The sequence below is a fragment of the Variovorax trehalosi genome (genome assembly GCF_051216415.1).
Classification (GTDB): Bacteria; Pseudomonadota; Gammaproteobacteria; order Burkholderiales; family Burkholderiaceae_C; genus Variovorax.
Map to the genome: position 1 here is coordinate 55,755 of NZ_JBPJZG010000002.1, position 113,358 is coordinate 169,112.

The window sequence follows — 113,358 nt, forward strand, 5'->3', positions numbered from 1 at the left end:
GCGGTCCTGGAAGGTGCTGGGCGCGCCGAGCGTGAGTTCGTTCACCACGGAGCGCACGTTGACCACGCGGCCCACTTCGTCCTCGACGCGGCGGCGGTCCGCCTCGTTGCCCACCGCGCCGGTCAGCAGCACCTGGCGGTTGTAGCTGGTGACGCTCACATACATCTGGTCGTTGGCGATGTCGCGCACGCGGGCGGAGGCGCGCAGCTCGATGCCCTGGTCGTCGAGCTGGGCGCCCGAGCTGCGGCGATCGGTGGCCACCATGCCCACGCCCACCACCGCGGCACCACCCACCACGAGGGGCACGCAGGCGGAAAGGCCTGCGACCAGGGCGGCACCCAGGGTGAGTGCGAGGGCGAAACGCTGGGTCGACGTGGCCGTCATGGTCTTCATGGTCATGAGGAAGCTTCCTGTTCTCCGAGTAACTGGGCATCCACACCGTCGCACAGGCAATGCAGCGCGAGCAGGTGGACTTCATGGATGCGCGCCGCACGCTCGTGCGGCACGCTGATCTGGACATCGGTTTCGCGCAGCGCGCGACCGATGACGCCGCCGGTGCCGCTGCTGCCCGCACCGGGCGCCGCGGGCGGACCCGAGACGGCATTGCCGAGCAAGGCGACCACGGTCATGTCACGCTCATGCGCCGCCAGCACGGCGGCGAGCACCGCAGCCGACTGGCCGCTGGCGCTCAACGCAAGCAGCACGTCACCGGCCTGGCCCAACGCGCGCACCTGGCGGGCGAAGCGGTCGGCATCCATGGCGCTGGCGCTGTCGGCGTAGGGGTCGGTGGTGTCGCCGGGCAGTGCGATGGCGCCCAGCTCGGGCCGTTCACGTTCGAAGCGGCCGACAAACTGCGCGGCGAACTGCGCAGCCAGCAGACCTGACACGCCGGCGCCGCAGGCCAGCACCTTGCCGCCGCTGGTCACACAGGCCAGGATGGCCTGCATCGCTTGAGAGATGGGTTTGCTGAGGACCGGTCCGGTCTGGTATTTGAGGTCGGCACTGTCGATGAAGTGCTGCTGAATCCGTTGCTCGAGCATGGGGCGGGATGATAACTGGGGGCTGTGAAACAAGACGTGTGAGTTGTGGAGCCTTCATGAGGGCTTCAGTTCCCTCGCAAGGCGCATCAGGCCGCGTCGAACGCCGCCTGGAGCCAGGTGATTTTCTCCTCCACCAACACCACGTCGAAACGGCACGGCGGCACCGAACGCAGCCGGCTCAGGTAGTGCTGCGCAGCGAACACGATGCGCCGCTGCTTGAGGCCCGTGATGCTGCCGCCCGCGCCGCCGTGCGTGCCGGCACTGCGCTGGCGGACCTCGACGAACACCAGCGTGCCGTCGCCAGGACCACGCGGATCGCGCATGATCAGGTCGATCTCTCCGCCGCCGCGGCCGGGCGTTCGATAATTGCGCGCGATCAGCACGAGGCCGGCGTCCTGCAGATGCGCGAGCGCGGCGTCTTCCGCCGCATCTCCGCGATGCTTCGTCGTTCTGGTCTTCATGGCTCCCTGCCGTCTTCTCTTTTTTGTCGTCCGCTCTCACGGAGAAACCTCTTGGCTTCACTCGCCCCTGCTTCTTTCGGCGCCGCCCTTGCGGCCGCGCACGACGCCGCGGGTGCGCAGCATTATCCGCAGGCCACGCTCTACGTTGTCGCCACGCCGATCGGCAACCTGGCCGACATCACGCTGCGCGCGCTCCATGTGCTGCAGCTGGTCGACGTGATCGCCTGCGAGGACACGCGCCACACCCAGAGCCTGCTGCGCGCCTACGGCATCGACCGTCCGGGCGCCCGGCTGCTGGCGGTGCACCAGCACAACGAGGCCGAGGCCGCGCAGGCCGTGGTCGCACGGCTCGCGCAGGGCGAGCGCATCGCCTATGTCAGCGACGCCGGCACGCCCGGCGTAAGCGACCCCGGCGCGCGGCTCGTCGCGGCGGTGCGCGCGGCGGGTCAGCGCGTGCTGCCACTGCCGGGCGCGAGCAGCGTCACCACGCTGATCGGCGCCGCCGGACTGGTGGCGGACGGCGCGGACGGCAACGCGAGCAGTGCCTTCGTCTTCGCGGGCTTCCTGCCGAGCAAGGCCGGCGAGCGCGACACCGCCGTGCAGGCGCTCTCGCAGGAGCCGCGCGCCGTGGTGCTGCTGGAAGCGCCGCACCGCATCGAGAGCCTCGCGCGCGCGCTGGCGGTGCTGGGCGAGCGCCGCATCACCGTGGGCCGCGAGCTCACCAAGCAGTTCGAGGAGATCGCGACGGTGGCGGCGAGCGCCCTGCCCGACTGGTTCGGCGCCGACCGCGACCGCGTACGCGGCGAATTCGCGCTGGTGCTGCACCCGGTCGCGGTGAGCGGTGACGGCGGCGCGGAAGGCGAGCGCGTGCTGCGCCTGCTGCTGGCCGAACTGCCGGTGAAGACCGCGGTGCGGCTGGCCGCGGAGATCAGCGGCGCGCCGCGCAATGCGCTGTATGAGACGGCGCTGCGCATTCGCAACGACGAGCCGGGCGACTAACCGTCCAGCTCCGCATAGCGCCTGAAGATCCCGTCCTCATTGAACGCGATGCGGCGCGGGCTCTGCAGGTAGTCGTGCACGCGCTGGCGGCGCTTGACGTTGCCATGCAGTTTCTCGACGGCCGGGGTGTGGGCCAGTGCGCGTGCGGTGGCTTTCGGGAATGCGTAATGCAGGCCGTCGACCAGCTGGAACAGCGAGAGATCGGCATAGGTCAGCATGTCGCCGACCAGGTGCAGGTCGCCCGCGGGATTGCGCTGGAGCACCTGCTCGAACCAGTTCAGGAACTTCGGAATGCGTTCTTCGCGGAAGGACCGCGCGCGCTGCATGGCGGCATCGCGCTGGTCTTCGTAATAGGCGCCGGTCGAAATCGGATGGTGCGTGTCGTGTGCCTCGGCCACCGCGTCGGCGATGGTGAGCTGCAGTTGGTGGGTCCAAAGCCCGTCGGACTCGCCGACGCCCGAGAGCCCCAGCCGCGGCCCGAGGTACAACAGGATCGCGGCGGTCTGGCCGACCACGATGTCGCCGTCGACCAGGAAGGGCGGCGCAAAGGCGGCGCGGGCGTTGTTGGGGTCGCCGAGCCGCTCGCCCAGTGCGGACTCGCCGCCGCCTTTCGATTCGGGAAGCCGCGCCACGTCGACGTAGTCGGCACCCGCTGCCTCGAGCGCGAGCCGCACGAATTCACCGCGGCCCTGGATCGTGGGCCAGTAATGGAGTTGGTAAGGCATGCGGCCATGGTGTCAGGGTCTGCACAGCCCCGCAACCGGCCCGGCGCTTCACACGTCGCGTTGCCGAAGGAGGTTCACCAGAATTTCCACCAGGGCCGCGGCGCCAGCCGCAACGCCTGCGGGCGGGTGTCCAGGTCGATACCCTGCGTCACCGTGTCGCCAGAGCGGCGGCGCATCTCGGTTTCGAGGGCATGCGCGATGCCGCGCGCCTGCTTCTCGCCGCGCAGTGCGCGCCGGCGCCACTCTGCGGCATGTTCTGCCAGGCTGGCCTCGTCCAGATCAGTCAACTCCGTCATCGGTGGAAATCTTGCATGTGCGCGGTGGCGAGGAGACGCCAGCGCGTGGTGAATGGTCGCGGGGAGAACGTCGGGGGAAAACCCAAGAAAAAAACCGGAAGCCCTTGGGAGGCTTCCGGTCTTGTATTTGGTCCCGCCGCCAGGAATCGAACCTGGATCTCAGCCTTCGGAGGGCCGAATTCTATCCGTTGAAATACAGCGAGAGATAGGCTCCGGAAAATGCCCGGAGCCAGAGATTATCGCCTATCAGGCAATCGCAGTTTCAGCCTCGTGCGCAGCCACCGTGCCGATCGCCGGTCGATCGAATCCGAGCCCCGCCAGATAGGCGCGGAAGGTGCGCCGCCCGGTCAGCACCAGGTCGAAGGCGGTCGGGTCGAGCAGCCAGTTCTGGATGAGGCCACTGATCAGGGCATGCATGCCCTGCGCCGCCACGTGGCCAGGCATCGGCAGCTTGATGCCCGCGCGGCGTGCCCCCAGGCGCAGGGCTTTTTCGAAATCGACCACGCAGGCATTGCGCGCATCGAGGTGGCGCTGCTGCACCGATGCCATGTCGTGCGTGTATTCGACCTTGTGGGTGGCCACGTCGAACACGCGGCGCACTTGCGGGTCGGTGGTCATGAGGGTGAGCGCGTGGACCATGCCCTCCTCGATCTCGACCAGGGGATTGTCGCTGGCAGCGGCAGCCTGGCAGTTGGGCCCGGCCTCCAGCGGCAGGATGACGCGCTCCATCATCGCGTTGAAGAGGTCGGCCTTGTCCTTGAAGTGCCAGTAGATCGCGCCACGCGTCGCGCCGGCCTGCTGCGCGATCTGCTGCAGCGAGGTCTGCGAGACGCCTTGCGCCTGAAACAGCAGCTCCGCGGCATCGAGCAACCGATTCCGCGTGGCCAATGCCTCTTCCTTCGTACGACGTGCCACCAAGTCTCCTGATTTGTAAAGCGAACGCCCCTTGTGCATCGTGGGGCCATTGATTGCGGTCACTATACATCCATGAATGTATGTAAACTACCGGGCTTCCCCGATGGCCCGACTGTTTATGCTGTCTTCCTGTTCGCCCTGCGAACACGCCATCTCCCGTCTTCGCTTCAAAGGAATCGCATGCCTCTCCTGCATGTCTCGCGCTCATCGTCCTTTTCGCCACGTCTCGCGACCGTGGCCGCCGTTGTTCTGTTGGTCCTCGCGGGCTGCGGCAAGGGCGATGCGCCCGCCGGTCCGGGCGGCGCCGGCGGTGGCGGTGGCGGCCATCCGCCAGCCCCCGAAGTGGGCGTGGTCGTTGCCGCACCGACCGATGTCGGCCTCGTGACCGAACTGCCGGGCCGTCTCGAAGCCTCGCGCATCGCCCAGGTCCGCGCCCGGGCCTCGGGCATCCTGCTCAAGCGCGAATTCCGCGAAGGCAGCGACGTGAAGGCCGGCCAGCTCCTGTTCCGCATCGACCCGGCACCGCTGGTGGCCGCTTCGCAGAACGCCCAGGCCACGCTGGCTCGCGCCGAAGCCAACGCCGTGCAGGCCAAGGCCCTGGCCGACCGCTACAAGCCGCTGGTCGAAGCCAATGCGGTGAGCAAGCAGGAATACGCCACCGCCGTCGCCTCGCAAAAGACCGCCGAAGCCGACGTGGCCTCGGGCCGCGCCGCAGTGACGACCGCCAAGATCAACCTCGGCTATGCCGACGTGACCTCGCCCATCGCAGGCCGCATCGGCCGCGCCCTCGTGACCGAAGGCGCGCTGGTGGGCCAGGGTGACGCCACCGAGCTGGCCGTGGTGCAGCAGATCAACCCGGTGTACGTGAACTTCACGCAGTCGGCCTCCGACGTGCTGAAGCTGCGCCGCGCGCTGGCCGCCGGCCAGTACAAGCGCGCCGGCGGCGAGGAAGCCGCCAGCGTGAGCGTCGTGCTGGAAGACGGCAGCGACTACCCGCTACCCGGCAAGCTGCTGTTCTCCGACCTCACGGTGGATTCGACCACCGGCCAGGTCACGCTGCGCGCCGAAGTGCCCAACCCCAAGGGCGAGCTGCTTCCAGGTCTCTATGTGCGCGTGAAGCTCGAGCAGGCCCAGGCCACCAACGCGATCACGCTGCCGCAACAGGCCGTCACCCGCACCCAGCAGGGCGACACCGTCTCGGTGGTCGACAAGGACGGCAAGATCAGCAAGCGCACCGTGAAGATCAGCGCCGCCAAGGACAACCAATGGGTGGTGCTCGACGGCCTGAAGGCCGGCGAACAGGTGATGGTCGACGGATTCCAGAAGCTGCAGATGATGCCGCCCGGAACGCCCGTGAAGGCCGTGCCCTGGAAGAAGCCTGACCCGAACGCGGCCCCCGCCCCCGCAGCAGCCGCGCCTGGCGCAGCCCCCGCAGCCGCACCGGCTGCTGCCGCATCGGCCGCAGCACCCGCGGCAGCCCCCGCCGCGAACGGCCAGGCTTCCGCCCCGGCCGAGAAGAAGTAATTAGGAGCGCGCCCGCATGGCCAAATTCTTTATCGACCGCCCGATCTTCGCCTGGGTGATCGCGCTGTTCATCCTGGTGATGGGCGGCGTGGCAATCACCCAGCTGCCGATCTCGCAATACCCGCCGGTGGCGCCTCCGGCCATCGTGATCAACGTCGCCTACCCCGGCGCCTCGGCCCAGACGCTCGAGGACAGCGTGCTGTCCGTCATCGAGCGCGAAATGAACGGCTCGCCGGGCCTGATCTACATGGAATCGGTGGCCCAGGCCGACGGCACCGGCACCATCACGATCAGCTTCGAGGCCGGCACCAACGACGATCTTGCGCAAGTGGACGTGCAGAACCGGCTGTCGCGCGCGACGCCGCGTCTGCCGGCCGCCGTGACACAGCAGGGCGTGCGGGTGGACAAGTCGCGCAACAACTTCCTGATGTTCGTGATGCTGTCGTCGGACAACCCGGACTTCGACCCGGTGGCGCTCGGCGACTACGCGGCACGCAACGTCGTGCCCGAGTTGCAGCGCGTCGTCGGCGTGGGCCAGGCCCAACTGTTCGGCTCCGAGAACGCGATGCGCATCTGGATCGACCCGGCCAAGCTGCAGGGCTTCAACCTGTCGGCCACCGACGTGAACAACGCGATCCGCGCACAGAACGCCCAGGTGTCCTCCGGCACCATTGGCGACCTGCCCAACATTCCCGGCCAAGCCATCGCGGCCACCGTGGTGGTGAACGGCCAGCTCGCCAACGTCGAGCAGTTCAAGAACATCGTGCTGCGCGCCAACACCGACGGCTCGACCGTGCGGCTGAAGGACGTGGCGCGCGTCGAACTCGGCGGCCAGTCGTACGCAACCTCGGCGCGCCTGAACGGCGTGCCGGCGGTCGGTATCGGCGTCCAGCCGACCCCGAACGGCAACGCGCTGCAGTCGGCCAAGGCGATCCGCGCCAAGATGACCGAGCTCGCGCGCTTCTTCCCGCAGGGTGTGAAGTGGGACATTCCGTACGACAGCTCGCGCTTCGTGCAGATATCGATCACCGAAGTGGTCAAGACGCTGCTGGAAGCCGTGGCGCTGGTGTTCGTGGTGATGTTCCTGTTCCTGCAGAACTGGCGCTACACGATCATCCCGACCATCGTGGTGCCGATCGCGTTGCTGGGCACGTTCGCGTCGCTGCTTGCGCTGGGCTTCTCGATCAACGTGCTGACCATGTTCGGCATGGTGCTGGTGATCGGCATCGTGGTGGACGATGCCATCGTGGTGGTGGAGAACGTCGAGCGCATCATGAGCGAAGAGGGGCTGTCGCCGCTCGAAGCCACGCGCAAGGCGATGAAGCAGATCTCCGGCGCCATCATCGGCGTGACGGTGGTGCTGATCTCGGTGTTCGTGCCGCTCGCGTTCTTCGCGGGCTCGACCGGCAACATCTACCGCCAGTTCTCGGCGGTGATGGTGACTTCGATCGCCTTCTCGGCCTTCATGGCGCTGTCGCTCACGCCGGCCCTGTGCGCCACGCTGCTCAAGCCCGTGGAAGCCGGCCACCATGCCGACAAGCGCGGCTTCTTCGGCTGGTTCAACCGCGGCTTCTCGCGCACGGCCAAGGGCTATGAAAGCCTGGTCGCACGCATCCTGCGACGCGCCGCGCGCTACCTGATCATTTACGTGGCGATCATCGGCGCGGTGGCGTACACCTACACGCACCTGCCGAGCTCGTTCCTGCCGCAGGAAGACCAGGGCAACATCATCGTCAACGTGCAACTGCCGCCCGGCGCCACGCAGGAGCGTGCGCTGTCGGTCATGCAACAGGTCGAGGGCTTCATCCTCAAGCAACCTGAAGTGCAGAGCATGGTCGGCGTGATGGGCTTCAGCTTCTCGGGCCAGGGCCAGAACGCGGGCCTCGCCTTCGTGACGTTGAAGGACTGGGACGAACGCAAGGACCCGGCCCACTCGGCCAGTGCGCTGGCCGGCCGTGCCTTCGGTGCGCTCTCGGGCATCCGCGACGCCTTCATCTACCCGTTGAGCCCGCCGCCCATTCCCGAACTGGGCAACGCCAGCGGCTTCAGCTTCCGGCTGCAAGACCGTTCCGGCGCAGGCCACGAGGCGCTGATCAATGCGCGCAACCAGCTCCTTGGCATGGCCGGGCAGAGCAAGATCCTGTCGCAGGTTCGCCCCGACGGCCTGGAAGACGCGCCGCAGTTGCAGATCGACATCGACCGCGACAAGGCCAGCGCCCTGGGCGTGAGCTTCGACGCGATCAATGCAACGCTCTCGACGGGCCTGGGTTCGAGCTACATCAACGACTTCCCGAACCGTGGCCGCCTGCAGCGTGTGGTGGTGCAGGCCGATGCGCCCGCCCGCATGCAGCCGGACGACCTGCTCAAGCTGAACGCCAGCAACACGCAGGGCCAGCCGGTGCCGCTGTCGGCCTTCGCGACCACCAAGTGGGTCACGGGTGCCACGCAGACGGTGCGCTACAACGGCTACCCCGCGATCCGCATCAGCGGCGATGCCGCCGCCGGCTTCAGCACGGGTGCCGCCATGGCCGAGATGGAAAAGCTCGCCAGCCAGCTGCCGCAAGGCTTCGGCTTCGAATGGACCGGCCAGTCGCGTGAAGAAAAGCTCGCGGGTTCGCAGGCCATCATCCTGTACGGCTTCGCGATCCTGGCGGTGTTCCTGTGCCTGGCCGCGCTGTACGAGAGCTGGTCGATCCCGCTGTCGGTGATTTTGGTGGTGCCGCTGGGCGTGCTGGGCGTGCTGCTGGCAACGATGCTGCGCGCCTATTCGAACGACGTGTACTTCCAGGTGGGGCTGATCACGATCATCGGCCTCTCGGCGAAAAACGCGATTCTGATCATCGAGTTCGCCAAGGACCTGCAGGCGCAGGGCAAGGGCATCGTCGAATCGGCGCTGGCCGCGGCCCACCTGCGGTTCCGGCCGATCGTGATGACCTCGCTGGCCTTCGGCCTCGGCGTGGTGCCGCTGGTGATCGCCTCGGGCGCCGGTTCGGCCAGCCAGCGCGCCATCGGCACCGGCGTGCTCGGCGGCATGGTGACCGGTACCGCCCTCGCAGTGATTTTCGTGCCGGTGTTCTTCGTGGTCGTGCGCACCCTGTTCAAGGGCAGCGCGCGTCAGCATGAGGCCGACAAGCGGCATGCAGAAGCCGCCGGCATCGTGGAGGAACCCAAGCATGACTAAGAAACTGATTCCCACAGCCCTGGCCGCGGCAATGCTGCTGGCCGGCTGCTCGCTGATCCCGACCTACGAGCGCCCCGCCGCGCCGGTGCCGACCACCTTCCCGGGTGACCCGTCGCAACCGGCAGGCGCCGCGGCAGCGGCCCTGCCGTGGCAGGACTTCTTCACCGACCCGCGCTTGGCGGGCCTGATCCAGACGGCGATCGCCAACAACCGCGACCTGCGGGTGTCGGTGCTCAACATCGAGCAGGCGCGCGCGCAGTTCCAGATCGAGCGCTCGGCGCTGTTCCCGGCGCTGGGCCTCACGGGCAGCGGCTCGCGCTCGAGCCCCAACGCCTACCAGGCATTCGACAGCAGCGTGGGCAGCGTGTCGTCGCAGTACAGCGTGAATTTCGGCTTCACCGCCTGGGAGCTGGACTTCTTCGGCCGCATCCGCGCATTGAAGGACCAGGCACTGGCGCAATACCTCGCCACCGAGGAAACGCGCAAGGCCGCCCAGATCAGCCTGATCGCATCGGTCGCCACCGGCTGGATCACGCTGATGGCCGACGACGAACTGCTCGAGATCACGCGCCAGACGATGGTCACGCGCGAGGAATCGGTGCGCCTCGCAAAGCTGCGCTTCGACAACGGCGTGTCGTCCGAAATCGACTTCCAGGCCGCGAACACGGCCGCGGAAAGCGCCCGCGCCACCTACGCGCAGCAGCAGCGCGCGCGCATGCAGGACGAGAACGCGCTCGCCCTGCTGCTGGGCGCGCCGGTGCCGGCGAGTGCGCTCTCGGGCGGCACCAAGGGGCTGGACGGCATCCAGCCGATGCCCGACGTGCCCGCGGGCCTGCCCTCGGACATGCTGATCGAGCGGCCCGACATCCGTGCGGCCGAGCAGCAGCTGATCGCCGCCAACGCCAACATCGGCGCGGCGCGCGCGAACTTCTTCCCGCGCGTGTCGCTCACCAGCTCGATCGGCACCGCGAGCAGCGAGTTCTCGGGCCTGTTCGACCGCGGCTCCAAGGCCTGGTCGTTCGCGCCCACGGTCACGCTGCCGATCTTCGATGCGGGCCGCAACTGGGCCACGCTGCAATCGTCGAAGGCCGGGCGCGAGATCGCGGTGGCGCAGTACGAGAAGTCGATCCAGACCGCATTCCGCGAAGTGGCCGACGCGCTGGCCGGCCGCGCCACGCTGGGCGAAGAGGTGCGTGCGCAGCGCGCGCAGGCCACTGCGGAAGCGGTGCGCTTCAAGCTCTCCGATCTGCGCTATCGCAATGGCATCGCCAGCGCGCTCGACCTGCTCGATGCGCAGCGCTCGCTGTTCACGGCGCAGCAACTGGCGGTCAATGCGCGGCTCCTGCAACTGCAGAACCAGGTCACGCTGTACAAGACGCTGGGTGGCGGCTGGGCAACGCGAGACAAGGGTTGAGGCGCCTGGGCGCCCGATATCGGGAGGCCAATCGCCCGCTGGGGCGAGGGGCCTCTCTATAATCGTCGGTTGATCTAGAAAAAGCCCCCCGACGAGCCCCCGTTATTGAGGACGCCATGAGCGCAGACCCGCACTACCAGGCCACAGAAGAAGCCCATACCGGCCCCATCAAGAACCCGAAGCAACTGCTGCTCGCGGTATTTTTCTCCTTCATTGCACCGATCCTGATCATCGTGGGTCTCGTGGCCTACGTGGTCTCGGGCACCAAGCCCGCCGGTACTGCGGAGGGCGACAGCATGTCGCTTTACGGCGTGTCGAAGGAGTCGCGCGACAAGGAAGTGGCCGACCGCCTCAAGAAGGTCGGGGCCATCGAGATCCGCGACGCCAACCGCCCCCTCACGGCCGGCGATGCGGTGTTCAAGGCCCAGTGCGTGGCCTGCCACGGCGCACCGGGCATCCCCGGCGCCCCTCACCTGAACGACGCCGCAGCCTGGGGCCCCCGTATCGGCCAGGGCTACGCCACGCTGCTGGAACATGCGCTCAAGGGCAAGGGCGCCATGCCTCCCCAGGGCGGCGGCGACTTCGAAGACCTCGAAATCGGCCGCGCGGTGGTCTACATGGCCAACGCCGGCGGCGCCAAGTTCCCTGTGCCCGAGCGTCCAGCCGCCGCAGCGCCCGCAGAAGGCGCTTCGGGTGCGGCGCCCGCCGCATCGACGCCTGCAGCCGCAGCTTCGACGGCTGCCACCCCTGCCAAGTAATCTCTACTTCGCTCAAAAGAAAAAGCCGGCTCGATGCCGGCTTTTTTGTGCGCGATCGGTGCCCTGAACTATTGTTTTGATAGCGCCACAGCGGCGCCCGCATGGCGCTCCGCCGGGCTCATGACGTGGCCGAAGCGTTGCGGCAGCTCGCCGGCCTGCACCGTCTCGGGCGTCCACAGCCCCTGCTCGATGGCTTCGGCCGCGATGCCCACGTCCTGCGTGTGTACCAGCCCGAGCCCGACCGGCGCGACCAGATAAAGCCGCCCGGCCTCGTCGAGCAGGCAGGCCGAGACGTCGACCGCCTGACCGGTATGGGCGGCGACTGTGAATCTGCCAGCGCCTTCGTCGGCCACGCGCCAGACCAACGGCGCAGCCTCCAGTTCGACATACACGCGCTGCGGCCCGTTCTGGAAGAACCACTGCCCCTCGTCGTCGTGCTCGTAGTTGCGATGGATGAAGTCGATCAGCTTGTCGTGCCGCAGCATCGAGCCCTTGGCCTGCAGGAACGGGCCTTCGGCCTGGGTGCGGTCGTCGCGCATGTACCAGTTGCCGCGCGCGTCGAGCCCCAGCCAGCCGTAGCAGTGCGGCACGTTGGGCCATTTGGCGAGCGCTTGTCTGACGATGTCGTCCATGAGTTCATTCTCCTGCTGGTTGCACCATGGAGGCGTCAGCCAAAACGCCGCCATGCACCTGCAGCCAGTTGCCGACGCGCTCCGGCATCCCGCGCACATGCCCCGGCGGCAGTCCCAGCGGAAAGCCGACATGCCCGCCGTGCGCCGGCTGCCACAGCGTGACATGCCGCCCGACCTCGTCCGGCCCCGGAAGACTGCGGGCCGGAATGAACGGATCGTTGAGCGCGTTCACCACCAGCGTCGGCACGCGGATCTGGCTCAGGTGCGGCTTGGACGAGCCCCGCGCCCAGTAGTCGTCGGCGTTGCGAAAGCCGTGCAGCGGCGCGGTGAACACGTCGTCGAAGGTGTAGAGGTCGCGCGCGGCCAGCAGCCGCTCGCGGTCGAACAGGCCCGGGAATTGCGCCAGCTTGGCCATCGCCTTGGGCTTCATGGTCGCGAGGAACATGCGCGTGTAGACCAGCCTGTTGAAGCCCCGGCCGATCGCCTCGCCGCCCGCGGCGAGGTCGAGCGGCGCGCAGACCGAGGCCACAGCGCTGACCGATTCGCGCGCCGTGTCGCCCGCCTCGCAAGCCCAGCGCAGCAATGCGTTGCCGCCGAGGGAGACGCCCGCGGCGAGCACCGGGCCGCCGCCACGCAGCGTGTGCTGCTCGTGCATGCGCCGCAGGATCCAGCCGATCTCTTCGTAGTCGCCCGAGTGGTAGGCCCGCGGCGCGAGATTCAGCTCACCACTGCAGCCGCGGAAATGCGGCACGGCAAAGGCCATCCCCTGCTCGGCCGCGAAAGCGGCAAAGGCCTCCGCATAGTGGCTGCGCGACGAGCCTTCGAGCCCATGGAACAACACCAGCAGCGGCCGCGGTCCCGGCAGTGGCGCATCGATGAAATCGACATCGATGAAGTCCCCGTCGGGCGCGCTCCAGCGCTCGCGACGGTACGCGGGCGCGGTGCCGTCGAAGCGGCGCGCATAGAGCGCGGCCCAGATGGTCTGCAGGTTGCCGCCGGGCAGCCAGCGCGGCGCCACGTAGTCCATCGACGATCGAAGAGGGGAAGAAGAAGAATCGGCGGAAGACATCAATGCAGGGTCTGGGGCGGATCGTTCGCGTCGTCCGGCTCGCGCGCGCTGCCCGGGCTCGCATGGTGCGCCACCATGCGCCAGCCCTGCGCGGTCTTGTGATAAACGTTGGTGGCCAGCACGAAGGCATGGCGCGGGCCTTCGGCGGTGAGCACCTCGATGCGCTCCAGCACGTTGTGCACCGCGCTCGCGAGCGACTCGATCTTGCGCACCCGCGCCGGCATGGCGTGGATCGCGCCGTTGCCGAACATCTGCTCGAAAGCCGCGCGGATCGCGATGCTGCCCACCAGCCGCGGACCGCCGGGATGGACGCAGAACACCTCGTCCTCGTCGGCCCAGCAGGCCATCAGCGCGTCGATGTCGCCGCGCTGCAGCGCTTCGTAGAAAGCCGCCTCGACATCGTCGGCGGTGCCGCCGATGGCCGCGGCGGCACGGTGTGGGGTCTTGGGCATGGCGTGATTTTGCCGTGCCGTTCATGACGCCGACGCTGCACCGCTTTGGTCCGGTCTGCACCGCGTCGCCGCAATTTTTCCGGTTCGCCTGCTCCACTTTGGACCATATGGTCAAAACCCAAGCGTAGAAAAACCGTAACCTGTTGATTTGAAACGACTTATCTGACTGGCACGCGCCATGCATAGGGCTCTTCAACCTTGCAACAGGAGCCTTTCATGAACGTCGGCATCTTCATTCCCATCGGCAACAACGGCTGGCTGCTTTCCGAAAACGCGCCGCAGTACAAGCCCAGTTTCGCGCTCAACAAGGAGATCACGCTGAAGGCCGAGCACTACGGTGTCGACTTCGCGCTGTCGATGATCAAGCTGCGCGGTTTCGGCGGCAAGACCGAGTTCTGGAACCACAACCTCGAGTCCTTCACGCTCATGGCGGGGCTCGCGGCGGTCACGACGAAGATCAAGCTCTTCGCCACAGCCGCCTCGCTGGTGATGCCGCCGGCCATCGTCGCGCGCATGGCCTCGACCATCGACTCCATCTCCGGCGGCCGCTTCGGCCTGAACCTCGTCACCGGCTGGCAGCGGCCCGAGTATTCGCAGATGGGCATGTGGCCCGGCGACCAGTTCTTCGGCACGCGCTACCAGTACCTCTCCGAATACATCCAGGTGCTGCGTGACCTCTGGGGCACCGGCAAGTCCGACTTCAAGGGCGAGCACTTCCAAATGGACGACTGCCGCCTGAGCCCGCAACCGCAGGCCGACATGAAGGTGATCTGCGCGGGCCAGAGCGATGCGGGCATGGAGTTCTCGGCGAAGTACGCCGACTACAACTTCTGCTTCGGCAAGGGCGTGAACACGCCCAAGGCCTTCGCGCCCGCCGCCGAAAAACTCATCGAGGCCGCGCGCAAGACCGGCCGCCACGTCACCACCTACGTGCTGATGATGGTGATTGCCGACGAAACCGACGAGGCCGCACGCGCCAAGTGGGAGCACTACAAGGCCGGCGCCGACCACGAGGCCATCGCTTGGCTGGGCCAGCAGGGCGCGGCCGACACCAAGTCGGGCGCGGACACCAACGTGCGCCAGATGGCCGACCCGACTTCGGCCGTGAACATCAACATGGGCACGCTGGTCGGCTCCTACGAAACCGTCGCGCGCCTGCTCGACGAAGTGGCCGAAGTGCCCGGCACCGAAGGCGTGCTGCTGACCTTCGACGACTTCGTGCAAGGTGTCGAGGCCTTCGGCGAGCGCATCCAGCCGCTGATGAAGAGCCGCGCGCATGTGCAGAGCCCCGTGCCTTCGCAGGTCGAGCCCGAGCGCCTTGCGGCCTGAAGAGGAGATGCGCATGACCACGCCGAAGAACACCACGCTTACATCGACCACGCCCGTCGGCGCGCCGCGCCTGCCCGGAGCACCTGCGCCGCGGGTGCTCCCTGCCAGGCCCGAGCCGCTCGCACTGCACGCCACCGACTCCGCACTCATCGTCGTCGACATGCAGAACGCCTATGCATCCATCGGCGGCTACGTCGACTCGGCCGGTTTCGACATCTCGGGCGCACAGGGCACCATCGCCAACATCGCGCGCACCATCGCGGCCGCACGCGCGGCCGGCATGCTGGTCGTGTTCCTACAGAACGGCTGGGACGCCGCCTATGTGGAAGCTGGCGGCCCCGGCTCGCCCAACTGGCACAAGTCGAACGCGCTCAAGACCATGCGCGCGAGGCCCGAACTGCAGGGCAAGTTCCTCGCCAAGGGCGGCTGGGACTACGAACTCATCGACCAAATGAAGCCGCAGGCCGGCGACATCGTGGTGCCCAAGACGCGCTACAGCGGCTTCTTCAACAGCACGCTCGACAGCACCCTGCGCGCACGCGGCATTCGCCACCTGGTGTTCACCGGCATCGCCACCAACGTGTGCGTCGAATCGACGCTGCGCGATGCCTTTCACCTCGAATATTTCGCCGTGATGCTCGAAGACGCGACGCACGAACTGGGCGGCGCGGCCATCCAGAAGGCCTCGGTCTACAACGTCGAGACCTTCTTCGGATGGGTCTCCACGGTCGATCAGTTCTGCAGCACCTTCGCGCCGCTTACCGCCCTTCAACCCGCAACGGCCGAAGCGGCCATCGCCTGATTCATTTTTCAAGGAGTCCCCGAATGCCCAAGCAAGCCATCATCCCGCCCGGCACCGGCGTGCCGCTCGCCCCCTACGTCCCGGGCACGCTCGCCGACGGCGTTCTCTATGTGTCGGGCACGCTGCCCTTCGACAAGGACAACAACGTGGTCCACGTTGGCGATGCGAGCGCGCAGGCGCGCCACGTGCTCACCACCATCCAGGGCGTGGTCGAGGCCGCGGGCGGCACCATGGACGACGTGACCTTCAACCAGATCATGCTCAAGGACTGGGCCGACTACGTAAAGATCAACGCGGTGTATGCCGAGTTCTTTCCCGGCACCAAGCCCGCGCGCTATTGCATCCAGTGCGGCCTGGTGAAGCCCGATGCATTGATCGAAATTGCATCGATCGCGCACGTCGGCAAGAAGGCCTGAATCGCATGACCTCGCTGCACCACGAAGTGCACGGACCGTCGGACGCGGCCGCCACCGTGCTGCTGTCGTCGGGTCTCGGCGGTTCCGCCGGCTTCTGGCAGCCGCAGCTCGGTGCGCTAGTCGAGGCCGGCCATCGCGTCATCGTCTACGACCAGCGCGGCACGGGACGGAGCCCCGACACCTTGCCGGGCGACCACGCCATCGCCGACATGGCGCTCGACGTGAGCGAGATCCTCGATGCCACCGACACCGCAAGGTGCCATTTCGTGGGCCATGCGCTCGGTGGGCTGATCGGCCTGCAGCTCGCGCTCGATGCGCCCGACTGCGTGGCGAGCCTGGTGCTCGTCAACGCATGGTCGAAGCCGAACCCGCATTCGGCGCGCTGCTTCGATGCGCGGCTCTCGCTGCTCGGCGCGCTCGGTCCGCGTGCGTATGTGGAAGCGCAGCCGATCTTCCTGTATCCCGCCGCCTGGTGCGCCGAGCATGCGCAGCGCGTGGCCGACGAAGTCGATCACGCCTTCGCGCATTTCCCCGGCGAAGCCAACATGCGCGCGCGCATCGCCGCGCTGCGCGCCTTCGACATCGATGCGCGCCTCGCCGACATCACCGTGCCCACGCTCATTGCAGCCGCCAAGGACGACGTGCTCGTCCCCTGGACCTGCTCGCAGCGGTTGGCCGATGGCCTGCACGATGTGACGCTCGACTTCGTATCGCACGGCGGCCACGCGCACAGCGTGACCGAAGCGCCCGCCTTCAACCGCCGCCTGCTCGACTTTCTTGCGCGGGTCAGCACACCCGCCGTTCCCGCATGACCTCCACACAGATCCTCGAAGACGCCGCATTGGCGCTTCTCTTCACCAGCGCGCGCAGCCACAATGGCTGGACCGGCGAGCCTGTGCCCGATGCCCAGCTGCAGCGCATCTACACGCTCGCCAGCCTGGGGCCGACCTCGGCCAACTGCTCGCCCGCGCGCTTCGTTTTCGTGCGAACGCCCGAAGGCAAGCAGCGCCTGGCGCCCGCGCTTTCCAAAGGCAACCTCGACAAGACCATGAGCGCGCCGGTCACGGTCATCGCCGCATGGGACCGCAAGTTCTACGACAAGCTGCCCACGCTGTTCCCGCATGCCGATGCGCGCAGCTGGTTCACCGGCAGCCCCGAGGCCGCGCACGAAACCGCCTTCCGCAATGCCAGCCTGCAGGCGGGCTACCTGCTGCTCGCCGCGCGCGCCGTGGGGCTGGACGCCGGCCCGATGTCGGGCTTCGACAAGCCGAAGGTCGATGCCGCGTTCTTCGAAGGCACCGACTGGACCACCAACTTCCTCATCAATCTGGGCCACGGCGACGCGTCGAAGGTGTTCGGCCGCCTGCCGCGCCTGCCTTTCGACGAAGCCTGCACGCTGGCCTGAATCTTCAGGAGCCTTCCATGCTGAACGCCATTGCATCCCCCGTCCCGCCGAGCGGCCTGCTGCCGGCGCTGCCCAAGGCCGACTACCGCAACGCGATGGCGCGCCTGGGCGCTGCGGTGAACATCATCACGACCGACGGTCCTGCAGGCCGCGCCGGCTTCACCGCTTCGGCCGTGTGCAGCGTGACCGACGAGCCGCCGATGCTGCTCGTGTGCCTGAACCGCTCGGCCTCGGTGTACCCTGCGTTCACCGCCAATGGCGTGCTGTGCGTGAACGTGCTGGCCGCGGGCCACCAGACGCTGTCGGGCCTGTTCGGCGGCAAGACGCCGATGGACGAACGCTTCGCCGCCGGCCGCTGGAGCCGCAAGGCCACCGGCTCGCCGGTGCTCGACGATGCGGCAGCGTCGTTCGACTGTCGCGTGGTGAGCGCCACCAGCGCGGGCACGCACGATGTGCTGTTCTGCGAAGCGGTGGCCATTGCGATTGGCGGTGCGGCGCAGAGCCTCATCTACTTCGACCGGCGCTATCACGAGATCGCCGCGCCGCCGCACTGAATCAACGCACGGTGATGCCCTGGAGAACGATGCGCTGCACGTTCTCCACCGTCTGCTCGAAGAACGCCGCATCGTCCAGCGTGCGCCCCGACAGCGCATGCACCTGCACACCGAAATCGGCGTAGTGCTGCGTGATCGCCCACAGCGCGAAGATCAGGTGATGCGGATCGACCGGCGCAAGCTTGCCGGCCTCCACCCAGGCGCGAATCACCTCCGACTTGCGCTCCACCAGCGTGCGCAGTTCGCGGTCGAGTTCATCGCGCAGCAGCGGCGCGCCCTGGATCATTTCAAGACAGAACAGGCGCGACGCATCAGGCCGGTCGCGCGAGATCACGAGCTTGCGGCGGATGTAGTCGCCAATGGCTTCGCTGGGGTCCTGCTCGGCACTGAAGCCGCGCAGCGGTTCGAGCCACAGCGCGAGCAGGTCGCGCAGCACGTTGACGTACAGCTCTTCCTTGTTCGCGAAGTAATAGAGCAGGTTGCTCTTGGACACATCGGCGCGCGCCGCCACCTGGTCGATCGACGTGCCATGCAACCCGAAACGCGAGAACAGCCCCAGCGCGGCACCGAGGATCGCGCTGCGCTTGTCCTCGATCTGGCGCAGGCGCCGGCTCACGGCGGAGGCGCTGCGCACCGCGGGTTTCGCGCGCTTGCGCGCCGGGCTCTTGTCGGTGCTGCTGGCTGCTGCCAGCGCCTTGGTCTTCGGCATCTTCCCTCGCTCTTCATGTACGGATTGCAGGTTCTCTGAACGGCGCACCACTGTAAGGCCGCGGTGCATCGCGTTGCGCCACGGCGGCCCTCAGGCCCTCGCGGCGCGCACCATGCTGACGCGACAAATGCGATTTGTCCATTTGGTCCAACTGGCACAGACGTTGCATGGCGAAAGGCATGCCAAGCATGAGGACCCGCCCATGACCCTGCTGTCCGTACCCATCATCGATCTCGCGCCCTACTTCGCCGGCACCGCCGAGGGCAAGGCAGATGTCGCCAGGAAAGTCGACGAGGCCTGCCGCAGCATCGGCTTCCTGGTCATCACCAACCACGGCATACCGGCCGAGCTGGTGTCGCGCGTCTCGTCGCTCTCGCGCGAATTCTTCAACATGCCGCTGGCGGAAAAACGCAAGGTCGACCGTCCGCGCGAGGACGCGGTGCGCGGCTACAGCGCGGTCGGCGAAGAGGGCCTCTCGTACAGCCTCGAAGAAGCGGCGCCCGGCGACCTGAAGGAGTCGTTCTCCATCGGCCCGTCGAACGTGCCCGACGACGACTACCACCACGGCCCCGCCGCTGGCCCGCATTTCGAGCCCAACAGCTGGCCGCCCATCGAAGGCTTCCGCGATGCGTACGAAGGCTACTTCGAGGCCATGAGCGATCTCTCGCGTTCGCTGATGCGCATCTTTGCGCTCGGCCTCGAACTGCCCGAGACATTCTTCGACGACAAGATCGACAAGCACATCAGCATGTTCCGCGTGCTCAGCTATCCGCCGCAGCGCGAAGCGCCGCTGCCGGGCCAGCTGCGCGCGGGCGCACACAGCGACTACGGCAGCCTCACGATCGTGCTGCCCGACGACAAGGGCCTGCAGGTGTTCAACAAGGCCGGCCAGTGGGTCGACGTGCCGCAGGTCGAGGGCGGCATGGTCGTCAACATCGCCGATCTCATGATGCAGTGGACCAACGACCAGTGGGTGTCCACGCTGCACCGGGTGGTCAATCCGCCCTTCGAGGTGGCGAGCACCAACCGTCGCCAGTCGCTGGTGTTCTTTCACCAGCCCAACTACGACGCGATGGTCGAGTGCCTGCCCAGTTGCCTCGCGCCGGGCGAGGCGCCGAAGTACGCGCCCATTTCATCGGGCGACCACCTCACCTCGAAGTTCGTGAAGCAGACGACCTTCGGAGGCACCAAGGCGACGGCCTGAACTGGAACACGGCATGGCCCATCTCTCCTACGTCAACGTGTTCGCCAGGGACGTGGTCGCGCTCAGCGGCTTCTACCAGCGCGTGTTCGGCTTCCCCGAGATCGAGGCGATCCGCTCGCCGATCTTTCGCGGCCTGGACACCGGCAAGTCGAGCCTGGGCTTCAACGCGCTCGATGCCTACGAGCTGCTGCACCTGTCCGAGTTCTCCGACACGCGCGGCGTGAAGTTCCTGCTGAACATCGACGTCGACAGCCAGGCCGACGTCGACCGCATGGTGCCCGTCGCGCTCGAGGCCGGCGCCACGCTGGTGAAGCCACCCTACGTCACCTACTACAACTGGTACCAGTCCGTGCTGCTGGACCCCGAGGGCAACGTGTTCCGCATCAACTTCATGATGTGACGCGCGCGACCTCTCTCCCTTTTCTTCCGTCCCACTTCCTGCTTCCCATGAAAGGTTGCTCCATGCTGCGCACACCCACCACCGGCTTTCTCGGCCTTGCATTGACGCTCGCAGCCGGCGGCGCGTTGTTCACGCTGCCCGCGGTGGCGGCCGACGGCTTCACGCTCAAGGACAAGCCGAAGATCGCGATGCTCTACTTCGGCCCGAAGAACGACGGCGGCTGGACGCAGGCCTTCGACGAAGCCCGCGTGAAGATCGAGAAGGAGATCGGCCAGAAGATCCAGTTCGTCGAGAACGTGCCCGAGGACGCCTCGGCCATCAAGCCCGCGGCCGAGAAGTTCATCCAGCGCGGTGCCAACATCGTGATCGGCACGGCCTTCGGCTACTCCGACAGCTTCAAGGACCTGGCCGCCAAATACCCCGACGTGGCCTTCCTCAACGGCTCGGGCACCACCAACGGCACCAACCTCGAATCGTTCTACGGCCGCACCTACGAGAGCCAGTACCTGTGCGGCATGGCCGCCGGCGCGGCGTCGAAGACCGGCAAGCTCGGCTTCGTCGCGGCCAACCCCTTCGGCGTGGTGAACTGGACCATCAACGCCTTCGCGCTCGGCGCGCAGAAGATGAACCCCAACGCCACCGTCAACGTGATCTACACCGGCGCGTGGAACGACCCCATCAAGGAACGCGCCGCCGCCGCCGCGCTGATCGACCAGGGCGCCGACGTGATCGGCCAGCACGTCGACAGCCCCACGCCGCAGATCGTGGCGCAGGAGCGTGGCGTGTACGGCACCGGCCACCACCGCGACCTGCGCCAGTTCGCGCCCAAGGCCACGCTGTGTTCGTCGGTGTGGGTGTGGGACCGCTTCCTCGTGCCTGAGCTCAAGAAGGTGATGGCGGGCGGCTGGAAGCCCGCGCCCTACGGCGCCTTCATCGAGATGAAGGACGGCGGCACCGACATCGCGGGCTTCGGCCCCGCGGTGCCCAAGGAGAAGGCCGCGGCGATCACCGCGGAACGCGAAGCCATCATGAAGGGCAAGCAGATCTACGCCGGCCCGCTCGCCGACCGCGACGGCAAGGAGCGTGTGGCCAAGGGCGCGGTGCTGTCCGATGCCGACCTCTGGAAGATGGACTGGTTCGTCAAGGGCGTGGTGACGCAGAAGTAAACGAGAAAGACCGGCATGCCCAACGCGCTGGAACTCACCGGCATCCGCAAGACCTTCGACGGCTTCGCGGCCCTCACCGACGCGCACTTCGCCGCCCGCTGGGGCGAGGTGCATGCGCTGCTCGGCGAGAACGGCGCGGGCAAGTCTTCGCTGATGAACATCGCGGCCGGGCTCTATGCGCCCGAAGCCGGGCAACTGCTGGTCGACGACAACGTGGTGCGCCTTGCCGGTCCGCGCGATGCGGCGAAGCACCGCATCGGCATGGTCCACCAGCATTTCAAGCTGGTGCGGCCGTTCACAGTGGCGCAGAACATCCTGCTCACCGCGCCGCCGCCGGCCGAGTTCCAGAGCCATGGGGAACGGCTGCGCGAGATCTCGCGCGACATCCGCAACAAGGCATCGGAGCTGGGCTTCGACATCGATCCTTCGAAACGCATCGACGCGCTTTCGATTGCGGAGCAGCAGCGCGTCGAAATTCTCAAGGTGCTGCTCGCGGGGGCCCGCATCCTGATCCTCGATGAACCGACTGCGGTGCTGACCGACCAGGAAGCCGCACGCCTGCTGCAGACAGTACAAGGGCTTGCGCGGAGCGGTTCTGCCGTGGTGCTGGTCACGCACAAGATGGCGGACGTGAAAACCTACGCCGACCGCGTGACGGTGATGCGCGGCGGTCGCACGGTGGCGACGCTGGAGCCCAGTGCAACATCAGTGAGTGAACTCGTGAAGCTCACGGTGGGTGAATCCATTGCCGCGCCTTCGTCACAACCGGCCAAGGCGCCGCGCGGTGCAGTGCGGCTGTCGGTGCGCGGGCTGCGCTCGTCGGCATCGCCGCAGGGCCTGCGCGTGCTCGACGGCGTGGACCTCGAACTGCACGCCGGCGAAATCTATGGCCTTGCCGGGGTAGGCGGCAACGGTCAGAGCGAACTGGCCGGCGCCATCATGGGCCTGCCCGACGTCAGCGGCGGCCTCGAAGGCGAGATGCATCTCGACGGCCATGGCGATCTGAAGACCATGTCCGCGCCCGCACGCCGCAACGTCGGCATCGCCGCAATTCCGGCCGATCGCTACGGGCTCGCACTCGCGGGCAGCCTTTCGGTCGCCGAGAACTACGCCATCGGCCGCGTGCACAGCGGGCGCTACGGGCCCATCTGGCACCTGCGCCGCAACCGCATCCAGAGCGACACGCAGGAAGCAGTACGCGCCTTCGACGTGCAGGGCGTGCGCTCGGTCGCGCAGAAGGCCGCGCTGCTCTCCGGCGGCAACGCACAGAAGCTCGTGCTGGCGCGCGAATTCGGCAAGTCGCCCACGCTGGTGCTCGCCCACAGCCCGAGCCGCGGGCTCGACGTGCGCGCCAGCGCCGAGGTGCATGCGCGCCTGCGCGCCGCGCGAGACGGCGGCGCCGCGGTGCTGCTGATCAGCGAAGACCTCGACGAGGTGCTGCAACTGGCCGACCGCGTGGGCGTGATGACGCGTGGACGCATTGCCGGCGAGTTCGCGCAACCGGCCGACCGGCAGGCCATCGGACAGGCGATGGTGGACCATGGCTGACGCATCGCTCGCCGCCATGGCGCATCCCGCTCTCACCGACATGAAAACGCCCGAACCCGTGCGCACGCACCAGCCCCTCGCCAGTCGCCGTTACACGCTCGAGATCCGCCAGCACATGGCCTGGCGCTGGCAGGCGCTGATCCTCGGGATCGCGCTGCTGGTCGGCCTTGCGATCTCGGCCGCCATCCTCGTGGCCGCGGGCGTGCCCGCCGACGAACTCGCCAACGAGTTCGTGATGCAGACCTTCTTCGACGGACAGAATTTCCGCGCCGTGCTGTTCCAGGCCGCGCCGATGATCCTGGTCGGACTCGCGGGCTCCATGGCTTTCCGAGCGCGCTTCTGGAACCTCGGACTCGAGGGCCAGATGATCTGGGGCGCCATCGGCGCGACCGTCATCTCGATGTGGCAGATCGGCCCCGACAACCTGCGCCTGCCGCTGATGTTCGTCGCGGCCATCGGCTGCGGGCTGCTGTGGGTGCTCGGCCCCGCATGGCTCAAGCTGAAGCTGGGCGTGAACGAGATCATCTCGACGCTGATGCTCAACTACATGGCGGCCAACTTCCTGCTGCACCTGGTGTACGGCAGCTGGAAGGACCCGAAGGACAACTTCCCCTACTCGCCGCAGTTCCGCGCCTTCGAGCGGCTGCCCGAGCTGGGCGCGGGCGTAGGCAGCGCGATCCTGCTCGCGGGCATCGTCGCGCTGCTGGCGTGGTGGCTGGTGGGGGTGAGCCGCGCCGGGCTCTATCTGCGTTTTGTCGATGCGAACCCGCGCGTGGCGCATGCGGCTGGCGTGCCGGTGCGCCGCACCATCTATGGCGCCGTGCTGCTGTCCGGCGCGATGGCGGGGCTCGCCGGTTTTGCGGTGGTCGCGGGGCAGGAGGGGCGGCTCACGCAGGCCTTCTACCAGGGCTATGGCTTCTCGGGCATCCTCATCGCGTTCCTCGCACGCAACAACCCGCTGGCCGCCACCGTGGTGGCCCTGCTGGTGGCGGCGCTGTTCGTCACCGGCCGCAGCCTGCAGGTGTTCTACCAGGTGCCGTTCTCGATGGTGCAGCTGATCCAGGCGGTGATCGTGGTCTGCGTGGCATCGAGCGATTTCTTCATCCGCCACCGGCTGCGCCGCGTGGGCGGGGAGGCGGTGGCATGAGTGGCGGCGTGGTTCTCAACTGGCTTGCCAGCACCCCCGACTTCGCGGTGCCCTATGCCCTCGCGGCACTCGGGCTCATCATCTGTGAGCGGGCGGGCGTGCTCTCGCTCGGCGCCGAAGGGCTGATGCTGGTCGGCGCGCTGGCCGGCATCGGCGCGCAACTGGCGCTTGGCCAGCCAGCGGTGTCGCTGGTGCTGGCGATGCTCGCGGCCAGCCTCGTCTCGGTGTTGTTCGCCGTGATGGTGATCTGGCTGCGCGTGAACCAGGTGATCGCCGGGCTGGCGCTGGTGTTCTTCTGCCAGGGACTCACCGCGCTGGTCGGCTCGATGGCCGACTGGACCAACCACGCCACCGAAGGCATCGGCACCATGGCGCTGTGGCCGCTGTCGCTGCTGCCGGGTGTGGGCAGGCTGTTCGAGCAGAACGCGATGGTGTGGCTCACGCTGCCGATCTTCGGTGCCGTCGCCTGGTTCTTCGCGCGCACCTCCACCGGCCTGCGCCTGCGCGCGGTGGGCGAGAACCCGCAGGCGGCCGACGCCGCCGGCATCCGCGTCACGGCGTGGCGTTTCGCCGCCGTGCTCGCGGGCTCCGCGCTGGTGGGTCTGGCGGGCGCCTACATCTCGGTGGTCAGCACCAAGCTGTGGATCGCGGGCATGACCGGCGGGCGTGGCTGGATCGCAGTGGGCCTGGTGATCTTCGCGCGCTGGTCGCCGTGGAAAGCACTGGTGGGCGCGCTGCTGTTCGGCTGCATCGAGGCGCTGATTCCGCAGCTGGCGGCAGCCGGCGTGCAACTGCCGCAGTACTTCGTGATGATGACGCCGTATGCCGTCACGCTCGGCGTGATGATCTGGGTCGCGCTCGGCAAGAAGCGCAGCGGCGACGACGAGCCGGGTGCGCTGGGGCAGCCCTATGTGAGAGAGGAACGGCGATGAAGGCCTGGGTCTACAACGAGGAGCGCGAGCTCGACGCGGCGCAGTTCGCCGACTACCTCGATCCGGCCACCACCGCGGTGCTCTCGATCGACATGCACCGTGGCCACCTGGACGACAGCACCGACTGCCCCTGCCCCGCGCCGCGTGCGCGGGACGTGGTGGCGCCGATCGACGGCTTCCATGACGAGGCACGCGCGCTGGGCGTGCGCATCGTGCACATCAAGTCGGTGCTGCGGCCCGATGGCGTGGACGACATCCACGGCATCCCGGCCGCCTGGCGCCGCACCTTTCCGCTGCATGTGGGCGCGATTCCCAACGCCGACGCGCATGCCCTCGAAGGCTCGCGCTGGACCGAGTGGGTCACGCGCGTCGAGCCCGGCGACATGCGCGTGGAAAACAAGCGCCGGCTGTCGGCCTTCTACCCGACCGACCTCGACTTCCTGCTGCGCAACCAGCGCATCCAGACGGTGGTGCTCGACGGCGGCTTCACCGATTGCTGCGTGCTCAACACCGCGTTCGATGCCAACAACCACAACTACCGCGTGATCGTGCTGCGCGACCTGGTGCGCGGCACCGACCCGCACCTGGAAAGTGCCGCGCTCGCCATGGTGTCGCTGCACCTGGGGCTGGTGGTCGATTCGGCGGAGATGCTGCGCCAGTGGCGCGGGTGATGCGTCAGCCCAGCCAGCGCTGCGCCACCGCCTGCATCTGCTGACCCTGCGAGGCCTCCCACACCATCTCCGGCGCGGCCACGTGCACGCCCGACGGTGCGATGCGCAATGCGACATCGACCAGCTCGGCCACCTTGGAAGCGCGCACCGGCTGTTCGCTGCTGGGCACCATGAAGCGCACGACCGACAGCATCCAGGCGGCGAGCCGCTCGGCGGGGTTGGCGAACTTGGCATACAGCGGCTTGCGCGCCGAGCGCACGAGGATCACCCGGTCGAAGCCGTTGGCGACCACCGCCTGCTCGTCCAGGCTCGCGAGGCCGCGCTTGAGCGCCTCGGGCAACTTGCCCTGGTCGTGCGGCTGCACGATGGCCAGTGTCTGCACGCCGCAGGCGCGCAGCCATTTCGCCAGCTCGGGCAGGTCGGAAGGCTGTGGCACCCACAGCGCACGCTCGCGGTCGTGGTAAAGCCGGGGCGGATCGAAAGCAATGACCGCGGTGTCGGCAGACGTCAGCGGCCATTGCGCGATCGGCAGGTCCGGGCTCAGGTACGTCTCGACGCCACGAAGTCCGTCGCGGATCGGCTCGCGCGACAGCACGCGGGCATGGGCAAAACGATGGCGGCCGGCCAGCTTTCGCAACAGCTCCTGCCCCAGGGCGCCTGTCGCACCCGCGATCAGCAAAGTGCCGGCGTTCGCCGCAGCAAGGGGCGATACCGCGCGGTTCGCGGCCTGCAGTGCCTGTAGGGGATCGAGGGACATGGAGCCACCTATGCTACCTTCCGCTTCTTCTGCGGAGGTAATGCAAATGATGATGAAGCGCTGGCTCTTGATTCTCGCGGCGGTCGTTTCCCTGAGCGGATGCGGCTACAACCAGTTCCAGTCCCTCGACGAGGCCAGCAAATCGGCCTGGAGCGAGGTGCTCAACCAGTACCAGCGGCGCGCCGACCTCGTGCCCAACATCGTGGCCACCGTCAAGGGCGAGGCCAGCTTCGAGCAGGACACGCTCACCAAGGTGATCGAGGCGCGCGCCAAGGCCACCTCGATCCAGGTGACGCCCGAGACGCTCAACAACCCCGAGGCCTTCAACAAGTTCCAGCAGGCGCAGGGCGAGCTCTCCTCGGCGCTCTCGCGGCTGATGGTGGTGTCGGAGCGCTATCCCGAGCTCAAGGCCAACCAGGCCTTCCGCGACCTGCGCGTGACGCTCGAAGGCACCGAGAACCGCATCACCGTGGCGCGCAACCGCTACATCGAGAGCGTGCAGGAGTACAACGTGCTCGCGCGCAGCTTCCCCACCAACATCACGGCCAAGATCTTCAGCTACGCGCCGAAGCCCAACTTCTCGGTGCAGAACGAAGCGCAGATCTCGACACCGCCCACGGTCGATTTCAGCGCACCGAAGAAGTAAGCCGCGCCGATGGTTGCAGCCCTGATCCGCCGCGCGCTGGCTGCAGTCTTCGTCGCAGCGCTGGCATGGATCGCCTTGCCCGCGCTCGCGCAAGGCCTGCTGCCGGTGCCCGCGCTCACCGCGCGCGTCATCGACCAGACCGGCACGCTCGACGCCGCGCAGCGCTCGGGACTCGAAACCAAGCTCGCGGCCTTCGAGCAGCGCAAGGGCTCGCAGATCGTGGTGCTGATGGTACCGACCACCCAGCCCGAAGACATCGCCAGCTACGCGCAGCGCGTGGGCGATGCCTGGAAGATCGGCCGCAAGGACGTGGGCGACGGCCTCCTCGTGATCGTCGCCAAGGACGATCGCAAGATGCGCATCGCCACCGCCAAGGCGCTCGAAGGCGCGGTGCCCGACCTCGCGGCCGTGCGCATCATCGACGAGGAGATGAAGCCGCGCTTTCGCAACAACGACTTCGCGGGCGGCCTGAATGCGGCGGTGGACCGGCTCATCGGCCTGGTCGACGGCGAGCCGCTGCCCGAGCCTTCGCGCAACAGCGGCGGCGGTAGTTCGGGCGGCGACTTCGACTGGGAGAACCTCGCGATCTTCCTGTTCGTCGGCGTCTTCGTCGGCGCGCCGATCGTGCGCGCCATCCTGGGCAAGACGCTGGGCTCGGTCGTCATGGGCGGGGGCATCGGCGCGGTCGCGTTCTTTCTCACGACCAGCACGGTCATCGCGGTGATTGCCGGGCTGATCGCGCTCATGGTCTCGCTGTTCTCGGGCCTCGCCGGGTTTGGCGGCGGTCGCGGCGGCGGAGGCGGTGGTGGTTGGAGCAGCGGCGGAGGCGGCGGATGGAGCGGTGGCGGCGGTGGTGGAGGCGGCGGCTTCAGCTCCGGCGGCGGTGGCAATTTCGGTGGCGGCGGCGCCTCGGGAGACTGGTGAACATGGCAACTGCAGAACCCACGTTCTTCTCGAAGCTCGGCCGCATCTGGCGCCATCGGTGGACCGACGAAGCCGCGGTGCGCCGCGTGCTGCCCAACGACGCGATGGAACGGCTCGCCAGCCGCGTGGCCGCGAGCGAGCGGCGCCACAGCGGCGAGGTGCGCATCTGCGTCGAAGCGGGCCTTCCGATGTCGTACCTGTGGCGCCATGCGCCGCCGAGGGAGCGCGCCGTCACGCTGTTCGGCAAGCTGCGCGTGTGGGACACCGAGCACAACAACGGCGTGCTGATCTACCTGCTGCTGGCCGAGCATGCGATCGAGATCGTGGCCGACCGCGGCATCGACTCGCGCGTGGACGATGCCGAATGGGCCGCGATGACGCAGCGCATGGGAACGGCGTTTCGCGAAGGCCGCTTCGAGGACGGGCTCACGCAGGCGCTGGAAGAAATGTCGGCCCTGCTGGTCGCGCACTTTCCGTTGGCCGAGGACGAGGCCGACACGAACGAGTTGCCGGACGAGCCGGTCGTGCTCTGACTTTCTCCCTCCCCTTCCGGGGGAGGGCCGGGGTGGGGCAAGCGGCGTAGCCATCGGGCGCTCTGCCTGCCCCCATCCCGACCTTCCCCCAGAGGGGGAAGGAGCCAAATCCTTCAGTCCGATGCCGGCAGCGCCCACACGGTCTCGCCGCCCACCGCGTAGAAGCGCCGCTCCGGCGCCCGGTCCACCAACCACCCGCCTGTGAACTCGCCGAAGGCCGGCAGCACGGCCTGCCCCGCATCGCTCACGAAACAGGGCAGCCGCACGCTGTCGCGCCCCGGTCCGTAGAGCCGGCACACCGGATGCAGATGCCCCGCGAGCACGAAGTGCGTGGCGTGCGATTGCGGATGGTGGCAGCAGGCGAACGGGCCGAGCAGGAAGGGCTCGTCGACCACTTCGATGCCCAGCGCTGCCGGCGGGTCGCCCGCGCGGCTGTCGTGGTTGCCGCGCACCAGCGTCATCGCGATGTCCCCGTGCCTGGCGCGCCAGGCTTCGAGCGCGGCCAGCACCTGCGGCGTGCGGGCCTGCGCAGCGTGCAGGAAGTCGCCTAGGAAGACGATGTGCCGGGGCGCGTGCGTGGCGATCAACGCATCGAGTCGCACCAGGTTCTCCTGCGTGGTGCCGCCCGGCACCGGCTGGCCCAGCGCGCGGTAGGTCGCGGCCTTGCCGATGTGAAGGTCGGCGATGAACAGCACACGAGCGCCAGGCCACCAGAGCGCGCGCTCGGGCAGCAGGTGCAGCAGCTCGCCCACCCATTGGACAGCGAGCGCAGACGCGGTAAGGTGCCGGGAAGTCACAGCCGGGGAGTGTCGCAAATGACGCGCAGGCCCGCGACCATCTTGCAATTCAACCGCGCGAGCCCCAGTTCTTCCCTATGACCGAATCGCCCCCGAAGCTCATCGTCTGCCCGCACTGCCACACGACCAACCGCGTGCGCGCAGAGCAACTGGGCAGCGCGCCCGACTGCGGCAGCTGCCACAAGGCACTGTTCGTCGGCCATTCGACCGCGCTGCCCGACGAAAAGACCTTCGACCGCCACATCGCGCGCAACGAGATCCCGGTGCTGGTCGACTTCTGGGCGCCGTGGTGCGGCCCCTGCCGCCAGATGGCGCCGGGCTACGAGCAGGCCGCGGCCCAGCTCGAACCGCAGGTGCGCCTGGCCAAGGTCGACACCGAGGCCGTGCCCGCGCTCGGCGCACGCTTCAACATCCGCAGCATCCCGACGCTGGCGTTGTTTCGCAATGGCCGCGAAGTGGCACGGCAGGCCGGCGCGATGGGCGCGGCGGACATCGTGCGGTGGGTGAAGGCGCACGGCGGCTGATCGGCTCACAGTGGCGGTAGCGGTCGCGAAGGCCGCCTGCGTTCGCGCCGTGGTTTGGGTGGTTTGCCCGGCCCCTCCTGCCCGAACGCCAGCGTGCTCTTCACGCGCTCCACACCGCCGGCCGTAACCACGCCGCCCGCGGCTTTCTCCAGTTGCTCGACCATCCGCGCGATACGGTCTGCCACGTTCTCGTTCGACAGCTTCTCGCGGAACAGCTCGACCATGAGCGGAAACGAAAACGGCGTCGGCCGCTCCAGCGGTTTCAGCACGAGCTCCTGCGTGGCCATGCGCTCCAGGCTCGCGCGAAGGCGACCAATCTCCAGCTCCTGCGAGAGCAACTCTTGCTCGGCCTGCTGCAGCAGCTTGTTCGACGGGTCGTACTTGCGGAACACCTCCCAGAACAGCGACGACGACGCCTGCAGCTGCCGGCTGCTGCGCTTCTCGCCCGGATAGCCCTGAAAGATCAGCCCCGACACGCGTGCGATCTCGCGAAAACGCCGCTGCGCCAATTCGCCCGCATTGAGCGAGGCCAACACCTCGTGCAGCAGCACGGTGCGCGCATCCTTATCACCCTCGCCTTTGCCCTCGCCTTCCGGCAGGCGAAGCACCTGCGGCAGCAGCGCGGGCCAATCGACCTCGGTCGCGCTCAGCAACTCGAAGCCATAGTCGTTGACCGCGATGGAGAAGGTGCGCGCCTCGTGTTGCGCCACGCGCCAAGCCAGCAGGCTCGCAAGCCCTAGGTGCACATGCCGGCCGGCGAACGGATAGAGAAAGAGATGCGAGCCCTCGCGCGTCTTGAGCGTCTCGGCCAGCAGCGTCTGCGGGGTGGGGAGCGCGGACCATTGCTGCTGGATCTCCAGCAGCGGTCGCACGCACTGCAGCTCGGGCGATTTGTAGTGCCCCTCGCCCGCCAGCGCGAGCTGCTGCACCACCGCATCGGCCAGCGTGTTCGACAGCGGCATGCGTCCGCCATTCCAGCGCGGCACCGCGGCGCGCTTGCCGGTGGCGCGGCGCACCCAGGCGGTCATGTCGTGGATGCGCACAAGTTCAAGCAGGCGGCCGCCGAACAGGAAGCAGTCGCCCGGCTTCATGCGCGCGACGAAACCCTCTTCGACATTGCCGATCTTCGAGCCGCCCAGGTACTGCACCGCCATGCTCGCATCGCTCACGATGGTGCCGATGTTCATGCGGTGGCGCCGCGCGAGCCGCGCGTCGGGCACGCGCCACACGCCTTCAGCATCGGGCACGGCGCGCTTGTAGTCGGGGTAGACCGCGAGCGACGGGCCGCCCTGCGAGACGAAGTCGAGGCACCACTGCCAGCTCTCGCGCGAGAGCGATCCATACGCCGCGGTGCCGCGCACCTCGTCGTAGAGATCGTCGGGCACGAAGCCGCCGCCGAGTGCCACTGTCACCAGGTGCTGCACCAGCACGTCGAGCGGCTGGTCGGGCGAATGGCGCGCCTCGATGTGCCCTTCCGCAATCGCCGTGCGCGCGGCCGCGCCCTCCACCATCTCGATGCTGTGCGTGGGCACGAGCGTGATGCGCGACGGCCGCCCCGGCGCATGGCCCGAGCGGCCCGCGCGCTGCAGCAGCCGCGCCACGCCCTTGGGCGAGCCGATCTGCAGCACGCGCTCGACCGGCAGGAAGTCCACGCCCAGGTCCAGGCTCGAGGTGCAGACCACCGCCTTGAGCTCGCCGCTCTTCAACCCCAGTTCCACCCATTCGCGCACCGCGCGGTCGAGCGAACCGTGATGCAGCGCGATGGTGCCCGCCCATTCGGGCTTGGCTTCGAGCATCGCCTGGTACCAGATCTCGGCCTGCGAGCGTGTGTTGGTGAAGACCAGCGTGGTGCTGCTCGCGGCGATCTCCTCGATCACCTGCGGCAGCATCGTGAGGCCGAGGTGCCCGCCCCACGGAAAGCGTTCGGCGCGGCCGGGCAGCAGCGAATCGATGACGAGCTTCTTCGGCACCTGGCCCTGCACGAGCACGCCCTCGTCATGGCCCAGCAATGAATGCATCGCCTCCTGCAGATTGCCGAGCGTGGCGGACATGCCCCAGATCGCGAGGCCCGGGTTCCATCGCTTGAGCCGCGCGAGCGCGAGCTGCACCTGCACGCCCCGCTTGTTGCCGAGCAGCTCGTGCCACTCGTCGACAACCACCATCTTCACGCGGCCCAGCACGTCACTGGCGTCGGCGCGTGCGAGCAGCAGCGAGAGGCTTTCGGGCGTGGTGACGAGCACGGTCGGCAGCCGTTCGTTCTGCGCGCTGCGCTCGGCCGACGTGGTATCGCCGCTGCGCGCACCCGCGCTCCACGGATGCACCTCGGCGCCGAGCGCTTCGAGCGGCTGCTTCAGCGCGCGCAGCGTGTCGGCCGCGAGCGCGCGCATGGGCGTGAGCCACAGCACGGTGAGCGGCGGTGCGGCGGGTCGTGCGGTTTCCTTGCGCGCCTGCGAGAAGACCTGCAGCGCGCCGAGCCACACCGCATAGGTCTTGCCCGCACCGGTGGTTGCATGCAGCATGCCGGACTTGCCAGCCGCGATGGCCTTCCACACATCGCGTTGAAACTTGAACGGCTTCCACCCGCGCGCGGCGAACCACGCATCGAGCGCCGCCTTGACCGCCTTGTTCATGTCGGCAGCAGCGCAGCCAGCGTCTGCAGCGTGTCGGCTTCCGCCACCGGCTTGTCTTCGCGCCAGCGCAGCATGCGCGGAAAGCGCACCGCGATGCCGCTCTTGTGCCGCGTGCTGCGCGCGATGCCTTCGAAGCCCAGTTCGAACACCAGCGTCGGCTTGACGCTCTTGACCGGACCGAAGCTCTCGATGGTGGTCTTGCGGATGATCGCGTCCACGCGCCCCATCTCCGCATCGGTGAGCCCCGAGTAGGCCTTGGCGAACGGCACGAGCTTGCGGTCTTCCTGCTCGGGCGGTCCATCCCACACCGCGAAGGTGTAGTCGCTGAAGAGGCTCGCGCGGCGGCCGTGGCCGCGCTGCGCGTAGATGAGCACGGCGTCGATGCTGAGTGGCTCGATCTTCCACTTCCACCACACGCCCACATCCTTCGTGCGGCCCACGCCGTACTGCGCGTCGCGGCGCTTGAGCATCATTCCTTCCACGCCCATGGTGCGCGCGGCTTCGCGCTGGCGTGCAAGGTCGGGCCAGTCGAGGCCGGTGAGCATAGGGCTCGGCAGCAGCGAGGGGTGCTGCATGCGGGTGACGAGTTCGTCGAGCAGCACGCGGCGCGCCGACTGCGGCTCTGCGCGCAGGTCGCGCCCTTCCCATTCGAGGAGGTCGTAGGCCAGCAACACCACGGGAATGTCGCGCAGCAGCTTGGCGCCCAGCGTCTTGCGGCCTATGCGTTTCTGCAACTCCGCAAAGGGTTGCACCTTGTCTTCACGCCACACGGCGATCTCGCCGTCGAGCACCGTGCCGTCGGGCAGCGCCTCGCCCAGCACGGCGAGTTCGGGGAAGCGATCGGTCACCAGCTCTTCGCCGCGCGACCACAGCCACACGACGCCCGCGCGCTTGACGAGTTGTGCGCGTATGCCGTCCCACTTCCACTCGACGATCCAGTCGGCCGGCGGACCCAGCACCGCATCGAAATGCGCGAGCGGAATGTTGAACGGGTGCGCGAGGAAGAACGGGTACGGCTGCCCGCTGGTCTTCTGAACCTGTTCGGCATCGGACTCCGGCGCGATCAGCGTGGCGTAGTCGCCGGCCCGTGGCCGCGCGCCGATGTGCGTGTAGCCCATGAGCCGCTGCGCGACGCGCTTGGCATCGATGCCGCCCACGGCCGCGAGCGCCTGCGTGACCTGCAGCTTCGACACGCCGACGCGGAACGCGCCCGTGATGAGCTTGAAATACACCAGCCGCTCTTCGGCCGCGAGTTGCCGCCACTGGGCGCGCAGCCGGTCCGCCAGTTCCTCGGGCGCGGTCTTAGCGGCTTCGCGCAGCGGCAGCAGGTGCTGCTCCACCCAGGCTGCGAGTCCGAGGTCGTGCACCTCGGTCGGCGGCGGCAACAGCAGTGCGATGGTCTCGGCGAGATCGCCGACGGCGTCGTAGCTCTCGTCGAACAGCCACTCGGGCAAGCCCGCGGCTTCCTGCGCGAGCAGCCGCAGCAGCTTGGTGGGCACGAGTTGACGCGGCTTGCCGCCAGCGAGGAAGTAGACGGCCCATGCGGCATCGGCCGCGTCGGCATCGCGCAGGTAGCGCTGCAACGCGGCCTGCTTGGCAAGGCTCGACGTGCTCGCGTCGAGTTCGCGGTAGAGCGCGGCGAAGGCTCTCACTTCGCCTCCTCTTCGGCGGCGGCGGGCGCTGCGGCCGGCGTTTCCTGGTCGTCTTCATCGCCGTACTCGGTCTTGAAGCCCTGCGCATCGAGCCCGTTCTCCGTCAGCCACCGCACCATCACCTGCACGCTGCCGTGCGTGACGAACACGCGCTCGGCGCCTGTGCCCGCAATGGCTTGCTGCAGGCCGGGCCAGTCGGCATGGTCGGACATGACGAAGCCGCGGTCCACACCGCGCCGGCGACGCGTGCCGCGCAGTTGCATCCAGCCGCTCGCGAAGGCATCGGCGTAGTTGCCGAAGCGCTTCATCCATGGCGTGCCCTGCGCCGAGGGCGGCGCCAGCACAAGAGATCGCTTCAGCAGCGCCGCATCGACGCCCGGATCGGTGACACGCACCGTCTCCGGCAGCGCCACGCCGGCCGCGCGGTACACCGCATTGAGCGGCTCGACCGCGCCGTGCACGACGATGGGTCCGATCGACGCATCGACCCCGTGCAGGATGCGCTGCGCCTTGCCGAAGGCATAGCAGAACAGCACCGACGCGCGGCCGGCTTCCGCATTCGCGCGCCACCAGGCATCGATCTCCGCGAACAGCACGGCCTGCGTGGGCCAGCGGTAGATCGGCAGGCCGAAGGTCGATTCGGTGATGAAGGTGTCGCAAGGCACCGGCTCGAAGGGCGTGCAGGTGCCGTCGGGCTCGGTCTTGTAGTCGCCCGAGGCGACCCACACACGGCCGCCGTGTTCGAGCCGCACCTGCGCCGATCCCAGCACATGGCCGGCCGGGTGAAGGGAGAGGCGCACGCCGTGGTGCTCGATGGCTTCGCCGTATGCGAGGGTCTGCAGGTTGATGTCGGCGCCGAGCCGCGTGCGCAAGGTGCCCGCGCTGTCGGTGTGCGCCAGGTAGTGCGCGTGACCGACGCGAGCATGGTCCGAATGCGCATGCGTGATGACCGCGCGCGCCACCGGCCGCCACGGGTCGATGTAGAAATCGCCGGGCGGGCAGTACAGGCCCTCGGGCCGGGCGACGACGAGATCCAGCTTGTCGGGCATGGCCGCCATCGTAGGCCCGACCGGCCGCCAGCGCCGCCGAATGGCCGCCCCGAAGCGATGTGGGCCGGCGCCTACTTCTTGCCGCGTCCGCCCATCATGTCGAGCACGTTCATCGTCATGCCGTTGGACATCACCATGTCGCCCGGCTTCTGGCCCGGCTTGCAGGGGCCGACCCATTTGGCGTCCATGACGCTGGTGCCTTCGGTGCGCCCCATCAGCGGCGGGCTGTAGGTCGACTTGCTCTCCATGCGGTAGCTCGAGCTGAAATCGCCCGTCATCACGGCGCGCGAGGTGGCGGTGGTGGTGCCGATCTTGCAGACCGAGTCCATGACCAGCTTGCCGCTCTCGATGCGCAGGTCCTGCTTGGCGCACATGTCCTTGCCCATGCCCTGCCCCATGTCGCGCAGCGCCTTGTCGCTGGCCGCGTCGATGCATTGCTGGATGGTCTGGTCGGCCGCCTTGCCGGTGGTGCCGTCGCCGGTCTTGATTTCCCAGAGACCGGGCTTGCGCGCCGGGTAGTCGATGGCAAAGGCGGAACCGGCAGCGATGGTGCCGGCGACCATGCAGGCCACGGCAACGGAGGAACGGATCTTCATGACGGGCTCCGCATTCGGTAGACGACGATCCCGCTTTGTACCGTCCGCACCGCCACGGCGGAATACCGCAATCGGCCTACGCCGTGCGGGCTTGCGGCGGTGGCGCCACGGCGCCGCGCTCGCGAGAGGCGAAGCCGAGCGCGAGGCCCAGCGCCAGCCCGCCGAGCACGTCGATCAGCACATGCTGGCGCACCGCCATCGTCGAATACACGATGGCCACGGCCCATGCCACGTTGAAGAGGCGCAGCCATGCCGGCGCTGCAGCGTCGCGCAACTGGCGCGCGAGCACGATGCAGGCGAACACCGAGAACGACACGTGCAGCGACGGGAAGGCATTGCCGGCGGAGTCGACGGTCTTCAGGAAATGCAGCGAGGTGCCCGGCGTGGCATCGATGGTGAAGTTCGGAATCGCCGTGGGCATGAACCAGAAGACGGCCAGCGCGAAGGCCGTCATCGCCGCGCAGCCGAAGGAGAAGCTCCAGAGCTCGCGCCTGTCCTTCGCCAGCAACACGGGCAATGCGATGTAGCCCCAGAGCGAAAGATAAATGGGAAGGACCGCCGGCCAGAACGCGATCAGCCGGTCGAACGCGGTGAGCGGCAGCACCCAGGCCTGGCCCGCGTTCTTCATGATCCAGAAGTACAGCGGAAAGAAACCGATGGTGGCGACGGTGTTGCCCACCAGCTTGAGCGGCCACAGCGTCTTGCAGCGCAGCCACAGGGCGCGCAGCCATCGCGTTGAAGAAGAATCGTCGGAAGAGGGATGCGTCATGGATGCCGATGGCAACGCGGCATGGCCTCGCGGGTGCGAGGCCGGCGCGTCACCAGGGCGTCCACTTTAATTGGCTTTGGGCCGAAGCCACCGTGCGTTCGATGAAGCGCACGCCGCGCGCGCCGTCTTCCACGCGCGGATAGTCCGCCGCGATCGGATCGGCCGCCTGGCCCGCGAGCCGCGCGCGGATGTCCGCCGCCACGCCCGCGTAGATATTGGCGAAGGCCTCGATGAAGCCTTCGGGGTGCCCCGTCGGCAGCCGGCTTGCACGCCGCGCCGCTTCGCACAGCCAAGGCCCGCCGCGCGTGAAGATGCGCTTGGGACCGTCGTGCGGCAAGTGCACGAGCTGGCTCGGCTGTTCCTGGTGCCATTCGAGCGTGCCCAGCGCGCCGGAGATGCGCAGGCGCAGGTCGTTCTCGAGACCCGTGCTGATCTGCGAAGCGATCAGCACGCCGCGCGCGCCGCCCTTGAAGCGCAGCAGCAGGCTGCCGTCGTCGTCGAGCATGCGGCCCGGCACATGCGCGGTGAGGTCGGCGCAGAGGCTTTCGATTTCGAGGCCCGTGATGCTTGCGACAAGGTTCTCGGCATGCGAGCCGATGTCGCCGATGGCGCCGGCCGCGCCGCTGCGCGCGGGGTCGGTGCGCCAGTCGGCCTGCTTGTTGCTGCCGCTGCCCTCGACGTGGCTCGCGAGCCAGCCCTGGTTGTATTCGACGACGATCTTGCGGATGTCGCCGAGTTGGCCCGAGCGCACCATCTCGCGCGCCTGCCGCACCATCGGGTAACCGGTGTAGTTGTAGGTGACGCCGAACACCGTGCCCTGCTTCGCGACGGTGGCGACCAGCGCATCGGCCTGGTCACGCGTGTGCACCAGTGGCTTGTCGCACACGACGTGGAAGCCCGCGTCGGCGAAGGCCTGCGCGACCGGAAAGTGCACATGGTTAGGCGTGACGATCGAGACGAAATCGATGCGTTGGTCCGCCGGGCGCTGGAGCTCGTCGGCCAGGAGCGTCTGCCAGTTGCCGTGGTTGCGGTCGTCGGCCAGGCCCAGGTCGCGGCCCGAGGCGCGCGCCTTATCGGGGCTGGACGAAAGCGCACCCGCGACGAATTCGATCTGGCCGTCCAGCGCCATGGCCTTGCGGTGCACGGCGCCAATGAAGGCGTCGCGGCCGCCGCCGACCATGGCGTAGCGGAGCTTGCGAAGAGGTGTGTCGGTCATGTCGAAGCGTTCCTGGAAGCTGTCCCTCTCCCCTAGGGGAGAGGGAGCGAGACGCCTTTAGAACGGCGAGTTCGGGTGGTAGAAATCTTTTGCGTTTTCCTTGGTGATCAACACCGAAGGAATGATCGTCGTCGCCGGCAGCTTCTCGCCCTTCAGGCGCGCTTCAGCGGTGAGCTTGATCGCGTCGTAGATGAACTTGGGCGAGTAGCTCACGTCGGCGCCGATGCGCTTGTCCTTGCCGTCCATGATGGTCTTGACCATGTCCTTGGCGCCCGCGCCGCCGAACACGATCTTGATGTCGTCGCGCTTGGCCTGCGAAATCGCCTTGAGTACGCCCACGGCCATGTCGTCATCGGCGGCCCAGATGGCGTCGATCTGCTTGAAGCGCGTGAGGTAGTCCTGCGTGACCTTGAAGGCGTCGTCGCGGTTCCAGTTGGCGTACTTGGCATCGAGCAGCTTGATGTCGGGGCTGCCCTTGAGCACCGCATTGAAGGCGTCCATGCGTTCGTTGTCCAGCGTGGTGGCAATGCCGCGCAGCGCGACCACGTTGCCCTTGCCGCCGAGTTGCTTGACGATGTATTCGGCGGGGATCTTGCCGAAGGCGGTGTTGTCGCCGGCCACGTACGCGTCCTGCGCGCTGGTGTCGGTGAGGCCGCGGTCGACCACGGTGACGTACGCGCCCTTGGCCTTGACCTGCGCGACCGGCTTGGTCAGCGCGGCCGATTCGAACGGGAACACGACCAGTGCGTTGATCTTGGTGACCGTCGACAGATCCTGCAGCTGGTTGGCCTGCTCGGGCGCGTTGGCCGCGGTCTTGATCGTGATCTTCAGGTCCTTGTGTTCCTTCTCCAGGTCTTTCTTCGCCTGGTTGGCCCAGTAGTTGATGCCGCCCATGAAGCTGTGCGTGGCCGCAGGAATCGAAACGCCGAGGTTGACCTTTTCGGCGGCGAGCGCGGGCAGGCTGGCGAACGCCGCGGCAGCGACGGCCGTGAGTGCGATGCGACGGGTGAAAGTTGTCATGCTGGATGTCTCCTCTTGGTGGGTGGAATGAAACGGGAAGGAACTAGCGACGTCCGCGCTGCAGGAACGCGACGATGATGATCACGAAGCCCTGGACAGCCGCGTTCAGGTACACGCTGATGATGCTGGTGAGGTTCAGGATGTTGCTGATGACCGAGAGCAGGATCGCGCCCACCACCGTGCCGGTGATGCTGCCCGCGCCGCCCTTCAACGCCGTGCCGCCGACGATCACCGCGGCGATCGCCTCGAGCTCCCACAGGAGGCCCGTGGTCGGCGAGGCCGAGCCGAGGCGCGGCACGTACAGCAGCGTCGCGATGCCCACGCAGACGCCGAGCAGCACGTAGGTCATGATCTTCACGCGGTCCACATCGACCGCCGCGTAGCGCGCCACCTGCTCGTTCGATCCGATGGCCTGCACGTAGCGACCGTAGGCCGTGCGGTTCAAGATGACGCCGCCGATGATCGCGACGATCACGAACACCCACACCGGCACCGGAATGCCCGCGAGGCTCGCGTAGTACACGGGCGCGTAGAGGTCCGACAGGTCGTTGTCGAGCGTGAGCGCGCCGCCATCGGCAAAGTACGTGAGGTACGCGCGAAAGATGCCCAGCGTGCCCAGCGTCACGATGAAGGGCTCGATGCGCCCCTTGGTGATCAGCAGGCCGTGTGCGAGGCCGAACACCGCGCCCAGCACCACCGCGAGCACCGCGCCCATCACCACCGCCAGCATCGGCGAGCCCGAGGCGGGGCCGGCCCAGTTGATGAACATGATCACGCTGCCCGCGATGAGCGCGGCCATCGAGCCCACCGACAAATCGATGCCGCCAGAGATGATCACGAAGCACATGCCCACCGCGATGATGCCGATGAAGGCCGTGCGCGTGAGCACGTTCATCGCGTTGTCGACGGTGGCGAAGTCGCCGTTGAGCAGCGTGCCTGCGATGCACAGCAGCACGAGGCCGATGACCGGGCCGAGGCCGTGCAGACGTTCGGTCCAGCGCGGCTTGGCCTCGCTGCGGTGCGCAGCGGCTGCCGCGCCTTCAGGCTGCGACGGGGGAGTTTGCTGTTCCGGTGGCATGAGCGATGAGCTCCTCTTCAGTCAAATGGTCCGCGTCCAGCGTGGCGACGAGCTTGCCTGCGCGCATCACCGCGACGCGATGGCACAGGCCGATCAGTTCCATCAGCTCCGACGAGACGACGATCACCGCGAGCCCTTCGCGGGCGAGTCGCTGGATCAGGAAATAGATATCGCGCTTGGCGCCCACGTCGACACCGCGCGTGGGCTCGTCGAGCACCACCACCTTGGGCTGCGGCTGCAGCACCTTGGCGAGCGCGAGCTTCTGCTGGTTGCCGCCCGAAAGCGACGAGGCCTTGACGTCGAGCGAGCCGGTGCGGATGCCGTAGTCCTTCACCGCCTCGGCCAGCGCGCCGCGCTCGCCCTCGGGCTGCAGCCACGGCTTGGCATAGCGCTCCAGTGCCATCAGCGTGAGGTTCTGGCGGAGGCCGAAGTTGACGTGCAGGCCCTTGCCCTTGCGGTCTTCGCTGAGGTACGTGAGGCCGTTCTTGGCGGCATCGCGCGGATTGCGCCAGCCCTTGTTGTGGGGCACGGGCTCGCCGAGCATCTCGATGCTGCCGCTCGCGGGGCGCAGGCCGAGGAGGCCTTCGAACAGTTCGGTGCGGCCGGCGCCAACGAGGCCTGCGAAGCCGAGGATCTCGCCGGGGCGCACCTCGAAGCTCGCGTCCTGCGCCCAGCCGGGCACGGTGAAGTTGCGCACGCGCATGGCGGGTGTATCGGCGGCCACGACGAGGTCGCGCGGCGGGTAGAGGTCGGCGAGTTCTCGGCCCACCATCAAGTTGGCCATCTGGTGGCGTGTGACATCGGGCGTGAGCGCACGGGCAACGAAGCGGCCGTCGCGCATCACGATCACCTCGTCGGTCACCTGCTCCACTTCGTCGAGCTTGTGCGAGATGTAGACGATGGTCACGCCATCGGCACGCAACTGCGCGATGAGCTTGAACAGGCGCTCGGTCTCGCCGGGCGTGAGCGTGGCGGTGGGCTCGTCCATGATCAACAGGCGCGCGCGGCGGGCGATGGCCTTGGCGATCTCGACGAGCTGCTTCTCGGCGACGATGAGCTTGCGCACCTTGGTGCGCGGATCGACCTGCAGGCCGACGGCGGTGAGCGCTGCTGCGGCGTCGCGCTCCATCGAGGTGTCGTCGAGCAGCCAGCCTTTTTTCTTTTCGTGGCCGAGGAAGATGTTCTGCGCGACGCTCAGGTCTTCGGCGAGGTTGAACTCCTGGTGGATCAGCACGATGCCCAGCGCCTCGGCATCGCGCGAACTCGCGAACTGCTGCGGCTGTCCGTTGATGCGCAACGTGCCGCCGGTGAGCTGTTCGTAGCCCGCGAGGATCTTCATCAGCGTGGACTTGCCCGCGCCGTTCTCGCCGAGGAGGCCGTACACGTGGCCGGGCGCGAGCGCGAAGCTCACGCCGTGCAGCACCTGCACGGGGCCGAAGGCCTTCACCACGCCGTCGAACTCGACGGCGACGCTGCCCTTGACGTTTTCCGCTGCACTCATGGCGCCACTCCGCGAACTTTCAGGGTCTCGTGCATCGCGAGAACACCGGCACCGATCAAGCCGCCCTGCGTGCCGAGCGGCGTGTACTGGATCTCCAGGTGCCGCGTGGAGAGCGCGAGCGAGCGCTGGTACACGCTCTGCCGCACGGCCGCGAGGAACAGCGGCCCGATGCGCGTGATGCCGCCGCCGATGAACACGTGCGACGGATTGAAGAAATTGACCACCGACGCGAGCATCTGCCCGATCAGGCTCCCCGCGCGCTGGATGATGCCGTTGGCCGCGGTGTCGCCGCCGCGGCTGGCCTGGCCCACGTCGATCGCGTCGATGCGGCCGTGCACGCGCAGGCATTCGGCCAGCACCTCGCTCTCGCCCGCCTCGGCCGCCTGCATCGCCATGCGCGTGATCGCGGGGCCTGCGGCCATGGCCTCGACGCAGCCGAGGTTGCCGCAATGGCAGCGCGGGCCTTCCTGGTCGACGCAGATGTGGCCCACGTCGCCGGCCGAGCCCGCGGCGCCGCGGTACACCTCGCCATGGCAGACGATGCCGCAGCCGATGCCGGTGCCGATCTTGATGACGAGAAAGTTGGTGAGCGAGCGCTTGAGGCGCCACAACTCGCCGAGCGCCATGAGGTTCACGTCGTTGTCGACGAAAACCGGCGCGGCGTAGTCTTCGCGCAGGTAATCGCGGATCGAGAAGCTGTCCCACGCCGGCATGAGCGGCGGGTTCACGAGCTGGCCGATCTCGAAGTTGACGGGACCGGGTACGCCGATGCCGATGCCCAGCACGTTCTTGGCGCTGTGGCCGCAACGGGCGAGCAGTTCGCGCATCAGCGTGCGGACGCGGGCGAGGACGACCGCAGGGCCGTCGCGCACGTCGGCAGGTTCGTCATGCTGTGCGAGCACGGTGAGGTCGGGGCGCAGCACCGCCACGTCGAGGCTGGTGGCGCCGATGTCGATGCCGATGAGCACGCCGAGGCCGGCATGCAGCTGGAGGTTTTCGGCGCGACGGCCGCCGGAGGAACGTTGCAGGCCGGCTTCGGCCAGCAGGCCCTGGTCGACGAGCCCGGCGATCAGCGCGTTGGCCTTGCTCTTGGAAAAGCCCAGCTGTTCGGCCATGGCGTGGCGCGAGCCGCCGGCCGACCAGAAGGTCGTTTCCAGCAACCGCATTTCATCCGCAGTGATGCCACTCCAGGGTGCCACGCGCTTGTCTCCGTGTTCTTTTGTCTTGCCGCCCCGAAAGCCTTCGGCCGCCGGGCGAACGCGAATACTAGGGGTGGAGCTTCAGCCGGACAAGGTCGAACTTCGACCAAGTTCAGATCGAAGATGACTTGAGGCACACGTCCAGACGCAAAAAAGCCGCCCGAAGGCGGCTTTTCGTGGGAAGAAGCGCAGTGTGGCGCTTACTTCTTCTGGCGGTACTTGCGCAGCGCAGCGATCTGCGCGGCCATCACGGCCAATTCGGATTGCGCCATCGCAATGTCGATGTCGCTCTTCGCGTTCTTGAGCGCTTCCTCGGCCGCGGCCTTGGCCACGTTGGCCTTCTCGTCGTCGAGGTCCTTGCCGCGGATCGCGGTGTCGGACAGCACGGTGACGGCGTTCGGCTGCACTTCGAGAATGCCGCCGGCCACGAAGACGAACTCTTCGCCGCCGTCGGCCGTTTCGATGCGCACGGCACCGGGGCGGATGCGCGTGATCAGCGGGGTGTGGCGCGGATAGATGCCGAGCTCACCGGCTTCACCGGGCAGCGCGACGAACTTGGCTTCGCCCGAGAAGATCGACTCTTCCGCGCTGACCACGTCGACGTGAATGGTGTTTGCCATCTGAGTTCCTATCTATGCCGCCTCAAGCGACCTTCTTGGCTTTTTCGAACGCTTCGTCGATCGTGCCCACCATGTAGAACGCTTGTTCCGGCAGGTGGTCGGCTTCGCCGTTCACGATCATCTTGAAACCACGGATGGTTTCGGCCAGCGGCACGTACTTGCCGGGCGAGCCGGTGAACACTTCGGCCACGTGGAACGGCTGCGACAGGAAACGCTGGATCTTGCGGGCGCGGGCCACGGCGAGCTTGTCGTCGGGAGCCAGTTCGTCCATGCCCAGAATCGCGATGATGTCGCGCAGCTCCTTGTAGCGCTGCAGCGTGCCTTGCACGGCGCGGGCCACGTTGTAGTGCTCTTCGCCGACCACGTTCGGGTCGAGCTGGCGCGAGGTCGAGTCCAGCGGGTCCACGGCGGGGTAGATACCGAGCGAGGCGATGTCACGCGACAACACCACGGTCGAGTCCAAGTGGGCGAAGGTGGTAGCGGGCGACGGGTCGGTCAAGTCGTCGGCTGGCACGTACACGGCCTGGATCGAGGTGATCGAGCCGACCTTGGTCGAGGTGATCCGCTCTTGCAGGCGGCCCATTTCCTCGGCCAGCGTGGGCTGGTAGCCCACGGCGGAAGGCATACGGCCCAGCAGCGCCGACACTTCGGTACCGGCCAGCGTGTAGCGGTAGATGTTGTCCACGAAGAACAGCACGTCACGGCCTTCGTCGCGGAACGACTCGGCGATGGTCAGGCCGGTCAGCGCCACGCGCAGACGGTTGCCCGGGGGTTCGTTCATCTGGCCGTAGACCATGGCCACCTTCGACTCGGGGAGGTTGTCCAGGTTCACCACGCCGGAGTCGGCCATCTCGTGATAGAAGTCGTTGCCTTCGCGGGTACGTTCACCCACACCGGCGAACACCGACAGGCCCGAGTGAGCCTTGGCGATGTTGTTGATAAGTTCCATCATGTTCACGGTCTTGCCCACGCCGGCGCCGCCGAACAGGCCCACCTTGCCGCCCTTGGCGAACGGGCACACCAGGTCGATCACCTTGATGCCGGTTTCCAGCAGGTCTTGCGACGGCGACAGTTCGTCGTACGCGGGAGCCTTGCGGTGGATGGAGGCGGTGAGGTCCTGGCTCACTTCGCCGCGCTCGTCGATCGGACGGCCAAGCACGTCCATGATGCGGCCGAGCGTGGCCTTGCCGACGGGCACCGTGATGGGTGCACCGGTGTTGGTGACGATCAGGCCGCGGCGCAGGCCGTCGGACGAGCCCAGTGCGATGGTGCGCACCACGCCGTCGCCCAGCTGCTGCTGAACTTCGAGGGTCAGTCCGCCGCCTTCGAATTTCAAGGCGTCATACACCTTGGGCATCTGGTCACGCGGGAACTCCACGTCGACCACGGCGCCGATACATTGGACAATTTTTCCTTCAGCCATGGCGTTTCCTTCTGGATGGATCTCAATAAATTTGCGACAGGTTCTTGCAGAAGCGTCCTGGTGCCAAAACGGGCCGCTTTTGCAAGAATGCCGGACGGGCCGGCACCCTTGAACTACTTCTTCAGATCAGCACTTCATGGCCGTCGCTTGTGCAGCGAAAGCGTCCGAAGCGGCCTTGCAGGCCTGGCCCAGGGCAGCCTTGTCGGCGCCCATCGAAGCCCAGGTGGCCTTGGTCTGGTCGAGGCTGGCCTTCATCGCATCGGCGGCAGCACCGCTTTGTGCGCCCACGCAGGTCTGGACCTTCGTCAGGTAGTCGTTGCACTCTTGCGGCAGGTCCGCGGCCGATGCCGTCGGGGCTGCGGCAGCAGGTGCTGCTGCGGCCGGTGCCGATGCCGGAGCGGCAGGAGCGGGCGCAGGTGCGGCGGCAGGAGCCGGAGCAGCAGCGGGCGCTTCTTCCTTCTTGGAGCAAGCAGTCAGAGCGGCAGCAACAGCCACCAGAACGAGAAGTTTCTTCATGTGCGCAAAGTCCCCTAAAAAGTAGGCCTGTGTTGTCGGACGCGCAGAGCGCGCCCGTTCGGCAATGTGGCCCGTTGCACTGCCTCTATCAAACGCCGGCGGCTGCAGCCGCGCCCGACACGATTTCCGACAGCTCTTTCGTGATGCCGGCTTGGCGGGTCTTGTTGTAGACCAGTTTCAGCTCGCTGATCACGTTGCCTGCGTTGTCGGTGGCAGCCTTCATGGCCACCATCCGCGCCGAATGCTCGGACGCCATGTTCTCGGCCACGGCCTGGTAGACCAGCGACTCCACATAGCGAACCAGCAACTCGTCGATCACGCTTTGCGCATCGGGCTCGTAGATGTAGTCCCACGAATGCTGGCCTTCCTCGACTTTCAGCGAGTCTGCGGCCAGCGGCAGCAGCTGCTCGACGAGCGGCTCCTGCTTGATCGTGTTGATGAACTTCGTGTAGCACAGGTACACGGCCGAGAGCTTGCCTTCCGCGTAAGCGTCGAGCAGGGTCTTGACCGGGCCGATGAGCTTGTCCAGGTGCGGCGTGTCGCCCAGGTGGGTGACATGCGCGACCACGCGGGCGCCGATGCGGTTCAGGAAGCCCAGGCCCTTGCTGCCGATGGCGACCGACTCGATGGCCACGCCAGCGGACTGCGCTTCGCGCAGCTTGGTCGTCACGGCGCGCAGCAGGTTGGTGTTCAAGCCACCGCACAGCCCCTTGTCGCTCGTCACGATGATGAAGCCGATCGCCTTGGCGTCGCTCTTCTTCATGAATGCGTGCGTGTACTCGGGGTTCGCCTTGCCGAGGTTGGCCGCGATGTTGCGGATCTTCTCGCTGTAGGGGCGGGCGGCACGCATGCGCTCTTGCGCCTTGCGCATCTTGGAAACCGAGACCATTTCCATGGCCTTGGTGATCTTCTTGGTGTTTTCCACCGATTTGATCTTGCCGCGGATTTCCTTACCAGCTGCCATATGAACTCCTTCTTGCGTCGGTCAAGGGGTCGATCAGGCGAACGACTTCTTGAACGAGGTGGCGGCTGCCAGCAGTTCGGCTTCGGCGTCCTGGCAAACCTTCTTGAAGGCTTGCTTTTCAGCGCTGTCGTCCGGCTTGGCGGGCTTCACGTCCCACTTGGCGCCATTCTTTTCCATGGTCTCGAGCAGGGCAGCGTGGCTCGTCTTCAGCAGCTGGTGGAAGCCGTGTTCGAACGAGAGCACCTTCTTGACGTCGATGTCGTCCATGAAGCCCTTGTTCACTGCGAACAGCGTGGCATTCATCAACGAGATCGGCAGCGGGCTGTACTGGGTCTGCTTGAGCAGTTCCGTCACGCGCGCACCGCGGTCGAGTTGCTTGCGGGTCGCTTCGTCGAGGTCGGAAGCGAACTGCGCGAACGCGGCCAGTTCACGGTACTGGGCCAGGTCGGTACGGATACCGCCCGACTGGTTCTTGATCAGGTTGGTCTGCGCCGACGAACCCACGCGCGACACCGAGATACCGGCGTTGATGGCGGGACGGATGCCGGCGTTGAACAGGCTGGTTTCCAGGAAGATCTGGCCGTCGGTGATCGAGATCACGTTGGTCGGAACGAAGGCGGACACGTCGCCGGCTTGCGTTTCGATGATGGGCAGTGCCGTCAGCGAACCGGTCTTGCCCTTGACTTCACCCTTGGTGAAGGCTTCGACGTAGTCAGCGTTCACGCGGGCTGCGCGCTCGAGCAGGCGGCTGTGGAGATAGAACACGTCGCCGGGGTACGCTTCGCGGCCTGGCGGGCGGCGCAGCAGCAGCGACACCTGACGGTAGGCCACGGCTTGCTTGGACAGGTCGTCATAGACGATCAGCGCGTCCTGGCCGCGGTCGCGGAAGTATTCGCCCATGGTGCAGCCCGAGTAGGCCGACACGTACTGCATGGCCGCCGATTCGGAGGCCGATGCGGCCACCACGATGGTGTAGTCCATCGCGCCGGCTTGTTCGAGGGAGCGCACCACGTTCTTGATCGACGAAGCCTTCTGGCCGATCGCAACGTAGACGCAGGTCATGTTCTGACCCTTCTGGTTGATGATCGCATCGATCGCCACGGCCGTCTTGCCGGTCTGGCGGTCGCCGATGATCAGCTCGCGCTGGCCACGGCCGACGGGCACCATCGAGTCGATGGACTTCAGGCCGGTCTGCATCGGCTGGTCGACGGACTTCCGTGCGATCACGCCCGGAGCGACCTTTTCGATCACGTCGGTCATCTTGGCGTTGATCGGACCCTTGCCGTCGATCGGCTGGCCCAGTGCGTTCACCACGCGGCCGATGAGTTCGGGGCCGACCGGCACTTCCAGAATGCGGCCCGTGCACTTGACGGTGTCGCCTTCGGAGATGTGCTCGTACTCGCCCAGAATCACGGCGCCGACCGAGTCGCGCTCAAGGTTCAGCGCGAGGCCGAACGACGGCGTGCCGTCTGCCGTGGGCGGGAATTCAAGCATTTCGCCTTGCATCGCGTCGGACAGGCCGTGCACGCGCACGATGCCGTCGGTCACCGAAACCACGGTGCCCTCGTTGCGGATGTTGGCGCCGACCCCGAGGCCCTCGATGCGGCTCTTGATCAGTTCGGAAATTTCTGCGGGATTGAGTTGCATGACTCTTTCCTTCTTTCTTTGTAAGGCGATGGAGACCGTCAGGCCGCCAGCGCAACTTTCATTTGTTCAAGGCGCGCTTTGACGGAGGTGTCGAGCACCTCGTCGCCGACCACCACACGAATGCCGCCGATCAGTTCCGGATCCTGCTGGACCGTGACCTGCAGCTTGCGGCCGAAACGCTTTTCGAGCGCAGCCGACACGTTGGCCAGAGCCGCGGCATCGATCGGGAAGGCGCTGTAGACCACGGCGTCGGACGAACCGCTCTTCACGTTGGCCAGTGCCCGGAACTGCTTCGCAATTTCCGGCAGCACCGAAAAACGCCCGTTCTCCAGGAGCGCGCCCAGGAAGTTCTGGGCGTGAGCGGCCAACGGCGCACCGAAGGCACCGGCGACCACACCGAGAACCTGCTCGGCCGTGGCCTTGGGGTTGTCGGCGAATTGCTGGAGCTCGGGGTTGGCCGCGATGGCGGCAACCTTTTCGAGCCAGGCGCTGGTTGCGGCAACGTCGGACGACGAGGCCTTGAAAAGCGCCTCGGCGTAGGGACGTGCAATGGTGGCGAGTTCTGCCATGGCTTCTATCAGAGTTCGGTCTGCAGACGGGCGAGCAAATCGGCGTGGACGCCTGCATTCACTTCCTTGCGCAGAATCTGCTCTGCGCCCTTGACGGCCAGTGCGGCAACCTGCTCGCGCAGGGCTTCACGGGCCTTCAGTGCCTGCTGGTCGGCTTCGACGCGGGCAGCAGCAACGATCTTGTTGCCTTCTTCGGTCGCACGGGCCTTGGCCTCTTCAACGATGGCCTGGGCGCGACGTTCGGCATCAGCAAGACGTTGTGCGGACTCATTGCGTGCCTGGCCGAGTTCGGCTTCCACGCGCTTGTTGGCGGCGGACAGCTCGGACTTGGCCTTGTCGGCGGCAGCGAGGCCTTCGGCGATCTTCGCAGCGCGGTCGTCCAGCGCCTTCGCGATCGGCGGCCACACGAACTTCATCGTGAACCCGACCAGGATCAGGAACACGATCATCTGAACGATCAGGGTACCGGTAATGCTCACTTTTCACCCTCTCTTTGGGATTGAATGCGAAGCCATTCCACAGAGGGGAACGACGACACGGGTCCGACGAGAAAGACTTACTTCGGCAGGTTGGCGATTTGCGCCAGGAACGGGTTGGCCGTTGCGAACCACAGGGCGATACCGGTGCCGATAATGAAAGCAGCGTCGATCAGACCGGCCAGCAGGAACATCTTGGTTTGGAGTTCGCCCATGAGTTCAGGCTGACGTGCGGCCGACTCGAGGTACTTGCTGCCCATGATGCCGATGCCGATACATGCGCCCACAGCGCCCAGACCGATGATCAGGCCGGCGGCCAGTGCAACAAAGCTAATAACTTCCATGATGACTCCTAGAGGACTTTGGTTGAAGAGAAAACGAAAAACAGAAACGAAACCGGGTGATCAGCGCGATCAGTGGTGATCGTGGGCCTGGCCGATGTAGACCAGCGTCAGCATCATGAACACGAAGGCTTGCAACGTGATGATCAGGATGTGGAAGATGGCCCAGGCCGTGCCCGCGATGATGTGGCCGATCGCCAGACCGATGCCGGTGGCCGACAGCGACCAGGCACCACCCATCAGGGCGATCAGCAGGAAGATCAGTTCGCCAGCGTACATGTTGCCGAACAACCGCATGCCGTGCGAGACGGTCTTTGCGATGAATTCGATCATCTGCATGGCGAAGTTGAAGGGGTACAGCGCCCAGTGATTGCCGAAGGGTGCGGTGAACAGCTCGTGGATCCAGCCGCCAGCGCCCTTGATCTTGATGTTGTAGTAGATGCAGATCAGCAGCACCGCCACCGACATGCCCATCGTCACCGAGAGGTCGGCCGTGGGCACGACGCGCAGGTAGGCGTGGTGCGGATCGGCGCCGGCGATGCCGAAGATCTTGGCCCAGATGGCCGGGAACAAATCGACCGGGAACAGGTCCATTGCGTTCAGCAGGAAGATCCAGACGAAGATGGTGAGTGCCAATGGAGCGACAAACTTGCGGCTCGTGGCGTTGTGCACGATGCCCTTGGCTTGCTGGTCGACCATTTCGACCAGGAGCTCGACGGCGGCCTGGAAGCGGCCCGGAACGCCCGACGTGGCCTTGCGTGCAGCCAGCCAGAGCAACCAGCAACCCAGGATGCCCAGGGAGATGGAGAAAAACAGCGAATCGAAGTTGAAGACCGAAAGATCGGCCACACCTGCAGGCTTGGAGCTTTGCAGATGCGTCAAGTGGTGAACGATGTATTCACCAGCGGTCTGACCATGTTCCGCAGCGTTTTCAGCAGCCATTCCGTTACTCGTCTCGTTGTTGCCGGCGCCGGGGCGAGAACATCACCGCCAACCAGGCCGCCTTCATTGTCACCACCAAGCCGACCAGCATTGCAGGCCAGCTCAGCGCCGTTATCAGCCTTGGCGCGGCGATCAGCATCGCCACGGACAAGGCCATCTTGACCATTTCCCAGAGGAAGAACCCAAACACCGCAGTGCCCGGATTCAGGGAAGAGAACCTGCCGGTCAACCCGCGTGCGAACACCGCCGCCGGAATGACCACTGCGATCGCGCCGTAAGCGGCGGACCAACCCAGATTTTGCCTCCCCGTCAGTCCCCAGATGGCCAAAGCCACCACCAGACCGACAACCAACTGACCCGCGACCACCCGCCAAGGGGAGACCGAAGGGTTCTTTGCTCGCAGTTCACGCGCCTCATCGGCGGTCAACGGCTTGAATTCTGCGTCGAGGTCTTCAGTGACCTCCGAGTCCTGTCGGGCGATTGTTTTCATTTCGAATGAAGCCCGGATGACGACCCAGAATTTCTACAAAGCCATTGATTATAAGTAAAAACCCAGCCACTCCCGCCACATCCGCGTCACGATTGCGAATCGATGGCCACAAGACCTGACGTGAACCCGACTCGGCGCACGCAACCATAATTCCTTCATGCACCCTATCACCGACGCCCTGCCCGCCACGCTCTGCTACCTCGATGGCGAGTACACCGCCCTGCGCGACGCGAAGATCAGCGTCCTGGATCGCGGCTTCATTTTCGGCGATGGCATCTACGAATTCGTTCCCGCGTACCACGGCCAGCCCTTCTGCTTCGAGGAGCACATGGCGCGGCTCGATCGATCGCTGGCCGAGCTGCAGATTGTCAATCCGCTCTCCCTCGCCCAGTGGCGCGAGATCCTGATGCGCCTGATCGCGCCAGGCGGCAACGCACCGCAAGCCGTCTACTTCCAGGTCACCCGCGGCGTCGCGCCGCGCGACCACGCCATGGTCAAGGGCCTCAAGCCCACCGTCTTCGTGATGGTGAATCCACTCCCGCCCGTCTCCGACGCGGTGCGCGCCAAGGGTGTGGCCTGCGTCACCGCAGACGACTTCCGCTGGCAGAAAGCCCACATCAAGAGCACCAGCCTCCTGGGCGCCGTGCTCTCCCGGCAGATCAGCGTCGAGGCTGGCGCGGCCGAGACCGTCATGTTCCGCGGCGACTCGCTCAGCGAAGCCTCGTCGAGCAACGTGTGGATCGTGAAGGACGGCGTGCTCATCGGCCCGCCCAAGGACAACCTCGTGCTCACAGGCATCCGCTATGGCCTGCTTGAGCGCCTTTGCCAGGAAGGCGGCATTCCCTTCGCACTGCGCCGCGTGTCGCGCGACGAAGTGTTCGGTGCCGACGAGCTCATCCTTTCCTCGGCCAGCAAGGAAGTGCTGCCTGTCGTCACGCTCGACGGCAAGACCATTGGCAACGGCCATCCCGGCCCCATCTACAAGAGCTTGTATGCCGCCTACCAACAGGCCAAGCAACGCAACGCTGAAAAGCAAGGAGCCACTGCATGACCGAGAACACCACCGACGACGCAGTCACCACGCCCATTCCCGATCCGCGCAAGGAATCGCTGATCGAGTACCCCTCGCAGTTTCCGATCAAGGTCATGGGCGCCAAGACCGATGGCCTGGTGCACGCGATCACGCAGATCGCCGAGCAATTCGACCCGACCTTCGACGCCACCACAGTCGAGCTGCGCGACAGCAAGGCGGGCAATTACCTCGGCGTGACGATCACCGTCACCGCCACCAGCCGCGAGCAGCTCGACGATCTCTATCGCGCGCTCTCGGGGCATCCGTCGGTCAAGGTCGTTCTTTGATTTGAACTGAGCCCCGGATGACGACGGTCGCAGAACTCTCGGCGAACACCGCCATCGCCCCGCAATGGCTGCGCCGCGTCGACTACGCCAGCACCTTCGCGGCGATGAAGCAGTTCACGCTGGAACGCTCGGCCGAGACGGCAGACACGCTGTGGATCTGCGAGCACGCCCCCGTGTTCACGCAAGGTGTTGCCGGCAAGCAGGACCACATCCTGAATCCCGGTGACATCCCCGTGGTGCAGACCGACCGCGGCGGCCAGGTCACCTTCCACGGCCCGGGCCAGGTGGTGGCCTATCCGCTGATCGACCTGCGCCGCGCCGGCTACTTCGTCAAGGAATACGTCTACCGCATCGAGGAATCGGTGCTGCGCACGCTCGCGCATTTCGGCGTGACCGGCCACCGCGTGCCGGGCGCGCCGGGCATCTACGTGCGGCTGGACGACCCGTTCTCGCATGCGGCGCTGACCGGCCCGCTGCCCGCCGGCGACCCGTTCCGCGGCCTCGGCAAGATCGCCGCGCTGGGCATCAAGGTGAGTCGCCACGCCACCTATCACGGCGTGGCGCTCAACGTCGACATGGACCTCGAACCCTTCTCGCGCATCAACCCTTGCGGCTACGCGGGGCTGCAAACGGTCGACCTTTCTACAATCGGCATCCAAACCACATGGGAAGAAGCCGCCACGGTGCTGAGCCAGAAGCTCTGCACTTTCCTGGCGCCTTGACATACCAATGAGCACCACCGAAGTCGTCCGCGACGCGCAAAGCGCCGAAACCTACAACCCCCTGGCCAAGCAGAAGGCCGCGGCCAAGCTCTCGCGCATCCCCGTCAAGGTGGTGCAGACCGGCGAAGTGCTCAAGAAGCCCGAATGGATTCGCGTGAAGGCCGGCAGCCCCACCACGCGCTTCTACGAGATCAAGCAAATCCTGCGCGAGAGCAACCTGCACACCGTCTGCGAAGAAGCCTCGTGCCCGAACATCGGCGAATGCTTCGGCAACGGCACGGCCACCTTCATGATCATGGGCGACAAGTGCACTCGCCGCTGCCCGTTCTGCGACGTGGGCCACGGCCGCCCCGACCCGCTGGACAAGGACGAGCCCCTCAACCTCGCCAAGACCATCGCCAAGCTGCGCCTGAAGTACGTGGTGATCACGAGCGTCGATCGCGACGACCTGCGCGACGGCGGCAGCCAGCATTTCGTCGATTGCATCCAGAACATCCGCGAGCTCTCGCCGATGACGCAGATCGAGATCCTCGTGCCCGACTTCCGCGGCCGCGACGACCGCGCCCTGGAGATCCTGAAGGCCGCGCCGCCGGACGTGATGAACCACAACCTGGAAACCGCGCCGCGCCTCTATAAAGAAGCGCGCCCCGGCAGCGACTACCAGTTCAGCCTGAACCTCCTGAAGAAGTTCAAGGCACTCCACCCGAACGTGCCGACCAAGAGCGGCATCATGGTGGGCCTCGGCGAAACCGACGAAGAGATCCTGCAGGTGATGCGCGACATGCGCGCCCACGACATCGACATGCTGACCATCGGCCAGTACTTGTCACCGTCGGGCTCGCACCTGCCGGTGCGGCGCTATGTGCACCCGGACACCTTCAAGATGTTCGAGGAAGAGGCCTACAAGATGGGCTTCAGCCATGCGGCTGTGGGGGCGATGGTGCGGTCGAGTTATCACGCGGATCAGCAGGCGCACGCGGCTGGGGTGTGAGGCGGCATCGTCCGCCGCTGGCGCGACTCGATCAAGCGCGCCGATAGCTCGGCCTGTGGCTTGATGCGGCCGCAGGGCATTCAGACAGACGCCCGATAGCGGAGCCTGCATCAGGTCACACGCTCGTTCGATTCGCGCGTGCCCAATCTGCCAGATCCTTCGGAGCAGATGGGTCGTCGCCCTCATCGCTCTGCAGTTGCAGACCCAGTGCCTCGGAGGCAGCATCGAAACGCGTGAAGTAGGGCATCGCGTCTTCTGGTAGCGCGAGCTCACCGGGCGTGTTGCCAATGTGGTAGCCCAGTCGGGGCACGCGGATCGACTTGAGTACGCGGTTCAACCAAACATAACGAGGTGGCAGGCGATCGTCCATGTGACCGGGCTCTGGATACTGCCCCACGTGAATGGATACGCCGCCGTTGTAGGGTTCGACAGTGGATGAGTCGGCCGGGAGTTGATCGCGCAAGCGCTCCAACCCGCCAAGCCTTTCGCCCCAATCGTCGTTCAGAAAATTGAGCCAGTGGGCGCCGGTGATGCCTCTGACCTTCTGTTCGTCTGACGAGTACAGGTGACCAAGCTGGATGGCCGCGCACGCTCGCGGTGTCCTGCACGCTGCCCGCCGCCCGCTCCTGCGCCAGCGTCGAAATCAGCAGGCCTTCTCCCGCGCGCGTGACCACCCACGCATCCGAGCGCAGCTCGGCACCGGTGCCGCGCCACGCACCGCGGTTGCTCTCATCGGGCGACTGCGCATTGAGGTGCCCCAGGGTCAGCTGGCTCGCCGCATGCGAGCTCGCAAGCCGCGTGCGCACCTGGCCGGGCGCATCGTCCGCGATCCACTGGTTGTAGCCGCTGCCGTCGAGCGCGCGGCTGTGCCAGCCCGAGAGCACGCCCGCATGGTTGGCCGACGAGTCGGCGCCCGCCGACCACGGCGGCAGGTCCTGTCCGTTGTAGAGCTGCTGGCTCACCACCGGCCGGTCGATGTCGCCTTCGATGAACGACACCAGCACCTCCGAGCCGACGCGCGATTTGTCATGAATCGATGGCCCGAAGCGCCGCCCCGCGAACGCCACAAACCAATTTGCCTTAAAGCTTCAGACCTTGGCCGAAGACTGATCGATGTCCCATTGCCAAAAAGTGGCGCCGTACTGACTGCCTTCAATGACAGGCATGACTTCGCCAGCTTTGAAGTAGCGGCGACTGGCGACCTTGGCGGGTGTAATCCACCAGCCCGATTTGGAACACAGGCCCCCACCTTCGACACGATCCGGGCTCGCTGGCGATTGCGCCACCGATGCAGCAGATGGGGTGTTGCTTTCATCGACTTCAAGCTGGCGTCCCAGCGCATCCGAAGCTACGTCGAAACGCGTGAGATACGGCAAGACGTCCTCCTGCGAAGCGAGCTCGCCCGGCGTGTTGCCTCGGTGATAGCTAATGTCGGCAACGCGGATCGGCTTGAGCACTCGATTCAGCCAGACATAGCGGGGCGGCAGGCCATCGTTCTTGTGGCCGGGTTCGGGGTAGGGCCCGGCCTGAATAAAGATGCCGCCATCGTATGGTTCGACCGTGAAAGAGTCGGCCGGGAGTTGATCGCGCAGGTGTTCCAGTCCACCAAGCTTTTCAATCCAATCGGTGCTCAGGAAGTTGAGCCAGTGGGCGCCGGTAATGCCCTTGGGTTTTTGATCGTAGAACGAATACAACCCATTGAGCTGCGCGCTCGGCACGTCGATGTCTACTCCGCTAAAAATCTTAGACATCTGCGCCTCGGTCCGACGCGTTGTGCTTTCCTCGTTGTAGGTTCTCAGGAAGCCGAGGCCTCCGTAAGCCTGATTGGGTTTCAGACGAGAGGCGCAGCGTTTGATCAAGGCGACGAAGTCGGTCAGTCGACCGTTAGCAATGAATTCTCTTGGGGCCTGAAGGCGGAGATAGGCAAATTGGGTCGGAAGTTCGGGGGCGCTATAGACAGGGAAAGCTGCCAAGTCAAAGAGGTACTCGCTCGCATCGTCGTCGTGCACTCCGCCGCTGCCGTAGTACTGATAGCTTGCGAAATGGGCCGGGACATTCAAAATTTCATCAATCGGCGGCACCTTTTCGGTCGGCACTCGATAGGAAGGAACTGACGACCCTGGCCCCATGAGGTCATACACCCATCGCCAGTTCTTGATACCGACCACCTTCCAGTAGTCATGCCAGCATTCGATCAAGGCGCGACGGACAGCCTCGTTCGAGGTCACCATTGGATGTGTGTGTTCGAAGTACAGCGTTGCATACAGCCCGATGCGATGCTCCACGAACTTCTTGTCGTCGCGCCACAGTTCCGCATAAGGCTCGACGCGCTCAAGTCGTTTCAAGTAGGTTTCGGTTGGCATGTTTGAGTCTCCTCAAGGGGCTGCGACGGCCGCGCGAAGGCCGGGGGCAGGCTCGTTGGCCGGAAGATGCGTCCGCGTCGCCCTTTCTCTCCTATTGAGCCATCTCGAATTTGAATCTCAGAGCTTGGGTACAGACTGATCGATGTCCCATTGCCAGAACGTCGAGCCATAGTCGCTGCCTTCGATGTTCGGCATTACCTCGCCTTGTGTGAAATAGCGCCGACTTCCCTTAAGTGCGGGCGTGAACCACCAACCTGCCTGCGGGCACGCCTCCCCTCCCGGCGTGCGACTTGGACCTGATGGCAAAGGCTCCATTCGATGCCCGCGAGCCCAATCCACAAGGTCCTTCGGGTAGACCAGATGGTCTCGGTAGCTACTGTCATCAATGTCCCATAGCACCGTCACAAGCGCAGCCTCGAAGGCCCAGTAGCCAAAATAGCCAATTTGGTCCGTGTGGGTGCCGTGCCAGTAGCACTCCTTCAGTCCCTTGTACCAACCGTCCAAAAATTCCTTGACCAAGGCGGGGCGGTCCTCCGGGACAGCAACGGTGGCCTTGGCCAGTGGTTTGTAGGGCACTGGGTGCAACAACACGCGCTCAGTGGCCTCCCTAGGCTGGCCCAAGCGCTCGACTACCGACTCGAACAGGCCATCGCGGCCTCTGCTGAATTCACGGGCAATGTCCAGCCAACTCAGAACTTTGGGCACCAGATCGGCATGGCCCAGCAGCTTGCACAGGGCCAGCAGCCACATGACATAGACGTAGGCCTCGATCTGCGTGATGGTGAGGGTGCGAGCTTCGCTGGGACGCGGATTGTCGAAAGGGATGTATCGGTCGAAGGCTTCGACGACGGAAGGAAGCTCGCGCGACAGGTTCTCGATGGGACTGCCGGCGGTGTAGCGGAGGACGAGGAGTTCAAGGGTTTCACTTGCAACTTTCCACGCATAGCTCCCCCGCGCGCCCTCTCGCAAAGCAGTATTTGAGATCTCGGTTCGAAAGTCACTGATCCTGTCTTGCAAGTCCTCTTCTCGGTCCTTGGCGTGAGCCTCGTCAAGAAATCTCTGCCGTCGCACATCTTTGAATGCCATATCGTTTCCTAGTACGTGTTGCCCTCAGGCGTAGTCGATCCCTTGCGCGGCTTCGGCGTCATGCTCTCCAGGTCCATGCCTGAGGCCACTACGTCGATCAGGACGTAAAGCTTGGTGTTACTGCCTACAGGCCCCGAGAGGCACACGAAGATCCATCGGGCATAGCCCGCATTCGTGATCTCCTTTTCCTTCGTATTTCGAAATGCACTATTTCCCGCTCTCGGATAGTGCCGCTCTAACGCCTGCGGAATACGTTTCTCCGTCCACTTCACTCCCAACTGCTGCCCATCACAAGTATTCTTCAGCCGATTCTTCGTCTCATCCTTGATCCCCTCGATGTCCTTTTCATCGAACCCCTTGGCAATGTTCTTGGCCTCGAACACCACGAACTTCGGATAGGTGCTTTGCGGCGGCTCGCCCGCAAAGTCGTAGCGCGTCTGTGGCGGCTTGGCATCTGGCGGGATAAAAACTAACTTGCCCGGCTTGGGCTGCGTCACCTGTGTGGGCATCGGGTTGGGCTGGTCGCGGGGTTCGTGCTTCTCGAATAGTCCATCGAGCCCGCGCCCTTTGGGTGGATCGACCAAGCGCTTGTAAAGCAGCGCCTGCTCCATCAGCACGTAGCCGTCGTTCTCGCACTCAGCGCCGTTCTTCTGGTTCTCTTCCTTCTGCGCCCTGCAGCGGTTGTTGGTTGTGTCGGTGTCGGCCAGTGGCTTGGACTCATCCAGCGGCACCACGATTTGCGTGGGCGCATCTTGCGGGGCGAGTGGGGGCCTGGCGTCGCCTTGGGGATCGGCCGGGGGTACTGCGGGCGCCGGGACTGGTGGGCGTCTGGGTGTATCACCGGGGATCATCAACGGGACCAGCACGATAAGCCAGGGGTAGCGCAACAGGTAACGCAGCAAACTCTTTTCTGCCGCCTGCGCACCGGCCGGCGGCAGGGGCGGCGGCACCAACCGCAGATTGGGTTTCGGCCGCGGCATGCGCGGATCATTGGCCGGCACGTCGGTGACTGGCCCGCCTGGCGGCGCAGGCATCGGGTTAGCCTGCGCCAGCAGCACCGGCTCGCCCCAAGCGGTTTCCTGCAACGCCTTGTCCTGCGCCTGCAGGATGTCCGCCCAGGCCTTTATCTCGCTTTGCGCCTTCGTCTTGGCGCCACCCCAGTCGAAGGACTCCACATAATGGCGCGCATCGCCATAGCTCTGACTGTGCATGAAGGCCTGCAACTCGCTCCAGGGTTGCCCTTGAGCGGCCATCTGCATCAATGTGCAGGCTGCGCCGTAGCTAGGCATGAAACCGCCGAAGTACCAGCCCAATTGATCGGCGACCTGCGAGCGCTCGCCGCCGCTCAGCACGTAGCTCAGGAAGTCCCGCGTCAGATGCAGAAAGTCATCGTCGTTGTGAAAGCCCTTGACCCGCGAGAGCCACTGCCCCGCGACAGCCCTGGCCGCATCCGTTTGCCGAATGGCCTCCGCGGGATAGAAGAGCCCGAGAAAACGCTCGATTTCCCCTACCGCCATGCGAACGGCATCCGACAGGTTCGGCTTGACCTGCTGGATGGGAATGGTGCGTGGAATCACGACATTAATCCCTTCACCAGCGCAATGGCCGCATCGGCATCGGTGGCCGCCCCGAAGCGGTCATTCGGCCGCTTCGATTCACTGTCCCACTTGCGCTCGTCTTCGCCCCAGACGACTTTCGCCGAACCCGGTGGCACGCCGTCGTGGCGCGCGAAGCCGTTGTCGTCGAGCTTTCCGCGGATGACGGCGCCGTTGTCGAAGATGAGCTTGTACGCAGCCCCTTTGACGGGCTCCAGATCGTCGTAGTGGTGATTCAGCTCGATGAAGTGCTGCGGCTCGTTGATCGCCCCTGTGGGCAGGTGCGGCAACTCCGCCGGGCTCCCCTTCGGCCCCACGAAACTCTTGCTCGTCCCCTTCACATCCAAGAGCCCCGGCATCTTCAACGTGATGTTCGCCCCATCCAGCTCGATGCTCGTCTGCCCGCCCTTGAGCGTGATCTTCTCCTTGGCCAGCACGTGGATCTCGTCGTTGCTGCTCGTGACCGTGAAGCCTTCCTTGGCCAGCCATTCGAGTTCATCGGTGTGCGCCTGCACGCTCACCAGCCCCTCCTGCGCGATGACCTGAATGCCGCCTTCATGGCTGTAGAGCCCCACGGATTTGCCGGCCGCAAAACTCACCGTCTTGCCCGCCGCCATGTGCGCCTGCTCCTGCGCGGTCCAATGGATCGCCTCGCCCGCAAACACCGTCGCGCTCGCAGGCGTGGCCATGTTCAAGCTCATATTCGCATCGAGCACCATGAGCGGCCGCGCGAAAGCGGGCACCGGGTCCTGGCCTTGACGTGAATCCGCACCTTCGCCGCCCTTCGGCTCCCGCGCATCCTGCCCGTTGACGCTGCCGGGGTAGTGCCCGTTCTTCTCCGGATCGATGTCGTCGATGAGCGGTTGCAACAGCGCCGTCGCCTTCAGCGCCAATGCCTTGGCGCCACCGGCCGCATCCGACAGGTTCTGTGATTCACGCAACGCACCAGCCAGTTGCCCGCGCACGCTCGCGGTGTCCTGCACGCTGCCCGCCGCCCGCTCCTGACCCAGCGTCGAAATCAGCAGACCTTCACCCGCGCGCGTGACCACCCACGCATCGGAGCGCAGCTCGGCACCGGTACCGCGCCACGCACCGCGATTGCTCTCGTCGGGCGACTGCGCATTGAGGTGCCCCAGATTCAGCTGGCTCGCCGCATGCGAACTCGCAAGCCGCGTGCGCACCTGGCCGGGCGCATCGTCCGCGATCCACTGGTTGTAGCCGCTGCCATCGAGCGCGCGGCTGTGCCAGCCCGAGAGCACGCCCGCATGGTTGGCCGACGAATCGGCGCCCGCGGACCACGGCGGCAGGTCCTGTCCGTTGTAGATCTGCTGGCTCACCACCGGCCGGTCGATGTCGCCTTCGATGAACGACACCAGCACCTCCGAGCCGACGCGCGGCAGGTGGTGCGCGCCCCAGTTCGGCCCGGCCACCGGGGCGGCCACGCGCAGCCACACCGACTGGCGGTTGCTCGCATGCCGGCCGGCCGCGACAAGGCTGCCCTGCCCGCTCTGCGCTGACTGCTGTTGCGTTGCCGCACGTTGCGCCCGCCAATGGAAATGCACCTGCACGCGGTGATCGCGTTGCGCGTGAACGGCGGTCAGCATTCGTCGGCATCTGCGCCGACCACGAGCGCGACCAAGGTTGCGCTGGCCGTGGCGCTGCCCGGAATTTCAAAGCTTCGGAGCGGACTGATCCACATCCCATTGCCAGAATGTTGAGCCGTAGTCACTGTCCTCGATCACGGGCATCAATTCGCCAATCTTGAAGTAGCGGCGCGACTTTGTCTTTGCAGGGGTAACCCACCAGCCGGTTCGCGGACACGGCATGCCTCCTTCGATGCGCCCTTGTGCATCCACTCCGCGAATCGTTGCGTGCGCTGCCGAGTCTTCGCGCTTCGCTATGTCCAATCGGTCGCCCAGCGCGTCCGATGCATCATCGAAACGCGTGAAGTAAGTTCCGGCATCCTCGGGCAGGGCAAGCTGGCCAGGCGTGCTGCCGATGTGATACTGCATTTTGGCCACGCGTACGGGCTTGAGAACCCGGTTCAGCCACACATAGCGCGGAGGCAATCCGTCATCTTTGTGCCCAGGCTCTGGATGCGGACCTACCTGGATGAACAGCCCCCCCGAATACGGCTCTACCGTAAAGGTTTCCGGCGCCAGTTCGGAACGCAAGTGCTCTACGCCTCCCAATCGGACCACCCAGTCATCATTGAGAAAATTGAGCCAATGGGCACCAGAGATACCGAGAAGCCCCTCCCGCGAGTTACCAAGCTGGGATGCGATTCGATGCGGTATATCAACGTCAACTCCACTGAACAACTTCGCAAGCTGAGCTTCGGCCCTGCAGGTCGTACTTTCCTCGTTGTAGGTGCGGAGAAAGCCGAGTCCGCCATAAGCTTGGTCGACTTGCAGTCTTTGAGCGCATCGTTTGATCAACGCAACAAACTTTGGCAAGTCGCCATTGGTGAGGAAGGCGAGGGGCGCTTGAAGTCTCAATCTGGCAAAGCTGAAAGCGAATGCCGGATCGACATAGCTTGCGGCAGTGTGGAACAAATAATCGCTGGCGTCATAGGCATGATCCCCACCGCTAGCGTAGTACTGATAGGTGTCCTCGTTTTCCGGATCCCTTAAATATTGCTCGATGGTTGGCACTTTGCTTGTGGGCACGCGATGGCTCGAAACGGTTCCGTTCTTGAAGCCGTAAATCCATCGCAAATTTTCTATACCAACGACGCTCCAGTAATCGCGCCAGCACTCGATCAGAGCCTCGCGTGCCGCCTTCGTGGACTCACGCTCTGGATTCGTATGCTTGAAGTAGAAGGTCGCATAGAGACCTGCTTTGTGCTCGATAAACTTTTTGTCGTCACGCCAGAGACTTTTATAGGGCTCGAGTCGACCGAGGCGGTCTTGGTAGGTGTCGTTCGTCATAGCATCAGGATTGTTCAGCGATTTGCGGCAATCGCAGCTCCGCCTACTGTCAGCATACGCAACATAAAAATTCCCACGGCTGCAACGGCTGCTTCAGGCAGAGCGGCAACCACCAGTGCACCTACTGCAAGGGCGCCGACGATGGCCAACCCATTTGAGACCGTTCCTGGCGACATGCCCCCACCTCTCTGGTTCTTGTCGTTTGCAGCCAACGCCGCACTCACAGCGGCTGCCCAAGCCATCAATTCTGCATGGGTCATCTGACGAATTCTTTCCTTCCTTTTTTCGCAGCGGCAGTCTTTGACCTCGATGGTTTCGACCCGACTGAAATCACCTTGAACGATGTCTCTGTATGCTTCCTCCTGCCTTTCATCGCGGGGCTCGTCAAATTTAAGTTCGTAAATCTTGGCGATATTGAAGCTTTCTGGGGGCATCGCGGGATTTCGCACCAGAACAACATCTGGTCGGCGCAATGATCTGCCACCACGAACGAAGACCGGACTCGAAAGCTGAGCGTTTTTACGGCGCCCCACATGACTGATTACTCCCCAATGCCAACTTAGGGCCTTGGTCACATTGTTCCGCGACATCAGCGGTTGCGGCCATGCGGGGGTTCTGTCCCCTATGGCTCGGAATCGCGCTTTGTAACCTTGCATGTCGTAGTAGACCTCCGCCTTGACCCAACTCTTGTAGTCAATGGCTGCATCCAATGTCTGGAAAAGGCCGGACACACAGTTCTGCTGCATCCGGCGAGTCTCAGCAACTGCCTCCTCAGGCGTCTCTGTTACTGCGACCACGGCTTCAGGGCTTGCCGTCTCTCCATCGGTTAGCGTCTCCGGAACTTCCCCGTCGTCTTGATAGATCTTCCTGCAAGCGCACATCACTACGCACATGAACTCCTTCACGGGATCCTGAAAGGCGGGAAGCCCAGTCGGCGCATCCGTGGTCATGCCTTGGCCAACCACACGGCGTTCTCCGTTCAAGTCGAGCACGGGATAAGTTCTTTGATCGTTCATGCCTGGATATCCAATCCATCTTGTTCGACTTCCAGCCGGATCTGCTCAGGCGTCTGGGTCACCACATTGCCCGTACGCCCTTCTTCATCCGTCCAACCTTCAATGGTTTCGCCCGAAGCGAGAGTGATCCAGTAGCGCACGTTCGCCGCAGCCTTGCCCGTTGCGCTTTCGATCAACTTGAACCCCTCGCTGTAGATTTTTCCTGTGGGCAGCGCAGGCAGTGCGGCAGGCGCACCCTTCGGCCCCACGAAACTCTTGCTCGTCCCCTTCACATCCAAGAGCCCCGGCATCTTCAACGTGATGTTCGCCCCATCCAGCTCGATGCTCGTCTGCCCGCCCTTGAGCGTGATCTTCTGCTTGGCCAGCACGTGGATCTCGTCGTTGCTGCTCGTGACCGTGAAGCCCTCCTTCGCGAGCCATTCGAGTTCGTCGGTATGCGCCTGCACGCTCACCGGCCCCTCCTGCGCGATGACCTGGATGCCGCCTTCGTGGCTGTAGAGCCCCACCGACTTGCCCGCCGCAAAACTCACCGTCTTGCCCGCCGCCATGTGCGCCTGCTCCTGCGCGGTCCAGTGAATCGCCTCGCCCGCATACACAGTGGCGCTCGCAGGCGTGGCCATGTTCAGGCTCATGTTCGCGTCCAGCACCATGAGCGGCCGTGCGAAGGCAGGCACCGGGTCTTGCCCCTGACGTGAATCAGCTCCCTCGCCGCCCTTGGGCTCCTTCGCGTCCTGCCCGTTGACGCTGCCCGGGTAGTGCCCGTTCTTCTGCGGATCGATGTCGTCGATGAGCGGTTGCAGCAACGCCGTCGCATTCAATGCCAGTGCCTTCGCGCCACTGGCTGCGTCCGACAGGTTCTGCGCCTCGCGCAGCGCGCCGGCGAGCTGGCCGCGGACGCTCGCGGTGTCCTGCACGCTGCCCGCGGCTCGCTCCTGCGCAAGCGTCGAGATCAGCAGCCCTTCGCCCGCACGCGTGACGACCCACGCATCGGAGCGCAGTTCGGCGCCGCTGCCGCGCCAGGCCCCGCGATTGCTCTCGTCGGGCGACTGCGCATTGAGATGCCCCAGGTTCAACTGGCTCGCCGCGTGCGAGCTGGCAAGCCGCGTGCGCACCTGTCCGGGCGCATCGTCCGCGATCCACTGGTTGTAGCCGCTGCCATCGAGCGCACGGCTGTGCCAGCCCGAGAGCACGCCCGCGTGGTTGGCCGACGAATCGGTACCGGCGGACCAAGGCGGCAGGTCCTGTCCGTTGTAGAGCTGCTGGCTCACCACCGGCCGGTCGATGTCGCCTTCGATGAACGACACCAGCACCTCCGAGCCGACGCGCGGCAGATGGTGCGCGCCCCAGTTCGGCCCGGCCACCGGTGCGGCCACGCGCAGCCACACCGACTGGCGGTTGCTCGCATGCCGGCCCGCCGCGACAAGACTGCCTTGCCCGCTCTGGCCTGACTGCTGCTGCGCTGCCCGCTGCGCCTGCCAATGAAAGCGCACCTGCACGCGGTGATCGCGCTGCGTGTGAACGGCAGTCGGCGCCTCGTCGTCATCGGCGCCGACCACGAGCGCGACCATCGCCTCGGGCGCCGTGGGCTTGGGCCGCCAGATCGGCGCGATCTGCGCTTCGGCCGGCTGGGCCTCGAAGCTGTTGCGGTAGCTGCCCTTCTCGAGCTCGCCGGCCTCGAGCACCTGCGCGGCCTGCGCGCCGAGGTTGTTGGCGGCCTCGTGGCGCACGCGCAGCGTGACGAATTTCTGGCCCTCGTAGCGGTCGTGCTGCGTGAGCGTGAAGCGCTCGCCGGCGCCCAGCTGACGCACGCTGCCCCCCGCGCTGTAGCGCTTGATGCGCGACTCGAACGCCACCAGCTGGTTCTCGGCACGCCGCTCGGCCGCTGCGTTGTTGGCGTAGCGCTGGGAGCCCGCGCCGTCGTAGTGCTCCAGCACGGGCACGTCGCCCATGGCCAGCGCGCTCTGCGTCGAGCCGGTGGGCGCCTGCAGCACGCTGGCGTCCCACGCGTTCACCGTGACGGCGTTGCTGACAAGCTGGCGCTTGCTGCTCCATGCGGTGATGGCGTCCTGCTGTTCGGTGGCGTCGACGCGGTGGAAGCGGATCTCGGGCAATGCGCAATCGGGCGTTTTTGCCTCGCGATCGAAGATCACCAGGCGATGGTGCGAGGGCGTCGTGTTGTTGCTGTTGTTGGTGCCGCTCCCGCCATCTTTGGTCTGCTCGTGCTCGAAGCGAAAACTCAAGCCTTCCTCCGTGAGCAGGCGCATCACGAAGGCGAGGTCCGATTCGCGGTACTGCACGCAGGTCGGCCGCACGGGCAGCTCTTGCGTGACTTCGAAGGTGAAGCTGGCGGTCGTGTGGTCGGCGAACACTTCGCTCACGATGTCCTGCACGCTCTTGGCGGCGTACACAAAGCTGTCGCGGCGAAGGCCCAGCGCGGCGAGCCAGGGCTGCAGGTGCAGCCGGTAGCGCGCAAGGCCGCCGTCGCCGCCCAACGCGTCGACGGCCGTGAGGTAGCCGTGCCAGGTGCGGAAGCTGCCGTTGGCCAGCAGGAGACGCAGGCTCAGCTCCTCGCCGATCAGTGCGAAGGGATCGAACTCGCTCGATGTGGCGAGGGTGTCGATGGTGAAGGCGAAGAGTTCGTTGATGCCTTCGGTGGCGGTGAAGCGTTCGACGACCGCCGCGTTCTCGGAAAAACCGGCGGTCGTCGGCCACCGCAATACGGCCAACCGGGCTCGTTGCGAGAGCGCAGCGACGTTGAGGTTGCCCGCCGACAGCAAAGGAACATCCAGGGCTTTGTCAAACATGATTTATCCAGATATTCAGTTCAATTCGGATTCATTCCGGTCGAATTCATCGCTTGGCCAAGTGCCTCCATCTGCAATTCCGGCTCATTCAACCAAGAAATTTTTCGATGCTTCCCGTTGGAAAATGCACTTTGCTGCACCCATTTTTCTATTTCATCGTCAGCTGTTCGCCAAATGATGATTTCGACGATGACGGTCAGGAGAATTCCCCATGGACCGATGATCATTCCGAAAATGCGACCCGCACCAAACGAGGCTAGTCCAAGACAGACTTCCATCGCGCCAGCCGCCCGTACGCTGTAGGTGGTTGCCACATAGATGCTCGCAATCGCTTGCGAAAAATCGAGCACCGCTTTGGTACAGAGAAGGCCTTTTCGAAAACCACTCAATCTTTCACGGCCAACGGCCAACAGATCGTCATAGACAGCAAGCCCCGAAGAAATGCCACCGCACAGGCCGGAGAAGAATTTGAACCTGCAATACGCGGGCGTTTTGAAAGGCAATTCGGCGCCGGCATTCAATTGCCTTGCGCGCTCGACCTGCGCGGCAAGATCAAAAGAGCATTGAGCCACGACAGAAGAGCAGCCAAGCAACTGCCTTGTCAAAATCCAGTTGTCATATTTCTTTGTTCGCGCGTAATCGAGCAGATAGAGCAATCTTCCAAACTCCACCAGTCCGACGGTAATGGCCAGAAATGCGCCGCGACTCGTCAATTCTTTTTGTCTGACCAGTCCTTTGTCTGCCGGCTCTTTTCCTAACTTTTTCCAGGTCTCCGCCTGCGTGGGAGTCACCGCCGGATTCGTCCTGGTATTTTTTATGACTTCCTCGGCCTTGGCGTGCAGTTCGGATTGGACATTCTTGCCAACCTCCGCCCTGACTGCTGCATCGTCCGCCGTTCCATCCAGCAGAAAAAAATAGATGATGTTCGCGCCAAGGCGATCCATTCTCTTGTTGATTCCAATCCACTTAAACAACGTGTAATCCCGTCCGTACCACCGGGTTTGCGGCGTTATTTCCCGGGAGCCACCTCCCCCCATCGTCTCCATGGCGGCAAAAATTGTCGCGTTCATTTTTGGAAGCTGCTGGTGGATTTGCACGCCCTTGGGCGTTTGTATGCCTTTCCCTTTTCCAGCCAATGCTTCGTGAACCTGCACGCCAAGCTGTGCCCGATAGATATTTGGCACAGCCTTCACGTTCTTTGCCATTGGATCGATCTGATCCAATTTGACAAATTCCTTATCCCTCAGCGCATAGGCCGCCCTGAGAACCGCCATCACGTCTTCTTCCTTGTCCGCACGGCAATGACACAATGTTCGGACGAGAAGATTTTTCTTTCCCTGGATCTTCAATTCCGCCCATTGAGAATAAAGGCTCATCCCGCCGTCTGATGAATCGATTCCGTCCAGCAGATCGTTCATGACCGTTGCCAACTGCAAGCATTCATCCTTGGAGGTCGAATCGTAATCGTCGAATATGAGAAAAAGTCCGTCATATTGAAGCCAGTCGGCCAAAGCGTCGCATCGGTCTTTTACAACTTCAGCATGGTCCTTGAGAAAATTCTTGTAGCTGGCGTTGAAATAATTAAATCTTTCCCAGTCGACGTTCTGGTAATAGTCCGTAGCATCGTGAAAATCGGACCAAGCCCATTGAGTGTCGCGCAGGACCTTCTGCATCAGAGGGCCTGGGCTTTCGGCTTCCTTCAATGCGGCTTCATCGGATTGACGGACGGTGTACCTGGATATCGTCTGAGATCCGCCCGACAGGTCCCCCGGGCTTCCGATGATCGGCTCTTCTTCAATATCGACCTGCGCTTCCGGCGCCAGGAACGACTTTCTCTCTTCATATTCGCGTTCGGACATGGGCTCGGCGCTTTTCCTGATGACGCGCGCCCGGTATTCGCCTTCTTCTTCTACATTGAATATTTTTTTGCCGAGCGGCCCACCTGATTTCGCCTCAGCCCACGCGTCTTCGGGCGACTGAATGATCCGGTAATCGGTGCGCGCTTCGCTGATGACGTATTTGTCGCCGGTTTTCCCGTTGTAGCCGTACTCCGCGGGCACCGGAATTTCTTCCTTGGTAAAACCGGCGGCTGGCCTGCGCTCATCGTACTCGTCTTTTGTCAATTGCCGGCTGCTTTGCTTGTGCGCCCAGGCAATCGGAAATGCATGAATTGCATTGGCGGCTTCAATTTCGGCTTTTCGCTGGGTTTCGTACTGCACGAGATCCATCAGATTCTTTCCGAGAATCCCGTTTAATTCCAAAGCAACGCCCAGCGGATCGTCCAGCGCCAGCAATACCCCTGGATGAGCGTCGCCACTGCGCAGCTTCATGGGATCAAGATAATTTTGAACGATTCGGACATCCCAATCATTTTTCTGACTACGCCGCGTCTCCAGGGAATTATTGGCGTAGATATGAAATTCATTACCAAACGTATAACCCTTGGTATCGGGCTCATTGTCTGCCCAGCGAAACAATGACTTATAAATGGAGCCCCATGACCTCAAAATATCCGGATTATGCAGGCCGCACAATTTAGGATCGGTCGATATGGCTCGCCGTGACCAAGGCGACAACTCGTGAAGAAGCGTTCCAGGCTCATCCTGATCTATCATTTCTTCCGCGATTTTTTGCCTCTCGTAGAAGTTTTTTACGATATGCTCATTAACGTCGGGGCAATACTCCAATACGCTTTGAATTTTCGTGATGTCGGCATTCACCCATCCTTGGCCTTGCTCGCCTGCGCCCTTCTTCTTGAGCATGTCTGCCGGCTGTATATGCATCATTCTCGTGGCAGGCTCCTTTTCCATGTGCAGCCGTGTGTTCCGGCTCCAGGCGTGCTCGCTGAAAGCGATATAGGCAGTGTGACAATCCTCGGGGTCCACGATGGTGATGTGGCCCAACGTTTTTCCTGATTGTGGACCGCATCTTTTGCAGGGTGCCGACTGTTCTTCCCGAATAGTGAGGGAGGGCTTGGGAGCTGCCGCCGCAGTGAGGGAAAAAGAGCCGGATTCGTTGACGGTATAAACCTCCCACTTCGCGATCACCCCATATACCGTCTTGCGCGCTGTCGGGTAGTAGACATAAAGATAACCGGACCGCATGGCTCGCAATCCCGCCTGCGCGTTGCCTCCCAGATTTCTTCCTGTCCATTTGCAATGCGCCCAATCTGGCATTTTCAATACGCCGGGCAAATCCTCCCAGACGTTTCTGTTTTTTTCTCCGACATCCTTGTCGACAATAAATTTCCTGGGCAAAACCGCCATACGTACCGGCAGGATGGCAAGCCCGGTGGCTGTGCATTGAGAACAGGTGCCCGTCATTTCTTCTCCATTTGCTCGGCCGCCCATTTTTCTTGCGGAAATTGGGAGAGCGCTATTGCTATTTGCCGGTCGATGTCCAGTTCGGCGTTGCGTCGGGCGTGCCGTAGGGCATCCAGCGCCTTGTCCCGCAATGTCTCCAGGGGCGGGAAAGTGTCCGTGCGCATGCTGCCCGGCGGTTTGCCCCGCAGACCGGCCTGCCACTCCCGCAAGGCAAGGTTGAACGGGGTCACGGCATCGATTTCTTCCCACTGGTGCGGCGTCAGCAGCAACGAAGCCCACCTGGGGCTCGCCAGTGCGTCTTGGTCGCGCACATCGTCCAGGGCGCGGGAGGGCGCCGTCATGCATGCATGGATCGCCATCAACTGCCCATCCGGCCTGAGCAGCCACCAAGCCTCGCAAGAGCGCGTCCAGGCACGGCGCTGCGCCGGTCTCAGGCTCGACCACAACCCCCACAGCACGGCGGGGTCGTAGAGGCGAACCAGCGCGCTGCTTCCGTCGGGACGTCGCTGGACCAGCAGGCGTGCCGTGTTCTGGGCGATCGCCGCGCCGTCGCGCGCCACGATCCAGCCGCACACTCTGCGGCCGCGGCCCAACGCAAGGGCCTCGGGACGCATTTCAGCCAGCGCGTATTCCAGCGTTTCCGCAATCAACGCCCGGCCGTCACTGGCCTCCAGATCGCAGGCCAGCCACAAGGGGCAGTTGCCGCTATGCATTTCGTACCCGGGAATGGCGGGCTGGACTCTGTCCTGCGCCAAGGCGATCCAGCGATCGACTGTCTCCTCCCGACCCAAGGGGCAAAAGGTCGGGTCGACCAACACCCAGGGCACGCCCGATCTCACTCCGCGAAGCTGTTCTAGGAGCGATATCGAGGTGTGCTCGAGGATGTTGTCATTCACGTCCCGTTCCTCCGGCTACAAGGCGATCGCGCCAGCTTGCGCAGCCGCGGCCGTCTGGGCCTTGAAGGGGCAACCCTTGTAGTCGGCAGCGGGAACGGCGTTGCTCGCCTGTGTTGCCTGCGGCCCGACGAAGTTGTGCATCCCCCTGAACGTCACCTTCCCCGGTGCATGGATCTTGATGCTCGAGCCTTCCAGCTTGATGTACGCGCCTGCACTGGTCAGCAGCACGTGTTTGGGCGCCTCGACATCCACGTTCTTCGTCGTGCTGGCGATCGTCACCTTCTTGTCCGCCGCGATCTTCGTCGCGCCCTTCTGGCTCTGCAGCGTCACGCTGCCGCTGGCTGCGTGCAGCGCAATGCCGCGCTCCTGATTGGGCTCTGTGCCTTCGCCCACCTTGGTGCCGAGCGTGTACAGGCTCACCCCCTTGGCCACGCTCACCGCGATCTGCCCCTGCGCGGGCAGGTCGATGTCCTGGTTCGCGACGATGGTGGTGTTCTTGCCACTCACCGCAATCGCCTCCTTCGGCGTCACGAAGCCAATTCCCATCGGCGCGCTGAACTGCAGGTGCGGCTCGCTGTACGCGGTGACGCTGCCCTGGCCGCCTTCGGTGGTCTTGATGCTGTCACTGTTGCCGCCGTTTGCACTGCCTGATTGCGCCGCACTTCCCTCCTGTGTCGCCCCCAGCACTTCAGCCACATGCTTCAGCGCCTCAATGGCAGGGAGTTGTTCGGGTGCACCCTCACCCTTGATCTGCGCCTTCTGCGTCTGCGCACTCTTGGCCAGCGAGGTGGCCAGTTCTTCGGCCTGTTTCGTTTGCTGTTGTGCCTCGCGGCTGGCCATGAAGGCGCCCTTGGCGTTCTGTTGGGCATGGGCGCTCACGAGCAAGCCTGCGCCAGCACGGATGGCACCCTGCGCAGTCGTGGCGAGTTCGGCGCCATGCCCGCGCGCTTTGCCGCGCGCGTTGTCGTCCTGCTGCTTGTGATGCCCCAGATGCAGCCGGCTGCTGGCCTGTGTGGTCGCCAGGCTCGTGCTGCCCTGCCCGGGCGTGTCGTCGAAGACCAGCTGGTTGTAGCCCCCATCGCCGCTCTGACTGGCGCTCAGCTCCTGGGTCTTGATGCCGGAGAAGACGGCGTTGTGTGCGTGTTCCTTGGCGTCCTTCCCTTCGCCGGCGAACCAGGCCGGGGCGTTGCCGGTGGATTGGGCCGCACCTGCGGACTTCTCGTTGTGCTGCGCGTCGGTCTGGCCGGCGCCGTTGTAGAGCGCGGCGACGACGACCGGGCGGTCGATGTCGCCATGATGGAACTCCACCAGCACCTCCTGCCCCACGCGCGGCAGGGTGACCTGGCCCCAGTTGTCGCCGGCCGCGCTGGCGGCCACGCGCACCCAGGCGCCCAGGCGGTCAGAGGCGGGGGCGTTGTCCTGGCCGTCGGGGCGAAGCTGTCTTGCGCTGGAGCCGCTGCCGCGCTGCCAGTGGAACTGCACCTTGACGCGGTGGTCGCGGTCGGTGTGGATTGGTGCATCACCGCCCGCGCCGATCACGATGGCGCTCTGGCTGCCGTGCACGCTGGGTTTGGGGTGGATGCGCTGGCCGTGGCCGTCCAGGCTCAGGGGACGGTAGGGGATGGCCGCACGCACGGTGGTGAAGTCGTTGCGGTAGTGGGTGACGGTGTCGGGCTTGGCCGCGGCATTGCCGCTGTCTTGGCCGTCGTCACTGTTGCCGGCATCGAACACGGTGGCGATGTCCGGCAGGCCCAGGCGTTCACTCACGCCGACTTTGAGGTCTTCGTCGAAGTTGTTGCGCGCGATGTGGCGCACGGCGAGTACTGCGAAGCGGCGGTCCTCTTCGCTGTCCTTGTCGTGCTGCTCGTGGCCGGTCAGGGTGAAAGTGGTGGCGGGTGCGAGGGTGCGCACGGCGCTCTGGCCTTCGAAGCGCTTGTTGCGCAGCTCCAAGGCTTGCAAGGCGTTGGACAACAGCCGTTCGCCTTGGGCCGAGGTCTCCCAGCCGTAGGCACCAGGGTCGTCGCTCCACTGCAGGGTGCGTTGGCCCGAGCTCCGGCTTTGCTGCTGCACAGGTCTGGCGCTCACACTCTTGTAGTCCCAGCTTTGCTGCGCGAGGCTGTTGGTCTGCAGCTGGCGGCTGCCTCGCCATTGCTGGATGGTGTCTTCGCGCTCGCTCGCATCGGCGCGGTGAAAGCGGATGGTGGCTTGCGCATTGGCGCGGAAGGCGCCGTTGTGGTCGGCGATGACCAGGGTGTGGCTGCCCAGGTTGCCGTCCTTGCCGGTCGCGTGTTCGAACCAGTAGCACAGGCCCTCTTCGGCCAGGAGGCGCGCGACGAAGTCGAAGTCGCTCTCGTGGTACTGCGTGGTGATGCCGCGCACGGGATAGATGTCGCGCTGGGCGATCTCCCAGCGCCATTGCACGGCGAGCTTGCCTTGGCTTTGGTAGCGCGCGAACACGGCATCGACGATGTCGAACACGCTCTGGTGCTGGAACAGGCAACTGTCCTGGCGGTGGCGCAGAAATGCGAGCCAGGGTTCGATGACGATGCGGTAGCGCGCCATGCCGCCGTTGCTCGAGACGCACTCGGCCTCGGTCACATGGCCGTGGAAGGGGCGCAGTTCGGTACGGCTTTGCGCAGTCTGCAGATCGAGGCGCACGCCTTGGCCCATGAGGGTCTTGAGCTCGATGTGGGCGTCGTCGCTCAACGCTGTGAGTTCGAAGCGGAAGCCGCCTTCGTCAAGAGACTCCACGCCTTCGAGGCGTTCAGCCAGGAGCTTGTTCTCGCCCAAGGGCGTGTGCAGCACCAGCAGCCGATACTGCTGTGTCGTACCCGCACGCATTTGCGCGCCGAGCGAAGCCGAATTGAAGTTCGTCATGTCTCTGGTTCTCCCTTTGACCCGAACCGCCGCAGCGCCTAGGTGATCCGGTAGCGGAACTCGCCGCTCTTGGCGCAGCTGGCCTTGATCTTCGCGAGCGGCGTCTCGTCGGCCATGCGCGTGAGCACCGCTTCCGCGATCTCGGGCAAGAGCGTTCCGTTCAGGATGTGATCGACGTTGCGCGCGCCCGAATCGACCTCGGTGCAGCGCGCGAGCACGGCCTCCACCAGCGCGTCGTCCCACTCGAACACCGCCTTGTGGTTGCTCGCGATGCGGTCGCGGATGCGGCCCAGCTTCAGCGCGATGATCTGCTCGAGCACCGCATCGGTGATCGGATAGAACGGCGCCACTTTCATGCGGCCGAGAAAGGCAGGCTTGAAGGCCTTCATGAGCACGGGGCGCAGCGCATCGGCCAGCGCGTCGGGTGCGGGGCGCTCGTCGTCGGCCTTGTTCAGGCACGCCTGCATGATCTGCGACGAGCCGATGTTCGAGGTGAGGATGATCAGCGTGTTGCGAAAGTCGATCTCGCGGCCCTCGGCGTCGTCCATCATGCCCTTGTCGAACACCTGGAAGAACATCTCCAGCACGTCGGGGTGCGCCTTCTCGACTTCGTCGAGCAGCACCACGCTGTAGGGCTGGCGGCGCACGGCTTCTGTCAGCACGCCGCCTTCGCCGTAACCCACGTAGCCGGGCGGCGAACCCTTGAGGCCCGAGACGCTGTGCGCCTCCTGGTACTCGCTCATGTTGATGGTGATGAGCTTCTTCTCGCCGCCGTAGAGGATGTCGGCGAGCGCCAGCGCGGTCTCGGTCTTGCCCACGCCAGAAGGGCCGACGAACATGAACACGCCGCGCGGCTTGTTGGGGTCTTCAAGCCGCGCACTCGCGGTGCGTACGCGCTGGGCCACGGCGGCGAGCGCGTGGTCCTGGCCGATCACGCGTTCGGCCAGCAGCGTATCGAGGGCACGCACGGTCTTGATCTCGTCCTTGACCATGCGGCCCAGCGGCACGCCGGTCCAGGCCGAGACGATCTCGGCGACGACATGGCCGTCGACCTGCAGCGGCACCATCGGCGTGGTGCCTTGCAGCGCGCGCAGTTCGGCGAGCAGGGCGTCGAGCTGGTCGCGTTCGGGGTCGGCGACGGCGGCGGTTTTCTTGCGGCCTGCGGCGCGGGCGGGTACGGCTTTGTCCGTAGTCACGGGCGCCTCAGCAGACTCGGTCGGCGCAGCCGACGTGTCGCGCTGCGCGCGCAGTGTGCGGATGCGTTCAACCAGCACGTTCTCTTCGGTCAGGCGTTGCCGACTCGCGGCCAGCTCGGCCTGCAGCGCGGCCTTCTGTTCCGCCAGTTCGGCCTGTCGCGCTTCATGGCGCCCGCCGGCCGCGGTGTCGCGCACCAGTGCAGCGCTCTCGGCCTCGATGCGCTCGAGGCCGCGGTTCGCTTCCTCGATCAACGCCGGCGTCGCGCTCTGGCCGAGCGCCACTTTCGCGCACGCGGTATCGAGCACGCTCACCGCCTTGTCAGGCAACTGGCGTCCGCTGATGTAGCGGTGCGACAGGCGCACCGCCTCCGTGATGGCTTCGTCGAGCACGCGGATGTTGAAGTGCTTCTCCATCAGCGGCACCATGCCGCGCAGCATGGCGGCAGCCAGCGTTTCGCTGGGCTCCTCGACCTTCACGACCTGGAAGCGCCGCGCGAGCGCCGCGTCCTTCTCGAAGTATTTCTTGTACTCGCCCCATGTGGTGGCAGCGATCGTGCGCAGCTCGCCGCGCGCGAGCGCGGGCTTCAGAAGATTGGCCGCGTCGCTCTGCCCGGCCTGGCCGCCCGCACCGATCATGGTGTGGGCCTCGTCGATGAAGAGCACGATCGGGTGCGGGCTCTTCTTCACCTCTGCGATCACGTTCTTCAGGCGGTTCTCGAACTCACCCTTCACGCTCGCGCCGGCCTGCAGGAGGCCCATGTCGAGCGTGTGCAGCGCCACGGCGCGCAGCGACTCGGGCACGTCCTGCGCCGCGATGCGCAGCGCGAGCCCCTCGACCACCGCCGTCTTGCCGACGCCGGCCTCGCCGGTGAGGATGGGGTTGTTCTGGCGCCGGCGCATCAGGATGTCGATGACCTGGCGGATCTCGGTGTCGCGGCCGATCACCGGGTCGAGCGCGCCATCTTTTGCGCGCTGCGTGAGGTTGGTGGTGAACTGGTCGAGCGCGGGCGTCTTGCCGGGTACGCCTGCGGCCAAGGCATCGGCCTGTGGCTGCTGCGCGTCGCCTTCGGTGGCTGTACCGCCCGATGCGCCAGCCTCCGCCGCTTCGCTCGAACCATCGGTGAGCTTGTCGAAGTCGTGCTTCAGGTCTTCCAGGCGAATCTTCGCGAAGAGCGGCGAGCCGCGCTGTGCAAGCTGCGCGAGATCGGGCTCGGTCAGCAGCGCGAGCAGCAGGTGGCCCGAGCGGATCTGCGCCACGTGCGCATCGAGCGAGGCCAGCAGCCACGCCTGCTGGAACAGCTGCTGCAGGTGCTGCGAGAACACGGGCGTGCGCGTGTTGCCGTTCTTGAAGGTCTGGATCTCGCGCTCCAGGTCCGACTGGATCGCGGTCGCGCTGATGCGGTTGGCGCGCAGCACGCGCGCGAGGTCGTTGTCGGTCTGCTCCAGCAGCGCCAGGAACAGGTGCTCCAGGTCCACTTCGTAGTGGCCATTGGCCAGGCACAGATTGGCCGCGCGCTGCGTGGCCATGCGTGCGCTGCCGTTGAGCTTGGTGATCAGTGTTTTCAGCGATGTGCTCATGAACGGTGGTTGTCTTCTGTCGGTCTTCTTCGTTGAAAGGTCACTGCCGCTACTGCAGCGGCTGGAGTTCGTACTGGGTGTCGCTGCGGTCGCTCTCGGCCTCGCCGGTGGCGATGAAGCTGTCCCAGCCGAGGTGGCTGCCGCCGCCGTCGCTCAGCTGCACGGCGGCAACCTCCTCGCGCGCGAGGATCAGGCGCACTTCGTACTCGCAGGTCACGCCCGCGAGCAGTGCCAGCATCTTTTCGAGCGCCTTCGCATGCGCGCGGCCCGGAAAGAATTCGCGCAGCGCGCTGCGCTTGAGCGGGCCGATCCACAGGCGGATGCGCAGGTCGCGCTGCCAGATGCGTTCGCCCGCCATCGCGTTCTGCCCGAGGCTCACGTTGCCTTCGCCCAGGCGCGAGCGCTGCTGCACGGGCATGTCGTACCACTTGCCCAGGAACTGCTCGATGCGGATGTTGCTGCGGAAGTAATCGGACAGCACGCGCTGCAGGTAGGCGGCCGACATCGGCCGGTGGCGCACCGCAGCTGCATAGCCGGCCACGGTTTCGTCGAACACCGTGCCCGTGCCGTCGGTGAGCGGATCGCGCTGGGCGGTGTGCTCCAGCCCCGCCATCGACAGCAGCACCGGCAGGTAGGCGCGGCTGCGCTCGTGCTCGTAGTGCAGCGGCAGGCGGTACTTGCGCCAGGCCGCATAGAAGAGCGCGGTGGCGCGGTTGGTGAATACGTCCAGGAACGCGCGCGCCGAGCTGTCGCGCAGATGCTGCTCGCGGCGCATCAGCATCTCGGTGTAGACGATGGGCAAGGCGCCCGACACGCCGAGCATGCCGAAGGAGGCGGGCGTGAGCTCGATGCGGCCGAGGCCATGCGCGTCTTCGCCCTGCGCCGGCGGCTCGCAGAGTTCGGCGCTCGACACCAGCTGGCCCACCGCATCGCGCACCGCCAGCGCTTCGATCTCGCTGGGCGGAAAGGTCAGGCTCATCGAGCTGCGAAAGCGCAGCCAGCGCGGCACCATGCGCTCGCCGGGCACCAGGCGATGGTGCACATCGCGCTCCTGGCGGCGCAGCAGCACGAGCTCGAGCAGCCGCACCGCCTGGAAGAACTCGAAGCGGTACGGTTCGCGCAGCAGCCGGTCGGCTACAGCAGGATCGATTCGCCGCTGCGGGGTTTGCATCGCACCAGCTCCTCCTTGTCGCGCGCCGAAACGATCACCAGCTGGGTGAAGCTGTTCAGGTGCACATAGAGACCGAAGAAATGATCCATCACGCGCGCAAAGGCCTGCAGGCTGCTGCCGACGAAGCCGGCCTCGTCGACCGTGAGCTTGAGTTCGATGCCGCGCACGAAGGTGGCGAAGGGCTTGCCCGGTAGCCACTGCGTGGTGGCCTGCTGATCGATGCCGGTGATGGCCTCGATCTGCCGTGCCGACACGGCCGAGCGGCCGAGGTCGTACAGGCGCAGCATTTCTTTCAGCGCCGGCAACCCGCTCGTGGCCAGCGACAGATGATTGAGCGACAGGTGCGAGACCAGCCGCCATTGCACGCCCTTGCCGCGCGGCATGCGCAGCGTCTGCGTCGGCCGGCGCAGCATGCGGATCGAGCGCGCCACCGAGTTGCCTTCGATGAACAGGTCGCCGCCCGGCAGGCCGAAGGCCAGCGAATGCGGCAGGTCGCGGTTGGTGCAGGTGAGGTCGATGCTCAGCGTTTCGGTTTGCGGCAGCGAGGGCTGGAAGTCGATGTCGACAATCGAGAGCTCGGTCTCGTAGCCCGGGCTGCGTTGCGCCACCAGCTCGTTGCGACGCGCGAACCAGTAGTGCTCGGCCTCCTTCGGATGCTCGCCGTGGTGCAGCGAGTAGAACGGCCGGAACTCGATATAGGCGTCGCCCTCGGCGGTCTGCTTCACGAGCTTGACCGAGTCGATGCTGTAGACCTCGAAGCCGAAGGCCCGGCGCGCATCGGCCACCACCGGGTACGCGGCAGCCGCATGCGTCACTCGGATCGGATCGCTGCGCTGTTTGAAAAGGTTGATGACGGGCGTGCAGCCCAGCCGCAGGTTGCGGCTGGAGACGCCTTCGAGCAGCCGCGCCGCGGGCGAATCGGCGCGCACGCCGGTCATCACGAGGTGCAGCGTGATCGAGCGGCACGAACCGATGTGGCGCAACGCGTTCGCCAGGTCGATGTCGACGAAGTTGAACTTTTCGGGGAACGCGAAGTACTCGCTCAACAGGCGGTAGGCGGGATGCGAGCGCGGCGGCAGTTCGATGAGCGCATCGGCCTCGTCGAAGCCGACCGGGTGCAGCGCCTCGCCCTGCACCTGCGTCCATTTGCCGCTGCGCTCGGGCTCCACGAAAACGGCGGCCGTCTTCAGGAAGATGGCATCGGCCAGCGCGGTGGCGAGCGAGGGCTCGGCGTCGATGAAGGTGCGAAGGCGCGCCATGGTGAGCGCGAGCGTGCCGAGCGACTTCTGCTCGCCCGTGGCTTCGAGCGTGATCGACAGGCACCCCGTGGCGTTGCGCGGCAGCGAGGCATGCGCGGGCGCATTGACCACCGAATGGAACACCACGTTGGACACCTGCACGGCTGCCAGCGTCACGTCGTAGACGCTGCGGAAACGGCACGCGCCGCCGCGCACCGGCTGCGAGGTGAGCTCGGTGCCGCGCGCGATGGTGACGGGCTTGCTCAGCTTCGCGAGCGCCGCGCCGCCGGCGTCGAACTGCGCGATCGAGCAGGAAGGAAAGGGCCGCAGGTAGTGCGGGTACAGCACCTCGAGCAGTGCTTCGGTGAGCTCGGGGTAGTCGTCGTCGAGCTTCTTGCTGATGCGCGCGGTGAGCAGCGCGAACGACTGGATCATCCGCTCGACGTGCGGGTCCTCGCTGCTGTCGGCGGAGATCGCCAGGCGCGCCGCGATCTTCGGGTAGCCCTTGGCGAACTCCTGCGAGTAGCCGCGCAGGAAGGCGAGCTCTCGTTCGTAGAAGGGCAGCAATTCGTCCATGGCGTCCTAGGCGGCGTTGCGGCTCTTGCCCGTGCCGCGCGTGATCGAGTACTGCAGAGTCGTGGGCTGCAGCATCGCGTCGAAGTTCACCGGCTCGGCGAGCTCGGGCAGCACGAGCAGGGCGGTAATTCCGAAATAAAGCATGTTGGTGCTGGTCTGGCCGTCGACCTCGAGCGTCACGACGACGTCGCGCAGCCGCGACTCGTGGCGGGCAATGGCCTGCTCCAGCGAGCGGCAGATGAACGAACGGTCGTAGTGGCTCGCGAGGCTCAGGCCCGAGAAATCGCTGAGGCCGTAGGTCATGACGGAACGACGGCACTCGGGAAACGACTCGAGCTTCGCGTCGTTGAAGACCATGCGCGTGTTGAGCAGGGATTCGAGATCGCGCGCGACCATGTTCTTGACCTCTTCGAGCGACAGGTGCCGAAGCACCGGCGAAGCCGGCCCGCGCCAGTCGTCATCGAAGAGTTTGTCGAGCAAGCCCGGTTCGAATCCATTCATGGGTCTCTCGCCTCGTGCTTTGGATATCGGGCATGGGCGCCGCGCGTGGGCGCGGCGCCAAAAAGAAACCGCGGCCTCGCGCCGCGGTCGACATTGCCCGAAGGGCCTCAGACCGAGTAGGTCTTGTCGTTCTTGGTCAGGCTCCAGGCGCCTTGCGAGTTGCCGCCCTGGTTGCCGCCGATCTTCTGTTGCGTGTACTTCCACTGCACTGCGGCGTACTTCAGCGAGAAGGTCTCGCTCGGCACGCTGGCCACATCGTTACTCACGACCTTCGGGTTCACGCTGGCGATCAGCACGTACTTGAGCTTGATCTCCATGTACTGCACGCGCTTGCCTTCGCCGTCGGCGCGGTAGAACTGCACCGTCACCTCGTCGAAGGTGGTGCCGCCCGACGCGTGCTGGTACAGCAGCGGGCTCACCACGTCCATGTCCTTGGTGAAGATCATTTCGCCGTGCTCGCAGCGCTCGGCGGTGTGGCCGCCGGCGGTCGATGCAGTGGCCGAACGCGGCTGCACGATGCTGTGCTGCCACGAGCTGACTTCGACCCAGTCCTTGTGATCCTTGTCCTGCGACTCGCCGTTGATGGCCGGGCTGCCGAACTTGACGTAGATATCTTTCATGTTTCTTCCCCTTCTTGATTGATTGAATGACAGTTAACGTGTTGATGCACGGCCCCTCGGCCGCGCGTCCGATCCGCCTCTTCTTACTTGTTCACTGACTTCGGCAGATCGGCGACCAAGCGCAGTGAAATCGACAGCTCATCCAGTTGAAAGTGCGGGCGCAGGAAGGCAACCGCACGGTAGACACCAGGCCGGCCGGGCACTTCGCCCACCTGGATCGACGCTTCCCGCAGGGGGAATTGCGCCTTCTGTTCCTGCGTCGCGTTGTCGTCGAGCAGCACGTACTGCGCGATCCAGCGGTTGAGGAACTGTTCGACGTTGTGTGCCGAGGCAAAGCTGCCGATCTTGTCGCGCATCATGGCCTTCAGGTAATGCGCGATACGGGACACGGAGAAGATGTACTGCAGCTGCGCCGAGAGCACCGCGTTGGCGTTGGCGCTATCGGTGTTGTACTTCTTGGGCTTCTGCAGCGACTGCGCACCGAAGAAGGCCGCGTAGTCGGAGTTCTTGCAGTGCACGAGCGGAATGAAGCCCAGGTCGCTCAGTTCCTTCTCGCGCCGGTCGGTGATGGCGATCTCGGTCGGGCACTTGAGGGCGATCTCGCCCTCGTCGGTCTTGAAGGTGTGCGTGGGCAGGTCTTCGACCAGGCCGCCGCCTTCCACGCCGCGGATCGCGGCGCACCAGCCGAAGTCGTCGAACGCGGCCGTCAGGCGCGTGGCGAAGGCCCAGGCGGCGTTGCACCAGAGGTACTTGGAGTGGTCGGTGCCGTCGACGTCTTCCACGTAGTTGAAGCTGTCAACCACCGTGCCTTCGCGCGGGTGATACGGCAGGCGGCCGAGGAAACGGGGCAGCGTGAGGCCCACGTAGCGCGAGTCTTCCGAATCGCGGAACGACTTCCACTTGGCGTACTCGACGGTGTCGAACACCTTGGCCATGTCGCGCGGCTTGCCCAGGTCGTCGAAGCTCTCCAGGCCCAGCAGCTCGGGCGAGGCGGCGCCGATGAAAGGCGCGTGGGCGGCAGCCGCCACGTGCGCCATCTGGTCGAGGAAGTACATGTCTTCCGGCTGGCGGGTGACGGCGAAGTCGCCGACCAGCGCGCCGAAGGGCGCGCCGCCGAAGGTGCCGAATTCTTCTTCGTAGACCTTCTTGAACATCGCGCTCTGGTCGAACTCGACGGCGGCCTTGAAGTCACGGATCAGGTCGCGCTTGGTGGCGTTGATGACCTTGATCTTGAGCATCGTGCCGGTGGGCGTTTCCTTCACGAGATATTCGAGGCCGCGCCACGTGCTCTCGAGCTTCTGGAACTCGGGCGCGTGCATCACGGCGCTCAGCTGCGCGGAGATGAGCGCGTCCAGGTCGGCCACGCGGGCGTCGATCATGGCCGAGACGTTGTCGGAGACGATCACCGAGCCTTCGAGCACCTGGCTCACCAGTTCGCCGATCAGGTCCTTGGCGCGAGTGTGCTCGGCGTCGGACTTGGCGACCTTGCTCTTCTCGACGATCTGGTCGAGCAGGTCGACCGAAGCTTCTGGCGAGGCGGCACCGCTGGATGCCGAAAGTGCTTGCGCAGTCATGTTCAGCTTCCGTCCTTCTTGCCGGCGCCCTGCCCCAGGCGCTGGAGTTGCTCGGTGTTGTTCAGCACGTCGGCCAGCAGGTCTTCGAGCTTGCTGTTGCCGGCCATCTTGTTGCGCAGGTCCGCCAGCTTGGTGCGCGCTTCGAGCAGGCGCTTGAGTGGCTCGATCTGGTCGACCACGGCCTCGGGCGAGAAGGCGTCCATCGAATTGAAGGTGAGGTCGACGGCGAAGGTGCCGCCGCGCTGGTCCAGCTTGTTCTCCACCTGGTAGGCCGCGCGCGGGGCCAGGCCCTTCATGACGTCGTCCAGGTTGTCGCGGTCGACATTGACGAACTTGCGGTCCTTCAGCTTGGGCTGCTCCACCTCGGACTGGCCAGCCAGGTCAGCGACCACGCCAACGACGAACGGCAATTCCTTTTTCTCGATGGCGTCACCGAGTTCCACGTCGTACGTGAGTTGCACACGCGGCGGGCGCACTTTCTGAAGGCGCTTTTGCACACTCTGTCTTTTGGTCGCCATGACTTCAATACCTTCCGAATAGGACTGCGAGACGAATTACTACTTTGTGCGTCTTATTGCGGGTGCGCACACATTTCAATTAATACTTTGGTTTTGCGGAAATCAATTCGGCGTGCCGAAAAGACTTACTTGAGCGCATCGAACGGATTGGCGCTTCCTCCCGCGCGCGGCGCAGCGGCGGGTGCGGGCGCCGGACGCGCCGCTGGTGCAGGTGTCGGGCGTGCGGCAGCGACCGGGGTGGGCTGGGAAGCAGTCGGCGTCGACGTGGAGGGTGCTGGCCCAGGATTGGTAGCCACGGGTCGGCGCACAGGCGGCTTGGCGTCGGAGCCGGTCGGCACCAGCACGGAGAGGCCGAGGGTCTCGCGCAGCAGCGCGGCGAGCCGGTAGGCGTCGGCGTTGACATCGCCGCTCAGGGTGCTGTCCTTGCCCAGATCCTCGATGGAGCGGGCTGCCAGACGGAGACCGCCCACGGCGGTGATGCTCTTGGCCTGGCGGCTGGTGGGGTCGCGACGCAGCGTTTCCTCGGCGGACGAGATGGCCAGGCTGTAGCGGCCTTCATTGAAGTAGATCTGCGCGATGCGCGACCACGGCTCACCGCGGGTCGGGTTGTCGGTGGCGATCTTCTGGTACTGGCGGATGGCGGCGGACTTGTCGCCGGTGGCTGCGGCTGCAGCGGCGTCGGCTTCCGCCAGGCTCTTGTTGAAGGCCTCGGCGGACTGCGCCACCGCGGCGTCTGGTGTGGTGGTGCAACCCGACAGGAAGCTGGTGGCTGCAATGGCACCAGCAATCATCGTGCAAGTCATGTACTTTCGAATCAACACAATCCCTCCGCTTGGATCTGACTTTTTTTGGCGGGTCGCAATCATTCAATACGTTGCGGCCAGTGGACAATACACGATACTACATATTGGTTTCCGTTTGAATAACTAAAGTCACGTAACCCAAACTGCTTAATTGCGAAGCCAAAGGGCTAATTATTTAAGCCTAATGACAGCCAATTGATTGCATTACATCAGCCGTCCTAATGAAAATACCAGTCACGATTGGCGCGCTGCTGATGACGCTGATGCTCGGCGGATGCAGCTCTCCCGCCCTCACGATTGCCAACATCGCTCTGGAGGCGAGCGGCCTGAAGAAACCGGAGTTGCCCGAGTCGCAGAAGCCGCCGCGCAAGGTGTCGATGTCGATCGCGGCGGGCAAGAACCTCAACGCCGACAGCCGCAACCGCCCACTCGCCGTGGTGGTGCGCATCTACAAGCTGAAAGAAACGACGGGCTTCTACCAGTCGTCGTTCGATGCCTTCGTCACCCCCGGACGCGACAAGACGCAGCTGGGCGACGACCTCGTCGAGAGCCGCGAGATCACGCTCATTCCCGACCAGCAATACACCTGGACCGAGACCGTGCCGCGCACCGCCAATGCGGTGGGCGTGGTGGTGCTGTTCCACTCGCCCGATGCACAGCGCTGGCGCTTCGCCTTCAACGCGGCGGACGCGGAAAAAACCGGTATCGTGATGGGCGCGCACGCCTGCGCGCTGACGGTGACACAGGGCGCGGTGGTCGGCCAGCAGAATGCGCAAGGCGGCGCCGCGACCGGCAGCGCACTCAACCTGCTGGGCCCGGTGACATGCCGACCCTCGCCGGCGTGATGTGCCTGGTGCGCCCGAAGCGCTTGTCCGCGAGCAAACTACGATGCGATACTGCCGAAAAATCAAGGGGAGCTGATCCGACGTGAGCTATGCCGCCAAGGTCCTCTGGGGGGAGGGCCTGTTCCTACGCCCCCAGCATTTCCAGCGCCAGGACGCGTACCACGAGGCGCGCCTGCGTGCCACGGCGCAGACGCTGCATCCGTACTTCTGGGGCGTGCGCTCCATCAGCTTCGACCTCGACGCGCTTGCGAGCGGCATGCTCCGGGCCTCGCAGCTGTCGCTGGTCTTCCCTGACGGCGAGCCCTACTCGGCGCCGCAGGCTGACGCACTGCCCCCGCCCATCTCGCTCGACACGCTCAACCCGGGCCAGAACGAGATCACCTTCTACCTGGTGCTGCATCCGGTGAAGGAGCTGGGCAAGAACTACACCGACCCCAACGAAGAAGGCTTTGCCGCGCGCTACACGAGCGACGCGACGCAATCGCTCGACCTCTACACGAACGCGGTGAGCGCCGAGGTGGTGTTCCTGCGCAAGAGCGTGAAGCTCCTGGCCGACACCGAGCCGCGCGAGCAGTTCGTGTCGATCCCGGTGATCCGCATCCGCCGCACCGCCGCGGGCGGCTTCGAGATCGACCGCAGCTTCGTGCCGCCGTGCACCTCCATCGATGCCTCGGCCACCATCTTCCAGCAACTGCGGCGCCTGCTCGACGTGCTGCAGGCCAAGGTCAACTCGCTCTACGGCATCCACCGCGAGCCGAGCAAGAACATCATCGAGTTCCGCTCGGGCGACATCGCCTCGTTCTGGCTGCTGCACACGGCCAACTCGGCGTTCGCTTCGCTCTCGCACCTGTTCCATCACCCGTCGCTGCATCCGGAGCGGCTGTTCCAGGAACTGCTGAGCCTGGCCGGCGCGCTGATGACCTTCGCGAAGACCTACTCGCTCAACGACCTGCCGGTGTACGACCACGAGAAGCCCGGCCCCGCCTTCGCCGAGCTCGACCGCATCGTGCGCGACCTGCTCGACACGGTGATCTCGACGCGCTACTTCGCGATCGCACTTACCGAGACGCGCAACGCCTTCTACCTCGGGCGCCTGGATTCCGGAAAGATCGACGAGAAGACGGTGTTCTACATGTCGGTCACCGCCAGCATGCCGGCCGCCGAACTGGCAGAAGCGGTGCCTCAGCGCTTCAAGATCGGCGCGCCCGAAGACGTCGACAAGCTGGTGCTCTCGGCCATGCCGGGCGTGCGCATCGTCTACGCACCGCAGGTGCCGCCGGCCATTCCGATCCGCGCGGGCGCCTGCTATTTCTCCATCGACAGCAAGAGCCAGCTGTACGACCGCATGCTGCAGGCGCAGAGCGTCACCATCTATGCGCCGGCCGGCATTCCCGACATGCAGCTCGAACTGATTGCCGTGACCGGCTGATCTTCTGATCGCAATGAACACCACCATCAACAAGGCCCCCTCCCTGCTCGGCGCCGACGCACCCGCCGCGTCGTTCACGCCCGCGGGCGCCGCCCCCGACGCCGATGCGAGCCTACTCGACCTGCTGTACGACGGCTTCGTGATGCTGTTCCTCTTGAAGAAGAAGCAGCAGCCCGCCACCACCGAGCAGTTCCTCGCGGGCATCCGCAACTATCTGGGCGAGTTCGAGCGCAACGCACGCAAGCTCGATGCCACGGCCGAGCAGATCCATGCGGCCAAGTACGCCTTCTGCGCGACCATCGACGAGTTCGTGCTTTCGGCGCCCGAGTTCGCGATCCGCTCCGAGTGGGAACGCCGGCCGCTGCAGCTCACGCTGTTCGGCGACCAGCTCGCGGGCGAGAACTTCTTCAACATGCTCGAGGTCGAGCGGGCGCACGGCGCCGCGCGCATCCAGACGCTCGAGGTGTTCTACATGTGCCTGTTGCTGGGCTTCCAGGGCAAGTACGCCATCGACGGCACCGAGAAGCTGGCCTACCTCACCGCGCGCGTGGGCGACGAGATCGCCAACGCCCGCGGCAAGCGCACGCCCTTCGCGCCGCACTGGCCGCTGCCCGACCTGATCTCGCATTCGCTCAAGCGCGAGGCGCCGCAATGGGTGGTGGCCGCGCTGTTCGCGCTGATCGGGCTGCTCGGCTTCATCGGCCTGTCGGCGCACATCGGCAGCACCACGCAGGGCACGCTCGCGAGCTACCAGGACATCGTGAAGCTCGGCCCGCGCCAGGCCAACCTGACCATTTCGCTGCCATGACGACGCGGCTCGACCTGCCGGCCTTGCTGGCCCCGATCTCGGAAGCCTCGCCCTGCGGCGAGGACATGCTGTTCTCGCGGCAGTTCGACGCCATTCAAGAGGCACGCAAGCACGACGACCCGTCGCTCGAACAGGGCGAGTGGGTCATCGAGCTGAAAGAGGCCAACTGGCCCTTCGTGATTTCCGAGTGCGAGAAGCTGCTGCGCGAATCCACCAAGGACCTGCGCCTGGCCGTGTGGCTCACCGATGCAGCCGCCAGCCAGCGCGGCTTCGAGGGCCTGGCCGACGGCTACCGGCTGCTCACCGGCCTGTGCCAGCAGTATTGGGACCAACTGCACCCGCTGCCCGAGGGCAGCGACATCGAGATGCGCGTGGGCAACGTCACTTGGCTGATCGGGCGTTCCGTCGAGCTGTTGCAGCGCGCGCCCATCGTGAGCGATGCCCACACCGGCTATGGCGCGCTGGTCTGGGAGACCGCACTCGCGCTCGACCAGAGCATCCGCCGCACGCCCGCGCAGGCCGACGAGCTGCAGCGCAACAAGGTGACGGTCGAGCAGTTCGATCGCATCCGCCGCGCCACGCCGGCGAAGTTCCTGCAGAAGACGCACCGCGACGTGCAGGCCTGCGAACAGGCGATGGCCGAATTCGAGGCGGTGTTCGACGAACGCACCGCTTCCAACGGCCCGAGCTTCCGTGCCGCCAAGGATGCGGCCGCAGCCATCCGCCAGACGGTCGAGCGCTTCGCGCGCGAAGCCGGCGTGCCGATGGACAGCGGTGCGCCGACGGCACCTGCAGCGGCACCGGCCACCGGTACGCCCGCGCCCTCGCGCATCGAGCCGGTGTTCGATGCCGTGGTGCCACACCATCACACGCCGACGGCGGCGCCTGCCGCGCTGCCGCCCGGCATCCACAGCCGCGCGCAAGCCATCGCCCAGCTCAAGGAAGTGGCAGCGTATTTCGAGAAGACCGAGCCCTCGAGCCCCGCCGCCTACATGGCGAACAAGGCCGCGCGCTGGGCCGACATGCCGCTGCACGCGTGGCTGCGCAATGTGATCAAGAACGAGCAGGAACTGGCCCAGCTGGTGGACCTGCTCGACCTGCCCAAGAACGACGACGAGTCGCGCTGAGCAACCCGCGAACACGGGTCGCCAGGCGCTTGCTCGTCAGGTGCGCCCGACCCGGAACTCGATGCGCCGGTTGCGCGAGCGGCCCTCGTCGGTCGCGTTGTTCGCCACCGGCTGGTCCGGGCCGACGCCCGAGGTCGTGAGCGTCATCGGATCGATGCCCTTGCCCACCAGGTAGCCCTTCACCGCCTCGGCGCGCGACTGGCTCAGCGCCAGGTTCGACGCCCGGCTGCCGGCGTTGTCGGTGTGGCCGACCACCGCCACCGATTTGTTCGTGAGCTTCTGCAGGATCGGCGCCATTTCGTCGAGGATGTCTCGGCCCTTGCGCGTGAGCGTGGCGCTGCCCAGCTCGAACTCGATGGTCCGGTTGGCCAGCGCCTGGTCGACCGTGATCTGCTCCGATACCGGCACGCGCAGGCTGTTCTTGATGGTGTAGGTCGGGTTGAGCGAATTGGCCATGTCGCTCACGATCTTCTGGCGCAGCGCCTCGTTGCCGACCTCGCCGCTCAGCGCCATCTGCGTGCCCTCGATCTGGAACTGCCCTCGATGGATGTCCTTGAGCGCGGGCGTGATCAGCCGCTGCACGTTGGCGGCCCAGTTGGCCGGCATGCTCACGGTGTTCACCACCTCGATCTTGTCGATGACGCCGCTCGGGCCGTAGATACGGCGCAGCGCCTCGATGACGGCGACGCGCGTGGCCTCGTCGGGCACCTGGCCACCGGCCACGACCTGCTCGCCCTTGCCGGCGGCCGCGGGCGTGGTTTCGACCAGGGCGCCGGGGGCGCCTGCCGTCTGGGCCTGCACGGCGCCGACGAATGCGAGGCCCAGGGCCAGCGACAGAACGCGCAAATAACTTTTCATGACCGTCATTCCCCGATGAAGACTTCGCGAAAAGCCGTGAGCACGATGTCCAGCGGCAGCTGCGGCTGGTCCAAGTAGCTCACCAGCTTGAACATCGCGTAGTTGCTGTGGATGGTGTCTTCGACCCACTCCGGGTTGTCGATGTCGATGTTGTGCTCGGTGTAGACCTGCGGATGCCACACGCTCTGCAGGCTGCGCGGCGACAGGCCGTTGAAGCCGATCACCAGGCGCGAGCGACCGTCGATCTCGGTGGCCATCAGCACCAGCTCGAAATCGGCCTTGGCGAGGAACTGCGACACCAGCTCGAGCCAGAAGGTGGCGATCAGCGAGCGGTCGACCGGGTCGCGCGGCAGCGGCAGCGTGAGCCCTTTCTCAAGGTGCGACACCGCGCTGGCCATCACCGGCTGCAGCAGGAGGCCCAGCGCCAGGATGGCGCGGCGCAGCGACACCTTGTGGCCGTCGAAGTTGAGCATCTGCTCGATGCGCAAGAGGCTCGTGTCGCGCGTGAAGGCCGCATAGGCCGCGCGCGAGGCCGACTTCTTGAAACCCGTCTCGATGGCCGGATCGAGCGCCTCGAAGCGCTTCAACTCGCTGTCGAGGTCGGTGCCTTCGGTGAGCGCGTTGACCTGCACCGCCATCCGGTCCCAGTAGGGGCCGACGAGCATCGGCGCGCCGCGCATGAAATCGAGCGCCTCGTCGACCTCCACCGAGGTGGCCGCGAGGAACGGATAGCGGCGCGACGACTCGTCGCGGCTCGCCTTCAGGTGCCCCGCAATGGCCACGCGGCTGCGCGAGCCGAGGCAGACGAAATGAATCGGCGCCGCGTTGTCGTAGATGATCTTCCAGCGCGGGTCTTCCGACAGCATCTCCATGGTCTGCGACAACCAGTTGTCGAACACCTTGATGAGCTGCGGGTTGTAGAGCCCTTTCACGAAGTCGCCGCGGCCGGGCAACTTGCCGAAGTAGCACAGCTGTTGTGTCTGCAATGCGCTCATTTGCCGACTCCCTGTGCCGGTGCCGTTGTCGCAGGCGTTGCGCGCGATGCCGCAGGCACGCCGATCTCCGCCACCGACGACGGCAGCACGGTGCCGCGCAGCCCCTTGCCCTGCGGCGAATCGTTGGTCGGGCCGCTCTGCGTGTTCTGGACCACGCGCAGCTTGACGGTCACGCTCGCGTTGTCGCGCGCCCAGGTGAGCTCGAAACTGCCGTCTGGCAGCTTCGTGCGCTGGGCCGTGCTGAGCAGGCGCTCCAGCCCGAAGTTGCCCGGCTCGTTGATCAGCTCGACGGTGCGCCCGTCGAAGGTAACAGCCGTGATCCGCGCGCCCGGCGAGCCCTGTGCGTTGGGCCAGACGAAGTTGGACCACTGCGGCGGCGTGTTCCGGTAGCGCAGCTGCTGGCCGTCGATTTCCACCATGTATTCCGTGAGCCCCGACACGGGCTGCGGCAGGATCTGGAACAGCGTCTGCGGTTGCGCGGCACTGCCGCCGCCAGCCGCGGCGCCCGAGAGCGGCGCCACCCATTGCGAAAAACCGTTCACGAAATCGGGACTCAGCGTGAGGCCCTGGTCGCCCCAGGCGCGCGGCGAGAGCAGGTCGCCGCGGCGGATGACCAGCGAGCCCAGCGTCGTCGTCACGAACTTGCCGATGGCGCCTTCGGGTCCGAAGAACTGCGCGATCTCCGCAGGCGAAGCCTCGATCTTGGCGCCCGCGGCGAACGGGTACTTGGTCGCGAGCGACTGCTGGAACGGCTGGTGCACCTGCGCGCTCCAGATCTTGTTGACCTCCACCGCCGTCGGCTGGATCGTCACCGCATAGGCCTGCAGCAGCGGCCGCACCAGCAGGGGCCGCAGGGCTTGACGCTGCGACGCGTCCATGCCCGTGAGCATCTGCTCGTCGACGTACTTGAGCGCGTCGGCCAACTCCGAGCCGTTGCCCTCCAGCGTCTGCTGCATGAGCTGGCGCGCGCCTGGTCCGGGATCACCCTGGTTCTTGATCTGGTTGAAGCGTCCGCGCAGCTTCGACAGCGTGGCGAGGTAGCCGCGCAGGAGCGAAGTGTTGTCGCGCTCGACCACCAGTCGCGCGACGCCCGCGAACTCCCGGCCGATCGGGCCCATCGGAATCTCGGTGCGGTTGCCGCTCGCGTCGATGTTCACGTTCACCTGCGACGGCGTGGCGCGGCTGAAGAGGTTCTTGAACCAGTTGAGCGCCCCGGTGCGCGCCTGCTGCAGGCCGGCGTTGACCAGCGAGGGGTTGTCCCAGGAGGTCTGGTCGTAGACGGTGTCGAAGACCTTGCGGATCGGCGAGTTCTGCGGATCGCCCAAGAGGTTCATCGCCACCACGGCCTGTTCGAAGCTGCCCATGTCCTTGACCGCGATGCCCTGCAGGAAGCGCTGCCACTCCTTGGCGTACTCCAGCTTGTACATGGTGGCGAGCGTCTTGCGGATCTGCTCGGGGCTGCCTTCGAGCGTCAGGTCGTCGTTGCCCGCGACGTTGAGCACCCAGTCCTTGCTCGATGTTTCCTTGTTGGCGGCATCGCGGATCGCATCGTCCACGTACTGCTGCCAGGCCTCGCGCGTAAAGGCGCCCGAGATGGCGACGCTGCCGGCGATGGTGCCTTCGCTCTCGGCGCCGGCCGTCGCACCCAGGATGCGCGCCACCGTCATCGGCGCGAAGCGCGTGGAGGCGCGCGCCTTGATCTCGGCATAGACCCGTTCGCGCGCCGGCATGCCGCGCACCACGCGGCGCAGGTTGTCGCGCGTCTGCTCGACCAGCGCGAGGTTGGTGTCGGCCAGCGCGGGCCAGTTGTCGTCGCCCACGCGGCGCAGGTAGAAGGTGATCATGCGCTCGGCATCGCGGATGACCGCCGCGCGCGGCATGTCGCCGCGGTTGCTCTCGAGCCAGCCGCGCCAGAAGCGCGAGATCTGATCGGTCAGGTGCGCGGTCTCCACCTGCCGCTTGTCGGACAGCATGAGATACGTCTTGAGCGCGTTGTAGGCGTCCTGCACATCGGCCGGCGACGACCCCGCATACAGGCCACCGCTCTCCGCGGCCGGCGGCGCCGCCGGCGTGGCGGCCGAGACCGCAACCGGCGCGGCAGGGTTGCCCGCCGCATCGGCGCGCTTCAGGCGCTCCGGATGCGCGTTGACCTCGCGCAGGAACGCCTGCAGGTTGTCGGACACCGGCGCCAGCATCAGCTGCTTGACGCCGCCGTAGTACTCGGCAACGAGCTTGTCCTCGAGCTGGTTGCCCTGGTAGAGGCCGAGCGAGAGCGACAGCGGCCGGTCGTTGCGGAATTTCTCGAGCTGCTCGATGCGGTCCTGCAGGATGCCGAGCGCCTCGAAGCGCGTGCGCAGGCCGTTGTCGCTGGCCTGCAGCTTGACCACCTTGTCGAGGTCGGCCTGCACGTTCTCCACCAGTTGCCGGTTGCCCAGGTACGACCAGGTCCACCCGCCGAGCAGGAGGCCCAGCACGGCGACGAAAGCGAAGAAGCTCACATAGCGCACGCGCGCCTTCACCGGACTGGAGAACTGCCGCACCGTCTTCTTGTCGGCAAAGATCACCTTGGAGAACAGGTCACGCAGGAAGAACCCATTCTGCGAATAGATTTCCTTGGACTTGGTGGCCGCGTTGTTCAGCGTGAGCCCGAAGCGCTTGGCGATGCGCTCGGTCGAGAGGCTGCGCATCGTGCCTTCCTGCAATGCGCTGGTGAAGTAGAAGCCGCGGAACACCGGCTTGTGCTGGAACGGGTTGCTCTCGAACAGCGTGGCCAGGAAGGCGCGCAGCGCGGGCTTGATGGCCGCGAACTCGAGCGGAAAGATCAGCAACTCGGGCGACGGGTCGCTGCTGCGATGGCTCGCGAAATGCGAGACGCTGATTTCCTTCAGGCCCATGTAGAGCTCGTCGAAACGCTTGTCGAACAGGGCAACGGCGTCCTGCTTCTCATCGCCGTCGTAAGGCAACGACGCGCCCCACACGCGGTCGCGCTCCATCTTGTCGCTGTCGCCGAAGAACTCCGCAAAGCCGGTGATCAGGTCGGCCTTGGTGAACATCACGTAGACCGGCGCGAACACCTCGAGCCGCTCGGTCAGCTCCTGCATGCGCTGGCGCAGGTTCTTCGCGAGTTGAATGGCGAAGTCGGGCCGGCTGCCGATCAGCTCGGGAATGCTCGCCGTGATGATGATCCCGTTGATCGGCGCCTTCGGCCGGTACTTCTTGAGCAGGTCGAGAAAGCCGAACCACTCCTTGCGGTCTTCCTGGTGAATGGAATAGCGGCCGGCGGTGTCGAGCACGATGCCTTCGGTGGTGAAGAACCAGTCGCAGTTGCGCGTGCCGCCGATGCCCTGGATCACCGCGTTGCCCTTGTCGGCAAACGGGAACTGCAGGCCCGAGTTCAGGATGGCGCTGCTCTTGCCCGCCGCCGGGTTGCCGATGACCATGTACCAGGGCAGTTCGTACAGCGCCTCGCTGCCCGACATCTGGCCGATCTTGGAAGTCTTGATGGTCTTGACCGCCTCGACCATGCGCCCGCGCAGCTCGTCGATCTCGGCCTTGCGCTCGGGATCGCTGTCGCGCACGGCGGCATCGGCCTGGTCTTCGAGCATGTCGCCCAGCTTGCGGTTGGCCGCGCGGGTGCGCATGCGCCGGATGAACCACACGAGCAGCCACAGGAGCAGCAGCACGACGAAGATGCCGACGGCCCAGATCGCGCCGATCTCGAGCGTCTGCGCGCCGATCAGGAGGAACGCGCCGAGCGCGATGGCGCCGATCACCGAGAGGGTGCGCGGATCGGCCAGGAAACTGAAGAATCGCCGCATAGATGTTTCTGGAATCGGTCCGGTTAGGTAGCTTGTGGCACAGGGCTCGCGGGGCCGGCCAGCATGGCCGTCCGGGCGCGCGCGTCCTGCACGGAAAGCGCGAGCACATGCCGTGAATCTCGCACGGCGAGGTGACACGCGAGTGCCACGGCAGTCATGTCGGCTGCGGCCCCGAGATAGCCCAGGCTCGCGCAGACGGAAAGGTTGTTTTCGAAAGGCAGGTGCGGCAGCCGTTCCTGCACGAGCTGGGCCACCTCGGTGACGCGGCTCGCACGGTGGTCGGCATCGCTCACGACCCAGTCGATGGTGTCGGGCTGCAGTGCCGAAGCCGACAGCAGGCGCTGGGCAAAGAGGTCGAGCAAGCTCGCGTCGGGCATGCGCGCGGTGTCGGCGGACTCGTCACGCTGGCCGCTCGCGCTGCGCGAGAGCACCACGGCGTGCGGCTGCGCGAACAGGGCATCGCCGGCGCGCGCCAACAGTAGGCCCGCGGCCGCTTCGCCGGGCACGCGACCGTTGCGGCGCGCAGCGGAATGAAGCAGGCCTTCGGCTTCCCAGCGGGCGATGCACTCGCTGGAAATCGCGGAGTCGGCGGCCAACGCCATCCACAATGCAGGCCGCTGTTCGCGGTGAAGCGAGAGGTTGATGCGATCGAGCAGCGCCATCGCGGAGACGCCGGCTTCGCTCTTGAAGCAGTCCACGGTCCAGTGCTGCGAGGGGTCGGCTTCGCGCGCCAATTGCTGCACCCATTGCGTGGCGATCGCACGCTCACTCTCGCTCCATGCGCCCGGCAACAGCAGCGAGATGCACAACTGCGGCGCAGTCGCAGAGCCAGGGACGATCGCTCCGCTCGACACGAAACGCCCGGGCGCGCGCACCGAGAGCGCATCGCCGGCATTCAGCAGCGCGTCGGTCGCCGAAGCGAGCAGCTCCTGCAGCACGTCGGACATCAGGTGAATGGCGCGCAACCGATCGTCGGTCAGCGCATCTGCATCGAAGGCCTCTGGCGCGGGCCGCAGCGATTCGCGCAGGTGTTCGCGGAGTTCGTTGGCGTCGAGGCCGGCGACACAGCCCGCGAGAAGGGGAAAGCCTTCGCCGTCCCGCAGTTCCGGAACCAGCTCGGGCGCTTGCGCCTGGCCGACGGCGGCGGCCACCGCGTCAGCATCGTTGCCGCGCGGCGTGTGAAGAGCGAATGCGAGCACGGACACCTGCAGGCGTTCTTGCTGCACGTCGGCTGCTGCCCCCGTCGATGCGGCACCACCAGTTGCAGCGGATGCACCGCGCGCAGCCGAAGGCAATGCAGCGGAAGGCGGTGCCCCGGTGAAGATGCGTCGCAGCAAGAGATAGAACACCACCAGCGCCAGCGGCAGCACGACGAGGTAGAGCGCGATGTCGCTCGTGCTCGGCATGCGCGCGGTGTAGCTCCAGTAGACGACCACGATCACCCACACCGTGATGAACACGGCGGAGAACAAGAGGGTGGGCTTGACCAGTCGCGCCAGCATCAGGAGTTCGTCGATGCCTTTGTCACGCGGCGACGCACGCAGACGCGATGCCGCATGCCATGCCTGCAGCCAACGATGTGGCCTTTGTCATTCGGACGCGGAAGCGATCTGGCTGGACAGCAGCGTGCAGCCGCACCGGGCCTTGTCGCCGTGCCGCGCAACGTATCGGCCGTCGAGCATGACGTAGCGGCTGCCGGTCACGATGGGGTTGATGCCATGGCCGGGCCGCGGGCAGGACACGAGGTCGCCGATGCGGGCCACGCGGCGCTCGTCGATGCTCGTGTTCTCGGATGCGGTGATCACGATGCCGCCGTGGTCTGTCTTGTCGTGCAGGACGATCCACGGACGATCGTTGTCCGCTGCGGGTTGATCCTCTTCCATTCGAACTCCCCCTTGCTTGCCTCGTTGGTTTGTCGATGCAACCGATGCCGTTCCGGCATTCAGTCGCGTGGCAATTTGAAACCGGGCTTGCGGTACTCCACGTGACCGTAGTCCTTGATTGAAGACCAACGACCACCCCACACAAGCCCTACGGACTCGGCCACCTCGCCATAAAGACGGTAGCCCTCCATGGCCCACGGGTCTCTTTCCGAGATCACCAGCTTGCCATTGCGAAAGAACGCATTGTCTGCCGCAAGTCCATATTGATGATAGCTTTGATTCGCCTTGGCGAGCGTCACCGTGTTGCCCAACGCGGCGAGTTTGGCCTGCCGTTCGGGACTGCGATAACCCTCGAGCAACGCGAGGTCGTAGCCGTGTTTCTCTTTCATGATCTTGTAGACCAGCAACAGGCGATTGCGGAAATCCGCATCGAGCACAGCCCAGTCTCGACTGCCTTCCTTGGTGAGCGGACGGACCTGCTCGACCTCTGCGGTCGCGAAGATTTCAGGAGGCAGCGCAGGCGGCGGCACGAGCTGCTCGCCCTTGAGAAGCGCCTCGATCTTCGGATCGCTTGTCGTGGCCCAGTCATCGAAAAACAGGACGCGTCCGGTTCCGAAGGCCACGCTCAACAACACCGGAATGACGAGCAAGCCCATGCCCGACAACAACAGATAACGATGACGTACGGCAAAAGTACGCACACCCAAACCACCATCGCGCACCAACTGAAAACTTGCTTCGGACACCAGACCGAATCGATGGCCGATCTTGATGAAAAAGACTCCAATTGAAGTCGTCAAAGTGATCGTGGCTCGCAACACACGCTCACGAAAAGAAGGGAACAAGAAGATGGCAAGCGCAGCCACCATCAAGGCAAAATAACAAAAGAGAGCGAAGAAGATCAACGGTGTTCGGAAAGTGCAATTCATTGTATGAGTCGCACAACGCTTCGAACCACTCGCACGCAACAACTGCATCCAAGTTGCAACGTTGCGTCGGTCACACCATAAGCCGCGGGGAGAAAAAACATGCCTGCTTTCGGGACCACCCATCCATGATGGGCGCGCCAGACGACAACAAGGGACGGCCGAGCCTGCTTGGTTCGAGCACTCCCGCCGCAGACGCATCGTCTGCGACGACATCCAACGCGGAATCCACGCGCGTGCTCGCGCAGCTCGGCGGCCGCGAGAGCGGTGCACGGTCCTTCTTCAAGCGACCGAGCGTGTGGGCTTCACTCGCGCTTTTGATCGGCGTTGCGGGTGCCACGACCTACCAGTTGCAATCGAAACGCGCCGATGCATCGGTGAACATCGCTGCTGCTGCGCCAGCGAAACCTGCACCGGCCGTCGAGGCTGCGCCCGCTGCGCCGCCAGCGCCGGAGATACCCGCTCCCGCCAGTGCAGCGACACCCGCTGCGCCCGAACCGGCAACCGCGCGCATCGTCGAGGGCGACACGTCCTCGCCTTCTCAACAGCAGCAGCAACAACAGCAATCCACGCCGTTCGCTGCGATCGGCGCGCAACCCATGGTCGTTCCGCCTTCGGGCAAGTCGGCGCGGACCGCGGCCACAACAAATCCGCCGCGCGCAGAGAAGACGACGATGGCTGCAGTCGCAAAGAAGCCAACGCAAGCCGCTTCGTCGAAGCAGCCTGTGCGCGCGGCCAACGGCAAGCCCGTCAAGACTGCGGCCAATACATCGAAGACACCGAAGCGCACCAACAACACCGTGCAGACGGCATCGCGCCCCAGCAAGCCCGATCCCGACACCGACCTGCTGACTGCCCTGCTCAGGCGCAGCAAGGCACCAGACCCCGCGCCTCAACCATCGGCGCTGGCCGAGGTCGCGGCAGATTGCAAGTCCGGCCAGCGATGCAAACCATGAGCCCCTGTGCCGACGCGAATCACGATGCCATCCGCTGACCGCAGCGCGCTCTGGGCCGAGCTCAGCCAGACCAACCGGCTCTACCGTCTCGAGGTTCCAGGCGCTTCCACAACGAACGCCAGCATCGACGCCCTGCGCGTCGAAGGCTGGGTGCAGCGCGAGGCCGTGTCGCAGCCGTTCGAGATGCGCATCGTCTGCCTGAGCCTGCGCGCTGACCTCGCGCTCTCGTCGATGATCGATCAGCCTCTTACGCTGGTCACCGTGCTCGCCAACGGCTCGACCGGCAAACGCACCGGCCTGATCCGCGCGGTGGAGTCGCTCGGCTCCGACGGCGGCCTTGCGCGCTACCGACTCACGCTCGTGCCATGGATCTGGCTGGCCACGCAGCAAGGGCGCAGCCAGGTGTTCCAGCAACGCTCGGTGGCCGACATCATCGAACGCGTGCTTGCGCCGTATGCCGATGCGGGCAGCTGGGCTTTCTCTTCCGAGGTGAGCGGCTTTCTCGCCGACGCGCCCGTTCGCACCTACTGCACGCAATACCGCGAGAGCGACTTCGATTTCTTCTCGCGCCTGCTGACCGAAGAGGGACTCGCCTGGCGCATCGAGGAAGACGAGAAGGCGCCCCTGGGGCACAAGCTCGTGATCTTCTCGGCGAACGATGCACAGCCCGCAGACCCGGGTTCGCCCATCCGCTTTCATCGCAAGAGTTCGCAGGAGCGCAGCGATGCGGTGCAGGCGTTGGTGCGCCGCATGCGGCAGTCGGTCGCGCAGGTGCATTTGAGCGCGTGGAACGTCGACGGCAAACGCCAGTTGGCGGGCAGTGCCGCCGCGCGATTTGCGGTCGGCGGCAAGAACGCGCCGCGCATCGAGTACGACGACGTACTCGGCCTGAACGACCGCAGCCGCGGCTGGGACAGCAACCGCACGCTCGAACGTTATGCCGGGTTGATGATGGAAGCGGCCGAATGCCGCGCCGACGTGATGCTTGGCCACAGCACCGTGCGCACGCTGCGCGCGGGCACGCGCATCGAAGTCGACGACGCGCCTGCGCTTGGTTTGCAGGCGAAGCCCGCGCTGCTGCTGGACACCGTCGAGCATGTGGGCATCAACAATCTGCCTAAGGACACGGTGGCATCGATTGCTGCGCAGTTGGGCGATCTGTCGGAGCACTTGGTATTCGACAGGCCCTGTGCATCCGTCACTGCCGAAGACGATGTGTTCGGGCTGGTGCCGACGGCCACGGGCAGTGCGCACGACGAGGCGAACGATGCCCGCCCGCAGGCGCAGAGCCTTGCCGCGGCGAAAACGCTCGGCTACGCCAACAGCTTCTCGGCCGTGCATGTGGATCGTCCGTGGCGGCCCGTGCTCGCAGCAGCCGACGGCGCGCGACTGCATGCCAAGCCCACGGCCAGCGGCGTGCACAGCGCGATCGTGATCGGCCCCTCGGGCGAGACTTCGCCGAACGGCGCGGACGAGCTGTATTGCAATGATCGCGGCGATGTGCGCGTGCGATTCCACTGGCAGAACAACACGACCGAGAACGGCGGCGACGCACAGGACAACCGCAGCACGCGATGGATTCGCGTGGCGCAGCGGCAGGCAGGTCCCGGCATGGGCTGGCAGTGGCTGCCGCGCATCGGGCAGGAAGTGCTGGTGAAGTTCGTCGACCTCGATGTCGACCAGCCGGTGATCGTCGGGGCGCTGTACAACGGGCGCGGCGATGGCGGCATCGAGGCTACGCCTGGGGGCGCATCGCGCAATCAGGAAGGCTCAGGCCAGGGTCAGGGGAGCGATGTCTTTGCGCAGGCGCGCAACGGGTCGCCGAGCGCACAAGCCAATCTCGCGGCGGGCCACGCACCGGCCTGGCACGGTGCCAGTGCGGATGACAAGGGTCATCGCAATGCGGCGGCGCTGAGTGGCTTCAAGACCAAGGAGTTCGGCGGTGAAGGGTTCAGCCAGTTGGTGTTCGATGATTCGAACCAGCAACTGCGCGTGCAACTGCATGCGAGCACGGCACACAGCCAGTTGAACCTCGGGCATCTGATTCATCAGGCGGACAACTTCCGCGGCAGCTTCCGCGGGCAAGGACTTGAGCTTCGCACCGATGGGTATGCGGCGTTGCGCGGCGGCAAGGGTGTGTTGCTGAGCACGTACCGCGGTGCCGGCGGCAAGCAGCTTGAGCCTGTGGGCGACTTCGCCCCTGGCATGGCGCTGCTCAAGCAAGTGCAGCAGTTGGGGCAGGCGCTGAGCGAAGCCGCGATGAAGCACGAGACCGTGCAGCTCGCTGGACACATCGGTGCTGACAAGGCCAACGTTTCGCAGCTCGATAAGGAACGCGCGCCGTATGCGGCGATGCTGCATGCAGCGAGCGGGATGGTGACTGGCGATGCGCTGGATTCGGCTTATTCGGATGCGTCGGACAAGTCCATTGCGACCGGCGACGGCAAGGTGCCGCATACGACTGATGCGGTTGTTGCGCTGGCTGCGCGCGGTGGCCTGGCGATGGTGGCGGGGCAGCAGCTGCAGATGGTGGCTGGGGAGACTGCCACGTTGGCCAGCGGGGGGGATATCAACCTTGCGTTGGCTGATGTGTTGAGAGTCCATAGCGGACAAGCCATCGGTCTGCTGGCCGGCGCGCAGAAGGCGGATGCCGAGGCGGGCCTGTCGATCATCGCGGGCAGTGACGACCTGGACTTTCAGGCGCAGCACGATGAGCTTCGGGTGCAAGCCAAGGATGCGCTGAAGATTGCGAGTACGGACAAGACGGTGGAGTTTGCGGCGCAAAAAAAGATTCGCTTCGCCACTGCGCAGGGCGCGTCGATCACACTGCAGAACGGGGACATCACGTTCGAGTGTCCGGGGAAGATTACCTATCACGCTATGCAGAGGAAGCTGGCGGGACCGGTGCAGCAGAGCTATCCGTTCCCGCAATTTCCAAGTAGCGTGTGCGTGGAATGTCTTCTCCATGCCATGCAATCGGGACAAGCATTGGCGGCGAAAAATGGCTAGCGTGGAACTAATTGATCCGCCACAGCACGACTCGGCCAGTCTGATCCAGGAACAATTGGCAATAGAGCCAATCGCCTCTGGGACCTACGCGCTGCTGGACATGGCGTTTGCTCCGGAACTGGCGTCGCAATTGAAACAGGCGCCCAGCGAACAGCCTTGCGTCTCTCTTTATGCAAATTTGTATAGCGGCCTAGGCCTCGATGCTATCGCGCCGACGCTACTAGTGCTTCCTGCGAAGGATAGTGAACGGCTCTCGTTGCTCCAACGACTGTTGCGCCTGACCAGCGGCAAGCCGATGCTGAGCATCATTGCCTCCGACTTACCCTTCGAGATGCTCGCTCTGCATTTGCAGCAGCAGATGGAAGCAGTGACATCGGACGAAAAGGCTTGGATGTTGCGCCTGGCGGACACTCGATCATTGCACGCGCTACTCGAGGTGTTCACCCCCCTTCAGCGCGAGCGGCTTCTGGCGGGAATGAGGTGCTGGCACTACCCCGGGCGCGATGGGCGGCTCGTATCTGTGCCCGGTACGTCGTCACAGACGGCATCAAGTACCAAGCCCTACGAGTTGGACAATCACCAGCATCAACGGTTGCAACGCATGGCACTACCGGATGCCCTGCTCTTCAACATCGTGCGGCGTCCCGATCTGTTCGGCCAGTTGCACGGGCGGGTCTCCATTGCGCATGCGTGCATTGAAGACGCGTTGAAACGGTTGCCGACGACCATCGATCTTCACGACGCAAAGCTCTATGGTGCCGTGATTTCGGCGCTCTCTGAGCAACGGCTGATCCTAGATGAAGTGGTTTGACGCATGCAGAATATCCGTGCATTGAAGACGTTGCTGCTCCAACTGTTCGCCATTCTGCTGGTTGGCACCTCAATCGCAGGTTGCGATGCCAAGGAGTCCGTGCAACCAGTTGTCAAAGAAGACGAGATCGGATTGCAAGTAGAAGGGTTGAACTACTCTGGCGTTCCAATTGGTGTTTTCTACGTGAATGACCAATGGGCAGGCAATGTGGGCACATTCGCGGGTGGTCATAGTGTTGCCACCAGCATCGGACTCCCCCATGTCTGGCGCCCCGGCCTGAAAGTCACCATTAAGTGGCGTAACGATCTGCTATATGCCAAGGAGCCCGAGGGGCTCTACACCACGGTGGTGGATGTTCCCCAATACAGCGGCCTTGGTGGTGGCTCTTTTTGGGTCGCATTTTTGCCAAACGATCAGATCAAGGTTTATGCATCCCAGTACGCCCCAGGACATCCCAAGTTTCCGAATTCAGAACTTATCAACCCCCGGCAATACTGCTTGATACGTCCGGCGTGCCACGACAAGTTCTACCCAGGAGAGCGCGTCCCCGAGGCTTGGGAAACGTTGCCGATTGCATTGCAACCTTCTCCACCTCCAGCCCCTGCTGCAGTCGCACCACCGCCGAAGGACGACGAAGAAAGATTTAAGCGATGACTACAAGCAAAGTTCTGGAGTCCATAGGAGAAGATCCATTGGCCTTGACCAAAGTGCAAAAGGCGCTCTGCCTGGCACGACAGTCTTCGACCGCCAGCCTGCCATGCACCAAGGAGCTGCACTTCGGCTTCTTCTTCGATGGCACCAACAACAATCGCTTGCGTGATACGCCAAACAAGAGCCAGAGCAATGTTGCTCGGCTCTATGACGTCTTTGACGCAAATCCAGCCGAGAACGCACGTATCTACGCCGCGGGGGTGGGCACACCGTTTTTGAAAGAAGTTGGTGACAGCGGCTTGGGTGCCGCTGCCAATGCAGGATTGGGAGCCGGCTGGGGTGGTGAGGTGCGCATTAACTGGGCATTACTGCAATTGCACGACTCCCTGTATAGACACTTCTTTGGATCAAACTTCAGCGAATCCCTCGGTACAACCGATCTCGCCACGGTCAAAAAGATGTCGGCCGACATAAACATGTCGCCCGGTGCGATTCGTAATCTCGGCAAGAGTGAAGTTCAGATGCTGCGAGAGGTGGGTCTGACGTCCAAGATCGGGAACATTCTTGACACGACCGTCACTCCCGTTCGGGACAAGGAGCGTGGCGACATTTTGCGGGAGCGCCGACAACAGTTGTGGAGCAAGCTCAGCAGCTTAGTGCAGCGCAAACCCAAACTGGAGAGGCTGTGCATCTCAGTTTTTGGCTTCTCTCGAGGTGCGGCGGAAGCACGCGCATTCTGCAACTGGTTGACCGATGCGCTTGACCCTGACTTCACGCTGGCCGGACTTAAGGTGGAAGTCACGTTTCTGGGTATTTTTGATACCGTGGCCTCAGTCGGCATGGCGCAAAGCGCTTTGATCAGAGATGGGCATGACGCTTGGGGGCGCCCCAAAGACTTGGCCATTCCTGGTTACGTGCAACGCTGTGTGCATCTGGTGTCAGGGCATGAAGTGCGTGGCTCCTTTCCACTCGATCTCGCTGGAGGTAACGGCATTGAGGTGGTCTATCCCGGCGTTCATTCGGACGTAGGAGGTGGCTACCCTCCTGGCGAGCAAGGACGCGGCTGCGCAAACGGCCCATTGCTCAAGAAGGACGACAGCGCAAAACTCTCGCAAGCACCGCTATGCCAGATGTTTCGCGAGGCGGTCGCAGCAGGGGTACCGCTGAATCCCAATGCACCCGGTGTGACTCAGGAAATGCGCGACGCTTTCAAGGTAGCGCCAGCGTTACGCGAGGCGTTCAATGCCTATGTTGCGGCCGTCAAACCGCTGTTGGGTGATGGCATCAGTACGCCAGCGGCCATGCAAACCCACTATGGACTCTATGTGCGTTGGCGTCGCCTGCGCCTCGGACCAACAGGGGCGGAGGCCCTTGAGACACAAGATTTTCTCAAGCGTGCCAAGCAGTTCAACTATGGACAGGACTACACCGACTTGACGCTTGCAAACGCCGAACTGAGAGATGAGTGGAAGGCTGTCAAGAAGGATGAAGACAATCCTCTGTACGAGGACACTTTGCTGGGCAAAGTTTTGAGAAACAGCTCTGTCTCAACATACCTTACTGATTGGGTGTGGGGTGAAAAGGTGCGGCAGTGGCAGGACGTTCGACGGCACTGGAACAGCCCCGATCCACTGCCCTCGGCCGTTGTTCGATTGCTGGACGACTATGCCCATGATTCACGCGCTTGGTTCAAACCGACGGGCGAGACCAACGAGGCGACTTGGCGTGCGAAGCAAACAGAACGCATGGCGCAGCTCGAGGCCAAGGATGCAGCTAACAAGGAGGGGGAACGCAAAAATCGTGCGCTTCTTGATACCCTACGAGAAGAGGCGCGCAAAGGCCGACCTGTTTACGCACCCATGCTCTCGCCGCCGCCGCCGGCTCTGACCAAGCAGGAACTTGAAGATCTGACTGCCTATCGAAAGGACAAGACTCTTCCGACCGAGACGGGCAGCCGTGAGCCCAGTTCAATCTGGGGCTACCTACGCTGGCGTACGCTCTACCGAAACGGTGTGGCACTGACTAACAAGGAACGCTTGGACGCCTATATTTTCGCTCAGCCGCCCATGCAACCGCCGCCTATGGATTTAGAAGGGATGCGACAAATCATGAGCACCAAGAGCATTGGCGACGTATTCAGCGGTATGCGTTAAGAGTGCGGGAGCCAACTCTGCGCCGCACGGTGGCTAATACGACGCCCGTGCAAGTCATCTCGTACTGATGCGAATGCGCAGGTCCGCGATATTCGTGCTCGCATGGGCATGCGCGAGCTCAAGCCAAGCCGCCTGCAATAACCCATCAAACTGGCTCGAGTCACCGAAAGACGGTGTCAAGGTCTTGATCGGCTACGAGCAAGACCTGGGAGGGCGCTTTGCGTCACAACCTGCGAACGGACTTGATACGCCCGCGTTCGCACCATCCCTGCCGCAAGACATGCAGGCCAAGGGCGGACCAGGCACTTTGCCCAAGGATGAAGACAAAGGCGTCGTGTCGTACTACGAGCCAGATGGCAAGGATGGCTGGCGCGTTTGCCGTAAAGAGGACTGGTTCCGGCGCAGCGAAAGCACTCGTCCCGCCAGTATCGCCAGGACCGAGAAGAACCAGTCGCGCAACGCCAGCGTCGCGCCTCTTTTGAGATCGCATGTCATGGGAGCCGCGCGGGTCTATCTCTATGACCCGAGGGGAAGGATTCAGGAGACGTTCGCGGCGGCTGTTTATGAGCCGGAGAAAAGCGAGCGCGTGACTACGGATGAGCGTCAGTGCTTCCGCTTCGACGATCAGAACTTGCTGCAACTGTACGTTTCCGCCACCGCGACCAATGCTTGCCCGCCTGGCGATCCCGATCCCAGAGACATGTGGCGCAAGTTCCGCTACGGCGCATTCAAGAATGATCGTGGCCAGACCGAAAACGGCAGCCTCTGGATTCAATGGCACTACGGCAAGGAGGACGGTCGCTGGAGCGAGTCGATCGTGTTTCGCGACTCACCCAAGCCCAGCCCTGAGCGCCATGGTGGCAACGCAAGCGTCGACTCCAACAAAGGCGTCACGCAAATTCTCGGTGGCTTCAACATCGGTCTGCGAGACCGCAGCGACGGCGCCGCGCTGAAGTACACCGACGGAAGTAGCAAGCCAATCGAGTACTACTTCACCAAACCCCCGGTGCCGGTCTCGATCCTTGACGACGTCGACCAGATGTACCGCCATGACCGTCGGCGCGAGACACAGGTGCTCTCGGGCATCAAGCTGATCGAGTTCTACCCCGCTGGCGCGCATCAGCCGCGCGACCGCTTCTACATGGCGGCCGGCCGAACGCTCCGCCAGGAACAGTACGACAACACGGGCAAGCTCAAGCGTGCCATCAATCTGGGCTTCGTCGGGCTGAACAAGAAAGACGGCGGCTTCTACGATGAAGATCTGCGCGGCAAAGTCGGCCTCAAACTCAAGGACAACAAGCTGTTGTACCGGGTGTGGGACTACGACGCGGCAGGCAAGGCCAGCTTGGCAGCCATCGGATGGGACACCAGGTTCGCCTCGGCCATGCGCGAAGAGCCACTGGACCTCGCGCAGCTGGCTTTCGGGTCGCCCGACGGCACGGTGCGTTGGAAGCGTGAAGAGGATTTCTTCAGGGCCTTCGACTTCGACCCGCTGGCCAGCCGGGCGTATCCCGATTCGGTCGCCAAATAGAGAGCTGCAGCCTCGCATCAACGTGATGAAGCAAGAACACTTCAATCCACGTCCTGCGGTACTTGCGTTGCTCGGCATGCTGCTTTCGAATCAAGTCATTGCGCAACCGCCCAAGACCATTCGCACCGAGTGCCTTGGCTATCAAACCATCGATTTACCCGGCAACATCGAGTACGCCACTCTGCCGCCCAACATGTCGCCCGCGAATGGAGGAGGCTATGGATTTGGGAATGGAGTAAGCGTCTGGAAGACGTACCAGTTGGTGGAAACCGACGGCGTATTCGACTCAAGTGAAAGCTCTAGGTCCATCTATGTTTCGAGCTTGACCAGCACGTCGGATCTGCAAGCACATCTTCTTAAGCTCAACAAGGAAATTCAGCGGCAGAAGGATCTTCTGCTTGATCGGGCCAAGTGGCTTGACGAAAATCCGGTGTATGAGATTGATCCCACGGGAACTGATCGAACTGCGCTGCGAAAGCGAGCGGCGGCAATCCGCTTTCAACAGCCCTACAACAACGGTAATGCCGTCGGCTTTGTCGACGACTTTGGAAAATTTGATTTTTCCGCGTTGACCGGCGACCACGTGGTGTCCGCCAGCAGAAAACTCGAAGGCACACCGGAACAGACGATCGCAAATTTCCAGAAGCTCCATAGCTCGCGCGCACCGTTCGAGATTCCAGGCAAGCCTGGGGTGTGCTTGCCCTATGGCTTCATGACCGGCGAGAAGAAGCCTGCCTATGTTGCCGCCTCTTTCCGGCTCACCGACAGGCCCGACATTGTGGTGTACCTGAGCGATAGGGACGCTTCGAGTGAGGACAGCATAGATCCCGAAAGATTCGTCAACGAAGCGGTGCAACGAGGCTACTTTTACGGGGCCAAGCTCACAGAGCCGTTGGACGGCCGCGTGCGTCCGCTTCATTCCATCACAGTAGACGGGCGAAAGGGGCTTGGCGGCATGGCCCTCATCACTCGCAGCGTTCTCAGTGGACCGCCAATTCACAACGAAGCCAACAAGAACCAGGACTGGGGCTATCTGGCCTACATACCCGGCGACAAGAACGCACCGCCCGGTACTTCGTCCAATCTCATCTTCAAGGTCGAGCGTTTCGGTCGTTTCGCCAAAACGCCCATGACGGAAAGCGAGTTTCGCGATCTGGTCAAGACCATCGCGCAAAGCATCAAGCGCAGGCCTGGGGCGTGGCGCGCAGGTTGATGATTTGCTCCGGCACCCGAGGTTGACCTCGCTGCCGCCACACGCATCACCCTCGCGTCGCGTTCTCCTTCATCTTCGCCAACGCAATCGCCAACACCGCCCCACCCAGCGTCTTCACCAACCCCGAGTGCTGCGCATAGAACCGGCTCACCTCGTCGATCACTCCCGCATGCTGTTCTTCCGCATGCGCCGCGATCTCCGTCACCTGCGCGGGTGACAACTGCGAGGCCTGCTCCGGCGTGAGCTGCGTCTGCCCCGGCTGCAGCAACCGTCCGAGTACCCCACCCGCCAGCATCGATGCAGCAGCCGGCCCCAGCGTCGCCAATATCTGGTTGAGCACACCCGCTTGCTGCATCGGCGAAGACTGGCCGAACAGCCGCCCCACTGTGTCGCCGAATGCCGGCGTCTGGTCCGAGCGCATGGCCGCCGCGAGCCCCGCGCCGATCGCGTCGGGCGAAGCATGCTGGCTGATCTGATCCACATGCGCGCCGGTATCGCTGCCGATGGCCTCTTGGAGGATGTCGAGTAGTCCCATGTCGGAGCTCCTTCCTGAAGAAGCTGCGATCCTCGACCTGCACCCCTGAGCGGTGGCTGACTGCGTGCGCGCACCCGTCGCGCGCGGCTCACCGGCTGCAAAGCTTCTTCGCTATCCTGCCGGCTGGCCAAGACGAAGGATTCGATTTTGCAAACGCACCCCGCCATTCAAGCCGCCATGGAACGCGATTTCGGCGCCATTGCCGACCTGGTTCGCCTCCACGCTCAATACACCCCCGATCACCCCGCGCTCGCGGACGCGCAGTACGCGCTGAACTACGGCGCGCTCGACGCGCTGATGGACCGCATCGCCGCCAGCCTGCAGCGCGACGGCCTCAAGGCCGGCGACGCCATTGCGGTCTGCGCCACCTCGTCGGTGAACTACGCCGCGGTGTTCCTCGGCGCATTGCGCGCGGGTGTCGCGGTCGCGCCGCTCGCCCCCGGCTCCACGCCCGCGAGCTTGGCCCGCATGATCGAGGACGCCGACGCGCGCATCCTCTTCACCGACGCCTCGGCCGCCGACGTCGCTGGCCCCGCGAAGGAAGGCGGCATTCCGCGCATCGCGCTCGACGGCTCTTCGGCAGGACGCGATTTCGCCGCTTGGCTCGCACCGGTCGGCGCCAAACCCGCTCCCGTCGAAGTGCAGCCCTCGTGGGCCTTCAACATCATCTATTCCTCGGGCACCACCGGCGAGCCCAAGGGCATCGTGCAGGGCCACGGCATGCGCTGGTCGCATGTGCAGCGCGGCGCCAAGTACGAGTACAGCGCCGACACCGTCACGCTGCTCTCGACGCCGCTCTACTCCAACACCACGCTGGTGGTGTTCTTCCCCACCATCGCCTTCGGCGGCTGCGTGGTGCTGATGCCCAAGTTCGATGCCGGCGGCTATCTGCAGCTGGCCGAAGCGCGCCGCGTGACGCACACGATGCTGGTGCCGGTGCAGTACCAGCGGCTGATGGCGCACCCGCGCTTCGACGCGCACGACCTCTCGTCGTTCCAGTACAAGTTCAGCACCAGCGCGCCCTTCAACGCCGCGCTCAAGGCCGATGTATTGAAGCGCTGGCCCGGCGGGCTGATCGAGTTCTACGGCATGACCGAAGGCGGCGGCACCTGCATCCTCGAGGCGCACCTGCACCCGACCAAGCTGCACACGGTGGGCCAGCCGGCGCCGGGCAGCGACATCCGGCTGATCGACGAGGAAGGCAACGAACTCCCGCAGGGCAACACCGAGGTGGCCGGCGAAGTGGTGGGCCACTCGGCCGGCATGATGACCGGCTACCACCGCCAGCCCGCGAAGACGCGCGAGGCCGAATGGTTCGACGCCACGGGCAAGCGCTTCATCCGCACCGGCGACGTGGGCCGCTTCGATGCCGACGGCTTTCTCACGCTGTTCGATCGCAAGAAGGACATGATCATCAGCGGCGGCTTCAACATCTACCCGAGCGACCTGGAAGCCGTGCTGCGCAGCCATGCGGCGGTGGCCGATGTGGCGGTGGTGGGCATGCCTTCGGAGCAGTGGGGCGAGACGCCGGTGGCCTTCGTGGTGCGCCGCGACGGCGACGCCACCACCGAAGACGCGCTGCTGCAGTGGACCAACGAGCAGTTGGGCAAGACGCAGCGCCTGGCGCGCCTTCGCTTCATCGACGAGCTGCCGCGCAGTGCAATCGGCAAGGTGCTCAAGCGCGAACTTCGGGAATTGCGGTAACGGCCGGACGCGCCTCCGGCTGACGCGCGGAGGCCTGCAGAAGAGGCACGATCGCGACATCCATGAAATCCCTCCGCGGCCAGCTCGTCTTCTTCTGGGTGCTGCTGTTCAGCGTGTGCGCCGCGCTGGCCGTGGTGATGCTCACGCTGTACCGCAGCAGTGCGGGCGCGCAGGTGGAGGCGGGCCAGGCCGCCACCGAGCAATCGTGCCGCGCGATCGCGGCGCGCTACGCCAAGTCGGTGAGCGCCCCCTCGCCCCCGCAGCCGCAGGTCGACCTGCTGCAGGTGCTGCTGCAACTGGTGCTGATCGAGGCGCCGCATGTCGAAGGCGGCGTGTGGCAGGGCGCCGGCGGACTGCTGGCCTATGCCTACCCGACCTATGAAGGCAGCGGCGTCAAGCGGGACGTGCCCGCCGCCGAGCAGCCGCTGATCGTCGAACTCTCGCAACTCGCGGCGCGCACCCAGCAGCCGCAGACCGATGTGGTGCGCGGCAGCCGCGAGGCGCTGATCGTCTCGGCCTGCCCGCTCTCCGCGCCGGGCAAGGACCTCGCAGCCTGGACCATGACGCGCACCAACGCCGGTGCGCTGGCGGCGCAGGGGAGCCTGCGCACCGGGCTGGCGGTGCTGCTGCTGGTCGTGCTGGCCTCGGGGCTGTGGCTCGGCTTCATCCTGTTGCGCGGGCTGCGCCATGTGCAGCGCCTCGAAACCCGGTTGGCAGAGGCCGATGCGGGGGGCGACGCGATGCCCGAGCTGCCGCGCACCGGCGTGCGGGAGCTCGACCGCATCGTCGACGGCTTCAACCGCTACCGCCTGCGCTTCGAGGAAGCGCGCGCGAACCTGCGCACAGCCGCGCAGCAGCGCAGCCGCGACCAGCGGCTGGCGGCGCTGGGCCGCATGACGGGCGGCATCGCGCACGAGATCCGCAACCCGATCGCGACGATGCGCCTGAAGGCCGAGAACGCGCTGGCCGCCACGCCCGAGCGGCAAGGCGAGGCGCTGCGCACCATCGTCGGCCAGATCGATCGGCTCGACGGCCTGGTGCAAAGCCTGCTCGCGCTGGTGCAGCCGGTCACGCTGGCGCCGCAGGAGGTCGACCTGCACCGCTGGCTCACGGACCGCACAGCCGCCGTCGCGGCGAAAGCAGCCACCAGCGACGTGCAGGTCGCACTGCGGCACGAAGGCCCCGCGATGGCGGTGTTCGACCCAGTGCACCTGGCGCGCGCCATCGACAACCTGCTGGACAACGCCGTGCGCCATGCGCCGCGCGGCGGCCGCGTGACGCTGGCCGCGCTGCAGCCCGATGCGCGCACGCTGGCGATGCGCGTGGACGACGACGGCCCCGGCGTGCCCGAGTCGCTGCAACCGCATCTCTTCGAGCCCTTCGCCACCGGTCGGGCCGACGGCACCGGGCTCGGGCTGGCGCTCGCGCGCGAGGTGGCACTGGCGCATGGCGGCGAGCTGCACCATGTGCCGCTCGCACCGGGCACCCGCTTCGAACTGGAGATTCCATGGCGCACCTCCTGATCGTCGACGACGACGACGCCTTTCGCGACACGCTGGCCGAGACGCTGCAGGGCCTGGGCCACGACGTGATCGCCGTGGCCGGCGGCGCCGAAGCGGTGGAGACGCTGGCGCGCGAGCGTTTCGACGCCGTGTTCCTCGACCACCGCATGCCTGGCATGGACGGCCTGCAGACGCTCGCCGCCATGCAGGCGCGGCTGGTGCACCTGCCGCCGGTGATCGTGCTCACCGCCTTTGCGAGTGCGGGCAACACCATCGAGGCGATGCGCCTGGGCGCCTTCGACCATCTGGCCAAGCCGATCAGCCGCGAGGCGGTGCGCGAGGTGCTCGAGCGGGCGCTGCAGCAGCGGACGACCGCAACGACGCCGTCGCCCTCCCCGGTGGACGAAGACGACATCGGCGAACTGGTCGGCCCGGGCCACGCGATGCGCGAGGTGCACAAGCGCATCGGCCTGGCCGCCGCGAATTCGATGCCGGTGCTGGTGCTCGGCGAAACGGGCACCGGCAAGGAAATGGTGGCGCGCGCGCTGCACCGCCATTCGGCCCGCGCCGACCGGCCCTTCGTGGCCGTCAATTGCTCGGCCATTCCGAAGGAGCTGCTCGAGAGCGAACTCTTCGGCCATGTGCGCGGCGCCTTCACCGGCGCGACGGGCGAGCGCCCGGGGTGCTTTCGCGCAGCTGACGGCGGCGTGCTGCTGCTCGACGAGATCGGCGACATGGCACTGGACGTGCAGGCCAAGATCCTGCGCGCGCTGCAGGAAGGCGAAGTCACGCCGCTGGGCAGCCACAGGACGGTCAAGGTCGACGTGCGCGTGATCGCCGCCACGCACCGCGACCTGGCCGTCGCGGTGCGCGAGGGGCGCTTTCGGGAAGACCTGCTCTACAGGCTCGACGTGCTCTCGATCCGCCTGCCGCCGCTGCGCGAGCGCCTGGCCGACATCATTCCGCTGGCCGAGCATTTCCTGCGTCGCGCGGCAACGCCCGAGGCACCCAAGGCGCTGTCCGCCGACGCCGCGCAGCGGCTGTTGAGCCACCCCTGGCCCGGCAACGTGCGCGAACTGCGCAATGTGATGGAGCGTTGCCAGGCGCTGGTGCGCCACCGCGTGATCGGAGGTGCGGACTTGGCCGCCGCACTGGGCACTGAGCGCTTCAGCGAGGCCGTGGAAACGCTCCCGGCCGGCTGGCTCGACGCCGAGCTGCCCGCCGCCGTGGAGCGGCTGGAGCGGCTGCTGATCGCGAACGCGCTCGCAGAGGCCGGGGGCAATCGCGCCGAGGCCGCGCGCCGGCTGGGCATTCACCGGCAGTTGCTCTACCGCAAGCTCACGCAGTACGGGCTCGAGTAAACCGGAGTGTCCGGAAACCGGACGCCCGGTGTCCCGGGATCATCCGGCCACTGACCGGCCGGCGTGCGCAAGTCGTTGATTTCAAAGGGCTTCCCGGCTGGCACGTTGTGTGAGATGTCCTTGGGCATCCATCCACACAAGGAGCCCTCCATGACACCCCGCATCCCCTTCATCGCCGCTGCCTGCCTGCTGGCCGGGAGCACGGCCTTCGCGCAAATGCCGCCGCCACCGCCCGGCGGACCGATACCTCCTGCGCCGACGCCCTTCGCCGCCGCACCCGAGGCCGGCATTGCCACCGTCAGCGGTCGCGCACAGCAGTGGCTGATCAACCCGAACGGCGAGGCCGACGGGCTGCTGCTCTCGGACGGCACGCAGGTCGCGTTCCCGCCGCATCTCTCCGCGGCCGTGATGCAGATGCTCAAGCCGGGTGACACGGTACAGGTCAGCGGCTGGCGCGCGCCGAACGTGCCGGTGGTGCGCGCCCAGGCCATCGTCGCCAACGGCCGCAGCGTGACCGACCAGCCGCCGGCACCGGGCATGGCCCCGCCGCCACCGCGCGGATCGGGCGCGCTCAGTGCGATGACCGCCGGCGGCCGCATCGAGCGCCTGCTCTACACCGACCGTGGCGATGTCCGCGGCGTGATGCTCGAAGACAGGACCATCGTGCGCTTCCCGCCGCACATCGGCGCGGCGTATGGCGCGCAGCTGCAGCCCGGTGCGCCGTTGCATGCGCGCGGCTGGGGAACGCGCAGCGCGCAAGGCGCGGCGCTCGAAGCGACGAGCCTGGGCGAGAGCGCCGGCACCGAGCGCGAAGTGTTCGGCGGACCGGGGCTCGAGCCCGCACCGCCAGTTGGCGGCCCGCGTGGACCGCGCGGTCGGGGTCCGGTGCCGCCGGCCCCGGTGATGCCGCCGCCCGCACCGAACCCCGCCTCCTGACCCTCGCGCGAAATCCGCCATGACCCGCCCCACCGCCTCCACCACCACGCCTTCGCGACGCAGCTTGCGCGCGCTCGACGCGCTGGCCTTCCTCGCGCCCGACATCCAGGGCGGCGTCGGGCCGTTCCTGGTCGTCTTCATGGCCGGCACGCTGGCCTGGGACCCGCAGCGCATCGGCACCGTGATGTTCGTCTCGGCGCTGGTGGGGCTCGTGGTGCAGGCCCCGGCCGGCGCGCTGATCGACAGCGTGCGCCACAAGCCGCGCTGGATCGCGGGCGCGATCTCGCTGATCGCCGTGAGCCTGCTCGTCATGGCGAACTGGCCGAGCTATGGCGTGATCCTCGCCGGGCAATCGCTCATCGGCGCGGCCGGCACGCTGGTCGCGCCGGCGATCGCGGCGACCAGCCTCGGCATGGTGGGCCGCGCGGGCCTGGATGCGCGCATCGGCCGCAACGCCGCGATCACCGCGGCGGGCACGGTGCTGTGGGCCCTGGGCACGGGCTGGGTCGGCCACGCCTTCGGTTCACACGCGATGTTTTTCTATGCCGTGGTCATGGCGCTGCCGACCATTGCGGCGGCGCTTCGCATCCGGCACCGCGACATCGACCTGCAACTGGCGCGGGGCGCCGATGCCGAGCCGCCCACCGCGTCCTCGTCCGTGCCGGGTGCGCGCGCTGCGCGCTGGTACGACCACCGGCTCCTCGTGCTGCTGGCCTGCGCCTTCCTGTTCCACCTGGCCAACGCCGCCATGCTCACGCTCGTTGCGCAGAAGGTTGGCACGCGGGCCGGCACCTCGGCTGCGCTGTGGCTCTCGGCCGGCGTGATCGTCACGCAGCTGGTCACCATTCCCATCGGGCTGGCGGTTGGACGCTGGGCGCCGCGGTTGCCGCGCAAGCCGATCTTCCTCGTCGGCTTCGCGGTGCTGCCGGTGCGCGGGCTGCTCTACCTCCTCGCCGACAGCCCCTCCGCGCTGCTGGCGCTGCAACTGCTCGACGGCATCGGCGCGGGGATCTTCGGCGTGATGCTCACGCTGACGATCAGCGATCTCACGCGCGGCAGCGGCCACTTCAATTTCGCGCTCGGGCTGGGTGCGGCCTGCGTCGGGCTGGGCGCGGCGCTGAGCAACCTGGTGGGCGGCGCGATGGCGCACGCGGCTGGCTACGGCACGGCCTTTGCCGTGCTCGCGGGCATCGCGGCGGGCGCGCTGACATTGTTTGCGGTGGCCATGCCTGAAACTCGCGAAACTCGCGGCCAAGGCCCCTCGCCAGCCGGCGCGCCGGCCGCTTCCGCATTGACCTCCACCGCTTCATGACCAAAGACACCGCGCCCGCCCTGCCCGCCTCGTCGTCCGACACCTCTTCGCCCCACGAAGGCGGCGGCAACGGCCTGCTCTGGGTGCTGGTCGCCGTGGCCGTCGCGTTCGCCTTCCTGCGCCCGCGTGCGCCGATGGACTGGCTCAAGCTGGTCGACTGGCAGACCGTGGGCGCGCTGGCCGGCCTGCTCGCCATCACCCAGGGCGTGGAGAAGAGCGGCATGCTGCAGGCCGCCGCGCAGCGCCTGCTCGCGCGCACGCACAACCAGCGCAGCCTGGCGATGCTGCTGACGACGAGCGCGGCACTGCTCTCCGCGCTGGTGACCAACGACGTGAGCCTGTTCCTTCTGGTGCCGCTCACGCGCGTGCTCGCCAACCAGGCGCACCTGCCGCTCGCGCGGCTCGTGGTGCTGGAGGCGCTGGCGGTGAATGCGGGCTCCGCGCTCACACCGATCGGCAATCCGCAGAACCTCTATCTCTGGCACCGCTCGGGCGAGAGCTTCTTCGCCTTCATGGGGATGATGGGACCGACGGTGGCGGTGATGCTGTTCTGGCTCTTCGTCGCCGTGTGGCTGCTGGTGCCGCGCACGCCCATCGCGCTCAAGCCGGCGACCGAGGCCGCGCCGGTGC

At 65.5% G+C, this 113,358-nt stretch carries 101 protein-coding genes, 1 tRNA gene and 1 pseudogene (2 of these 103 running past the window's edge); 43 read left to right on the plus strand and 60 right to left on the minus strand.

Going from position 1 to position 113,358, the window contains the following annotated elements; genetic code table 11:
• The 3 genes from ACSFA7_RS08175 to ACSFA7_RS08185 all read right to left on the minus strand — a co-directional run.
• A protein-coding gene (locus ACSFA7_RS08175; protein ID WP_435498945.1) for a BON domain-containing protein crosses the window boundary here: on the minus strand, positions 1–399 show its 5' portion. The gene continues 399 nt to the left of window position 1, outside the view; the window shows 399 of its 798 coding nt (coding positions 1–399); its start codon is at positions 397–399; its stop codon lies beyond the left edge, outside the window.
• Positions 396–1,040 (minus strand): SIS domain-containing protein, encoded by a 645-nt coding sequence (locus ACSFA7_RS08180; RefSeq protein WP_435498946.1) that lies wholly within the window; start codon positions 1,038–1,040, stop codon positions 396–398. Before ACSFA7_RS08180 ends, ACSFA7_RS08175 begins: the two co-directional genes overlap by 4 nt.
• An 86-nt stretch (positions 1,041–1,126) precedes the next feature.
• Entirely contained in the window at positions 1,127–1,501 is a 375-nt protein-coding gene (locus ACSFA7_RS08185) for a YraN family protein (protein ID WP_435498947.1), read from the minus strand.
• A gap of 51 nt (positions 1,502–1,552) precedes the next feature.
• On the opposite strand from ACSFA7_RS08185, the gene rsmI reads away from it, so the two are divergent.
• Entirely contained in the window at positions 1,553–2,500 is a 948-nt protein-coding gene (gene rsmI, locus ACSFA7_RS08190) for a 16S rRNA (cytidine(1402)-2'-O)-methyltransferase (protein ID WP_435498948.1), read from the plus strand.
• On the opposite strand, the gene ACSFA7_RS08195 is transcribed toward rsmI, so the two are convergent.
• The 4 genes from ACSFA7_RS08195 to ACSFA7_RS08210 all read right to left on the minus strand — a co-directional run bounded on the left by ACSFA7_RS08195 (position 2,497) and on the right by ACSFA7_RS08210 (position 4,436).
• Entirely contained in the window at positions 2,497–3,225 is a 729-nt protein-coding gene (locus tag ACSFA7_RS08195; protein WP_435498949.1) for a glutathione S-transferase, read from the minus strand. The two genes, rsmI and ACSFA7_RS08195, sit on opposite strands and share 4 nt — an antisense overlap.
• 74 nt (positions 3,226–3,299) lie before the next feature.
• Entirely contained in the window at positions 3,300–3,521 is a 222-nt protein-coding gene (locus tag ACSFA7_RS08200; protein WP_206175878.1) for a hypothetical protein, read from the minus strand.
• A 128-nt stretch (positions 3,522–3,649) separates the two neighbouring features.
• A tRNA-Arg gene (locus ACSFA7_RS08205) sits at positions 3,650–3,724 on the minus strand.
• 43 nt (positions 3,725–3,767) lie between these two features.
• Complete coding sequence (locus ACSFA7_RS08210; protein WP_435498950.1) at positions 3,768–4,436, minus strand: TetR family transcriptional regulator; 669 nt, start codon at positions 4,434–4,436, stop codon at positions 3,768–3,770.
• Between the two features lie 180 nt (positions 4,437–4,616).
• Between ACSFA7_RS08210 and ACSFA7_RS08215 the strand changes: the two genes are divergently transcribed.
• The 4 genes from ACSFA7_RS08215 (at position 4,617) to ACSFA7_RS08230 (ending at position 11,313) form a co-directional block, all read left to right on the plus strand.
• Entirely contained in the window at positions 4,617–5,960 is a 1,344-nt protein-coding gene (locus tag ACSFA7_RS08215; protein WP_435498951.1) for an efflux RND transporter periplasmic adaptor subunit, read from the plus strand.
• Between the two features lie 16 nt (positions 5,961–5,976).
• On the plus strand, positions 5,977–9,141 hold the full coding sequence (locus ACSFA7_RS08220) for an efflux RND transporter permease subunit (protein ID WP_435498952.1): 3,165 nt from the start codon (positions 5,977–5,979) through the stop codon (positions 9,139–9,141).
• Complete coding sequence (locus ACSFA7_RS08225; protein ID WP_435498953.1) at positions 9,134–10,555, plus strand: efflux transporter outer membrane subunit; 1,422 nt, start codon at positions 9,134–9,136, stop codon at positions 10,553–10,555. Before ACSFA7_RS08220 ends, ACSFA7_RS08225 begins: the two co-directional genes overlap by 8 nt.
• Positions 10,556–10,671: 116 nt before the next feature.
• A complete protein-coding gene (locus ACSFA7_RS08230) occupies positions 10,672–11,313 on the plus strand; it encodes a c-type cytochrome (RefSeq protein WP_435498954.1) in 642 nt (213 codons plus the stop codon).
• Between the two features lie 68 nt (positions 11,314–11,381).
• Here ACSFA7_RS08230 and ACSFA7_RS08235 read toward each other — a convergent pair whose 3' ends face one another.
• Genes ACSFA7_RS08235 through ACSFA7_RS08245 form a run of 3 tightly spaced genes read right to left on the minus strand, consistent with a single transcriptional unit; the run spans position 11,382 to position 13,466 of the window.
• On the minus strand, positions 11,382–11,945 hold the full coding sequence (locus ACSFA7_RS08235) for a DUF2946 family protein (protein WP_435498955.1): 564 nt from the start codon (positions 11,943–11,945) through the stop codon (positions 11,382–11,384).
• 4 nt (positions 11,946–11,949) lie between these two features.
• Positions 11,950–12,972 (minus strand): YheT family hydrolase, encoded by a 1,023-nt coding sequence (locus ACSFA7_RS08240; RefSeq protein WP_435499552.1) that lies wholly within the window; start codon positions 12,970–12,972, stop codon positions 11,950–11,952.
• Between the two features lie 41 nt (positions 12,973–13,013).
• Positions 13,014–13,466, minus strand: a complete 453-nt coding sequence (locus tag ACSFA7_RS08245) for a YybH family protein (protein WP_176661890.1) — start codon at positions 13,464–13,466, stop codon at positions 13,014–13,016.
• A 216-nt stretch (positions 13,467–13,682) separates the two neighbouring features.
• Here ACSFA7_RS08245 and rutA point away from each other — a divergent pair, with 216 nt between their 5' ends.
• Genes rutA through rutF form a run of 6 tightly spaced genes read left to right on the plus strand, consistent with a single transcriptional unit; the run spans position 13,683 to position 17,972 of the window.
• Positions 13,683–14,795, plus strand: a complete 1,113-nt coding sequence (rutA, locus tag ACSFA7_RS08250) for a pyrimidine utilization protein A (protein WP_435498956.1) — start codon at positions 13,683–13,685, stop codon at positions 14,793–14,795.
• 13 nt (positions 14,796–14,808) lie between these two features.
• Positions 14,809–15,597: a pyrimidine utilization protein B gene (rutB, locus tag ACSFA7_RS08255; protein ID WP_435498957.1), complete on the plus strand. Its 789-nt coding sequence runs from the start codon at positions 14,809–14,811 to the stop codon at positions 15,595–15,597.
• Between the two features lie 23 nt (positions 15,598–15,620).
• A complete protein-coding gene (gene rutC / locus ACSFA7_RS08260; protein WP_435498958.1) occupies positions 15,621–16,013 on the plus strand; it encodes a pyrimidine utilization protein C in 393 nt (130 codons plus the stop codon).
• Between the two features lie 5 nt (positions 16,014–16,018).
• Entirely contained in the window at positions 16,019–16,825 is an 807-nt protein-coding gene (gene rutD / locus ACSFA7_RS08265; RefSeq protein ID WP_435498959.1) for a pyrimidine utilization protein D, read from the plus strand.
• Positions 16,822–17,418 carry a malonic semialdehyde reductase gene (locus ACSFA7_RS08270; protein ID WP_435498960.1) on the plus strand — a complete coding sequence of 199 codons (597 nt, stop codon included), beginning with the start codon at positions 16,822–16,824 and terminating at the stop codon, positions 17,416–17,418. Before rutD ends, ACSFA7_RS08270 begins: the two co-directional genes overlap by 4 nt.
• Before the next feature lie 17 nt (positions 17,419–17,435).
• Positions 17,436–17,972: an NADH-dependent FMN reductase RutF gene (gene rutF, locus ACSFA7_RS08275; protein WP_206175888.1), complete on the plus strand. Its 537-nt coding sequence runs from the start codon at positions 17,436–17,438 to the stop codon at positions 17,970–17,972.
• A gap of 1 nt (position 17,973) precedes the next feature.
• Here the strand turns inward: rutF and rutR are convergent, their stop codons facing one another.
• Positions 17,974–18,681: an HTH-type transcriptional regulator RutR gene (gene rutR / locus ACSFA7_RS08280; RefSeq protein WP_435498961.1), complete on the minus strand. Its 708-nt coding sequence runs from the start codon at positions 18,679–18,681 to the stop codon at positions 17,974–17,976.
• 202 nt (positions 18,682–18,883) lie between these two features.
• Here rutR and ACSFA7_RS08285 point away from each other — a divergent pair, with 202 nt between their 5' ends.
• The 7 genes from ACSFA7_RS08285 (at position 18,884) to ACSFA7_RS08315 (ending at position 25,749) form a co-directional block, all read left to right on the plus strand.
• The gene (locus ACSFA7_RS08285; protein ID WP_435498962.1) at positions 18,884–19,885 is read left to right on the plus strand and encodes an isopenicillin N synthase family dioxygenase; all 1,002 of its coding nucleotides are present in this window, start codon (positions 18,884–18,886) and stop codon (positions 19,883–19,885) included.
• A gap of 13 nt (positions 19,886–19,898) precedes the next feature.
• Positions 19,899–20,285, plus strand: a complete 387-nt coding sequence (locus tag ACSFA7_RS08290; protein ID WP_435498963.1) for a VOC family protein — start codon at positions 19,899–19,901, stop codon at positions 20,283–20,285.
• A 62-nt stretch (positions 20,286–20,347) separates the two neighbouring features.
• The gene (locus ACSFA7_RS08295) at positions 20,348–21,451 is read left to right on the plus strand and encodes a BMP family ABC transporter substrate-binding protein (RefSeq protein ID WP_435498964.1); all 1,104 of its coding nucleotides are present in this window, start codon (positions 20,348–20,350) and stop codon (positions 21,449–21,451) included.
• A 15-nt stretch (positions 21,452–21,466) separates the two neighbouring features.
• Positions 21,467–22,999, plus strand: a complete 1,533-nt coding sequence (locus ACSFA7_RS08300; protein WP_435498965.1) for an ABC transporter ATP-binding protein — start codon at positions 21,467–21,469, stop codon at positions 22,997–22,999.
• A complete protein-coding gene (locus ACSFA7_RS08305) occupies positions 22,992–24,146 on the plus strand; it encodes an ABC transporter permease (protein ID WP_435498966.1) in 1,155 nt (384 codons plus the stop codon). Before ACSFA7_RS08300 ends, ACSFA7_RS08305 begins: the two co-directional genes overlap by 8 nt.
• Positions 24,143–25,078, plus strand: a complete 936-nt coding sequence (locus tag ACSFA7_RS08310) for an ABC transporter permease (protein ID WP_435498967.1) — start codon at positions 24,143–24,145, stop codon at positions 25,076–25,078. Before ACSFA7_RS08305 ends, ACSFA7_RS08310 begins: the two co-directional genes overlap by 4 nt.
• A complete protein-coding gene (locus tag ACSFA7_RS08315) occupies positions 25,075–25,749 on the plus strand; it encodes a cysteine hydrolase family protein (RefSeq protein WP_435498968.1) in 675 nt (224 codons plus the stop codon). Before ACSFA7_RS08310 ends, ACSFA7_RS08315 begins: the two co-directional genes overlap by 4 nt.
• Positions 25,750–25,753: 4 nt before the next feature.
• Here the strand turns inward: ACSFA7_RS08315 and ACSFA7_RS08320 are convergent, their stop codons facing one another.
• Positions 25,754–26,506, minus strand: coding sequence for a hypothetical protein (locus ACSFA7_RS08320; protein ID WP_435498969.1), 753 nt, complete (start codon positions 26,504–26,506; stop codon positions 25,754–25,756).
• A gap of 46 nt (positions 26,507–26,552) precedes the next feature.
• On the opposite strand from ACSFA7_RS08320, the gene ACSFA7_RS08325 reads away from it, so the two are divergent.
• The 3 genes from ACSFA7_RS08325 to ACSFA7_RS08335 are packed head-to-tail and all read left to right on the plus strand — an operon-like array spanning position 26,553 to position 28,609.
• Positions 26,553–27,152 (plus strand): LemA family protein, encoded by a 600-nt coding sequence (locus ACSFA7_RS08325; protein WP_435461970.1) that lies wholly within the window; start codon positions 26,553–26,555, stop codon positions 27,150–27,152.
• 9 nt (positions 27,153–27,161) lie between these two features.
• Positions 27,162–28,076, plus strand: a complete 915-nt coding sequence (locus ACSFA7_RS08330) for a TPM domain-containing protein (RefSeq protein WP_435498970.1) — start codon at positions 27,162–27,164, stop codon at positions 28,074–28,076.
• Positions 28,077–28,078: 2 nt separating this feature from the next.
• On the plus strand, positions 28,079–28,609 hold the full coding sequence (locus ACSFA7_RS08335) for a TPM domain-containing protein (RefSeq protein ID WP_435498971.1): 531 nt from the start codon (positions 28,079–28,081) through the stop codon (positions 28,607–28,609).
• Between the two features lie 113 nt (positions 28,610–28,722).
• Here the strand turns inward: ACSFA7_RS08335 and pdeM are convergent, their stop codons facing one another.
• A complete protein-coding gene (pdeM, locus tag ACSFA7_RS08340; protein WP_435499553.1) occupies positions 28,723–29,361 on the minus strand; it encodes a ligase-associated DNA damage response endonuclease PdeM in 639 nt (212 codons plus the stop codon).
• 122 nt (positions 29,362–29,483) lie between these two features.
• On the opposite strand from pdeM, the gene trxC reads away from it, so the two are divergent.
• Positions 29,484–29,930, plus strand: coding sequence for a thioredoxin TrxC (trxC, locus tag ACSFA7_RS08345; protein ID WP_435498972.1), 447 nt, complete (start codon positions 29,484–29,486; stop codon positions 29,928–29,930).
• Positions 29,931–29,935: 5 nt separating this feature from the next.
• Here the strand turns inward: trxC and ACSFA7_RS08350 are convergent, their stop codons facing one another.
• The 20 genes from ACSFA7_RS08350 to ACSFA7_RS08445 all read right to left on the minus strand — a co-directional run bounded on the left by ACSFA7_RS08350 (position 29,936) and on the right by ACSFA7_RS08445 (position 50,628).
• Entirely contained in the window at positions 29,936–32,560 is a 2,625-nt protein-coding gene (locus ACSFA7_RS08350) for a ligase-associated DNA damage response DEXH box helicase (protein ID WP_435498973.1), read from the minus strand.
• Positions 32,557–34,212 carry an ATP-dependent DNA ligase gene (locus ACSFA7_RS08355; RefSeq protein ID WP_435498974.1) on the minus strand — a complete coding sequence of 552 codons (1,656 nt, stop codon included), beginning with the start codon at positions 34,210–34,212 and terminating at the stop codon, positions 32,557–32,559. The genes ACSFA7_RS08350 and ACSFA7_RS08355 overlap by 4 nt, the downstream gene beginning before the upstream one ends.
• Complete coding sequence (locus ACSFA7_RS08360) at positions 34,209–35,270, minus strand: ligase-associated DNA damage response exonuclease (RefSeq protein WP_435498975.1); 1,062 nt, start codon at positions 35,268–35,270, stop codon at positions 34,209–34,211. The genes ACSFA7_RS08355 and ACSFA7_RS08360 overlap by 4 nt, the downstream gene beginning before the upstream one ends.
• Before the next feature lie 62 nt (positions 35,271–35,332).
• On the minus strand, positions 35,333–35,857 hold the full coding sequence (locus ACSFA7_RS08365) for a DUF3617 domain-containing protein (RefSeq protein ID WP_435498976.1): 525 nt from the start codon (positions 35,855–35,857) through the stop codon (positions 35,333–35,335).
• 76 nt (positions 35,858–35,933) lie between these two features.
• Complete coding sequence (locus ACSFA7_RS08370) at positions 35,934–36,626, minus strand: phosphatase PAP2 family protein (protein WP_435498977.1); 693 nt, start codon at positions 36,624–36,626, stop codon at positions 35,934–35,936.
• A 49-nt stretch (positions 36,627–36,675) separates the two neighbouring features.
• Positions 36,676–37,842: a Gfo/Idh/MocA family protein gene (locus tag ACSFA7_RS08375; protein WP_435498978.1), complete on the minus strand. Its 1,167-nt coding sequence runs from the start codon at positions 37,840–37,842 to the stop codon at positions 36,676–36,678.
• A gap of 57 nt (positions 37,843–37,899) precedes the next feature.
• The gene (locus tag ACSFA7_RS08380) at positions 37,900–38,862 is read right to left on the minus strand and encodes a substrate-binding domain-containing protein (RefSeq protein WP_176662058.1); all 963 of its coding nucleotides are present in this window, start codon (positions 38,860–38,862) and stop codon (positions 37,900–37,902) included.
• A gap of 43 nt (positions 38,863–38,905) precedes the next feature.
• On the minus strand, positions 38,906–39,940 hold the full coding sequence (locus ACSFA7_RS08385) for an ABC transporter permease (protein WP_435498979.1): 1,035 nt from the start codon (positions 39,938–39,940) through the stop codon (positions 38,906–38,908).
• The gene (locus tag ACSFA7_RS08390; RefSeq protein ID WP_435498980.1) at positions 39,903–41,441 is read right to left on the minus strand and encodes a sugar ABC transporter ATP-binding protein; all 1,539 of its coding nucleotides are present in this window, start codon (positions 41,439–41,441) and stop codon (positions 39,903–39,905) included. The genes ACSFA7_RS08385 and ACSFA7_RS08390 overlap by 38 nt, the downstream gene beginning before the upstream one ends.
• On the minus strand, positions 41,438–42,607 hold the full coding sequence (locus ACSFA7_RS08395) for an ROK family protein (protein ID WP_435499554.1): 1,170 nt from the start codon (positions 42,605–42,607) through the stop codon (positions 41,438–41,440). Before ACSFA7_RS08395 ends, ACSFA7_RS08390 begins: the two co-directional genes overlap by 4 nt.
• A gap of 233 nt (positions 42,608–42,840) precedes the next feature.
• A complete protein-coding gene (locus tag ACSFA7_RS08400; RefSeq protein ID WP_013543863.1) occupies positions 42,841–43,260 on the minus strand; it encodes a F0F1 ATP synthase subunit epsilon in 420 nt (139 codons plus the stop codon).
• A 22-nt stretch (positions 43,261–43,282) separates the two neighbouring features.
• The gene (gene atpD, locus ACSFA7_RS08405) at positions 43,283–44,683 is read right to left on the minus strand and encodes a F0F1 ATP synthase subunit beta (protein WP_042577550.1); all 1,401 of its coding nucleotides are present in this window, start codon (positions 44,681–44,683) and stop codon (positions 43,283–43,285) included.
• 126 nt (positions 44,684–44,809) lie between these two features.
• A complete protein-coding gene (locus ACSFA7_RS08410) occupies positions 44,810–45,199 on the minus strand; it encodes a hypothetical protein (protein WP_041943073.1) in 390 nt (129 codons plus the stop codon).
• Between the two features lie 88 nt (positions 45,200–45,287).
• Positions 45,288–46,163 (minus strand): F0F1 ATP synthase subunit gamma, encoded by an 876-nt coding sequence (atpG, locus tag ACSFA7_RS08415; RefSeq protein ID WP_042577548.1) that lies wholly within the window; start codon positions 46,161–46,163, stop codon positions 45,288–45,290.
• 33 nt (positions 46,164–46,196) lie between these two features.
• On the minus strand, positions 46,197–47,810 hold the full coding sequence (gene atpA, locus ACSFA7_RS08420; protein WP_435498981.1) for a F0F1 ATP synthase subunit alpha: 1,614 nt from the start codon (positions 47,808–47,810) through the stop codon (positions 46,197–46,199).
• Between the two features lie 38 nt (positions 47,811–47,848).
• Positions 47,849–48,379, minus strand: coding sequence for a F0F1 ATP synthase subunit delta (locus ACSFA7_RS08425; RefSeq protein ID WP_206175910.1), 531 nt, complete (start codon positions 48,377–48,379; stop codon positions 47,849–47,851).
• Positions 48,380–48,387: 8 nt separating this feature from the next.
• Positions 48,388–48,858 (minus strand): F0F1 ATP synthase subunit B, encoded by a 471-nt coding sequence (locus ACSFA7_RS08430; RefSeq protein ID WP_007830193.1) that lies wholly within the window; start codon positions 48,856–48,858, stop codon positions 48,388–48,390.
• Positions 48,859–48,935: 77 nt separating this feature from the next.
• Positions 48,936–49,199, minus strand: a complete 264-nt coding sequence (gene atpE / locus ACSFA7_RS08435; protein WP_007830191.1) for a F0F1 ATP synthase subunit C — start codon at positions 49,197–49,199, stop codon at positions 48,936–48,938.
• A gap of 69 nt (positions 49,200–49,268) precedes the next feature.
• Complete coding sequence (atpB, locus tag ACSFA7_RS08440; protein WP_176662066.1) at positions 49,269–50,138, minus strand: F0F1 ATP synthase subunit A; 870 nt, start codon at positions 50,136–50,138, stop codon at positions 49,269–49,271.
• A gap of 4 nt (positions 50,139–50,142) precedes the next feature.
• Positions 50,143–50,628 (minus strand): ATP synthase subunit I, encoded by a 486-nt coding sequence (locus ACSFA7_RS08445; RefSeq protein WP_435498982.1) that lies wholly within the window; start codon positions 50,626–50,628, stop codon positions 50,143–50,145.
• Positions 50,629–50,785: 157 nt separating this feature from the next.
• Here ACSFA7_RS08445 and ACSFA7_RS08450 point away from each other — a divergent pair, with 157 nt between their 5' ends.
• Genes ACSFA7_RS08450 through lipA form a run of 4 tightly spaced genes read left to right on the plus strand, consistent with a single transcriptional unit; the run spans position 50,786 to position 53,700 of the window.
• Positions 50,786–51,679 carry a D-amino acid aminotransferase gene (locus tag ACSFA7_RS08450; RefSeq protein ID WP_435498983.1) on the plus strand — a complete coding sequence of 298 codons (894 nt, stop codon included), beginning with the start codon at positions 50,786–50,788 and terminating at the stop codon, positions 51,677–51,679.
• On the plus strand, positions 51,676–51,987 hold the full coding sequence (locus ACSFA7_RS08455) for a YbeD family protein (RefSeq protein WP_206175913.1): 312 nt from the start codon (positions 51,676–51,678) through the stop codon (positions 51,985–51,987). The genes ACSFA7_RS08450 and ACSFA7_RS08455 overlap by 4 nt, the downstream gene beginning before the upstream one ends.
• A gap of 17 nt (positions 51,988–52,004) precedes the next feature.
• On the plus strand, positions 52,005–52,709 hold the full coding sequence (gene lipB, locus ACSFA7_RS08460; RefSeq protein WP_435498984.1) for a lipoyl(octanoyl) transferase LipB: 705 nt from the start codon (positions 52,005–52,007) through the stop codon (positions 52,707–52,709).
• 7 nt (positions 52,710–52,716) lie between these two features.
• Positions 52,717–53,700 carry a lipoyl synthase gene (gene lipA / locus ACSFA7_RS08465; protein ID WP_206175915.1) on the plus strand — a complete coding sequence of 328 codons (984 nt, stop codon included), beginning with the start codon at positions 52,717–52,719 and terminating at the stop codon, positions 53,698–53,700.
• Between the two features lie 115 nt (positions 53,701–53,815).
• Here lipA and ACSFA7_RS08470 read toward each other — a convergent pair whose 3' ends face one another.
• The 20 genes and pseudogenes from ACSFA7_RS08470 to ACSFA7_RS08565 all read right to left on the minus strand — a co-directional run bounded on the left by ACSFA7_RS08470 (position 53,816) and on the right by ACSFA7_RS08565 (position 82,353).
• Positions 53,816–54,280 (minus strand): type VI immunity family protein, encoded by a 465-nt coding sequence (locus ACSFA7_RS08470; protein WP_435499555.1) that lies wholly within the window; start codon positions 54,278–54,280, stop codon positions 53,816–53,818.
• Positions 54,281–54,302: 22 nt separating this feature from the next.
• A pseudogene (locus ACSFA7_RS08475) lies at positions 54,303–54,767 on the minus strand (type VI secretion system Vgr family protein); the annotation flags it as partial.
• A gap of 21 nt (positions 54,768–54,788) precedes the next feature.
• A complete protein-coding gene (locus ACSFA7_RS08480) occupies positions 54,789–56,063 on the minus strand; it encodes a type VI immunity family protein (RefSeq protein WP_435498985.1) in 1,275 nt (424 codons plus the stop codon).
• 117 nt (positions 56,064–56,180) lie between these two features.
• Positions 56,181–57,149, minus strand: a complete 969-nt coding sequence (locus tag ACSFA7_RS08485; protein WP_435498986.1) for a PoNe immunity protein domain-containing protein — start codon at positions 57,147–57,149, stop codon at positions 56,181–56,183.
• Between the two features lie 8 nt (positions 57,150–57,157).
• Positions 57,158–58,726 carry a hypothetical protein gene (locus tag ACSFA7_RS08490; RefSeq protein ID WP_435498987.1) on the minus strand — a complete coding sequence of 523 codons (1,569 nt, stop codon included), beginning with the start codon at positions 58,724–58,726 and terminating at the stop codon, positions 57,158–57,160.
• Complete coding sequence (locus ACSFA7_RS08495; protein ID WP_435498988.1) at positions 58,723–60,348, minus strand: DUF2345 domain-containing protein; 1,626 nt, start codon at positions 60,346–60,348, stop codon at positions 58,723–58,725. Before ACSFA7_RS08495 ends, ACSFA7_RS08490 begins: the two co-directional genes overlap by 4 nt.
• Positions 60,349–60,414: 66 nt before the next feature.
• Positions 60,415–61,674: a type VI immunity family protein gene (locus ACSFA7_RS08500; RefSeq protein WP_435498989.1), complete on the minus strand. Its 1,260-nt coding sequence runs from the start codon at positions 61,672–61,674 to the stop codon at positions 60,415–60,417.
• A gap of 14 nt (positions 61,675–61,688) precedes the next feature.
• Positions 61,689–62,690, minus strand: coding sequence for a hypothetical protein (locus ACSFA7_RS08505; RefSeq protein WP_435498990.1), 1,002 nt, complete (start codon positions 62,688–62,690; stop codon positions 61,689–61,691).
• On the minus strand, positions 62,687–65,494 hold the full coding sequence (locus ACSFA7_RS08510) for a type VI secretion system Vgr family protein (RefSeq protein ID WP_435498991.1): 2,808 nt from the start codon (positions 65,492–65,494) through the stop codon (positions 62,687–62,689). Before ACSFA7_RS08510 ends, ACSFA7_RS08505 begins: the two co-directional genes overlap by 4 nt.
• A gap of 20 nt (positions 65,495–65,514) precedes the next feature.
• Complete coding sequence (locus ACSFA7_RS08515) at positions 65,515–68,817, minus strand: T6SS effector BTH_I2691 family protein (RefSeq protein ID WP_435498992.1); 3,303 nt, start codon at positions 68,815–68,817, stop codon at positions 65,515–65,517.
• Positions 68,814–69,713 (minus strand): DUF4123 domain-containing protein, encoded by a 900-nt coding sequence (locus ACSFA7_RS08520; RefSeq protein WP_435498993.1) that lies wholly within the window; start codon positions 69,711–69,713, stop codon positions 68,814–68,816. Before ACSFA7_RS08520 ends, ACSFA7_RS08515 begins: the two co-directional genes overlap by 4 nt.
• A gap of 15 nt (positions 69,714–69,728) precedes the next feature.
• Positions 69,729–72,590 carry a type VI secretion system Vgr family protein gene (locus ACSFA7_RS08525; protein ID WP_435498994.1) on the minus strand — a complete coding sequence of 954 codons (2,862 nt, stop codon included), beginning with the start codon at positions 72,588–72,590 and terminating at the stop codon, positions 69,729–69,731.
• Positions 72,591–72,628: 38 nt separating this feature from the next.
• Complete coding sequence (gene tssH, locus ACSFA7_RS08530; protein ID WP_435498995.1) at positions 72,629–75,364, minus strand: type VI secretion system ATPase TssH; 2,736 nt, start codon at positions 75,362–75,364, stop codon at positions 72,629–72,631.
• Between the two features lie 49 nt (positions 75,365–75,413).
• A complete protein-coding gene (tssG, locus tag ACSFA7_RS08535; RefSeq protein ID WP_435498996.1) occupies positions 75,414–76,535 on the minus strand; it encodes a type VI secretion system baseplate subunit TssG in 1,122 nt (373 codons plus the stop codon).
• The gene (gene tssF, locus ACSFA7_RS08540) at positions 76,499–78,349 is read right to left on the minus strand and encodes a type VI secretion system baseplate subunit TssF (RefSeq protein ID WP_435498997.1); all 1,851 of its coding nucleotides are present in this window, start codon (positions 78,347–78,349) and stop codon (positions 76,499–76,501) included. Before tssF ends, tssG begins: the two co-directional genes overlap by 37 nt.
• 6 nt (positions 78,350–78,355) lie before the next feature.
• Positions 78,356–78,850 carry a type VI secretion system baseplate subunit TssE gene (gene tssE, locus ACSFA7_RS08545; RefSeq protein WP_435498998.1) on the minus strand — a complete coding sequence of 165 codons (495 nt, stop codon included), beginning with the start codon at positions 78,848–78,850 and terminating at the stop codon, positions 78,356–78,358.
• A 107-nt stretch (positions 78,851–78,957) separates the two neighbouring features.
• Positions 78,958–79,470: an Hcp family type VI secretion system effector gene (locus tag ACSFA7_RS08550; RefSeq protein WP_013543888.1), complete on the minus strand. Its 513-nt coding sequence runs from the start codon at positions 79,468–79,470 to the stop codon at positions 78,958–78,960.
• An 83-nt stretch (positions 79,471–79,553) separates the two neighbouring features.
• The gene (gene tssC, locus ACSFA7_RS08555; protein WP_257864221.1) at positions 79,554–81,044 is read right to left on the minus strand and encodes a type VI secretion system contractile sheath large subunit; all 1,491 of its coding nucleotides are present in this window, start codon (positions 81,042–81,044) and stop codon (positions 79,554–79,556) included.
• 2 nt (positions 81,045–81,046) lie between these two features.
• Positions 81,047–81,562, minus strand: coding sequence for a type VI secretion system contractile sheath small subunit (gene tssB, locus ACSFA7_RS08560; protein WP_435498999.1), 516 nt, complete (start codon positions 81,560–81,562; stop codon positions 81,047–81,049).
• Between the two features lie 125 nt (positions 81,563–81,687).
• Complete coding sequence (locus tag ACSFA7_RS08565) at positions 81,688–82,353, minus strand: outer membrane protein assembly factor BamD (RefSeq protein ID WP_435499000.1); 666 nt, start codon at positions 82,351–82,353, stop codon at positions 81,688–81,690.
• Between the two features lie 233 nt (positions 82,354–82,586).
• Here ACSFA7_RS08565 and tssJ point away from each other — a divergent pair, with 233 nt between their 5' ends.
• The 4 genes from tssJ to tssA all read left to right on the plus strand — a co-directional run bounded on the left by tssJ (position 82,587) and on the right by tssA (position 86,574).
• Positions 82,587–83,210, plus strand: a complete 624-nt coding sequence (gene tssJ, locus ACSFA7_RS08570) for a type VI secretion system lipoprotein TssJ (RefSeq protein WP_435499001.1) — start codon at positions 82,587–82,589, stop codon at positions 83,208–83,210.
• Between the two features lie 82 nt (positions 83,211–83,292).
• Positions 83,293–84,639 carry a type VI secretion system baseplate subunit TssK gene (gene tssK / locus ACSFA7_RS08575; protein ID WP_176661955.1) on the plus strand — a complete coding sequence of 449 codons (1,347 nt, stop codon included), beginning with the start codon at positions 83,293–83,295 and terminating at the stop codon, positions 84,637–84,639.
• Between the two features lie 25 nt (positions 84,640–84,664).
• Entirely contained in the window at positions 84,665–85,447 is a 783-nt protein-coding gene (gene icmH / locus ACSFA7_RS08580; protein ID WP_435499556.1) for a type IVB secretion system protein IcmH/DotU, read from the plus strand.
• Positions 85,444–86,574, plus strand: a complete 1,131-nt coding sequence (gene tssA, locus ACSFA7_RS08585; protein WP_435499002.1) for a type VI secretion system protein TssA — start codon at positions 85,444–85,446, stop codon at positions 86,572–86,574. The genes icmH and tssA overlap by 4 nt, the downstream gene beginning before the upstream one ends.
• A 36-nt stretch (positions 86,575–86,610) precedes the next feature.
• Here the strand turns inward: tssA and ACSFA7_RS08590 are convergent, their stop codons facing one another.
• The 6 genes from ACSFA7_RS08590 to ACSFA7_RS08615 form a co-directional block, all read right to left on the minus strand.
• Entirely contained in the window at positions 86,611–87,432 is an 822-nt protein-coding gene (locus ACSFA7_RS08590; RefSeq protein WP_435499003.1) for an OmpA family protein, read from the minus strand.
• Between the two features lie 5 nt (positions 87,433–87,437).
• The gene (tagF, locus tag ACSFA7_RS08595; RefSeq protein ID WP_435499004.1) at positions 87,438–88,427 is read right to left on the minus strand and encodes a type VI secretion system-associated protein TagF; all 990 of its coding nucleotides are present in this window, start codon (positions 88,425–88,427) and stop codon (positions 87,438–87,440) included.
• Positions 88,424–92,245 carry a type VI secretion system membrane subunit TssM gene (gene tssM, locus ACSFA7_RS08600; protein WP_435499005.1) on the minus strand — a complete coding sequence of 1,274 codons (3,822 nt, stop codon included), beginning with the start codon at positions 92,243–92,245 and terminating at the stop codon, positions 88,424–88,426. Before tssM ends, tagF begins: the two co-directional genes overlap by 4 nt.
• Before the next feature lie 23 nt (positions 92,246–92,268).
• Positions 92,269–93,747: a hypothetical protein gene (locus ACSFA7_RS08605; protein ID WP_435499006.1), complete on the minus strand. Its 1,479-nt coding sequence runs from the start codon at positions 93,745–93,747 to the stop codon at positions 92,269–92,271.
• A gap of 87 nt (positions 93,748–93,834) precedes the next feature.
• Positions 93,835–94,128: a PAAR domain-containing protein gene (locus ACSFA7_RS08610; RefSeq protein WP_176661961.1), complete on the minus strand. Its 294-nt coding sequence runs from the start codon at positions 94,126–94,128 to the stop codon at positions 93,835–93,837.
• Between the two features lie 59 nt (positions 94,129–94,187).
• Positions 94,188–95,033 (minus strand): M15 family metallopeptidase, encoded by an 846-nt coding sequence (locus ACSFA7_RS08615; RefSeq protein WP_435499007.1) that lies wholly within the window; start codon positions 95,031–95,033, stop codon positions 94,188–94,190.
• A gap of 149 nt (positions 95,034–95,182) precedes the next feature.
• Here ACSFA7_RS08615 and ACSFA7_RS08620 point away from each other — a divergent pair, with 149 nt between their 5' ends.
• From ACSFA7_RS08620 to ACSFA7_RS08650, 7 genes are all read left to right on the plus strand, one after another.
• Positions 95,183–96,010, plus strand: a complete 828-nt coding sequence (locus ACSFA7_RS08620) for a hypothetical protein (protein ID WP_435499008.1) — start codon at positions 95,183–95,185, stop codon at positions 96,008–96,010.
• A 24-nt stretch (positions 96,011–96,034) separates the two neighbouring features.
• Positions 96,035–99,019 carry a type VI secretion system Vgr family protein gene (locus ACSFA7_RS08625; protein WP_435499009.1) on the plus strand — a complete coding sequence of 995 codons (2,985 nt, stop codon included), beginning with the start codon at positions 96,035–96,037 and terminating at the stop codon, positions 99,017–99,019.
• A 1-nt stretch (position 99,020) separates the two neighbouring features.
• Positions 99,021–99,830: a DUF4123 domain-containing protein gene (locus ACSFA7_RS08630; RefSeq protein WP_435499010.1), complete on the plus strand. Its 810-nt coding sequence runs from the start codon at positions 99,021–99,023 to the stop codon at positions 99,828–99,830.
• A 3-nt stretch (positions 99,831–99,833) separates the two neighbouring features.
• Positions 99,834–100,484 carry a DUF3304 domain-containing protein gene (locus ACSFA7_RS08635; protein ID WP_435499011.1) on the plus strand — a complete coding sequence of 217 codons (651 nt, stop codon included), beginning with the start codon at positions 99,834–99,836 and terminating at the stop codon, positions 100,482–100,484.
• Entirely contained in the window at positions 100,481–102,634 is a 2,154-nt protein-coding gene (locus ACSFA7_RS08640) for a T6SS phospholipase effector Tle1-like catalytic domain-containing protein (RefSeq protein WP_435499012.1), read from the plus strand. The genes ACSFA7_RS08635 and ACSFA7_RS08640 overlap by 4 nt, the downstream gene beginning before the upstream one ends.
• A gap of 184 nt (positions 102,635–102,818) precedes the next feature.
• A complete protein-coding gene (locus ACSFA7_RS08645; protein WP_435499013.1) occupies positions 102,819–104,165 on the plus strand; it encodes a hypothetical protein in 1,347 nt (448 codons plus the stop codon).
• 25 nt (positions 104,166–104,190) lie between these two features.
• The gene (locus ACSFA7_RS08650) at positions 104,191–105,378 is read left to right on the plus strand and encodes a hypothetical protein (protein WP_435499014.1); all 1,188 of its coding nucleotides are present in this window, start codon (positions 104,191–104,193) and stop codon (positions 105,376–105,378) included.
• Positions 105,379–105,424: 46 nt separating this feature from the next.
• Here ACSFA7_RS08650 and ACSFA7_RS08655 read toward each other — a convergent pair whose 3' ends face one another.
• The gene (locus tag ACSFA7_RS08655) at positions 105,425–105,913 is read right to left on the minus strand and encodes a hypothetical protein (protein WP_435499015.1); all 489 of its coding nucleotides are present in this window, start codon (positions 105,911–105,913) and stop codon (positions 105,425–105,427) included.
• A 177-nt stretch (positions 105,914–106,090) separates the two neighbouring features.
• Between ACSFA7_RS08655 and ACSFA7_RS08660 the strand changes: the two genes are divergently transcribed.
• The 6 genes from ACSFA7_RS08660 to ACSFA7_RS08685 form a co-directional block, all read left to right on the plus strand.
• Entirely contained in the window at positions 106,091–107,617 is a 1,527-nt protein-coding gene (locus ACSFA7_RS08660; RefSeq protein ID WP_435499016.1) for a class I adenylate-forming enzyme family protein, read from the plus strand.
• A 62-nt stretch (positions 107,618–107,679) separates the two neighbouring features.
• Positions 107,680–109,140, plus strand: a complete 1,461-nt coding sequence (locus tag ACSFA7_RS08665) for a sensor histidine kinase (protein WP_435499017.1) — start codon at positions 107,680–107,682, stop codon at positions 109,138–109,140.
• On the plus strand, positions 109,125–110,480 hold the full coding sequence (locus ACSFA7_RS08670; protein ID WP_435499018.1) for a sigma-54-dependent transcriptional regulator: 1,356 nt from the start codon (positions 109,125–109,127) through the stop codon (positions 110,478–110,480). The genes ACSFA7_RS08665 and ACSFA7_RS08670 overlap by 16 nt, the downstream gene beginning before the upstream one ends.
• Before the next feature lie 150 nt (positions 110,481–110,630).
• Entirely contained in the window at positions 110,631–111,416 is a 786-nt protein-coding gene (locus ACSFA7_RS08675; RefSeq protein ID WP_435499019.1) for a hypothetical protein, read from the plus strand.
• Between the two features lie 19 nt (positions 111,417–111,435).
• A complete protein-coding gene (locus ACSFA7_RS08680) occupies positions 111,436–112,728 on the plus strand; it encodes an MFS transporter (protein WP_435499020.1) in 1,293 nt (430 codons plus the stop codon).
• Positions 112,725–113,358, plus strand: partial view of an SLC13 family permease gene (locus ACSFA7_RS08685; RefSeq protein WP_435499021.1) — the 5' portion only. The gene runs 512 nt beyond the window's last position; the window shows 634 of its 1,146 coding nt (coding positions 1–634); its start codon is at positions 112,725–112,727; the stop codon falls past the right edge of the window. The genes ACSFA7_RS08680 and ACSFA7_RS08685 overlap by 4 nt, the downstream gene beginning before the upstream one ends.

What these genes read in the sequence shown, in the direction of transcription:
- ACSFA7_RS08180 (WP_435498946.1), bottom strand. Translation starts at nt 1,040, where the DNA reads ATGCTCGAGCAACGGATTCAGCAGCACTTCATCGACAGTGCCGACCTC.
- ACSFA7_RS08185 (WP_435498947.1), bottom strand. Translation starts at nt 1,501, where the DNA reads ATGAAGACCAGAACGACGAAGCATCGCGGAGATGCGGCGGAAGACGCC.
- ACSFA7_RS08195 (WP_435498949.1), bottom strand. Translation starts at nt 3,225, where the DNA reads ATGCCTTACCAACTCCATTACTGGCCCACGATCCAGGGCCGCGGTGAA.
- ACSFA7_RS08200 (WP_206175878.1), bottom strand. Translation starts at nt 3,521, where the DNA reads ATGACGGAGTTGACTGATCTGGACGAGGCCAGCCTGGCAGAACATGCC.
- ACSFA7_RS08215 (WP_435498951.1), top strand. Translation starts at nt 4,617, where the DNA reads ATGCCTCTCCTGCATGTCTCGCGCTCATCGTCCTTTTCGCCACGTCTC.
- ACSFA7_RS08220 (WP_435498952.1), top strand. Translation starts at nt 5,977, where the DNA reads ATGGCCAAATTCTTTATCGACCGCCCGATCTTCGCCTGGGTGATCGCG.
- ACSFA7_RS08225 (WP_435498953.1), top strand. Translation starts at nt 9,134, where the DNA reads ATGACTAAGAAACTGATTCCCACAGCCCTGGCCGCGGCAATGCTGCTG.
- ACSFA7_RS08230 (WP_435498954.1), top strand. Translation starts at nt 10,672, where the DNA reads ATGAGCGCAGACCCGCACTACCAGGCCACAGAAGAAGCCCATACCGGC.
- ACSFA7_RS08235 (WP_435498955.1), bottom strand. Translation starts at nt 11,945, where the DNA reads ATGGACGACATCGTCAGACAAGCGCTCGCCAAATGGCCCAACGTGCCG.
- ACSFA7_RS08240 (WP_435499552.1), bottom strand. Translation starts at nt 12,972, where the DNA reads ATGGACTACGTGGCGCCGCGCTGGCTGCCCGGCGGCAACCTGCAGACC.
- ACSFA7_RS08245 (WP_176661890.1), bottom strand. Translation starts at nt 13,466, where the DNA reads ATGCCCAAGACCCCACACCGTGCCGCCGCGGCCATCGGCGGCACCGCC.
- rutA (WP_435498956.1), top strand. Translation starts at nt 13,683, where the DNA reads ATGAACGTCGGCATCTTCATTCCCATCGGCAACAACGGCTGGCTGCTT.
- rutB (WP_435498957.1), top strand. Translation starts at nt 14,809, where the DNA reads ATGACCACGCCGAAGAACACCACGCTTACATCGACCACGCCCGTCGGC.
- rutC (WP_435498958.1), top strand. Translation starts at nt 15,621, where the DNA reads ATGCCCAAGCAAGCCATCATCCCGCCCGGCACCGGCGTGCCGCTCGCC.
- rutD (WP_435498959.1), top strand. Translation starts at nt 16,019, where the DNA reads ATGACCTCGCTGCACCACGAAGTGCACGGACCGTCGGACGCGGCCGCC.
- ACSFA7_RS08270 (WP_435498960.1), top strand. Translation starts at nt 16,822, where the DNA reads ATGACCTCCACACAGATCCTCGAAGACGCCGCATTGGCGCTTCTCTTC.
- rutF (WP_206175888.1), top strand. Translation starts at nt 17,436, where the DNA reads ATGCTGAACGCCATTGCATCCCCCGTCCCGCCGAGCGGCCTGCTGCCG.
- rutR (WP_435498961.1), bottom strand. Translation starts at nt 18,681, where the DNA reads ATGCCGAAGACCAAGGCGCTGGCAGCAGCCAGCAGCACCGACAAGAGC.
- ACSFA7_RS08285 (WP_435498962.1), top strand. Translation starts at nt 18,884, where the DNA reads ATGACCCTGCTGTCCGTACCCATCATCGATCTCGCGCCCTACTTCGCC.
- ACSFA7_RS08290 (WP_435498963.1), top strand. Translation starts at nt 19,899, where the DNA reads ATGGCCCATCTCTCCTACGTCAACGTGTTCGCCAGGGACGTGGTCGCG.
- ACSFA7_RS08295 (WP_435498964.1), top strand. Translation starts at nt 20,348, where the DNA reads ATGCTGCGCACACCCACCACCGGCTTTCTCGGCCTTGCATTGACGCTC.
- ACSFA7_RS08300 (WP_435498965.1), top strand. Translation starts at nt 21,467, where the DNA reads ATGCCCAACGCGCTGGAACTCACCGGCATCCGCAAGACCTTCGACGGC.
- ACSFA7_RS08305 (WP_435498966.1), top strand. Translation starts at nt 22,992, where the DNA reads ATGGCTGACGCATCGCTCGCCGCCATGGCGCATCCCGCTCTCACCGAC.
- ACSFA7_RS08310 (WP_435498967.1), top strand. Translation starts at nt 24,143, where the DNA reads ATGAGTGGCGGCGTGGTTCTCAACTGGCTTGCCAGCACCCCCGACTTC.
- ACSFA7_RS08315 (WP_435498968.1), top strand. Translation starts at nt 25,075, where the DNA reads ATGAAGGCCTGGGTCTACAACGAGGAGCGCGAGCTCGACGCGGCGCAG.
- ACSFA7_RS08320 (WP_435498969.1), bottom strand. Translation starts at nt 26,506, where the DNA reads ATGTCCCTCGATCCCCTACAGGCACTGCAGGCCGCGAACCGCGCGGTA.
- ACSFA7_RS08325 (WP_435461970.1), top strand. Translation starts at nt 26,553, where the DNA reads ATGATGATGAAGCGCTGGCTCTTGATTCTCGCGGCGGTCGTTTCCCTG.
- ACSFA7_RS08330 (WP_435498970.1), top strand. Translation starts at nt 27,162, where the DNA reads ATGGTTGCAGCCCTGATCCGCCGCGCGCTGGCTGCAGTCTTCGTCGCA.
- ACSFA7_RS08335 (WP_435498971.1), top strand. Translation starts at nt 28,079, where the DNA reads ATGGCAACTGCAGAACCCACGTTCTTCTCGAAGCTCGGCCGCATCTGG.
- trxC (WP_435498972.1), top strand. Translation starts at nt 29,484, where the DNA reads ATGACCGAATCGCCCCCGAAGCTCATCGTCTGCCCGCACTGCCACACG.
- ACSFA7_RS08350 (WP_435498973.1), bottom strand. Translation starts at nt 32,560, where the DNA reads ATGAACAAGGCGGTCAAGGCGGCGCTCGATGCGTGGTTCGCCGCGCGC.
- ACSFA7_RS08360 (WP_435498975.1), bottom strand. Translation starts at nt 35,270, where the DNA reads ATGGCGGCCATGCCCGACAAGCTGGATCTCGTCGTCGCCCGGCCCGAG.
- ACSFA7_RS08365 (WP_435498976.1), bottom strand. Translation starts at nt 35,857, where the DNA reads ATGAAGATCCGTTCCTCCGTTGCCGTGGCCTGCATGGTCGCCGGCACC.
- ACSFA7_RS08370 (WP_435498977.1), bottom strand. Translation starts at nt 36,626, where the DNA reads ATGACGCATCCCTCTTCCGACGATTCTTCTTCAACGCGATGGCTGCGC.
- ACSFA7_RS08375 (WP_435498978.1), bottom strand. Translation starts at nt 37,842, where the DNA reads ATGACCGACACACCTCTTCGCAAGCTCCGCTACGCCATGGTCGGCGGC.
- ACSFA7_RS08380 (WP_176662058.1), bottom strand. Translation starts at nt 38,862, where the DNA reads ATGACAACTTTCACCCGTCGCATCGCACTCACGGCCGTCGCTGCCGCG.
- ACSFA7_RS08385 (WP_435498979.1), bottom strand. Translation starts at nt 39,940, where the DNA reads ATGCCACCGGAACAGCAAACTCCCCCGTCGCAGCCTGAAGGCGCGGCA.
- ACSFA7_RS08390 (WP_435498980.1), bottom strand. Translation starts at nt 41,441, where the DNA reads ATGAGTGCAGCGGAAAACGTCAAGGGCAGCGTCGCCGTCGAGTTCGAC.
- ACSFA7_RS08395 (WP_435499554.1), bottom strand. Translation starts at nt 42,607, where the DNA reads ATGCGGTTGCTGGAAACGACCTTCTGGTCGGCCGGCGGCTCGCGCCAC.
- ACSFA7_RS08400 (WP_013543863.1), bottom strand. Translation starts at nt 43,260, where the DNA reads ATGGCAAACACCATTCACGTCGACGTGGTCAGCGCGGAAGAGTCGATC.
- atpD (WP_042577550.1), bottom strand. Translation starts at nt 44,683, where the DNA reads ATGGCTGAAGGAAAAATTGTCCAATGTATCGGCGCCGTGGTCGACGTG.
- ACSFA7_RS08410 (WP_041943073.1), bottom strand. Translation starts at nt 45,199, where the DNA reads ATGAAGAAACTTCTCGTTCTGGTGGCTGTTGCTGCCGCTCTGACTGCT.
- atpG (WP_042577548.1), bottom strand. Translation starts at nt 46,163, where the DNA reads ATGGCAGCTGGTAAGGAAATCCGCGGCAAGATCAAATCGGTGGAAAAC.
- atpA (WP_435498981.1), bottom strand. Translation starts at nt 47,810, where the DNA reads ATGCAACTCAATCCCGCAGAAATTTCCGAACTGATCAAGAGCCGCATC.
- ACSFA7_RS08425 (WP_206175910.1), bottom strand. Translation starts at nt 48,379, where the DNA reads ATGGCAGAACTCGCCACCATTGCACGTCCCTACGCCGAGGCGCTTTTC.
- atpE (WP_007830191.1), bottom strand. Translation starts at nt 49,199, where the DNA reads ATGGAAGTTATTAGCTTTGTTGCACTGGCCGCCGGCCTGATCATCGGT.
- atpB (WP_176662066.1), bottom strand. Translation starts at nt 50,138, where the DNA reads ATGGCTGCTGAAAACGCTGCGGAACATGGTCAGACCGCTGGTGAATAC.
- ACSFA7_RS08445 (WP_435498982.1), bottom strand. Translation starts at nt 50,628, where the DNA reads ATGAAAACAATCGCCCGACAGGACTCGGAGGTCACTGAAGACCTCGAC.
- ACSFA7_RS08450 (WP_435498983.1), top strand. Translation starts at nt 50,786, where the DNA reads ATGCACCCTATCACCGACGCCCTGCCCGCCACGCTCTGCTACCTCGAT.
- ACSFA7_RS08455 (WP_206175913.1), top strand. Translation starts at nt 51,676, where the DNA reads ATGACCGAGAACACCACCGACGACGCAGTCACCACGCCCATTCCCGAT.
- lipB (WP_435498984.1), top strand. Translation starts at nt 52,005, where the DNA reads ATGACGACGGTCGCAGAACTCTCGGCGAACACCGCCATCGCCCCGCAA.
- lipA (WP_206175915.1), top strand. Translation starts at nt 52,717, where the DNA reads ATGAGCACCACCGAAGTCGTCCGCGACGCGCAAAGCGCCGAAACCTAC.
- ACSFA7_RS08480 (WP_435498985.1), bottom strand. Translation starts at nt 56,063, where the DNA reads ATGCCAACCGAAACCTACTTGAAACGACTTGAGCGCGTCGAGCCTTAT.
- ACSFA7_RS08485 (WP_435498986.1), bottom strand. Translation starts at nt 57,149, where the DNA reads ATGGCATTCAAAGATGTGCGACGGCAGAGATTTCTTGACGAGGCTCAC.
- ACSFA7_RS08495 (WP_435498988.1), bottom strand. Translation starts at nt 60,348, where the DNA reads ATGCTGACCGCCGTTCACGCGCAACGCGATCACCGCGTGCAGGTGCAT.
- ACSFA7_RS08500 (WP_435498989.1), bottom strand. Translation starts at nt 61,674, where the DNA reads ATGACGAACGACACCTACCAAGACCGCCTCGGTCGACTCGAGCCCTAT.
- ACSFA7_RS08505 (WP_435498990.1), bottom strand. Translation starts at nt 62,690, where the DNA reads ATGAACGATCAAAGAACTTATCCCGTGCTCGACTTGAACGGAGAACGC.
- ACSFA7_RS08510 (WP_435498991.1), bottom strand. Translation starts at nt 65,494, where the DNA reads ATGTTTGACAAAGCCCTGGATGTTCCTTTGCTGTCGGCGGGCAACCTC.
- ACSFA7_RS08515 (WP_435498992.1), bottom strand. Translation starts at nt 68,817, where the DNA reads ATGACGGGCACCTGTTCTCAATGCACAGCCACCGGGCTTGCCATCCTG.
- ACSFA7_RS08525 (WP_435498994.1), bottom strand. Translation starts at nt 72,590, where the DNA reads ATGACGAACTTCAATTCGGCTTCGCTCGGCGCGCAAATGCGTGCGGGT.
- tssH (WP_435498995.1), bottom strand. Translation starts at nt 75,364, where the DNA reads ATGAGCACATCGCTGAAAACACTGATCACCAAGCTCAACGGCAGCGCA.
- tssG (WP_435498996.1), bottom strand. Translation starts at nt 76,535, where the DNA reads ATGCAAACCCCGCAGCGGCGAATCGATCCTGCTGTAGCCGACCGGCTG.
- tssF (WP_435498997.1), bottom strand. Translation starts at nt 78,349, where the DNA reads ATGGACGAATTGCTGCCCTTCTACGAACGAGAGCTCGCCTTCCTGCGC.
- tssE (WP_435498998.1), bottom strand. Translation starts at nt 78,850, where the DNA reads ATGAATGGATTCGAACCGGGCTTGCTCGACAAACTCTTCGATGACGAC.
- ACSFA7_RS08550 (WP_013543888.1), bottom strand. Translation starts at nt 79,470, where the DNA reads ATGAAAGATATCTACGTCAAGTTCGGCAGCCCGGCCATCAACGGCGAG.
- tssC (WP_257864221.1), bottom strand. Translation starts at nt 81,044, where the DNA reads ATGACTGCGCAAGCACTTTCGGCATCCAGCGGTGCCGCCTCGCCAGAA.
- tssB (WP_435498999.1), bottom strand. Translation starts at nt 81,562, where the DNA reads ATGGCGACCAAAAGACAGAGTGTGCAAAAGCGCCTTCAGAAAGTGCGC.
- ACSFA7_RS08565 (WP_435499000.1), bottom strand. Translation starts at nt 82,353, where the DNA reads ATGATTGCTGGTGCCATTGCAGCCACCAGCTTCCTGTCGGGTTGCACC.
- tssJ (WP_435499001.1), top strand. Translation starts at nt 82,587, where the DNA reads ATGAAAATACCAGTCACGATTGGCGCGCTGCTGATGACGCTGATGCTC.
- tssA (WP_435499002.1), top strand. Translation starts at nt 85,444, where the DNA reads ATGACGACGCGGCTCGACCTGCCGGCCTTGCTGGCCCCGATCTCGGAA.
- ACSFA7_RS08590 (WP_435499003.1), bottom strand. Translation starts at nt 87,432, where the DNA reads ATGAAAAGTTATTTGCGCGTTCTGTCGCTGGCCCTGGGCCTCGCATTC.
- tagF (WP_435499004.1), bottom strand. Translation starts at nt 88,427, where the DNA reads ATGAGCGCATTGCAGACACAACAGCTGTGCTACTTCGGCAAGTTGCCC.
- tssM (WP_435499005.1), bottom strand. Translation starts at nt 92,245, where the DNA reads ATGCGGCGATTCTTCAGTTTCCTGGCCGATCCGCGCACCCTCTCGGTG.
- ACSFA7_RS08605 (WP_435499006.1), bottom strand. Translation starts at nt 93,747, where the DNA reads ATGCTGGCGCGACTGGTCAAGCCCACCCTCTTGTTCTCCGCCGTGTTC.
- ACSFA7_RS08610 (WP_176661961.1), bottom strand. Translation starts at nt 94,128, where the DNA reads ATGGAAGAGGATCAACCCGCAGCGGACAACGATCGTCCGTGGATCGTC.
- ACSFA7_RS08620 (WP_435499008.1), top strand. Translation starts at nt 95,183, where the DNA reads ATGATGGGCGCGCCAGACGACAACAAGGGACGGCCGAGCCTGCTTGGT.
- ACSFA7_RS08625 (WP_435499009.1), top strand. Translation starts at nt 96,035, where the DNA reads ATGCCATCCGCTGACCGCAGCGCGCTCTGGGCCGAGCTCAGCCAGACC.
- ACSFA7_RS08635 (WP_435499011.1), top strand. Translation starts at nt 99,834, where the DNA reads ATGCAGAATATCCGTGCATTGAAGACGTTGCTGCTCCAACTGTTCGCC.
- ACSFA7_RS08640 (WP_435499012.1), top strand. Translation starts at nt 100,481, where the DNA reads ATGACTACAAGCAAAGTTCTGGAGTCCATAGGAGAAGATCCATTGGCC.
- ACSFA7_RS08650 (WP_435499014.1), top strand. Translation starts at nt 104,191, where the DNA reads ATGAAGCAAGAACACTTCAATCCACGTCCTGCGGTACTTGCGTTGCTC.
- ACSFA7_RS08655 (WP_435499015.1), bottom strand. Translation starts at nt 105,913, where the DNA reads ATGGGACTACTCGACATCCTCCAAGAGGCCATCGGCAGCGATACCGGC.
- ACSFA7_RS08660 (WP_435499016.1), top strand. Translation starts at nt 106,091, where the DNA reads ATGGAACGCGATTTCGGCGCCATTGCCGACCTGGTTCGCCTCCACGCT.
- ACSFA7_RS08665 (WP_435499017.1), top strand. Translation starts at nt 107,680, where the DNA reads ATGAAATCCCTCCGCGGCCAGCTCGTCTTCTTCTGGGTGCTGCTGTTC.
- ACSFA7_RS08670 (WP_435499018.1), top strand. Translation starts at nt 109,125, where the DNA reads ATGGCGCACCTCCTGATCGTCGACGACGACGACGCCTTTCGCGACACG.
- ACSFA7_RS08675 (WP_435499019.1), top strand. Translation starts at nt 110,631, where the DNA reads ATGACACCCCGCATCCCCTTCATCGCCGCTGCCTGCCTGCTGGCCGGG.
- ACSFA7_RS08680 (WP_435499020.1), top strand. Translation starts at nt 111,436, where the DNA reads ATGACCCGCCCCACCGCCTCCACCACCACGCCTTCGCGACGCAGCTTG.